Raw genomic sequence first — 112444 nt, 5'->3', positions numbered from 1 at the left:
AATGGGATTTAAATCCAAAAAATTCAGGGGGATCCCCCTGAATTCGTTCAGACAATAAACCTATTCATCGTCCCGATGAATAACCCTACAAGACCTATTACACAAACTTCTTGACGCTACCTTTTTAGCTCGAAAAGCCCGAAAATTCCTGCAGAATTGCAGGAATTTTCACTTTTCAAAATACAATATGCCCGGAAATTCCTGCACTCTCGCAGGTTTTTCAGTCAGCTCCCCATGGATAAAACATGACACGTTTTCCCCGTCGGGTTATAATAGACCATACGTCTTCTGATAAATAGTAAACCTTAGCAAAGGAAATTGAACCCATGGACTTGTTTACATATGCATCATCCCAAGAACCAACAGGCAAGCTTCTCGCTGACCGCATGCGGCCGACGACACTTGATGAATATATTGGCCAAGAGCAGATCGTCGGCAAAGGAAAGCTGCTGAGACGAGCTATTGAAGCGGATCAAGTTTCCTCCATTCTGCTGTATGGCCCGCCAGGCACCGGCAAAACAACGCTGGCGAACATTATTGCCAACCGGACACAAGGGGAGTTCATGAAGCTGAACGCCGTAGATGCTTCGGTCAAAGATGTGCGAGAGATTATCGAGCTGGCCAAAACCAATAAAGCGATGTACGGACGCAAGACGATTCTCTTCCTTGACGAGGTGCATCGCTTCAACACCTCGCGGCAGGATGCGCTGCTGCCTGCGGTAGAGCAGGGCATCCTCATCTTCATCGGGGCGACAACAGAGAACCCGTTTCACCATGTGAACGGGGCTCTGCTGTCGCGCTCGACGCTGTTTCAGCTCGAGCCGCTCACGGCGGAGCATGCGCTCATCGCCATGCGCAGAGCGATCGCCGATCCCGTGAAGGGGCTCGGCTTCATGCGCCTCCACGCAAGTGAGGAGGCGCTGGAGCATATTGCGCGGATGGCCGTTGGTGACATCCGCCGTTCTCTCAACGCGCTGGAGCTTGCCGCGCTGACGACTTCGCCCGAACCGGATGGTACGGTTCGGATCACGCTTGAGGTGGCGGAGGAATCCATCCGCCGCCCGATCGTGAAAGCGGACGAGTCGACGCAGTATGACGTCTTGTCCGCCTTTCACAAGAGCATACGCGGCTCCAGTGACGCCGCGCTGTTCTGGTTCCTCTATGCCGTTGAGAAGCTCGGCATGGACCCTATGACGTTCCTGAGGCGGCTAATCGTCGCCAGCAGTGAAGACATAGGCCTCGCGAATCCGCAAGCCATGGTGCAGTCTGTGACGGCGATGGATGCCTATCACAAGATTGGCTGGCCGGAATCGAAGTACATCATTTCCCAGGCAATTTTATTCGCTGTTGAAAGTCCGAAGTCGAACTCCATACCGCTGGCGATCATGCGTGCAGAGCAATTGATGGACCATGTGAAATCGGCCAATGTCCCTCTGCATTTAAGAGATACCCATTACAAAGGGGCAGACCAGTTGGGACACAAGGGCTATATGTATCCGCATAACTACCCAGGACACTTTGTAAGGCAGCAATATTTGCCGGATGAGATTCAGCATGAAGTCATCTTTCAAGCTAGTGAGCAAGGGACAGAAGAGAAGATGAAGGTCAATCAACAGAAAAGAAGAGGGAAGCTTACAGAGTCATAAGATCTGTAAGTTCCCTCTTTTTTCTTGTGCCATTTCAATTGTATATAGCTGTTCGGATATCGGATTATAGCGGATAGAGACAATCAGCGGAAACTCGACGCCTTGTTGTTTAACCCAAAAACGGAACTGCTGCTGAGCAACACCGGGGGCAACGATAGATCGGCCTAAATATTTATAATCTAGTAAAGTGTATACCTTGCCTGCTTCATGAAACGCAAGGCGGCTCCATTTGGCATATTCGGGATCGCGTTCTTGATAGGGGGCCGCTGAAGCAGCAAAGATGTCGCTGCCTTCAACTGCGCATGCCTGCACATTGCTCCCCCAACTAAGCCCAAAGACGAGAAGGACGGCTGAAAATTTATGCATTCGCTCACACCTTTCCCTCTTATCGTTTGCGCCGAGTTCAAGGTACATACTTGCAGAAAGCAGGTAATTTAGGGCACTTCGAATCTCCTAAAGCTTGAAAATCTTCGTCAAGTAAACGCCAGCAGCAGCACTGTATTTCTCATCAATCCAAGCCCTCAGCTGCTTTTTGGCTTCCGGGGTTGGCAATAAATTTGGTGCATGGCCATACAGCTCCATCCAATGCGAGGCCGTCATATAGCAAGTGCTGTTCCAACCGCTTTTATTTCCATCGGCATTCAGCCGTTCACTGATCCCGGCAATAACAATATCCGTTGTGCTTTGCAGCTCGATCAGCGCCCGGTCGAATGCACTTTTGGACTCTTTGGCTTTCATGCCCGTTTTGGCTCGCAGTGTCTTGACATCAATACCTTCCTGATCGGCAATTGTTTGATAAATTTCGACAGATGCTTTAGGCAGTAGACCGTCCTCATAACGTTCTTCGACAGAATAAGGATCTGTGAGCAGATTTTTCACCAAAGGGAAAAGCTCAGCAGAAATCAATAACGGCTTTTTGGCAAAAAAACGTCCATAGGCTGCGAGGCCATCCCCGGGAAAACGGTCCCGCCATAGCCATGGATCCGTCTCTAAGCCTGTGTGCCAATCTTTGAATTTGGTCACTGAATCAAGAGAAGGATGATCAGGGATGAAGGACGAGAGGGGGAGAATGCCAATCTCTTTCACGAGATGTTTCGCTTCTTCGTAAGTGGAAATTTTCAAATAGGTTCATCCTTCCCCGTATTCAATTCAATGTATTCGGCTTACTTATGCACGATATCAATGACGCCGCCGCCTAAACAAACATCTCCGTCATAAAATACGACCGATTGCCCTGGCGTTACAGCTTTTTGAGGCTGATCAAAGACAACTTCACAGACGCCATTTTCTGCAAAAGTGAGCACCACGCCTTGATCCGGCTGACGGTAACGGAACTTTGCCGTACAAGCAAATGGTCCTTCCGGCTTGCTGCGCGAAATCCAATTAACATCGGTTGCCGTTAATCCCTTGGAATAGAGACCTGGAAACTGTTCGCCTTGAACGACAAGCAGCTCATTCGTTTCCAAATTTTTATCGACAACGAACCAAGGCTCGCCTGAACCCGAACCGCCAATGCCTAAACCTTGTCTTTGGCCAAGTGTGTAGTACATCAGGCCATCGTGGCGGCCTTTCACTTCACCGTTGCGAATATCGACCATATTTCCCGGTTTAGCCGGCAAGTACCCGCTTAGGAATTGTTTGAAATCGCGCTCGCCAATGAAGCAAATGCCAGTACTGTCTTTCTTCTTCGCTGTTGCCAGACCTGCTGCTTCAGCGATCTCGCGAACCTTAGGCTTTGGCAAGTGCCCGATGGGGAACATCGCTTTGGACAGCTGGTTCTGATTAAGGGCATTAAGGAAGTAGGTTTGATCTTTATTCGAATCATTGCCTCGGAGCAGCACATATTCGCCATCTTGCTCCTTCACCTGCGCATAATGACCTGTGGCAATGTAATCGCCCCCCAAGTCGATGACTTTTTGGAGCAATTCGCCGAATTTGATTTCTCGGTTGCACATGACATCGGGATTTGGTGTGCGTCCTTTGGTGTACTCGTCCAAGAAATAAGCGAACACCTTGTCGTAATATTGTTTTTCGAAATTTACTGTATAGAAAGGGATGTCGAGCTGATCGCATACTCGTCTGACATCCTCTGCATCTTCTTCTGCTGTGCAGTGCCCAAATTCGTCGGTATCGTCCCAGTTTTTCATGAAAATACCGATAACCTCATAACCCTGCTCTTTCAGCAATAGTGCGGCTACTGAGGAATCGACACCCCCGGACATGCCTAGAATGACACGTGTTTTTTTATCCATATCATTGAACCTCTTTTCCATCTTGCAAGTCTAATTTAAAAAGCTTGATTTAAAGCTCTCACTATTATACATCTCTACCTACTAAAATTAAAATATTTCATGAGAATGCCATGGAATTTCCCACACAAATCAAGGAATCTATGATAACATAGATACGATATACGGATGTTTAGGAATGTTTTTGCGAAAAATGGAAACGCTGTTTACCAAGATAGGGACGACCCTGGTTTCTGAATGTGGACGAAAAGAAGTTTATTGATTTCGATTAGATCCCCTGCTGGTATAAATGTTGAATGAGGTGTAATTTTGAAAATTTCTACAAAAGGCCGATATGGTTTGACAATCATGATGGAGCTGGCCAACCGTGTGGGTGAAGGACCAACTTCACTCAAAAGTATTGCTGAAAAGCATCAATTGTCCGAACATTATTTGGAACAACTTGTAGCTCCTTTGCGCAATGCCGGTTTGGTCAAAAGTATTCGAGGCGCTTATGGCGGCTATATTTTATCCAAAGCTGCGGATCAAGTGACAGCTGGCGAGGTTATCCGCGTGCTCGAAGGACCGATCAGTCCTGTCGATTTTACGGAAGAAGATGACCCGGCTAAGCGTGACTTGTGGATCCGTATTCGCGATAGTATTGCGGATGTCTTGGATTCAACGACACTTGCGAACTTGATTTCATATGAAGACCAAGGCACAAGTGATAACTACATGTTTTACATTTAAAGGTGTCTAATGAATCCTATTTATCTTGACCACGCGGCGACTACGCCAGTGCATCCCGACGTATTGGAAGCGATGCTTCCTTTCTATACAGCCTTTTTTGGCAATCCTTCGAGTACACACAGCTTCGGTAGAGCAACAAGGACAGCACTGAATCGGTTTCGTGATGCGATGGCGAAGTCTTTAGGCTGTCTCCCTGCCGAGCTCATCTTTACAAGCGGTGGCACGGAAAGCAACAATATGGCGATCTTTGGGATTCTTCATGCGAGCAAAGACGACAAGAAGCACATCATTACTTCTCAAATCGAGCATCATGCTGTTTTGCATCCTTGTGAGCGTTTGGAGAGCCTCGGATATGAGGTGACCTATCTGCCAGTAGGTCCGACTGGTCTTATTCAAATAGAGGATGTCGCCTCAGCTATTCGTCCAGATACGGCGCTGATTTCGATCATGTATGTGAATAATGAAGTAGGCACGATTCAGCCAATTGAGCAAATAGGTGAGTTGGCTCGTGCGAAGCAGATTCCTTTCCATGTGGACGCTGTGCAAGCTCTGGGTAAATTGCCGCTGAACCTTCATGGGCTTCCAGTTGATTTGGTGAGCTTATCGGCTCATAAATTGTATGGCCCCAAAGGGGCAGGCGCCTTGTACGTCTCCAAGAATACGAAGCTGATGCCTCACGTGTATGGCGGTTCCCAAGAAAGAAAGCGCCGCGCGGGGACTGAGAATGTAGCTGCAATCGCTGGTTTCGCCAAAGCGGTTGAAGTGCTGCTGCCGCAAGTGGAGATTCTCCAGGAGAAGGCTTCGGAGCTTCGTCAGATGATGATTCGTATATTGGAGCAGCAATTAGGCAGTGAACGCTTTACGATTAATGGCCACAAGGAACAGTCAGTCCCGCATATTTTGAACATCAGCTTTCCAGGTATTTCAACCGAAACACTCCTTATGAATTTGGATTTAGAAAACGTGGCTGCGGCAAGCGGTTCTGCCTGTACCTCAGGCTCCCTTGAAGTGTCCCATGTATTGCAAGCCATGAAACTCCCAGAAAATGTTACCGCTTCTGCTGTTCGATTTAGCTTTGGAATGGGGAATTCTAAAGAGCAAATCGAAACAGCTGCCCAGAAAATTGCAACCATTGTTCATCGGCTGCGTAATAATTAGTACCGGGCGGTTCTAGGAGGAATTGAGCTTGCGCAAAGCGCACGATTTGATCGGACTTCCCGTTATCACGGTAGATTCCGGTAAACAAATTGGTCAGGTCAAAGATTTGCTGATAGGCCCTGAGTGGAACATACGAGGTATCGTTCTTGAAGTGAAGGTATGGTTCTCTGCCCTACGTTACATACCGTGGGAGGGAATCGTCGCTGCAGGAGAAGATGCCATTACCATACCGAACGAAATGGTCATTCGCGAGTTTGAGCATGTGGAAGAATGCCATGCTTTACTGGATGGAAGCCGCAAGATTAAAGGACTTCCCATCATCACAGTGGGAGGACACAAATTAGGCGTGGTAGAGGATGTTTATTTAAACCAAGATTGGGGTAAACAAATAGTAGGTTATGAATTGTCCGAAGGGTTTATTTCTGATTTAAAGGAAGGGCGTAGATGGCTTCCCGTGCCGGAATCGGCAACCAAAGGGGAAGACGCCATCATAGTGCCTGTACATTGCGCTCAGGAAATGGAAGAACTCTTCGTATCCAAAGAAGAATAGGGTGAGCGAGATGCGTTGTCCAAACTGTAATTCCAAAGACATTGGAAAGATCGGTTCCCATCAATTTTACTGCTGGGGTTGTTTTATAGAACTCAGCGTTAACGGAGAGAAAATGTCCGTGTATCAGGTTGAGGAAGACGGTACACTGAGTTCTCTGGATGATTTATTTTTTGAGGAAGAAATGCCTCTAATCCAAGAACACGCGAATTAATAATCATGATCATAACGAAACGTCACTTTTTGAGCACGCAGGTGCTTAAGAATGGCGTTTTTTTGTTGTCCAACTGTACAGCCAAGGGTTAATTTGGACAAGTTGTACATATACTGTATGAGCGCAACTTATTTGGAATTGCCGAGGTGAGGTCAACATGGAACGATTTTGGAAAAATAGATGGTTTGTAGGATTGGTGTATGCGCTGCTTGCCTTGATGACTTTGTATATGCTTCTGCAAATTAAGCCGATTTTATTTCATGTCATCACGTTTCTCAAAGCAATTGTGACGCCGTTTTTCATCGCCGTGATCATTTCGTACATTTTGAATCCGATTGTAAATGCTCTGAATAAACGCAAAGTACCACGAACGATTGCTGTTTTACTTATCTATAGTGTATTTCTTTCATCCCTTACGGTCATCATCATGAATATGACACCGATTTTTATAACGCAAATTGCTGAACTGAACGAGCACATGCCGCAGATGGCAATGCGAGCGCAGTCGCTGGTCGACGGGTTTAATCAAAATCAGCTGCTGCCTGACAGTGTACGCTCCGGCTTCAATCATTCGCTCACAAAACTGGAAAACAGTATTTCCACCGCCATCTCGAATTACATGAATCAAATCGGCAATACGATTAATATGCTGTTTATCGCGTTCATTGTCCCTTTTGTAGCTTTCTATATCATGAAGGATTTTCAAATTATCGAGAAAACAGCGCTGGCGATCGTGCCGCGAGAACATCGGAAGAAGACGGTCAAATTGCTCATTGATATTGATACCGCGCTAGGCAACTATATTCGCGGACAATTATTGGTATGCTTAATAATTGGGGTTCTTGCTTACTTGGGGTATTGGCTGATTGGTATGGAGTATGCTTTATTGCTAGCCAGTGTGGTAGCTATTTTCAATATCATTCCTTACCTAGGGCCTTTTTTCGGCGCGGCGCCCGCACTGATCATGGCATCAACGATTTCTTTGAAAATGGTGCTGCTCGTTGCGGTGGTGAATTTATTGATTCAAATTCTGGAAGGAAATGTGATCTCACCGCAGGTGGTGGGAAGAACGCTGCATATGCATCCTTTGTTTATCATCTTTGCGCTGCTGGTAGGCGGGGAGGTAGCGGGAATTGTAGGGCTGATCTTGGCTGTGCCGTTTTTCGCGGTTATGAAGGTTATCCTTCAGCATGTTTTCTTGCACTATGTTCACAAGCCGGTAACGTAAGAAGATAAACAGACGCACAGAACCCCTGTGTACCATGACTTGCGGGATCATGGTACATAGGGGTTCTATGCGAGGGTTGAGGATATGAAAGGGTGTGGCCATGCGTAAACCAACGAATGGACTACGGAATAAGTATACGTAATTCTTGTATTTCCTACTCGATAATGAAAATCATTATCAATACACTTAGTATACTTCCATTGAGAACGATTGTCAACTGCGTATTTTCTGATTTTTTAAATGTTTATCTTTATCGTCTCCTTGGTCGTCCGCTTCTTCCTTTTCCTCCTTTTGTTCTTGGAATTCGATGCGGGATTGGCCTGTTATGTAATCGAAGGGATTGTACCGGCTATCGGGGATTTCTTTCTTTATGAGTGTTTTGACCATGATGTAGATGACAATGATAAAAATGGGTGAGATTAAACCAAGCAGCGTAAGCGTAGAAAAATCCAATTACAACACCTCCTAGTTTTGGTAAAAGCAAGAGAACGAATGTATCTTATATACGTTTCCCTATGAGCAAAGGTTTCATTTATTGACCTGAATATTGACAGCATTGCGCCATATAGTTATAATTTGCCTTATCTATATCTAACATGAAATCGTTGATGAAACTTTAGTAAGCCATAGTCCATTGTCAGAGAGAAGGTTCCGGGGAGCAGCGATTGTTGCTGTCAACGGCTGAAAGAACCTTTCGATGTTAGGATGGCCCAAAGCTCGTTTCGGAGTGTGGAAGAACTCCACCGGTTGGACCCGTTACAGATCCGCACAAGGAGATTGGGTTTGTTTTCTCTTGCCACTTGCAAGATAAGCCGGAACCAATAACCAGGGTGGTACCGCGATGATTCGTCCCTGTATGTTACAGGGGCGTTTTTTGTTTGTTTTTGATGACAATGCATATATATGGAGGCTTGAGACAGATGAAGGCAAGTGAAATTCGTTCCAAGTGGTTGCAATTTTTTGCAAGTAAAGGGCATAAGGTAGAGCCTAGCTCATCGCTCGTTCCGCATAATGACCCATCCCTCTTATGGATTAATGCGGGGATCGCGCCGTTAAAGCCGTATCTCGATGGGCGGGAAATTCCGGAAAATCCGCGAATTACGAACGCTCAGAAATGTATTCGTACCAATGATATTGAGAATGTAGGCAAAACACGCCGCCATCATACGTTTTTCGAGATGCTGGGGAATTTCTCGATCGGTGACTATTTTAAGAAAGAAGTTATTCCATGGGCATGGGAATTTCTGACGGATCCACAATGGATCGGTTTCGATCCAACGCGGATCTCGGTTACGGTCCATGAAGATGATGAAGAAGCCTTCCACATTTGGAACAAAGAAATCGGCATACCGGAAGAGCGCATCTATAAGCTGAAAGAAGATAATTTCTGGGACATCGGTGAAGGTCCTTGTGGTCCTTGTACGGAGATCTTCTATGACCGTGGTGATAAATACGGGGATTTGTCCGATCCGGAATGCTGGCCTGGCGGGGAAAATGAGCGTTTCCTGGAAGTGTGGAATCTTGTATTCACCCAATTTAACCATAATAAAGATGGCAGCTATACACCGCTTCCGAACAAAAATATTGATACAGGTGCAGGTTTGGAGCGTTTTGCTTCGATTCTTCAAGATGTTGACTCCAACTTCGACACCGATCTGTTCAAACCGATTATTGATCAAACCTGTGAGCTTACAGGTGTGCAGTATCACGTCAATGAGGAGCACGATGTAGCACTTAAAGTTATTGCCGACCATATACGTACGGTAGCTTTCTCCGTTGGGGATGGCGTACTTCCTTCTAATGAAGGACGCGGTTATGTGATCCGCCGTTTATTGCGCCGCGCTGTTCGTTATGGGAAAGTATTGGGCTTGGATAAGCCGTTCCTGCATAAGCTGGTACCTACAGTCGGTGAAATCATGGGTGTTTACTATACAGAAGTTGTAGACAAGCGTGAGTTTATCGAGAAGGTTATCCGGACGGAAGAGGAACGTTTCCATGAAACGTTAAGTGATGGATTGATTATTCTTGCTGAAATGGTAGAGAAAACGCAACAAGCCGGCACGAATCAAATCAGCGGACCTGATGCTTTTAAATTGTACGATACGTATGGCTTCCCTTTTGACTTAACGGAGGATTTTGCTGCGGAGAAAGGGTTGACGGTTGATCGGGCTGGATTTGATGCTTCCATGCAGGAGCAGCGTGATCGTGCTAGAGCGGCCAGTCATAAAGAAGGCGGCATGAAAGTACAGGGCGGACCGCTGTCTGAGTTGACGATTAAAAGCGAATTTGTTGGATATAATGAATTGGTAGTTACTGCTAATATTGCGGCAATTGTGCATGAAAATGAACTCGTCGACATTGTCGGCGTAGGCGAGACTTGCCAAGTTATTCTAGATCGCACACCGTTTTATGCCGAAAGTGGTGGTCAGGTAAGCGACTATGGTACAATTCGCAATAATCAAGTGGTTTTGAAGGTTGAAGATGTTGTGAAGGCACCGCATGGCCAACACATTCATAAAGTCATAGTCGAATCCGGCGTTCTGCGCAAAGGTGATTCGGTTGAGGCTATCGTAGCGGCTGCTGAGCGCGGTGATATTATCAAAAACCATACGGCTACTCACTTGCTGCATAAAGCATTGAAGGAAGTATTAGGCACACATGTCAATCAGGCTGGTTCCCTCGTTGAACCTGACCGTTTGCGCTTTGACTTTTCTCACTTCGGCAGCATCAGCAGTGAAGAATTGCAGGATGTCGAGCAGCGTGTAAACCGCCAAATTTGGAACAACATCGACGTTGATATTTCATTGAAAGCTATTGCTGACGCGAAGGCAATGGGCGCTATGGCTTTATTCGGCGAGAAGTACGGTGATATCGTACGCGTTGTTCGCGTAGGCGATTACAGCTTGGAGCTGTGCGGAGGCTGTCACGTTCAAAATACAGGACAAATCGGATTGTTCAAAATCGTCAGCGAATCCGGCATTGGGTCCGGTGTACGCCGGATTGAGGCTGTTTCCGGCCGCAGTGCGTATGAGTACTTAGACCAGCAATTGCAATTGTTGAAAGAATCGGCTAACCTGCTGAAATCGAACGTGCAAGATGTTCCGAAACGTGTGGAAGCTGCGCTTCAGCAAGTGAAGGAACTCTCGCGTGAAAATGAGTCGCTTCGCGGCAAACTGGGACGCATTGAAGCGGGCTCATTGACAGATCAAGTGAAGCAGGCAGCAGGCGTATCGGTGTTAGCCGCACAAGTGAATGCAGCAGATATGGATTCTCTTCGCAACATTGTTGATGAGATGAAGGTAAAGCTGGGTTCCGCGGTTATCGTACTAGGCGCAGTTGCTGACGATAAGGTGAATTTGGTGGCTGCGGTAACGCCTGATTTGGTAGCCAAAGGTTTTCACGCCGGGAAAATCATTAAAGAAGTGGCGTTGGCTGTTGGCGGAAGCGGCGGTGGTCGTCCGGATATGGCGCAAGCAGGCGGGAAAGATGCTTCCAAATTAGCGGCTGCATTGTCCGGTGTCGAAGGGCTGCTCTCTCAATTTTCATAATTATTTTTTGATGGGACAGGAATTTTTAAACCCATAGAGAATATAACCAGTATACACGGAACATTTTCAATATTTGACACAAGGTAACACAAGGAAAGTGGGGTGCTCCTGATGAGTTCCATGGATAAAACGATGAAGTTCAACGTGAAGGCAGAAGAAATTGAGACATCGCCCAAAGATGTATTGCTGGCGGTATACGATGCTCTTCAGGAAAAAGGGTATAATCCGATCAACCAGATTGTCGGGTACTTGCTTTCCGGAGATCCTGCTTACATTCCGCGGCATAATAATGCCCGGAGCCTCATTCGCAAACGGGAACGGGACGAACTGATTGAAGAATTGGTTCGAGCTTATCTGGGTCAACACAAATAGAAGGAATTGAGAACCGGCATGAGATGGATAGGCTTGGACTATGGGGACAAAACGATTGGTGTCGCGATGAGCGATGAGCTTGGCTGGACAGCTCAAGGGCTGGAAGTCATCCATCGCCGCAAGCCTGGGGAAGACATCGAACGGCTTGAGGCTATCGTCAAAGAATATGGCGTGTCGCAGATCGTCGTGGGCTTGCCCAAAAATATGAACAATACGATTGGACCTCGTGGAGAGCTTGCGATCGAGTTCGCCAAAGAACTGGAACTAAAATTAAGTGTACCTGTAAACTTGTGGGATGAGCGGTTAACAACCGTAGCTGCGACTCGCACGCTTCTTGAAGCTGATGTGAGTCGGAAGAAACGGAAGCTGGTCATTGATAAGATGGCTGCACAGCTCATTCTGCAAGGATACATGGATGCCAATATGAAGAGGTGAAAGAACATGTCCAAAGAAGAATTGCGTGAAGAAGAACCAGAAATCATTTACATCCCGGACGATGAAGGCAACGAAGAAGAGTTCGAGGTTATCATGAAATTCGAAGTGGACGGTTCAGACAAGAAGTACATGATGGTTGTGCCTACAGACGGCGGAGACGAAGAATCCGATGAAGTATATGCATTCCGTTATGAAGAAGATGATGACGGCGAAGATTTGAAATTGTTCACCATCGACGATGAAGAAGAGTGGAATATTGTTGAAGAAACATTCAACACGTTAATGGCTGAATTCGAAGAGGAAGAAGAAGCATGAGTACGATACCTTCCGACGTATTGCGCAAAGCTTACGGGGATGATATTATTTTGTTTGACGAGCAAAATGAGTCGACGGTGTATCATCTTTTGAAAGAATTCGTATATGGCGATCACACGTATGCCGTTCTGCAATCCGATGAGCTCAAGAAGGAAGACGAGGTTGCTGTTTTCCGAGTTACGACAGATGCAGAAGGACAATACGAATTGGAAACCATCGAAGATGACGACGAGTGGGAAACCGTTTCCGAGCTCTACGATGAAATGGCCTTTCCAGATCAGGACGATTTGTAAAAGCATACAACCCGAGCGGATCACATCCGCTCGTTTTTGTTTGCTTAGGGGTGTGAAGGTACGAGGAAAGCTTTCTAACGGAAAGTATTAGGAGGATTATCGTGAACAACTTGCTTGAACAAGAGAATGAACATAATAAGCCCAAACGAAGCAAGGTGAAGCTCACACTTCTCATTATTGGACTGTTGCTGCTCATTGGTATTGGTACAGCCAGCGGTGTTGGTTTGTATATCGCTAATGCTTTACAGCCTGTTGCTGCTTCCGGGCAAGAGGTGCGAGTATCCATCCCGCAAGGTTCCGGTTCTGCGCAAATTGCCAAAGAGCTTGAAACTAAGGGGCTTATTAAGAACTCATCCATCTTTATGTATTATTTGAAATGGCATAAACAAGGCTCTAAGTTTCAAGCAGGCGAGTACAGCATGAAGCCGGGCATGACGTTTGAGGAAATGATCGATAAGCTGAATAATGGCGAGATAGTGAAGGAAGATATGATTCGCATCACGATTCCTGAAGGATTTACCATCGACCAGATCGCGGCAAAAATCAGTGAACAAACGCCTTGGAAGAAAGAAGCTTTTCTCCAGATGGCCGATGAAGCGAATGAGTTTAAGTCAGAGACAAACTTCACAATTCCTGATAATAAGAACCTGAAGCATCGCCTGGAGGGTTACCTTTTCCCAGAAACCTATGAATTTAAGAAGGGCTCAAGCGAGCAAGAATTTATAGAACGAACCTTGCAGCAGTTGGATAAGAAATTAGCAACGCTTCCTGCTGACTGGAAGGACAAGCTCAAGGAACGTGGTCTAAGCGTGCATCAGATGCTGACGATTGCCTCTTTGATCGAGCGGGAAGTCGTTGTTGATGAAGAACGTGCGCTCGTATCTGGCGTCATCCAGAATCGACTGAAGAAAAATATGCCTTTGCAAATTGATGCAACGGTGCAGTATTTATTTGATAAGTCCAAGGATAGGCTTCTGGAAAAGGATCTGCAAATACAAAGTCCTTATAATACGTATTTAAATACGGGTTTGCCGCCGGGCCCCATTGCAAGTCCAAGCCTTGCCTCAATGAAAGCGGCGATCTATCCGGAAGAGACGAAGTATTTGTTTTATGTGACCAAAAAGGACGGTACCAAAGGACATCTGTTCGCAGAGACTTTCGAAGCACATAAGAAAAATATTGCGGAAAGCAAAAAGGCCGGCAATTAACGAGAAGCCGGGAAGCTGATAGAAGGTAGGGAAAGCTAGTGAATAAACCAGAGTTAGTAGTAAGCTGCAGCTCGATAGCAGAGATGCAAGGATTAATAGATGCGGGTGCGGATGCAGTCATTATAGGCGAAGAGCGCTATGGAATGCGTCTGCCGGGGAATATAGGTCTGGATGAGATAAAAGCCGCAGCAGCATGGGCGCATGAGAAGCAGGCTAAGGTTTATGTGGCTGTAAACAAAATTTTCGACAATGCCTCGTTAGTCGGGCTTTCGGACTATTTGCAGGCTTTGCAGGAGTATGGCGTTGATGCTGTCATTTTTGGAGATCCTTCAGTGCTCATGGCAGCCCGCACCTTGCCAGGGCCGCTGCCGCTGCACTGGAATGCGGAAATGACTTCCACCAATTATGCGACAGCGAATTACTGGGGAAGACAAGGAGCGACACGTGTCGTACTCGCCAGAGAACTGAACATGGAGCAGGTACTTGCGTTCAAAGAGCAATCCGAGCTAAGTGTCGAGGTTCAGGTTCATGGGATCACCAATATTTATCATTCTAAACGCGAGTTGGTCAAAAATTATATCGAGCATCAAGGTAATGAGGCTTCCTCTCAAGATCGTTCCATTGAGCGCGGACTGTTTTTAATTGAGCATGAACGTCGTGATCAGCGCTACCCCGTCTATGAAGACAGCAACGGGACACATATCATGAGTTCTGAAGATATTTGCATGCTGGAAAATTTGCCTGAGCTGATGGATGGCCAGATTGACAGCTTGAAAATCGAAGGACTCTTGAAGTCTTCGGTGTATAATGAAACGGTAGTGAGAAGCTATCGGGCAGCGATTGATGCGTATGCGGCAGATCCGGAGAACTATGAATTCCAGCAAGAATGGCTGGATGCTATTTCGGCTTTGCAAGACCCGGAACGCGAATTGTCTTACGGATTTTTCTATAAAGAACAGGTATATTGATAGATGAATGAAAGAAGGTGCGTTTCCAGATGACGACAGCTTTAGAAGCACGAGCTAGAGGAAAGCGTGTCAGACTGCAGAAGCCGGAGCTGCTTGCTCCTGCGGGCAGCTTAGAGAAATTGAAATTTGCGATCCATTACGGAGCTGATGCGGTGTATATCGGCGGCCAGAAATATGGATTAAGATCCAATGCGGATAACTTCTCCTTGGAAGAAATGAGGGAAGGAGTCGAATTTGCCAATCAATACGGGGCCAAAGTTTTCGTTGCAACGAATATTTATGCACATAATGAGGATATCGAAGGTTTGGACGACTATCTCAGAGGACTTCAAGAGGTTGGCATTTCGGCCATTATTGCCGCTGATCCGATTATTATGGAGACTTGCCGGAGAGTTGCCCCTAAGCTTGAAGTGCATGTCAGTACGCAGCAATCTGTGATGAACTGGCAGACGGTGAAATTCTGGAAGGATCAGGGTATTGAGCGTGTTGTTCTGGCTCGTGAAGTCAGCATGCAGGAAATTGATGAGATTAAAGCGCATGTTGATGTTGAAATTGAAGCATTCATTCATGGAGCCATGTGCAGTTCCTATTCGGGACGCTGCGTGTTGTCTAATCATTTCACGGACCGCGATTCCAACCGTGGCGGCTGCTCGCAATCGTGCCGCTGGAAATACGATCTGTTTGCCAAGGATCAGCCTCTCTCAGAACCGTTAGCGACAGATTTGCCGATGTTTGGTGAGGAAGACGATGCATTTACGATGGGTTCCAAAGATTTGAGTATGATCGAGCATATCGCGGAGATGATCGAATCAGGGGTCGATAGCTTTAAGATTGAAGGCCGAATGAAGAGCATTCACTATGTTGCGACGGTTGTGAATGCCTACCGGCAAGCCATTGATGCTTACTTTGCGGATCCTGAGCATTTTGAAGTTAGCCCGGAGTGGCAGGATGAAATCTACAAAGCAGCAAACCGCCCACTCAATGCCGGCTTCTTCTATGAAGCTCCTGGACACGAGGATCATATTTTCGAGCCGGAGGATAAAGTGGTTGGATTTGATTTTGTTGGTTTAGTCATGTCTTATAATGAAGAAACGGGCATTGCGCTTATTCAACAAAGAAATCATTTCAAGCCAGGGCAGGAAATTGAATTTTTCGGACCAGAAGGTACGCATTTTAAGCAAAAAGTCAGCATGATTTGGGATGAACAACAAAGCCAAGAGCTAGATGCAGCGCGGCATCCACTGCAATTAATTAAACTAAAAACCGATCAGCCTGTTAAGCGTTGGGATATGATGCGTAAAAAAACAGGTAAATAGTACCATGGAAGCTTTCTCCAGACTGGGGTATATTGGAGAAAGTTTCTATTTTTTTATTTATATCTAGATCGAATATTAAAGGAAATTGTTAAAGTATGTCGAAATCATTATGAACTTCTTATGTAACCCTTTTCATATTAGTTCTAAAGTAAGGGGCCCGTTAAGAAGTAGAAACCAATGGCGGTGAACAGAATGAAAAACAGTCTGCAAAGTATTCTCGCTTTTCTGACCAAAGCAGCTCAATCTCTCGTAAAAGCAATTCAAAATGTTCCATGGGGTCGTATGGTGGGTGTTGCTGGCAAAACATCCAAACAAATGGGCACGGTCGCATTTAAGGAATTGAAGCAAGTTAAAATGGAAAATCCCGTGAAGTCCGTTGGGATGAAATTGTTTTTAATGTTCTTTGTAAGCATTCTTTTTTTCGTCATTATCGTAGGCATGATCTCTTATTCGGTATCCAAAAGTGTCATTAAGAACAAAGTTTCGGAATCGAGTCTTCAAACGGTTACACAGGCAGGACAAAAGCTGGATTTCCTATATCAAACCTTTGATGATGTGTCCTTGCAAATTATGCTGAATAAAGATTTACAGGATTTACTTGAAAAAATCCCTAAGTTAGATGCATCATCGTATGAATCACTGGAAGTCATTCGTCAATTGACGGACAAATTGAATGTTGTGACCTTCTCGAACAAAGCTATTAAAACGCTTCATTTGTATAGACCTGACGGCAAATTGATTGTCATTACCGGATCTGGTGGAAGCAGCCTGTCTGATAATAGCTCAACTACCGACTGGTTTAAGAAAATTGTTGATTCCGGCGGAAAAGTCGCTTGGTTGGATACCAAAACCAAAGGGTATTCGAGCAGCTCGGCTAATACGTTTGCGATTGGCCGTATTATGCGTAATACACTGACGAACAGCACGGCAGGTGTTCTGGTGCTGGAGCTGAGTTCGGATATTTTGAACAAGGAATTAAATGGCATTTCTTTGGGTGATGACAGCAAAGTTGTGATCACAAACGCTCAGAACAAAAATATCGCAGCGAAGGATCTGACTCAAATTGAGAAAGATTCAGAGATTCAATTATCCAAGGAACAGCTGGAGCAAGAAAATGGTTCATTTATCACCAAAGATGATCACTTAGTTGCTTATTACAAATCAGCGATATCCGGTTGGAACCTCGTTGGAGATATGCCTGTGAGCGCTTTGGTCAAAGATGCCAAGAAAATTTTCAATTATACCCTTCTGATTGCCTTATTTGCAGCGATTGCTGCTGTATTGATTGGTTTATTCGTAGCTAGAATGATCGGGCGTCCATTAACCAATCTTCGCAATCTGATGCAGCAAGGTGCCAAAGGTAAGTTGACGGTAAGAGCAAATTACACAACACAAGATGAGATTGGGCAGCTAGGCGCCAGCTTCGACGTCATGATGCAGCAAATTACTACACTTGTTCAGCAAACGAGTTCTTCCGCCCAAGCGGTATTCGAAACAGCGCAAGAGTTGACGAATTCCTCCAAGGTTACAGCTACAGCGGCAAGAGAAATTGCTGTTGCGACGGATGAGATTTCTAATGGTGCCGGTGGATTGGCAACGGAGTCTGAACGGGGCAATGAATTAACGCATCACATCGGCCTTCAGATGAAGCAAGTGATTGAGGCCAACCTCGAAATGGGAACTGCCGCCGCCGATGTCCAAAGTTCCAGTGAGCAGGGCACCAAATATATGTCCGAGTTGATTTCCAAAACGAATCTGACCGAAGAAATGATTCGCTCGATGGTGGACAAGGTTGATAATTTGAAAGACAGCACGCGTTCGATCCGTAAGATTCTGGAAGTTCTTAATAATATGACGAAGCAGACGAATATTTTGTCCTTGAACGCAACCATTGAGGCAGCGCGTGCCGGCGCAGCAGGTAAAGGCTTCATGGTCGTTGCTGACGAGATTCGGAAGCTAGCGGATCAGTCCAGACAATCGATTGATGTGGTAGGTCAAATTACAGAAACGATTCAAAAAGAAATCGATGAGACGGTGAAAGTACTCTCCACAGCGACACCGATTTTCAAAGAGCAAATTTTAGCGGTGAAAGAAGCCGATACGATTTTCAAACAAGTAACGAATCATATGGGTGGTTTCATCGAACAGCTAAGCACAGTAAGCGATTCGATTTCAACCTTGGAGCAATCCCAAGTTGTATTATCCGATGCAATGACGAATGTCAGCGCAGTTGCTGAGGAGTCTCTTGCGACTTCAGAAGAAGTGGCGTCACTCAGCTCTGAACAGCTTAGCATTAGCGATGGCTTGGTTAAACTTTCGGACAAGTTGGATCTTCTTTCCAAATCACTTACTGACACGCTTTCCAAATTTGAAGTATAAGCATTCGCTTTTTTGCCCAAATAGTAAACAGCTTACATAATTGTTAAGTAAAAGCCTGAGCAATCAGGCTTTTTTTGTTGCCTCATTGCAGGTATGGCGGTTTGACAATGTAAAGGAATGACGATACTGAGAGCTATACTATCAGCTTGAAGCTCGGAGGTCCTGGCATGAGGGTGAAACAACTGTCTCCCTTAGAGAAACGTCGTATTTTTCTTGTTCTATTTACGATCATTTTGCTGTTTATTGGGATTGTGGGCAAGCTTTTCTGGATCCAAATCGCGGCGACAGAAAGCTATTCCTCCCATGACATTAATTTGCTCAAAAACTCGGTCATACAAAGGCAGAAAGCTCTTGTTCTGGATAGCGGACGCGGGGAGATTCTTGATCGGGATCTAAAGCCACTGACAGGAAAGATGATAAAATCGTTGATTGTTTTTCCGATAAACAGCAAAACACAAGTGGACTCTCAGCAAGTTAATCAACTTGTTCGTATCTTACAAACGACCAAAGAGCGGTGGCTTGATTTCTCAAGCCACCTGAAAGAGCCGCAGGTGTGGAGCACCATTCAGGATGGGAAGGCCACTGCTCTAAGCGCGGCACAGGAGTCGCAGATTCGAATGTTGAATTTACCGAATGTGAAGGTGGCTGAGATGGAGGATCGCTATCCGACAGGGATGACGGCGCGGCAGCTGATCGGGTTCATCGGCCAGAACCCTGATCGAGTGATGAGCATTTATGGCGCTGATCTGGAGAAAGGAAAACTGGCGATTACCTCCAAAATAGGAGGAGCCGGCCTTGAAAAAACGTTTGACTTGTGGCTGCGAGGTGTTGGTGAAACGTCGATTTCTTATTTTACGGATGCAGGGAAAAGACCGCTGGCTGGCCTTGATGCTCGGATGATTGCTCCGGACAATTCGTTCTATCCGGTCAAACTAGTGACAACACTGGATGGCGGAATTCAGCAGCAAATTGAAGCGTTGATGGATCAGATGCAGATCCGCGATGGTGCGGTAGTTGTTCAGGACGCCGTACAAGGCGATATTGTGGCTATGGCAAGCCGTCCTAACTATGAGCCAACTCAAGTGGACCTTGCGAGCAACAATTGGAGCAATTATGCGCTTAAGGCGACAGCGCCAGGTTCAATTTTCAAAACGGTCGTAGCCGCGGCAGCCTTGGATGAAGGCGTTGTGAATCCGAAGGAAACTTTTAATTGTGAAGGTGCGCTTGGGAAATATGGATTCACTTGTTGGTTAAGAGGTGGGCATGGCCCTTTAACACTGGAACAAGGATTTGCACAGTCCTGCAATATTGTATTTGCCAAAGTGATGCAGCGATTAACGGCTGCGAAGCTGGAAAGTTACGCACATAAGCTAGGTGTGCTGAATGAGGTTGGGTGGACAGGGAAGACGGATACGAAACAGATTCTCCATCAATTGGATGCCGAAGAAAGCGGGCAGCTTTTTGGAGCTCATACCCCGCATGATGACGAAGGAGTGCTGATGCAAACAGCGATTGGTCAAAGAGATGTAATGCTGACACCGCTGCAGGCTTCCAATATGATCGTCACCCTCCTGCATGATGGGAAGGGGTATTCACCCAGAGTCGTGAAGGAAATTCGCTATCAGACCGATCGTGTGATGGAGACCTTTTCTCCAAAAGTGCTGGAGTCAGAGGATGGGCGGGTATCGGCGGCGACAAGCCGGACGCTTCTAAACTGGATGAAGGAGGTCGTAACGGAAGGCACCGGACAAGGGCTAAAGGGTGCGAAGTGGCAGTTGGCCGGGAAATCAGGCACCGCACAAATTCAGAACGGCAAGCAAGAGAAAGTGAATCAATGGTTCATCGGATACGGGCCTGCCGCGTCGCCCCAATATGCCGTGTCTGTTGTCGTAAAGAATTTGAATCCTTCAGAAAGCAACAAGTCTATTCCGTTATTTAAGGGGGTTATGAATATCTTGGCAAGCGGGTCAAGCGGTAGGTAAGGAAATCGTAAAGCAGGTGCCTTCATCCGGCTCGCTTGTTACATCAATGAAGCCTCCGAAGGTTTTGATGATGCGATAGGACACCATTAAACCCAAGCCTGTCCCTTTATTTTTTGTAGAATAAAAGGGAGTTCCAAGACGATTGACTTGTTCGGGTGTCATTCCCGTGCCGGTATCCTTGATTTGTAAAATGATTTTTGCGTTTCGCTTGAAGCCGGATATTTGCAAAAGTCCGCCGCTTGGCATCGCTTCGATGCCATTTTTCGTTAAATTGACTAAGCATTGAATCATTTTTTCATTGTTGGCCTTGATGACCAGCGATGGTTCCATGTGAATAATAATTTCTACACCGCGCATAGCGGCGTAAGGATTAATTAGATTGTTTAATTTGTCGGATAAACCTGACACATCCAGCTCTTCAAGTTTTTCGGCTTGAGGCTTAGCGAATGATAAATAATCGGAAATGATATTCTGTGCGCGATCAATCTCTTCAATAACCATGGAGGTATAGATCTGCTTCTTCTCCTCTGTGACTGTCGATTGGCTGAGGATTTGCATAAATCCACGTGCTACGGTCATCGGATTTCTGATTTCGTGGGCAACCGATGCAGCTAACTCACTTAGGACATTAAGCTTCTCCGAGCGATGAACTTCTTGGCGCATGGCGCTATTTTCCCGGATACGGACAATGATATAGGTGATGAGCCACATGATAAGCATGTGTACGATGCAGAACAAGATACCATACAGTAAGAAGGTACTATCAACAGAAATAAACGAGCCAATCCGGTAAAGCATAGTTATACAGAAGGTGGCTAGAGCGCTAATGAAGGCAAGCAGGCTGGGAAACATAACTTTAGGGGTAAGGTGCTTCCAATTGCTAAGTGCGATGAAAGCCAAGTAGAAGGGAACTAGAAGAGCCGCTGAAGTAACGGTCCATATGAAATCGTAACCGTTGATGTAGTAAGAGTAGGCAACAATAAAGGCAGAAACACCGAGCCCAGAACGTATACCGCCATAAAGGAAAGCAACGAGTACGGGAATAATGCGTAGATCAAAAGTGTTTCCTGTTATCGTAAAAAAGGGGTGTGACATACAAAACATCGCCGCAATCGAACAGCTTATTCCGATGAAGGGACGTCCCAATCCAGCGAGATTCAGGGGACTTGGCCGATCAAGCCATAAAATATGACAAAGTAAGATCGGAGAAGTTAATACTAGAATATTGAGTAGTAAGTCGTCAATTACATTCAATGATCTCGCCTACTTAATTAAAAATTTGTTTGTTTAGTTTTATTTCGACAGAAAATATGAAAGTCCTTTGAATCCTTCCGAAATTTTGATGTTTTTTGGTACTTCTAACCTAGATTTGGATTGCGGCTAGGACTCGGATCGCTTACAATTCTGTAGATATACTAAACTTGTAAGCTCAGGAGAAACGATATATGAAGAATGTACCCCTTTCCTCTTCCATGGTCATCTTGGATCGATCAGGTGAAAAGGATGTTAAACCTATTCTGTATGCCTTCGCGCTGGAAGAGCTGTTGTGCCGTGCTATTGGCAAGGTGGCGCCACCGATTTTGCATATCTGGAGACATCCGCGTGCTTTCGTGATGGGTCTGAGAGACAGCCGGCTTCCCGAATCAGCGAAAGCCAATGATTGGCTGGTAGGCCAAGGCTTTGAAACAGCCGTCAGAAACTCTGGAGGAGCCGCTGTGCCGCTGGACTTAGGGGTTGTAAATGTATCCCTGCTGCTGCCAAAAGAAGCGGGCGATATGGAGCATCGCAAGGATTTCGATCTCATGGTAGCCTTGATTCGTGATGTTTTGAGTTCGACTACTGATCGTATTGATCAAGGCGAAATTATGGGATCCTTTTGTCCAGGCGAGTTTGATTTGAGTGTTGGGGGACGCAAGTTTTGCGGCATCGCGCAGCGCAGACAGCAAACGGCCTTATCCGTGCAAGCCTTTATCATCGTAGAGGGTGCCGGTGAACAGAAGGCTCAGCTGGCCAGAGGCTTCTATGAACGGGCAGCAGGCTCAGCTTCTGTAACGGACTATCCTTTGGTGGCACCTGGCAGCATGGCAAGCCTGTCAGAGAGTTTGCAGATGCCGTTAACAGCTGAACGCTTCACAACGAACTTACTTGAGGTCATGGAAGCCAGAGGGCTTCCTATTCAGAAGCCAGAGGACATAGCTGGCTATCCGAGCGAGGCAAAGATTCATGAAATGGCGGAGCTGTTGAAGCAGCGTTATGCGATCAAGCGATAATATGACGCGGCGTAGCATGGTTAATCCCGGCAAAAGTGGCTGAGTCTGCTAAAAGGGGATGCTAAGCTGGGAGAAAGCCTCCGCCCCGCTCTGAGCCTGCGAAAAAGGCAGTCTCAACTGGGAAGGAGGCACTATCCCCGCAAAAGTCAGCTGAGCCTGCCAAAAAAGCAGCCTCAGCAGGGAAAAAGCCTCCCGCTCGCTCTGAGCCTGCGAAAAAAGCAGTCTCAGCTCGGGGAGGAGGCACTATCCCGGGAAAAGTCAGCTGAGCCTGCCAAAAAAGCAGCCTCCGCAGGGAGAAAGCCTCCGCTCCGCTCTGAGCCTTCGAAAAAGGTAGGCTCAATTCGGGAAGGAGGCACAATCCCGGCAAAAGTCAGCGGAGTCTGCCAAAAAAGCAGTCTCAGCTCGCGGAAAAGGCACTATCGAACATGAGACATCATGCATCCATGTGAAAAATGTAAAAAGAACCGCAGGGACATTCCCTGACGGTTCTTTTTATGAATAGATTACCCCAGAAAATAATGCAAAGCCGTATCCAGCTCTCCTTGCCAGAATCCCCATAAATGCTTGCCTGGCTTTTCGATGTAATGAAGCGTGGTATTTTTGGAATCCAGCTCCTCTTTGGTTAGCCGATTTTCGCGAACGAAATCAAAGGTTCCCCGTTCTGTTTTTACCTCTGTTTCATCCAAGCCAATCAGCATGTACAGCTCCAGCCAGGCTAAGTCGTCCTCTGCTTTGATACGTTCTCTGGTAATGTCGAAAAATGCGCCCGATAAGGATATAACGCGGCAAAAAAGGCTAGGATAATCTAAGGCGAGATGCAAGGAAACGGTCCCTCCCAGAGAGTCGCCCGCGACAATACGCTCAGTCCTTTCTGTGCGAACCGGATACCGACTTTCGATATAAGGAAGGAGTTCCTCCGCGAAAAAGCGGCAATAAGCGTCATGTCGCTCTCCTTCAGGCGCATATTCCGAGGTGCGATTCACATTGTTCACATCGACACCAACTACAATGGCGGGCTCTAAATCTTCATCTAAAATACAACGGGTAAGCGTCGTGGCAATCCGGCCGAAATTGAAGAACTGCTCACCGTCTTGGCAATAAATGACAGGGTAGGAAAGCAGCTCGTTGTAGCCAGGAGGAAGATAAATCCGCAATGAGCGATTTTCTTGAAGCAGGGCAGAGGTGAGTTCATCTTTGATAATGGTTCTTTTGTAAAAGCGTGAGTCATCCGACATGAGTTTGCTCCTTTGTTGTCTGCTTGGAAAAAATAGGATTCGTAAGCGTGAATTTTTATGATTAAGGGTAAGGTGTATTATAGCAGTTGTAAATTTTGTGTTAACTGTATTATATATTTTCAGGAACTGTACTATTCACTTCTGCGAAAAAAGGTCATATAACACGAGGATGCTGGTGTACAATTCACAAAAACAGGTTTATAATAATACTATAACAGAAGTGAAGCTAGCAGGCATCAAAATCATATAAGAGGTGAAATGGTATGAGTAAGCCACTTGTCAGCCAAACAAATTATGAAGTGACCACAGAGAAGGTTGAGCCTTTACAAGTTCTGGCTCCAGACGGCACAATTGTCAATCCCGACAAAATGCCTAATCTTAGCGATGACCAATTGAAAGAAATTATGAGAAGAATGGTATTCACACGCGTGTGGGACGAAAGAGCAGTCAATCTCGGTCGTCAAGGACGTCTTGGTTTCTATGCACCGGTATCCGGACAGGAAGCTTCCATGATCGGTAGTGAATTTGCTTTAAATAAAGACGATTTTATTTGCCCAGGTTACCGTGATATGCCGCAGCTTGTATGGCATGGACTTCCGCTTTACCAAGCATTCCTTTATTCCCGTGGACATCAGCACGGCGGACAAATTCCGGAGGATGTACACGTCCTTATGCCGCAAATTATTATCGGTGCACAAATTTTGCATGCAACAGGCGTTGCTATGGCATTCAAAAAACGCAATCAACCGCGCGTAGCGATTACGTATACAGGTGACGGCGGAAGCTCTGAAGGCGATTTCTACGAAGGCATGAACTTCGCAGGCGCATTCAAGCTGCCGGTTATCTATTTTGTACAAAACAATGGTTATGCGATCACAACTCCTTATTCCAAACAAACAGGAGCCCTTTCTGTTGCCCATAAATCCGTAGCAGCAGGTATCAAAGGTGTTCAAGTTGATGGAATGGACGTTCTGGCTGTCGTTCAAGCTGTAACTGAAGCAGCTGAAAGAGGACGCAGAGGCGAAGGAGCTACATTGATTGAAGCATTAACTTACCGTTACCGTCCGCATTCCTTGGCTGATGATACGACAAAATATCGTACCAAAGACGAAGAATCCGATTGGGAACCAAGAGATCCACTTACGCGCATGCGCTTATTCTTAACCAAAAAAGGTCTATGGAACGAAGAGATAGAAGCACAAGTAAAAGAAGAAGCGAAAGCAACCGTTGCCGAGCACATTAAAAAAGCGGAGGAAACTGAGAAAATGACTGTTTCCGGCTTGATCGATTCCATGTTTGAAGTTACACCTGCACACCTCGAAGAACAGAAGCAAGCGTATAAATAAATAATTAGCTTACGATGCCAGTTTTTCTGGCGAAAAACGCTTAGGAGGCACGGAGAAGTCATGGCACAAATGACGATGATTCAAGCGATAAAAGACGCAATGCGCGTTGAACTGGAAAGAGATCCAAATGTAATTTTGTTCGGGGAAGACGTTGGCCATGTTGGCGGCGTATTCCGTGCGACAGAAGGTTTGCAAAAAGAATTCGGCGAAGACCGCGTATTTGATACGCCGCTTGCCGAGTCCGCTATCGGCGGGTTGGCAGTTGGTCTTGGCGTTCAAGGCTTCCGTCCAATTGCTGAAATTCAATTCGTAGGCTTTATCTATGAAGCGCTTGACCAAATTTGTGTGCAAGCTGCTCGTATGCGTTACCGTTCCGGCGGACGTTACAACTCGCCAATCGTATTCCGTACACCTTTTGGCGGCGGTGTCAAAGCTGCTGAGCTGCACACGGATGCCTTGGAAGGCTTGCTTGTGCAAACGCCTGGTATCAAAGTTGTTGTTCCTTCCAACCCTTATGATGCGAAGGGACTGCTGATTTCCGCGATTCGCGACAATGACCCTGTCTTCTTCATGGAGCATCTGAATTTATACCGCGCATTCCGCGCTGAAGTGCCTGAAGGTGAGTATACGATTGAGCTTGGTAAAGCGAACGTCGTTCGTGAAGGCTCTGACGTTACGGTTATCACGTATGGCGCAATGGTTCATACTTCTGTGAAAGCAGCAGAAGAAATCGAGAAAACACAAGGCGTGAAAGTTGAAGTTATTGATCTTCGTACCCTGCTTCCGCTGGATATCGATACGATTGTTGCTTCTATCAAGAAAACGAATCGTGCAATTATCGTTCAAGAAGCGCAAAAAACTTCCGGTGTTGCCGCTGAGGTTATTGCACAAATTAATGAAAAAGCCATTCTGCACCTGGAAGCTCCGGTTCTGCGTATTTCACCGCCAGATACCGTCTATCCGTTCGCTCAAATCGAAGACGCTTGGTTGCCTAGTCCAGCAAGTGTCATTGCAGGGATCAATCAAGTACTCGAATTCTAATCACAGTCGAAGGTAATAGGAGGTAGTACACGTGGCATTGTTTGAATACAAGTTCCCAGAGCTTGGTGAAGGCATACATGAAGGCGAGATCGTCAAACTGTTAGTAAAAGCGGGCGACACCGTAACTGACGAAACGATTCTTATGGAAGTACAAAACGATAAAGCGGTTGTCGAAGTGCCTTGTCCAGTTGAAGGAAAAGTTGTTGCTGTTTCCGTAAAAGAAGGACAAGTGTGCAACATCGGCGAGCTTGTGATGACGATTGAAGTAACAGGCGAACTGCCTGCTGAATCCATGCATCACAAGAGCGACAGCGCAGCTCCTGCGGCGGCAGCACCGGCTCCGGCAGCAGCGCCTGCGGCAGCTGCTCCATCACCAGCGGCCGCGCCAAGCGCGGGCCGTGAAGTGCTTGCGACGCCTAGCATCCGCAAGCTGGCAAGAGAAAAAGGCATCACACTCGCAGAGGTGACGCCTACAGGGAAGCACGGCCGCGTAACACGCGAGGACGTGCTTGGCTTCAGCGGAGCGGGCGCAGCCGCGGCTCCGGAAGCAACAGATCCAGCTGCCGTAGCAGCAGCTGGTGCAGCGGCACCTGCGGCGGCTCCGCAGCAGGTTGTCGTGGGCGATCGCGTCGAAGAGCGGATTCCATTCAAAGGAATCCGGAAAATCATCGCGAACGCTATGGTCAAATCCGTGTACACAGCTCCGCATGTGACACTAATGGACGAAATCGACGTGAGCGCATTAGTCGCTCTGCGTGAGCGCACGAAGCCGCTTGCTGAGAAAAAAGGCGTGAAGTTGACGTACCTGCCTTTCATCGTGAAAGCCTTGGTTGCCGCTTGCCGTCAATTCCCGGTCATGAACGCGATGATCGACGAAGAGAAGCAAGAAATCGTCTACAAAAAATACTACAACATCGGTATCGCAACGGATACAGAAAACGGCTTGCTCGTTCCTGTTATCCATGATGCTGACCGCAAGAACGTATGGTCCATCGCCTCTTCCATCAAAGATTTGGCTGTTCGCGGACGCGAAGGCAAATTGGCACCTACCGAGCTTAAAGGCAGCACGATTTCCATCACGAACATTGGTTCTGTTGGCGGTATGTTCTTTACACCAGTTATCAACTTCCCTGAGGTTGCGATTCTTGGCGCTGGACGTATCACTGAAAAGCCTGTTGTGAAAAATGGGCAAATCGTTGCCGCATCGGTTATGGCGCTTTCCTTAAGCTTCGACCACCGTATTGTGGATGGAGCGACAGCACAAAGCTTCTTGAACTACATCAAACAGCTTCTGGCTGATCCAGAGCTTCTCGTCTTGGAGGTGTAACAGCATGGTAGTAGGAGATGCTTCTTTAGATATTGACTTGTTGGTCATCGGTGCTGGTCCAGGTGGGTACGTAGCGGCAATTCGCGCTGCTCAGCTTGGACAAAGCGTTCTGATCGTTGATAAATCGGATTGGGGTGGCGTGTGTTTGAACCGCGGCTGTATCCCATCCAAAGCGTTGATTTCCGCGGCTCATACGTATGAGCATGCCCAGCATGCCGACAGCATGGGAATCTCCGTGGAAAACGTGAAGGTTGACTTCGCGAAAGTGCAAGCTTGGAAAAACAGCATTGTAGCTAAGCAAACAGGCGGCGTTAGCGCGCTGCTCAAAGGCAACAAGATCCAAACGTTCCAAGGCGAAGTGATGTTCATCAATGAGCACGAAGCGCGTGTGTTCAATGACGCAGAAGCTCCTCGCTACCGCTTCAAGCATTGCATTATCGCGACGGGTTCCCGTCCGATCGAGCTTAAGGCGTTCCCTTACGGCGGAAGAATTATTTCTTCCACCGAGGCGCTGAACTTGCCTGAAATTCCGAAAAGCATGGTCGTTATCGGCGGCGGCTACATCGGAATCGAGCTTGGCCAAACGTACGCGAAATTCGGTACGAAAGTCACTGTGCTTGAAGGTTCTGACCATGTGCTTCCAGGCTTCGAGAAAGAATTGACGAAGCTTGTTGCCCGCAACTTGGAGAAAGTTGGCGTTGAGGTTCATACCGAAGCATTGGCGCAATCCTGCACGAAAACAGAAAACGACGTAACGGTTACTTTCACTGTAAAAGGTGAAGAGAAGCAAGTTACTGCGGATTATGTGCTCGTAACGGTTGGTCGCCGTCCGAACACGGATGGTGAGCTTGGTCTGGATCTTATCAACTTGAAAATGACGGATCGTGGTTTGATCGAAGTCGACAATCAAGGCAGAACAAGCATTCCTCACATCTTCGCTATCGGTGATGTTGTTCCTGGTCTTTCCTTGGCACACAAAGCTTCTTATGAAGCTAAAGTAGCTGCTGAAGCTATTGCAGGCCACTCCAGTATCGTAGATTACAAAGCGATGCCAGCTGTTGTCTTCTCAGATCCGGAAATTGCCGGAGTAGGTCTGAGCGAAACGGAAGCCAAAGCGCAAGGGATCAATGTTACGATTGGTAAATTCCCTTATGCGGCGAACGGCCGTGCCAACTCTTTGAACGCGGGTCAAGGCTTCGTGAAGCTTGTCGGCGACAAAGAAACAGGTCAACTGCTTGGTGGTCAAATCGTTGGTCCAGAAGCTTCCAACTTAATCGGAGAGCTTGCTCTTGCCGTAGAGATGGGCGCTAATCTGGAAGATATCGCACTTACGATCCATGCACATCCAACATTAACAGAAATGATTATGGATGCAGCGGAAGGTGCGCTTGGACACCCGATTCACCAACTGGGTAAATAACAAACATTTTCCACAGGTTTCTATACCTTTAGATAAAAAGTCCCGAGAGTTTGGCCTTGGCCGCTCTACGGGACTCTTTTCTTTGTTGCGAGCGCGATCAACGGTATTTTCGGGCAAAAGCCTTCATGAAATCAGCCAGAGCTTGGCATGCTTCAAGCGGTACCGCATTATAAGATGAAGCTCGCATGCCTCCGACACTTCGATGTCCGGCCAAGCCTTCAAAACCGTTCTCGAGGGATTCTTGTATAAAAGCTTTTTCGATTTGCTCGTTAGACATGCGCCAAGTGATGTTCATATCGGAGCGGTCCTTATGGGCGATCAAGCCTTTGTAGAAACCGCTGCTTCCATCAATCACGTCGTAAATCAATTTGGCTTTATGCTTATTCTGCAATTCCAAAGACGCTATGCCGCCTTGCTGGAGAGCCCATTTCAAAACAAGATTCATCATATAGATGGCGTGTACAGGCGGGGTATTGTAAAGGGACTGATGCTTGGCGAACGTCTCATATCGCATAATTTCTGGGATTTGTGTGGAAGCTTGCTGCAGCCATGTTTTGCGGACGATGGCGACGGTAACTCCGGCAGGTCCCAGATTTTTTTGTGCGCCGGCATAAATCATCGAAAACTGCTCAAGATCAAGCCGTCTGCTTAAGATATCACTCGTCATATCGGCTACTAGCGGCGTGCTGCCAACCTCTGGAATCTGTTGAAAGCGAGATCCTTCAATGGTGTTGTTCAGGGTGAGATGGAGATAGGCAGCATCAGCTGTTAGTTCGGTTTCATGCAGGTCAGGGATGTACTGCCAGTTCTGCTCTTTGGAGCTTGCGGCAATTTGAGTCTTTCCGATATAGGCTGCTTCTTTATAGGCTTTTTCTGCAAAGCTGCCGGTTAGAACGTAATGTGCTGTCTGATTGGCAGGCAAAAAATTCATAGGCAGCAGCGCGAATTGTGTGCTTGCCCCTCCGCCCATGAAGAGGACCTCATAGTCGCTCGCTGGCAAATTGAGCAAATGAAGGAGCAGTTGCTGCGTTTCTTGATTGAGGTGTTCGACTCCGCGGCTGCGATGAGACATCTCAAGCAGTGAAATTCCGGTTCCTTGAAAGTCCACGAAAGTTTCTTGGGCTTCTTCAAGCACCTCCAACGGCAGTGCAGCCGGTCCTGGATTAAAATTATACAAGCGTTTCGTCATGTCTTGTTACCTCCCGAGTATGTGTTTTTATTCTAAAAACGACAAAAAACGCCCTCATCCGATTGGGACGAGGAGCGTTTGCTCGCGGTGCCACCCAATTTAAGAAACATTCCGGTGAATGCTTCTCCACTTGGTTCCGCGGTAACGGGCGGTGCCGGTTAACTTAGAAGGCATTGCTTTAGAGAAGCAGGGTCCTTCTTGGCGATAACGCCTCCGAGTTGGATTCTCTTCATAGGCACGATCATGTTATGGATATTGATATGAAGTATATGCGGATTGCGACGAAAAATCAATAGGTTATTTAGTGAAATTTTCCAACGATAATGTGAAGTGATATACTAGAATGAACACGTGTTCAAAGATGGTCTACTATAATCACGAAAAGAGGCGCGATCTATGAAATACCGGAGATTGGGAAGAACAGGGTTAAAAGTAAGTGAAATAAGTTTGGGCAGCTGGCTTACTTACGGGAATTCTGTTGCTGAAGAAACCGTTGCGAAGATGACGCAGCGCGCTTTTGACCTGGGTATTAATTTCTTAGATACGGCAAATGTGTATGCCAAGGGTGAAGCTGAGATTTTACTTGGAAAAGCATTGAAATCTCATTCCCGGGATTCCTACGTGCTGGCAACGAAAGCGTTCTGGCCGATGGGGGATGGCCCTAATGATAGAGGGTTGTCGCGCAAGCATGTTTTCGAGCAGGTGCATGCAAGCCTAAAACGTCTGCAAACGGATTATGTCGATATTTTCTATTGCCACCGCTACGATCCGGAAACACCTGTTGAAGAAACGCTGCGCACGATTGAAGATATGGTGCGGCAAGGTAAAGTGCTGTATGTAGGCGTCAGCGAATGGACAGCAGCGCAAATTCAGGAAGGCTTGTCTGTCGCGGATCGTTATTTACTGGATCGAATTGTTGTCAACCAACCGCAATACAATATGTTTAATCGGACCATTGAATCTGAAATTATCCCGCTTAGTGAGCGGAGCGGTGTTTCACAAGTTGTTTTTTCACCACTCGCCCAAGGGGTTCTGACAGGGAAATATCGCAAAGGACAGCAGCTGCCTGAGGGAAGCCGCGCGAATGATCCGACTGCGAATGCCTGGATTTTCAACTTCTTAGGCGAAGCTCATTTGGATAAAGTTGAACAGTTGATTGGCGTAGCGAATGAATTGAGCGTATCACTTTCTACACTTGCGCTTGCTTGGATTCTTCGTCAATCCAATGTAGCCAGTGCCTTGGTGGGCGCTACCAAAATTGAACAGTTGGAAGAAAATGTGAAGGCTTCAGGCGTGGTTCTGCCTGCTGATGTTATTCAGAAGATTGAAGAGATTTTGGCTTAGAAGAGCAAAGTGGCGTGCTTTTTCGGAGATACTGTAAGCTTGAAAGAGGAAAGGAGCAGGACGCTATAGCGCCCTGCTCCTTGGTTTGCGTTACTGTATTCTTGTCCAGCTATTACACGAATTATTTTACCGTTTTGTTATAAGCGGCAATTTTTTCCGTAATGCTCTTCGCAGCACCGTCAAGCGCGTCTTTTGGCGCTTTTTTGCCAGTTAAAGCTTCTTCAATTGCCGTTTCTACGATTTGGCGGGCTTCCGGGAATACACCCATGACTGCGCCTTGTGTCGCTTTGTTGGCTTTCGTATTGTGCAATTGGTCAATGGCTGTTTGGAATTGCGGGTATTTCGCTAGGTTGTCCTTAACTAGCTGCTCATCATACGCTTTTTTGGTAATCGGGAAGTAGCCTGTGTTTACGTGCCACCATGCTTGCGTTTGAGGATTCGTCAAGAATTTGATGAATTCCCATGCGCCTTTTTGCTCAGCTTCGGATTTGTTGTTCAGGATGTAGAGGCTGGCTCCACCAACAACTACGCCGCCATCTTTGGCATCTGCTGGTTTCGGCAGGGTGCTTGTGCCGACTTGGAATTTACCTTCAGCACCGCTCACGATACCGCGAAGGGAAGCTGTAGAATCCAGTGTCATCGCCACTTGACCTGCCAAAAATGCTTTTTTGGTATCATCGGTTTTACGGCCAAGGTTTGCCGAAGTTTTGTTATCGACCATGTCTTTCCACCATGTCAACGTCTTAACACCAGCTTCATTATTGACTAATGATTCTGTTGCGGCAGCCGTACGGCCGTTTCCGTTGTTAAGGTATTCTACACCTTGATTCGCAAAGAATTGTTCCATGAACCAGCCGTAAATGGCAAAGGAAGAGCCGGATTTGCCATCCTTGCTTAACGCTTGAGCGGCTTTGGCAATATCTTCATATGTCGTTGGCGGTTTCTCAGGATCAAGACCTGCAGCTTTGAACATATCTTTGTTGTAATAAAGAATCGGGTTGGAGGTATTGAAAGGCATCGAATACAGCTTGTCATCAAATTTATAGTAGCTCAAAATGTTATCTTCGAGCTGGGAAAGATCGAATTTATCTGCGTCAACAAACTTTTGTACCGGTGTAATCGCCTTGGAGTCGATCATGAAACGGGAACCGATTTCGTATACTTGAATGAGAGAAGGACCGCTTTTGGTATCCATTGAAGCTTTCATTTTATTCAGGCTTTCATCATAAGTGCCTTGAAAAACGGCCTCAACTTGTACATTTTTCTGGGAAGCATTGAAATCGGCGACCAATTTATCGACAGCTTTGCCAAGCTCGCCGCTCATGGAATGCCACCAAATGACTTTGACTGGCTCGGTTGATTTTTTGGTATCAGCAGTTGCTGTGCTTGTGGAGTTTTTCGTATCTGCCGTGCTGCTTGTTGTCGTAGTTTCAGCCTTACCGCATGCGCTAGTCAGCAAGACCATGAGAGCGGTCATGGCGATCGCAGAGGTTCTCAATTTCAATGATTTCATTTTTTTTGATTCTCTCCCTTAGTTTTTCTTTATTTATGGAAATCTAGATCAGCAAAAATGCTGACTAGAGAAGCCACCAGACATGAACTAGCCTTTGAGTGCTCCTGCCGTAAGTCCGCGAACCAGCTGTTTTAAGCCAAGCACGAGCAAAATGAGGGAAGGAAGCAGGACGATCGTTACACCCGCCAGAACTAAGTTCCAAACGGTTAATTCTTCGAATTGCAGCATGGCAATACCGATTTGGACCGTACGCATGGATTCGCTATTCGTTATGAGCAGCGGCCACAGGTACATGTTCCAGGCATTCAAGAAAGCATACACCGCCAAAGTGGCGAGTGCAGGACGTCCAAGAGGAAGGACGATTCGGATGAACATGCGAAAGTGACCGCAGCCATCTATTCGCGCTGCCTCGAACAGCTCTTTGGGCAGCTGCAGGAAGAATTGCCTTAGCAGGAAGGTGCCGAAAGCTGTAGCTAAGAAGGGAACCGTTAAGCCCTGCAGGCTATCGAGCCAGTCCCACTTTTTGACCATCAAATAGTTGGGAATGATCGTAACTTCCCACGGAATCATCATAGTGGCCATGAAAAGGGCGAAGATGAACGCTTTTCCCTTGAACCGAATATTGGCAAAGGCGTAGGCCGCCATGCTGGAGGTTATCAACTGTCCGACCATAATGATGATAGACACGATGAAGCTGTTGCTAATAAACTTGCCGATGGGCACCAGCTTGAAAACGGCGAGAATACTGCCTAAATAGAAGCTGCTTGGCAGGAAACGAGGCGGATAGGCAGATGCTTCGCCGGGAGTCATGAACGCAGCGGAAAACGTATAGAAGATCGGATACAGCACCAGCGCAGCGCATATAATCAACAGGAGATAGACGAGTGTATTTTGTAAACGAGAGGTCATTGATAATGCACGTTCCTTTCAAAAACTTTAAATTGCACGAAGGTGAAAATCAGGATAATCGTGAACAGGACGAGAGCTTGGGCACTTCCCGTACCGAATCGAAAATTGATAAATGCATCCTGATATAAGGAATATACGAGCACATCTGTGGAATTTACCGGACCGCCTCGAGTCAAAATATGAATTTGTCCAAAAGATTGAAAAGCGCCGATGATGGAGACAATGGTCACAAAAAATACGGTAGGCGAGAGCAAGGGCAAAACGATTTGAACAAAGGTGCGAATCGGGCCGGAGCCGTCGATTTTGGCGCTGTCATAGATGTCATCCGAGATGCCTTGCAGGCCGCTGAGCAGCACAATATAGGTGAAACCAAGATTCATCCAGACCGTCATCATGGAAACGGAAAGCAGCGCCCATCTTGGATCTGTCAGCCAAGCAACCGGTTCTAATCCGACAAGGCTGAGCAAGTAATTCAGCATGCCAACGCTTGGGTGGAACAGCATCATCCAGATGACTGCCGAGGTGCCTACGGATAGTACAACGGGCAATGAAAAGATAAATTGAAAGATGCGCATGCCTTTTAAATGATTATGAGTAAAAGCAGCTAATATAAGTGCAATAATGATGACCGTAGGAACGGTGAGCAAGGTGAACAGGCCGGTTACCCCTAAGCTTTGATAGAAGCGTTCTGATGTGAAAATGGCCGTGAAGTTATCGAATCCAACGAATGAAGCGATCCGTCCTCTTGGATCGGTTTCGTGCAAGCTCAAATAAAAAGTTTGAATTAAGGGGTAGAACAAAAAGACAGCAAACAGTAAAAGGGAAGGAAATAAGAAGACATAGCCAAGGAGCGTTTCTGTCCAATTCCGGTTTATGGCTGTACGGAGAGGCTGCTTTACTTTCGCAGTGGTCTTCGTTGTTGGTGTAAATGGCAAATCCCTGTCCATCGTATTCATTTGTAACGCCTCCACGAACATTATTCGACTGGTTCTACGCTTCTTAGCTTAACCTTGCTTTATTTGACCAATGTTAAATACAAGTGAAGGAATTGTAGATTTTTCTAGAAATTTACATAACTTTTACGTTTCTCGACTGGGCATGGCAGGTAGTTTCAACTATAATTTGAGCTATATCAGCTTATACGTTTAGGAGTGAGGACTATGCAAACACAACATCCGATCATTATTGGACATCGCGGTGCGGCTGGAGAAGCGCCGGAAAATACATTAGCTTCATTCGCATTGGCACTAGAGCAAGGGGCGCAAGGTATCGAACTAGATGTGCACTTAACAAAAGACGGCGAAATTGTCGTCTGCCACGACCCTTCCGTCGATCGCACGACGAACGGATCCGGTTTGATTGTGAATCAAAGCTGGGGAGATTTGAAAGCATTGGACGCAGGGTTTTGGTTTTCGGAAGCTTATACTGGAGAACGTATTCCCTTATTGCGTGAAGTTTTTGAACTGGTGCCGCGTGGACTTCTCATTAATGTGGAAGTGAAGCATGCTTATGAAGGGCGCATGGAAAAGGCGCTGCTGGCATTTTTGCGAGAAAGCGGCAGACTCGAGGATGTCGTTATTTCGTCTTTTGACCACAAAGTGATTCAAAGGTTGAAGCAGCAAGAGCCTGAGGCAAAGGTAGGCCTCTTGTATGCTGCCAATCTGATCAATCATGCCGCTTATGCCAAACAATTGGGTGTGGACGTTCATTCCTTGCACCCCTACCACCACGGTATTGAACATGAGGATGTTGCAGCAGCCAATGCAGCAGGTCTTGCAACCTATCCCTACACAGTGAATGAGATTGCAGATTATAAAAAGTTAATCGCGTGTGGCGTTACGGGTATTATTACCGATTATCCAGCACGACTACAGGCACTGTTGCAAGCTCAGTAAGCCGCAAATCGCGGCGAATATGGGTAGTTTTGATATTAGGATAAGGGCTGATCTCAAGTAGATTTCTACTTAGGGACGGCCTTTTTTGTTAATAAGCAAAGCTCATTCGTTAAGTACTACATAAAGTTAGTACTATCCGTTTACTGGCAAATGCATAGAATGTAATTATGACCAGGTATTAAGAGAAGCCCAAAATGCTAGGCGTTACCAATTCATTTTGCCTAACAAATGTCCAATTAGCTCGCGTATCCGTTATGCCATAGCTTAACTCTTAGGAGGAGTCACGATGATCAAATGGTTGGTAGTTACTCTATTGAAGCTGATGTTGCCCTTATTGCGTCCGGCCTTGTTGATGAGCTTCAGGGTGAAGTTACAAGGTTTGGAGCAGTTGGATATGACAGAGAAAACGGTGCTTATTCCGAATCATGTATCCTTATTAGATGCTGTTCTGCTCGCGCTAGTTCTGCCGAAAGAAGTGGCGTTCGTGGTAAACACCAAGATTGCGAAACGATTTGCTTGGCTGCTCCTTTTTCGGGCCCATATTGCGGTTGATCCCCTGAATCCTTATTCCGTAAGGACGATGCTGAAAACGGTGCAAAATGGCACACCGCTAGTCGTTTTTCCCGAAGGGAGAATTACCACTACGGGCGGAATGATGAAAGTGTATGGAGGAATTGGCTACATTGCCTTAAGATCTCAGGCACGTATGCTGCCGATTGCCATTAACGGACTGGAGCATTCCAAGCTGTCCTATCTCCGCGGCAAGCTGAAGCAGCGTTGGTTTCCTGCTGTAAGCATTTCATGTGGCAAAGCTTTTCAAGTGCCTATGCGTGAACAATTCTCTAAAAGGATTCAGAAGGAGCAAGCTACCGAAACGATTCGCGCTCACATGCAAAATCATTTGCTGGCAAGCCGCTTGAAGCCAGAGCTTAATTTATTCAATGAGCTGCTTGTTGCAGCGAAAAAGCATGGTTCCTCCAGTATCATCTGCGAGGATATCGTGGCAGACACAGCTCTTTCTTATCGTAAGCTGCTGATCAGCACCTACACGATGGCCGTACGTTTGAAGCCGCTGCTCCGTGAACAGAAATATGTGGCTGTACTGCTGCCCAATGCAGCGGCGAATGTCGTGACTTTGTTCGCTCTATTTCGCTTAGGCCTTGCACCGGCTATGCTGAACTATTCAGCTGGGAAGCAAGCGATGTTGGATGGTTGCGAAACGGTGTCAGCCAAGACGATTATTACGTCCAGAGCGTTCATCGAAAAAGCCAATCTGTCCGATTTTATTGTTAGCGCAAGCGAGTCTTTAACGATTATTTACTTGGAAGATGTTAAGCAGAGTATTTCTTTTAGCGATAAACTGACGGGTATATTCGATTATGCAAGCAAAGCGCAAGGGCCTGTCGACGCTGATCTAAACGAGGTTGTCCTGTTCACCTCAGGCAGTGAAAGCAAACCGAAGGGTGTTGTGCTGACTCATCGCAATATCATGGCTAATATTCAGCAGGCTAAGGCGGTTATTGCCTTTAATGCTTCAGATATCGTACTTGGCGCTATGCCGATGTTTCATTCTTTTGGCTTGACTGCGGGAACGATGCTGCCGATTCTGTCCGGAATGAAAGTCGTGCTGTACCCGAATCCGCTGCATTATAAAGTGATTCCAGAGCTGGTCTACGATCGTAATATTACGATACTATTCGGAACCTCGACGTTTCTATCCGCTTATGCGAGGACAGCGCATCCTTACGATTTTGCCCATTCGCTGAAATATGTGATCGCAGGCGCTGAGAAGCTGAAGGATGAGGTCAGACAGATTTGGGCTGATAAATTCGGTATTCGGTTGCTTGAAGGCTATGGCACTACGGAAACGGCACCTGTCATTTCCCTTAATACGCCGATGAATGCCAAAAAAGGAACGGTAGGGCGGTTATTACCCGGCATGCAGTATCGTTTGGAAAAGGTAGATGGTATTGAGCTTGGAGGTAATTTGCTCGTAAAGGGGCCCAATGTCATGAAAGGCTATCTCATTCACGGTCACGGTTTCGTTCCTTGTCCTGAGTGGTACAGCTGTGGGGACGTTGTGCAAATGGATGATCAGGGGTACATCACGATTCAGGCAAGAGTGCAGTCTTTTGCCAAAATTGGCGGTGAGAAAGTATCGCTGCCGATGGTCGAGGAGCTTGTGACAGCCAGCCTGCCATCGCCTGCGATTTGCGCAGCCATCAGTGTCCCAGATTTGCGCAAAGGGGAGCGGATCGTTATCTATCATAACAGCGCTGGCGCTCAGCTCCAACACATCAAGGAAGCGATGAAGCAGCAAGGGCATCCCGCCATTATGATGCCGTCAGAACTTCGATATGTGGAGAAGCTGCCGCTTCTGGGCAGTGGGAAGGTTGACTATGTAACAATCAAACGTACGGCATTGCAGGAAGTTCTAGAACCTCAAGGGAGAGAAGCGCTATGACATTGACAAAGAATCCACTTCAGACACTGTACGTGACACAATTTCTTTCCGCTTTTGCCGATAATATGATTCTTTTCATCACACTGGCGATCATCAAGCAGAATGCTTTCCCCGATTATTATATTGGGGTTGTGCAAGCCTCATTTCTAGTCGCTTTCGTGCTCTTAGCCCCATTCGTTGGCGCCTATGCAGATAAAAATCCCAAGTCCCGTGTTCTGCTAGTCGGCAATGCGATCAAAGGCATTGGCATTATTGCTTTATTCCTGCATCTGGACCCGGCTGTCAGCTATGGCATCGTTGGCATCGGAGCTGCGGTATATTCACCCGCCAAATATGGCATCTTGCCTTCGCTAACTCATTCAGACAATGAGCTTCTGAAAGCCAACGCCCGGATTGAAGGGTATACGATTATGGCGATACTTTTGGGGTCTGTATGCGGAGGGATTTTGGCAAAGGCATCACTTACGGGTTCCATTGTCGTTTGCTTTGGTCTTTACTTCATTTCCTTGATTTTGTCATTGCAAATACCTAGCATCCCAGGCAATCCAAATATTCGCTATGTAAAAGAAGCCAAGGGTTTTGTTTCTGACGTGACGCTCCTGTTGAAAGACAGAACAACTCGCTTCTCGCTCGTCGGAACTGGCTCCTTCTGGATGACGTCTTCGGTCGTACGGCTGGCCATTATCGCTTGGGTGCCTGCACATTTGGGCATACATTCAGTCGATCAAATTTCGATGCTTGTGGCTATAACGGGGATAGGCATTATGGTTGGCGCCTTGATGACACCTAAACTTATTCCTGCCCGTAAATATTATAATTCGTTCGTGTTTGGGATTGTGATGGTTCTTAGCATTTTGTTGTTCCCACTCATTTCAAACTTGTACGTGACGATAGGTTTATTGCTTCTGGTAGGCTTTAGCGGCGGTGTATTCATCGTTCCCATGAACACGGTGCTTCAAGACAAAGGACAGCGAATGGTTGGTGCCGGGAAAACGATTGCGGTACAAAATCTCCTCGAAAATACAATGATGCTCGCCGGAGTTGGGGTCTATACCCAGATCTCCAAGGACGGTCTTTCACCTGACATCTCCATAACAGGGATTGCTATCGTTCTGGCCGTCTTCGTCAGTTATCTAATTTTACAGCGTCAACGGTTAAAATTAGCCCTTTAGGTATTAACCCCGATGGGATCATCGGCTTGAACGACTGTGTGTGAAGTGAAATTGCCTGCTGCTTCGAATCACGACAATATCGGCTACATCGTGAGGCGGGGCAGCAGGGGATATTTGGATAGACCCCTTGAAGGACCTCATGAATGGTGCCATCCCCGCCCTCCAAATGTTAGATCCTCTGCCATCACCCGAAAGTAGATTGACAATGATTCCGATCAACCTCATTTTATTTTCCCTGTCTCTTTGATGAAAATAGCAGCAAATAGTGTGGATTTTTCTTTGGTTTTATGGTGTTTTTAGGCGAAATTTGTCTTTACAGAATGTCTGCTTGTTTGTAAAATAAACCATAGGTAAATTAATTATTTTCATGTTAGATATTATGTCATTGAAAAAACAGAGATAGCATGATGATTTGAGAGGGGAACGGGTCATTTTGAAATTCAATATGAGATTTATGAAAAATACGAAAAATAGGAAAGCCAGCCTGTCCATCCTTCGCAATCTTAAAATCCGCTTTAAACTGATGCTCATGAATGCAATTGCTATTTTGTTCCTCATCATCGTAGGTATTACGGGTTACCACTACATGGACAAGATGGCTGATAATTCTACCAGAATGTACGAGGAAAGTTTGCTATCTGTGAAGTGGATTAACCAATTGAAAGCGAACTCGAATGAAACAGAAGCGAATTTACTGGAAATGATGCTGTCGGTAGATGTGAAATATAAACAGAAATTGAAAGCCAAATTAGAGCAGAACTTGTTGAGCAATAATGAGTTGGTCACCAAAATCGGCCGAATTGCTTTAAACGAAGAGGAATCGATTGCATTTCGCAACTTCGAGGGGCTGAATTTAACCTATATCAAAGGTATCACCTCAGCTCTTGATCTTGCTACACAAAATAATCAAGTTGCTTACCAAATTTATAATAATGAGGTTTCAGCGCAAGGGAATAAAACGGATGAAGCGTTGGATACTTTGGTGAAGCTCAAAGAATCTGCCGCCGAGAAATTCCAGGAATCCAGCAAGGCAGATGCAGATTCCTCGCATGTGGTCATTATTTTGACGATCATAATCGCTATTATCATTCTGACAGTGAATGCACTAGCATTAAATATGATTATTTCGACACCGATTCGCAGACTTCAAGAGCATATGGAGAAAGCGGCAGAAGGTGATCTTTCTGTCAATGGTAATTATCCTTACGGGGATGAAGTCGGGAAACTAACAGGATCGTTTAATGTCATGACGGAAAATCTGCGAAGCTTAGTCTCGCAAATCGCTGACAATGCCTTGACCTTATCGGCAAGCTCGGAAGAGCTTATGGCAAGTTCGGAACAAAGCTCTTTGGCAGCCAAGCAAGTGGCCAATTCCAGCCAGCAATTGTCGGAGGATTTCGAGAAACAATTCGCTGGCGTAAACCAAGCTAATGAGGCTGTTTATCAGCTGCTTACAAGTACGAAGCTGATTGATGAGTCAGCCTCTGAAGTGACTATGCTTGTCGAACAAGCAACCACTGCGGCGCAAAATGGCAAAAGATCGATCGTATCCATTGCAGGTCAGATGACAGAAATCTCCGATTCCGTGAATGAGGTTAATGCCGTTATTGAGGCCTTAGGCAAAAATGCTCACAAAATTGGCGAGATTGTTAGTGTTATCAATGAGATTTCTACACAAACGAATCTCCTTTCTTTGAATGCCGCGATCGAAGCGGCGCGGGCAGGTGAAGCGGGTCGAGGCTTCGCTGTCGTTGCTGGTGAAGTGCGCAAGCTGGCAGAGCAATCTGCATCGTCGGCACGGAACATTACGAATCTGGTTTCTACGATCCAAAGACAGATCAATCATGCCGTGAGCTCTATGCACACAGGAGCCGGCAAAGTTGAGGCTGGATTAGCGATTTCCGAAGAAGCTCAGGAATCGTTTATACATATTGAAACATCGGTAGAGAAGGTTAACGCGAAGGTTGAGAATGTGAACTTGAACATTCACCAGCTCGTAGAAGCGAACGAACGCATCGAGCAAGTGATGAGCATCGTAAGTGCCGTCTCGGAAACAGGCATTTCCGTCAGTCAAGAGACCTCGGCTGCCAGCCAGCAGCAGATGTCGACAACTGAGGAAATCGAAAACTCTGCCAAGTCCTTGGCAGGATTAGCAGAAGCACTGCAAATTTCCTTGCAGAAATTTACGGTGTAGCGTTGGGACCGCGGGCATGTGCCTGCGGTTTTTTTGTTAGGGAAGCGCTGAGCGGGGGAGGCTGCGGGCAAGTGCCTTCTCTGGGATGGGCGAGAACCCCGTGTCTGTAAGGCTGAATATCGGCCTTAAAGTGGTGGCGACGCGGCTAAGAGCCACCGTAAGGCTGATAAACAGCCTTAAAGCGTCAAAAAGTCGAGCAGCCCGCTCGATTGAGCAGTTGAGAGGCTGAATTTCGGCCTTAAAGTGGTGGGGACGGGGCTAAGAGTCTCCGTAAGGCTGAAAAACAGCCTTAATGTATCAAAAAATCGAGCAGCCCGCCTGATTGAGCAGTTGAGAGGCTGAATTTCGACCTTAAAGTGGTGGGGACGAGGCTAAGAAGCTCCGTAAGGCTGAAAAACAGCCTTAACGTGTCAAGAAGTTGAGCAGCCCGCCTGATTGAGCAGTTGAGAGGCTGAATTTCGGCCTTAAAGTTTGGGGACGCTGGAAATAAGGGTACCATCCCTTATTTGAGGGTTTCAACAAGCTGCATCGCGGCGGCGGTTAATTGATAGGCGCGAATTCGCTGTGTGCCCTTGCCGGCAGGCTGTATGAGCTCTTTATCCAGCATGCTCTTCAATAGCAGTCTTGCTTTTTGCTTTTTGACGGAAAGAATATGACGTACATCTTGAGGTGTCAGATGCCTGTTTAGTGACAAAGCAAATCGGAATATTTCTTTTTCCATATAGTTCATGACGCTGCTGTCTTGCGGATTTCGGCTCAAATGGCGGCCCATCAGCTGCTGCAAAACTTGTTCACACATGCGCGGGCGGTCTTTGATGTCATCATAAGAGAAACGCAAGATCTTCCATCCGTCGATGATAAGGTGGTTTTGGCGCATCCATTGATCTGAGAATTGGGTTCGACTCATTTGTGACGAGTGGGCAGCATATCCATCGATTTCGATTGCCAGTTTCAGCGGAGGACGAAGGAAGGCGAAATCTAGGAACCGCAAGCCATCGCGGAAGTCTTTCACTTCATACTCGGGGTGTAAGTCCTTAAAGTTACCGAACGCGGGCCACCACACGTGTAGTAAAAAAGTTTTTTCGGCATGCCCATGCCCTTCTTTGAGTCTTCGGTAACGTTCACCGCTTCTCCGTGCTAAATGCCCAGATAAAAAGCTATCGACTGCTTGAACCAAGTGATCGTTCATTGACAAAACCTCCTATGGAAATAAATAAGCCGCTTCACCAGATCAACAACAAGTGTTGAACTAGCAAAGCGGCGTGTTCTTCATGCCGAGATGTGACTGATATGACGGGGGTGGCTTCTTGCTACTATCATACAGGATGAAAATAACAGACGACAAGAATTATTTGGTGATAGATCAGGGTTCGGATATGGAAAGTGGTGGCGTGTATTCTACATCGAGCAGTCCCTTATGAGAAAAAGTTTGACTTTAATTGTATTTTCCTGTATATTATATTAATTGATTGAAATGAACCATATAAACACTTAAAACCAAACCTCATTTACCCCACACGAACGATTAGCGAGAAGAAAGTAACCCCCTCTCCTTGTTTGTTTTTCTCCCAATGATGCAGTAAAATCAGCTCATTTATGGTAAACCCGAGGCAACGTAAAGTGTTTCGGCAGCAGGTGTTTGTTAAGCAATTCGCACTGGCGCGGTCATTGGAGCCGCAAGGATGGAAGAGAGGTAGGGCTTTCATTGTTTTGATTCCAACACATGAATTTTGCAACTTCATAGATATCAATGATAGCTATACAAGCATATAGCTCAACCGAATCGTTTTCGTCCTGAATCAGGAGCGGAAACGATTTTTTGTTTACTGGTGAAACCACACATATTCCTTTACAATTATAGGAAAGCACGTTGAGCTTCTATCCAGTTTGAGCAGAATTGAGGAGTAGTCCACTATGAGTGAACATCGCTTTGAATTGCAAGCATCATGGTCTGGCGGCTTAGACGGCAGTGGTCACATCCGATCTGGCCAGTTGGAGACAGCCATTTCGGTTCCCGAACAGTTGAAGGGTCCAGGCATCGGTACGAATCCGGAAGAGATGCTGTTAGGCGCGGCGGCTACTTGCTATCTCATTACGCTTGGCATGCTTCTGAAAAGACAAGGAATTACAACCATTACACTGACATCGGAAGTTTATGTGCAGAGCAGTCCTTCGATGAAGGTGGAGAAAATTGTTCACCGCCCTCAGATTTCCGTGCCTAAGGATGCTTCCGAGGAGCTGGTGGATAAAATAACGAAAGCGGCTTATCGCGCCGAACAGACGTGTATGATCAGCAAATCTTTAAAAGGCAATGTCGAGGTAACTGTTGAACCCGTCCTATCACTTGGATGAGTTAAAATGAAGTAGACGATTTTATCCCTGGAGCATCCAATGCTATCCCTAGAACGATAAATTAAGGCTCATTTATAATTAATAGTAAGGAATGAAAAAGGCGCCAACACTAAGATGGTGCCTCATTCTGCTTGGAAGGAGTCTGCCATCGCGAATGAATTTGAACAAAAAGGTGTTTATCGGATTTTTAATGTTTATTATTATCCCCCTATTTGTCCTCGGATCAGCGGTATACACCGTGTCTCAGCAGCTGATTGAGAAGAAATATGGCGATCTAACCGAAGTCACCTTGCAGGCGATTTCCCGCAATATTTATTACATGTTCAAAGAAGCCAACTATTTTTCGGATTTTTGGATGGTCAAGGACAGCATACAAGGCATTTATCGCACCATCGACGAGGTGAACCAGAAGGATGCTTCGCCTTCTTCTTATGATTTGAATACATTCGATACGCTGCTGCGGGGTTCCATTTTAACGTATTCGCCGATTCAATCCGTCGTTATTTATAATAATGTCGGCAAATCATTTAGCGCAGGCCGCACAAGCGGAAGCGCTTTACCTTGGCAAGTGCTGATGAACAGCACAGCCTTTGAGCAAATCAAGGAATTGAATGGGAGTCCGCTCTGGATCGGACCATCCGAGTATAAGGAATTCGGGTCAGGACGGGGAGACTTCTATCAAGCAAGAATGGTCAAGGATTTCTGGACAATGGACAATCTTGGCTTTATGCTGCTGAAATTCAAGTTTAGCGAGCTGGATCAAATTTTCAAATCGTTCAATACGAATGAGGAAAGCGCCAAACGGTATCTGCTCGTTAACCAAAGCGGACTCATCCTCTACGATAACAAGCAGCAGGTCGAAGGCGCCAATGTCCTTCAGCTGCTGCCGGGGAAATTGGATCTTGGGCAAGCCAATCACAGCTTTCAAGCTAACTTTCAGAATGAGAAAAGCTTAGTCTCCCTGTACCATTTGCAAATTAATCAGATGGGTGTGCAGGATTGGAGTGTCGTTTCGATTACGTCATGGAAGTCGGTGGCGGGGGAAATCGAGACGATTATGAAATTGGTTGCGGGCATTACGTTCGTCTGTTTATTTTTTGCATTGGTTTATAATTTGGTATTTGTGCGCCGTATTATCCAGCTGATTTTACGTATGCTTTCTTCGATGAAAAAGGTGGAGCGCGGCGATCTCACGACCCGGATGGAGGAAAGCGGGAAAGATGAGACCTCAGCACTTGCGAGAGGATTCAACAGCTTGGTTGTTCGTGTAGAAGATCTGCTCGAAGAGGTGAAGCGCCAACAGGATCGCAAGAATAAAGCAGAGCTTATGCTGCTGCAAGCGCAGATTAAGCCGCATTTCCTTTTTAATACGCTAGAATCCATCAATGTACTGGCTATTCAGAACCAAGGCAAGAAAGTAAGCCAAATGGTGTACCGGCTCGGAAATTTACTGCGCATCGGGATGGAAAGCAGAGAGGAGATTTCGCTCAGGCACGAGCTCGAGCATCTTAGAAGCTATCTGGAAATTCAGGAATTCCGTTTCGAGGATCAATTCCAATATGAAATTGAAGCGCCTCCAGAGCTGCTGGATTTCTATATTCTCAAGCTCACGCTCCAGCCTTTGGTCGAAAATGCGATTCAGCATGGTTTTGAACCTATCACCTACAAAGGTCTGATTTCCATTCAAGTTGTGGATGAGGGGGAGCATATTGGTTTATATGTGAGGGATAATGGGATTGGGATCAGCGCCGATAAATTAGCGAAATTTCATTACAAAACAGAGCTGGAAACACCTTTTGATGAAATATTAGGGGCTAATGAAGAGCGCAGAGGACTTGGCGTCAGCAACGTGGCTGACCGCATCAGAATCCAGTATGGCTCCGCCTACGGCATGTTTATTTGCAGTCAGGAAGGGCACGGTACGACGATGAAGATCGTGATTCCAAAAAATAAGGGGGAAGGCTTATGAGACTAAAAGCAATTCTGGCTGATGATGAGCCTAATATTCTCCGTAATTTGCAAGCGGTTATCCCTTGGGATGAACTGGAGATCGATATTGTCGGGACAGCTAGAAATGGTCTGGAGGCCCTGGAGCTTTGCGGCTTGCATGTGCCGGACCTGGTGATGAGCGATATTCGAATGCCGTTGATGGATGGCATTACGTTCGTACAGAAGCTTCGAGAACTGAGTGAAGATTGTACAGTGCTGATGGTGACGGGTTATCAGGACTTCGAATATGCGCGTTCATTGATGCGTGTCGGTGTCAGTGATTACATTTTAAAGCCAATTAATTATGAAGAGTTGGAGAACAGCATTCGTAAATTAGCCAATGAAATTAAAGAGAAGAAGCTGAATCAACAGGAGGAACAGCAAAAGTGGGGCAAAATGAAAAATTTGGCCTATGAGAAAATTTTGCAGGACGTTCTGATGAATTATACGGAAATAACGACGCATACGCTGCTTCCCATAGATAATTTGGACCTCGAAACGTTATCTTATTTGTTCGCGATGATCGATGTTGATGACTATTCGCAGAAATCGCTGCCTTGGAGCGAGCAGGAGCGGAAGTTGTGGAATTTCGCTGTGCGCAATGTCCTGCAGGACTCCTTAACAGATGAACAACTTAAATTCACAGTCCTTCAGCTGCGTGAAGGCGAGTGGTGCGTACTCATTCAATGGGAAGAGCGGGATGAAAGCAAGGCGCAAACGAAGTTGGACGACATCGCGCTGCGGCTGCAAAATAATGTGCTGCAATCCGTCAAATTAGGGATAAGTGTCGGTTATTTCCCAGAGGCCGTTGGCTTGCACCAGCTTTCGGATACGTACCGAAAGCTGCAAAGATTTCTGCAGCTTCATCTGGGCAAACAGCAGTCACTGCTGCGCTATAAGGAATCGAAGGAGCCTGCGGATGCCAACAGCACTTTATGGTATTTGGTCGAGGAGATTGTGACAGGGCTGAAGCAGCTTAACCGTGCCAAAACCGAGGATGCTCTAAGCCGCTTAAAGCTGCTGCTGGAAGGGCTGCCGGATTGCTCGTTCGCAAGGGCTTATCAGATGCTGCATTTTCTCATTCTTCATTTGCTGCGGGAACTGCGGGAGATGAATTCGCTCGATATGCAAGAGGAAGAACAGATTTGGAGTCAATTGGACAAAAGTGAAAGTATTCAGCATTTGCTTCAGGTCATGGTGCAGCTTGTAGCCGTTGGCTTGGAAGGGGCGAATAAGAAGAAAAATAGCGAGCTGCTCATGGCTGCGGCGAAGGAATATATCCGAACCCACTATGCCAACGACTTCGGAATTGAGGATGTTGCCAGTTCACTGGGCATTAGCTCCAGTTATTTCAGTTTATTATTTAAGCAGCATTTCGGAGAAACGTTTGTTGAATATGTAACCAAGCACCGCATGGAGCTGGCGAAATCCATGCTGCTGCACAGTGACAAGAGTATAACAGATATCGGGAAGTCTTGCGGTTATTTGGAGCGGCGATATTTCACGAAGGTATTTCAGAAATTCACAGGTGAAATTCCTTCCGAATATCGAGATAAACGAAAAGAAGCGAAGTAGAGAAATTTGCCCCTCAATAAGGAATTTGTGGGTCTTCAGGGCAAACATTCGATATTTTATACTTATATGACAAGCCTAAAGGAGTTTAAATCGAGATGCATACAAGAACGTTGGTTTCGATATTAGGTATAGTATGTGCAACGTTCATCGTGTCTGCTTGCAGCAGCTTAAACTTGAATGCGAATCCAAGTAACCGTAAAGGTGAAACGACGAATCATCCGACGCAAAAAAATGATCCCATTCTGCTCACGATTCGTCATACGCAAGTCAAAGATACGCAGAAAAAACGGCTGGCTATGCTGCAGGAGGTTGTAAAAGCAACCGAAGCCAAGGTGCCCGGCTTGTCCATTACATTAGATGGAGTGGAAGATAAGGTCAACCGATTCGAGAAGCTGAGATCCGAGATGGCTGCTGGCAATCCGCCGGAAATATTCGATTTGTTTGGCGGGACGGATACGAAGGACTACGTTAAAGCCGATCGGCTGCTGGATTTGACGCCAATTCTGAATGAGCTCGGATTAATCGATAAGTTCTACAGTTTTGAGGAGTTTACGGTTAACGGTAAAATCTATGGTATTCCGATGGCTGGATATGTCGAGGGCTTGTATTATAACAAGAAGCTGCTCGAGCAGCAGCACGTGAAACCTCCCCAAACCTGGGATGAACTGCTTGCCGCCGCGGCGAAATTTAAAGCGCAGAAGATCACGCCTTTTGCAATGGCAGCCAAAGATTCCTGGGTCATTAACATGATGAGCAACACCATGTGGGTGCGTACAGCGGGCAAGGATTCCATCGAGGGCTTCCTGGATGGCAGCAAGCGATGGACGGATGCGGATGTCGTTGATGCTTTTGAAAAGTACGATACGCTGGTCAAAAATGGCTATTTCCAAGAAGGCAGCTTAGCGTTGTCCTATGCGGAGCAGCAAAATAAATTCAGCAGCGGAGAAGCGGCTTTCATGTTTGACGGCAGTTGGGCGAACACCCCGCTGTTAGACCCTGAGAAGTCATCTATCGTAGGTGATGTCGGATTCATGAGTTTCCCAGCTATGGGAGGACCTGGGGACGGCTATATTAATGGCGGCTGGTCCAATGCCTATGGCTTCTCCAAGAAAGCAACACCGGTTCAGCTTGTGGCGATCAAAGAATTCATTAGGCAGATGTATAACGAAAATATGCAAAAAAGACAGCTTGTTGAAGAAGGCATGCCGCCGGCAATGAAGCTGCAAGACACAAGCAACGTAAGTCCGCTGATTACCCAAATTTTAACCGTATTTGCGCAAAGCAATGGCGCATTTCCTGCTTTCGATTCTCGCATTCAAACGAAGGTACGAGAGAAATTAGAACGTGGAATGCAGGAGCTAATTGGCGGACGAACGACTCCAACTGCTCTTATGGCGGATATTCAGAAGCAGCAGGAAGCTTCCAATAAGGAAGAAACCCATTCGAAATAGTAGGATAATTCATGAATAAATTAGGTAGAAACCCTTGGGCTTATGTGCTTTTTACATTGCCGACACTGTTGTTGATTGCGGTTTTTTTCTTGTATCCGATGATCATGTCGCTGCGCTATGGTTTCACTCAGTGGAATGGCATATCGCCAGCGAAATTTAATGGACTAACGAACTTTATTACCGCTTTCCAGGATAAATATTTCTGGATAGCGGTACGCAATAATTTGTCTTTCATCTGCTTCTCAATCGGCGTGCAAATCCCGTTTATCTTGGTATTAGCTTTTTTGGTAAGCAAGATTAGACGGGGGAAAAGCTTCTACCAAACGATGATTTTCTTGCCAACCATTCTTTCGACAGCTGTGGTCGGTGTCTTGTGGAGCTTCATTTACCATCCTCAGGCGGGATTGCTGAATCAACTTCTAGAGGCCATCGGGTTAAAAGCCTGGCAGCATGTTTGGTTAGCCGAAGACGCGACAGCTTTGCTTTCTGTCCTTGTGACGAACGCTTGGCAGTGGATTGGATTCTATGTTGTACTAGTCGTTTCAGCGATTTATGCCATCCCTAAGAACATCCTGGAAGCCGCTGAAATAGATGGAGCAGCAAGCTTTGGACAGGCATGGTGGATTACACTTCCCTTATTGCGGCCTATCCTTATTGTGATTGTTTTGTTGTCCATTACGGGATCCATGAAAGCGTTGGACATCGTTTTTGTGATGACTGGCGGGAACCCCTATGGCATTACGGAAGTGATGGCAACTTATATGTACAAAAAAGCTTACCGAATAGGCGAGTATGGCTATGCCAGCAGTGTCGCGCTGCTTATTCTGCTATTTACCGGGACGCTGACAGCCGTATTTGGGTGGATCACAAAGAAGCAAGGGGAGGTGCGCTATTGAAGCGATTCCCTTTACGTCGTGTTTTGCCTCATACGGTGATTATGATCTATATAGGGCTTAGTTTATTTCCGCTGATATGGGTATTGAATTCTTCGTTCAAAACGAATAAAGAAATTATTGCCTCGCCGTGGTCCTTTCCAGAGCAACTGCTGCTGTCTAATTATTGGAATGCTTGGACAGGCGCTCATGTGAGCCAATATTTTATGAACAGCTTATTGATCTCCCTCGTATCTGCTTTTGCAACCTTATGTCTGGGGACAGCAACGTCGTATGCCCTGACAAGAATGAAATTCTTCAGGAGCAGCCAACGAATCAAACAACTGCTGATGCTTGCCCTGTTAGTTCCTGTAGGATCCTTGTTGGTCCCGATGTATCTGCTGCTTAGGGATTTGCATTTGTATAATACACCGCTGGCTTTAATATTGCCCTATATCACCATGGGACTTCCTTTGACCGTGTTTATGGTTAACGCGTTTCTGAAATTGATCCCGAATGAACTGGAGGAAGCTGGGATTATGGATGGCCTATCCATCTACGGGCTTTTGCTGCGCGTGATTGTTCCCATTACCTTGCCTCCGCTAGTACCTGTTTTCATGCTGGATTTTCTTAGCAACTGGAATGAGTTTATGATGGCTAATTTATTTCTGACAAAAGAGAAGTTCCGAACGCTGCCCGTTAGCATGGTAGCTTTCTATGATCAATTGAATATGAACTATGGTTCGCTATGCGCTGCGATCATGTTCAGCCTAATTCCTGTTGTCCTTTTGTATGTGGTCCTTCATAAGAGAATCATCGCAAGCGTCAAGGCTTAGCACCCTACATTCAAGGAGCGTGTCATTCATGTCATCGTCATCGAGCAATGCTCATCAACCTTTGACCTTGCGTCAAAAAGTGGGTCAACTATTTATTTGCGGGTTCGAATCCCTGGAGCCTAATGCGTCCATTACCCAACTGATTGAAGCGTACGGGATTGGCGGTGTCATTTATTTCCGGCGAAATGTCCAAGATGCGCTGCAGTTGGCGCATTTATCGAATGAGCTGCAAGACATCAGTTTGCGCAGTGGGGGACAACCTTTATTTATTGCCGTGGACCAAGAGGGAGGCATGGTTTCTCGGATTGAGAAAGGAGCCACATTGCTGCCGGGGAACATGGCGCTGGGCGCAGCTTTTGCGCCGGCAGGCGTGTATGCGAGCTCCAAGGTCATGGGGAAGGAATTACGCCAAATGGGCGTGAATATGAACTTTGCACCTTGCTTGGATATTAACAATAACCGGTTAAATCCCGTCATTGGCGTACGTTCCTATGGCGAAACGGCAGCGATTGTGAGCGACATGGGAACGCATGCTGTGAAGGGCTTGCAGGATATGGGCGTTATCGCTACGGTGAAGCATTTCCCCGGACACGGAGATACTTCTGAGGATTCGCATCATGATTTGCCTGTTGTCCCTCACAGCATGGAGCGATTGATGGAACTCGAGCTGGCGCCGTTCATCAAAGCGATTGAAGGCGGCGTAGATGCGATTATGACTGCGCATGTGGTGTTTGCAACTCTGGAGGAGAAAGGCGTGCCTTCCACATTGTCCTATCGGATTTTAACCGAATTGTTGCGCGAGCAGCTTGGTTTCAAAGGTCTGATCGTTACGGATTGTTTGGAGATGAAGGCGATCTCTGAAGGAATCGGTGTGGCGGAAGGGGCCGTTCGTGCAATTGAAGCAGGCTCGGATATTATTCTTGTTAGCCATATGTTGGATCGTCAAGTAGCTGCTATCGAAGCGGTAATTGCTGCTGTGGAGAGCGGGCGGATTTCAGAATCGCGTATTGATGAGTCCGTATTGCGTGTTATGATGTATAAGTACAAACGGGAAATTAGGTTTGAAACGCTTGCGCCTGTTCCGACCGAGCCGATTTCTACAGCTGAACACCAGCTCCTGGCTAAGGAGCTTAGCCGGAAAAGCATTACATTGGTGAAGGACGAAGTAGGTAGAGCACTGGATCTGACGAAACCGACGTTGGTCATTTGGACGGAAGTGCAAATGGGAACGGAAATTGACGAAGTTGTAGATCGTTACGGGACTTTAGGCAGTACGTTATCAGAAATCGGCGGAACGCCGGTCGATGAAATTTACTTAGGCTTGTATCCCTCGGATGCCGAGATAGCTGCTGTGCTGGAAGCTTGTGAAGGAAAGCAGCAAGTTGTTATCGTGACCTACAACGCGACGTTCTCAGCTGGACAAACACGTTTGGTCCAGACGCTCGCACAAAAAGAGGAGCTTCATTTCATTGTGGCGGCCGGGCGCAATCCGTATGATTTGCTTGAGTTTCCTGAAGTGAAGACTTATTTGGCTTGTTATGAAAATCGTCCATTAGCCATGGTTTCTCTTGCGAATGTACTGCTTGGCAAGGAGAAGGCGATTGGGCGTCTGCCGGTTACGCTGTCGGAGCAGTATCCGATTGGCTGGAGGCAGAATGAATAGCGAGGAAAAGGGGCGAAGAGATGATGGGGGAAGAAAAGCAGGATGTGCTTCTTCGAGACTATTATGTAGGGGTTGATCTGGGCGGCACGAAAATGTTGGCTGCGTTGATCGCTGATGACGGCAGTATCATCGCGAAGGAAGAGATTCCCACCTTGGCGAAGCAGGGGGCGGAAGCTGTTCTCGATCGGCTGGGCAGCCTGATCGAGGACTTGCTCGCGGCGGCGCCTGGCGGCCGCGGCGTTGTTCGCGGGATTGGCGTCGCCACCGCGGGCACGCTTGATACGGCGAAGGGTGTCGTTACCCTCGCCTCGAACTTGGGCTGGCGCGACGTTGCCGTCGCCAGCGTGCTGTCGGACCGCTTCGCTTGCGCGGTCCGTCTCGAAAACGACGCCACCGCCGCAGCGGTTGGCGAATGGCTGGCCGGCGCGGGCGAAGGCTCGCCGGACTGCATATTCGTGACGATCTCCACGGGGATCGGCGGGGGCATTATCTCCGGCGGCCGCTTGATCGCCGGTGTAAACCATAACGCAGGCGAGCTTGGCCATATTTCCATTGATGGAAATGGCATGCTCTGCCCCTGCGGCAATGTGGGGTGCCTGGAGCTCTACGCGTCAGGCACCGCAATAGGCCGTCGCGGCGCCGAGCACGTGCGCCGCGCTGCAGAGAGCGCCGGCAGCGGCGGCGCTCTCACGCGGCTCGCGGGAGGCGACCCGAACCGCGTCGACGCGCGGTTGGTCGCGGCCGCAGCCGCGGAAGGGGATGCCGAAGCCAGCGGCATCCTGCGCGAAGCAGGACGAGCCCTCGGCGTTGGGCTCGTCAGCATCCTCCACCTGCTGAATCCGCAGGTGGTAATTCTTGGCGGCGGCGCTTCGCATATCGGCGAGCCGCTGCTAGGACCAATGCGCGAAATTATCGCAGAGCGCTGTCTGCCTTCCATTCGCGAGCAGGTAAGATTCGTCGCTTCTGCGCTTGGTTCCTCGGCCGGAGCCGTAGGCGCAGCGCTCCTGATGGTCAGAGATCAGAAATAATAGTCATTATGACTGGTCATATGACATATGGCACTGTTCTTTAAACATCTTTTTCGTTAAATTAGAAAAGGTTTATGAAACTTCTTCTTTCTGCTCTTGTAGAAAAGAGGTCAAGTTTGATAAAACAATCTATTTGCGAAAGGGTGTTTTTTTCTATGTCTCAAGCTGGTTCATCTACTGCCCCGACCATGCGTACTTTTTTCGCCAATCGTTTCGTACAGTCGATTATGCTATCAGGCCTTTTTCTCCAAGTCGGGATTTGGATTCGCAACTTTGCCATTTTACTTTATGTGACCGATATGACGAATAATGATCCCTATTCGGTTTCATTAATTTCAGTAGCCGAGTTTGCGCCGATATTCATTTTCTCTTTTATCGGCGGTGCTTTTGCGGATCGCTGGCGGCCTAAGCTGACCATGGTCTGGTGCGATATTTTAAGCGCGGCTTCCGTCTTTGTCATCATGATTACCTTATATTATGGGTCATGGAAAGCTATCTTTTTTGCCACACTTGTCTCATCCATCTTATCGCAATTCTCCCAACCTTCCGCTATGAAGCTGTTTAAAGTTCATGTGCCGGAGTCCCAAATGCAAATGGGGATGTCACTTTTCCAATCGATGATGGCAATCTTTATGATCTTGGGTCCGATCATGGGGACATTCGTTTACTATCATTTTGGAATTGAAACAGCAGTAGCTATTATGGGCGTTTGCTTTGTGCTTTCCGCACTGGTGCTTACGTTCCTGCCCGCTGATCGGAAAGCAGAACCAGGAGCTGAGCAGCGGACGACGCACATCTTTGCAGAAATGGGCGAAGGCTTCCGTTATGTGCTTAAAAATAAGATGCTTGTCACCTTAGGCGGCTGCTTTGCGGTAGCGGGTCTGGCTATCGGCTTAATCAGCCCGCTTGGCATTTATCTGGTTACAGAAAATTTGGGGCTCCCCAAAGAGCATTTGCAATGGTTCATGGCAACTAATGGGATTGCGATGATTATCGGCGGCGGTATAACGATGGGCTTTTCCAAAAAAATGCTGCCACAAGCTTTGTTAACGATTGGACTTGTAGTTAGCGTCGTGACCATTAGCATTATGGGGATGACGAATCTGCTTTGGTTGGCACTCTCGATGCAATTCCTTTCTGGGCTTGTTATGCCTGCGATCCAGATTGGTATTAATACTATGATTTTGGGTAACACAGAGGAAGCGTTCGTGGGTCGAGTCAATGGCATTCTGAATCCTCTGTTCATGGGCGCGATGGTCATCACCATGAGTTTGGCAGGAAGTCTCAAAGCATCTTTCTCGCTCGAAATGATATATTTGACCTCTGCGGCGTTATTCTTAATAGGTGTATTCATTATGCTGCCTTCGCTGAAGTATAAACCGACTGTTGCTGCGCAGGCTAGCAGCGAGACTTAAGGTGGTTAATGTTTGGAGGGGCCGATGGCCGTGCGTGGTGCGTGCGGATAACCGGGTGGTCCCTCGAGAAAACCCTTTTAAGTGCAGATTCGAGAAGCGGAATAGTCTGAGCTTCATAGCTTTCAATTGAAAGGGAACTAGAGTACGCTATTATCGCTAAAATGCTTCATTTTAACTGGCAAAGGGAACTGTGATCCGCTATTTGTCTACATTCACATAGAAAGTGCGTTTAAATGAGCATTTAGCGTACCATAGTTCCGTTTCAACTCGTTTTGCCTCATTTATCTGCAAATAGCATACCTGAGTTCCGTTTCAACTCGTTTTCACTCATGTATCTGTAAAAGCGTACCTGAGTTTCGTTTCAACTCGCATTCACTCACTTATCTTTATTGCTTCACCAACACAAAAGTCCACCCTATTTTCAATTGAAAATGGAGTGGACTTTTTGGTTTTCGTCTGAAGCCTATAGAAAAGGAGCTCCGGCTTCCTTAAAAGCATGCTTCATTTCTGGGGTGATTTTGGAATCGCTGATAATGCCGATGGTTTCTTGGACTTCACCAATAACGAACAGCGAGCTGCGGCTGAATTTGGAATGATCGGCAACGAGGTAGGTTTCCATGGATTGCTTCATCATGCGCCGATTGGTCTCGGCTTCGAGCTCGTTATAAATCATCATGCCACGAGATAATGAAATGCCGTCTACACCCATGAAGGTTTTGCGAATACTCAAGTTTTCCAGTGTCGCATTGGCGAGTGGCCCTGAAAGCTCAAAGGTTTGGGTACGAATGACCCCTCCCGTTAGGATCAGCTGCAGGCCTTGGGTGCCGATTAATTCATAGGCGATATTCACCGCATTGGTGATGACGGTCAGGTTCTTGAACTGATTCAGCTTTTTGGCGATGAAGGTTGTTGTTGTGCCACCTGTTAAACCGATGATGTCGCCATCTTCAATGTAGCGCAGCGCTTTGTCAGCGATTTCTTTCTTCTCTTCGGTGAAGAGGTCCATTTTGTTAAAAAAGGGAACTTCGACCTTCAAGCTTTCTAGGACAGCACCGCCAAATGTGCGAATGCAGCGTTTCTCCTGCTCCAGGATCTCAAGGTCCCTTCGAGCTGTGGCTTCCGATACAGCGAACTGCTGTACGATATCGGTCAAGGCAATGGAGCCCTTATCTTTAATGGCTTGCATGATGGCATCTCGGCGAACATCTGTCTTTCCCATGGGACCTCCTTAACGCTTTCCTTCAGGAAAGCCTTCTTCTATCTGAATAAGCCCATAAGGCTAGGTAGATATCCATTATATCCATTCGTATAAGGTAACGCTTTCTTCTATCTTATCATGGCGATGGATCAACCGTCTATTGGGCGGTGTCGAAGAAAGAGTGGAATTGTCAGTGGCGGTATATAAGGAACTCAGCGCGCGAAGCAGGCTGAATCCGCGCGAAAGCCAGCTGAGCCTGCGAAAAAGGCAGACTCAGAGGAGGCAAAGCATCGAACCCGCTGTGAGCCTGCCAAAAAGGCAGTCTCAGCGCGCGAAACAGGCAGAATCCGCGCGAAAGCCAGTTGAGCCTACGAAAAAGGCCGGCTCAGAGGAGTAAAAGCAGCGCCCCCGCTTTGAGCCTGCCAAAAACGCAGTCTCAAAGCGCGAAGCAAGCAGTATCCCCGCGAATGCCACATTCACCGTCAATATCAAAAAAATAAGGCGAATTTTCATTCAACATTGAATGAAAATTCGCCTGAATCTGCTTTAGTACACAAGGCGGCCAGCAATTGCGGCCGAGGTATTCCTAGCATCTGCGGCCTCAACTGGCCGCACAATGCCAAGCAGCTACACAGTAGCTGCGGTCAGATCAAGCCATGCCAGCTCCTGCGGAGTCAGCACGAGCTCCGCGCCATCGCGGCATGAGCGCATTTCGGCTTCGCTGCGCGGGCCGATGAGCGCGCATGCCGGGAACGGCTGGCTCAGCACGTAGGCGAGCGCGATCTGGATCGCGCTTACGCCTTTCTCCTGCGCCAGCTGTTCCGCACGGCGCAGCCGCGTCCAGTTCTCGTCGCTGTAGAAGACGCGGACGAGGTCGGCATTGTCGCGGTTCTCCGGCGAGAAACGCCCGGTGAAGAAGCCGCGCGCCTGCGAAGACCAAGAGAGCAGCGGAAGCTGCTTGGCTTCGTACCAGCGCAGCGCTTGCTCGTCGACTGAGACGCAGCCGGCCCAGAAAGGCTCGTTGGCCTTAGCGAGGCTTAGGTTGGGGCTGCTGAAGCTGAAGCCGATGAGACCATGCTTCTCGGCATACTCGGCAGCTTCCTGCAAGCGTTCATGCGTCCAGTTGGAGCCGCCAAAAGCGCGAATGCGGCCAGCTTCCACATGTTCATTCAAAGCTTCGAGAATTGCGCCGACCGGTATAGCCGGATCATCGCGGTGCAGAGCATACAGGTCAATATAGTCGGTGCGAAGCCGCTCCAGACTCGTGAACAAGTCGCTGCGAATCGCTTCCGCATTCACGCGAGGGCCGTTCTGATCATGATGGGCGCCTTTGGTGAAGATGTTCATCGTATCCCGATTGCCCATCTTATCGAGCCAAATGCCAATCGCTTGCTCGCTTTGTCCTCCACAATAAATGAATGCTGAGTCGATCGTATTGCCTCCGATTGCCAGATAGTGTCCAAGGATTTCGCTGACTTCATCCGGATTATCCAAGCGAAAGAAATCCGAACCCATCACTAATGTAGAGACAGGTTTATCTAAGCCTTTAATTTGAATGTGCTTCATTGTCTACATCCCCACGCTTTCTATTATGAATGTTAAAGGACAACCCGTGAACGCTCTCTGGCTGATTTCAGACAAGCGTCAATCACTTTCATATTGCTGACCGCATCGCTTGCAGGGAAGCGCGCCGGTTTCTCACCCCATGCGGCATAAGCCAAGTCATCCGCCTGCAGCGCATATTGATTGAGGAAGGGAACCGTTTCTACCCGGCGTTCATTGCCGACATGCACGATGAAATTCCCGGATTCCTCCGTTGGCGTCACGAAAGCAGAAGGAACTTCAATGCGGCCGACGGCGCCTACGATTTCTAGCGTGTTGCGGAATCCTGCCCACATGCCGCAGTCAAAAGTTAAAGCGACATTGCCGCTGAATTCAACTAAACCGGACATCATCATATCGACATCATCGTGCTCCGGAGAGAAGAAAGCATGGGTCGTTACAGCTTCTGGCTCTCTGCCCAGAATCATTCTGGCTGCGCTAAGCGGGTAGCATCCAACGTCATAGACGGAACCGCCGCCCCATTCGCGAACGTAGCGGACATTTTTGCTGTCGCCGGGATTGCTGAACGTAAAAGCGCCATGAATGCCTCGAATGTCACCGATCTCCCCAGAGGCAATAATTTCTTGGATTCGCACGTAACGAGGGTGGTGCCGATACATGAAAGCTTCGGCAAACTGGACACCTGCTTGTTCACTAGCAGTTACCATTTCTTGCACTTCTTCGGCAGTCAGGGCAGCCGGTTTCTCGCAAAGCACATGCTTGCCTGCCTGCATCGCGCGAATGGTCCATTCTTTATGCAGATGGTTCGGCAAAGGTATGTAGATGGCATCAATATTCGGATCTTCAATTAATTCTTCGTAACTGCCGTAGGCTGTAGGAATGTCGAGTTCGGCAGCTTTCTCTTGCGACTTCTGCAAACTGCGGCTGGCAATAGCGCTTACAATTCCTGTTTGAGACTGTTTAATTCCAGGGATACATGCTCTTATCGCAATATTGGCACACCCCAGAATTCCCCAACGAAGCTTTGTCATGACGGCGTATCTCCTTTAGTGAAAATAATTTAATAGCGTTATATTGTTATTATAAAACGAGTTATTTAAAATGAATATGATAATATATTGCTCAGACTATCGGAATATTGTTCTCAGACGAGGAGGCTGAAAGATGCAAAGACAAGTCATGCTGCCGAAATTGCAGCAATCGTCTTATTTTATTTTTCCAGAATCCGTAGGCTGGTATTATGATTTGCAGACGCATACGGTTTATCGACCTGAGGGGCTATGCGAGTCCTTCAGCATTCATTTTGTTTTGTCAGGCAAAGGATATGTGGAAATAGACGGTGAGCAGCATGTCCTGCAAAAAGGCGATGCCTTTCTGTTTTTTCCGTTTCAGGAACAAAAGTATTATGCATCGAAGGAAGATCCTTGGGCTGTGCGGTTTGTCCACTTTTATGGGAGCTATCTCAAAGAATTTTTGTTGGAAAAAGGCTTTTTCCGAGTGCTGTGGTCGTTAAAAAGAATGAATGAGCTTGAAGAGGCGTTCCACGAGCTGCTGCTGGAAGCGGAGACCATGGGGATTCTTCGATCAACGAATTTGTCTACGTTAACCTACAAGATTTTGAGCGAATTCATGAGCTATGCTGCTCCTTTGACCGGAAATCGCGGGATAGATTCTGTAGATCGCATCCTTGCGATCCTGCCCAATATGCAGCAAAAAGCCTGCGAACCGTTCACTCTGGAGGAATGGGCGGAGCTCACAGGCGTAAGCACATATTATTTCTGCAAATTGTTTCGCAAAGCGATGTCGATGACGCCGCTCTCTTTCATTACACTATGCCGCATTCAATTCGCGAAGCAGCGTTTGATTGAAAAAGAGCATTTGTCCATCAAAGAAATCGCCAATGAAGCGGGTTATGCCAGTGCAAGCTATTTCAATCAGCGTTTCCAAGAGCATGAAGGGATGACACCCAGCGAATTTCGCAGCTTGTATGTCAAAGGCTTATTTGGCTAGGCGAGAACGAATCGGTTGGCCGTCCCAAATTAGTTCTGTTGAAGCTTGCCGCGCTTTGACTTCCGGTTCTTCTAGCAGGAGGAAGAAATTTTTGGTCGGCAGCTCACCAAGCTGATGCTTCTCGGACAGCATGTCCAGATAAGGACGCATATTGTCTAATTGACCAGACATATTGCTGTCTCCTTGCTGCGCAAAAGCATAAAGCGCACTGGCAATCGGCGCCCGTTTCACACGGAACTGCTCAGCGGCCCGCAAGAAGAAATCCCAATCCCAGTAATGAAAGACGTCCGTGTCAAAAGGTCCCAAAGCGGCGATAACCTCAGGGCGGAATAGACAGCCGGAGGAGAAGAAAGTTGAGAATCTACGCATCGCCGCCACATCAAATTCATAGGCAAAGACGAAACGATCCGTGATTAACCGTGTATTATTTTCATAATCATAATGGAAAATTTCGACATCCGGGTAAACAAGGTCGAAGCCTTGAATCTCTTGCAGCATACGCTCAATATGAATAGGGAGCAGCAAATCATCATCATCGCAAAGCATGATATAGTCGCCTTTCACTTCCAGCAGGCCGCGATTGCGGGCATGGACATGCTTTAAGTTCTCCGGCATATCAATGATCTGGATGGCCAGCTCAGGATACAAGTCCTGAATGAAATCAACCGAAGGTCCGCAATCGTTCACGACGATGATTTGTAAGTTTTTGTAAGTTTGGCGGTATAATGATTCTGCGAGTTCAGCCAGCTCGATCCGGCGGTTATACGTTGGAATAATGATGGACACCAAGGGTTGGTCTGACATAAATAAGCGCACCTCCGTTTTATCATAGATTAAGCTTACCTCAAGTTAGTCCTATTACTCAAATGAATCCGTGAAGGAGGCACCTGATGCTGCAAATTCCGTTTGCACCCATTCGCTCGACAGATCTTCAATTATGGAAAAAAGACCGTTGTCTAGGTGGCTCCATGGGCGATATCGCAGACATTGCGCTGCTTAGTTTGGATATTTTTGATACGCTATTGTTTCGGACTTGTGCGAATCCGGCGGATGTATTTGTTCAAGTTGCTGGCAAAGCACACCTTCAAGGATGTTTGCAGGCTTCGATTACGGCTGAAGCTTTTAAAGCAATGCGAATTCTTGCCGAGCACGAAGCTCGCCAAAAGCAGCTTGCACGAACAGGATTCGGCGAAGTTACGCTAGAGCTCATTTATGCCCAAATGCCGGAAGGCAGCTGTGACAAGGCGCGAATCGCGCTTATCGAAGTAGAAACGGAAGCCGAAGTCTGCTATGTGAATCCGCATGTGGCATCGTTGTTAACTGCTTGTCAAAGCGCGGGTATCCCGGTTGCCTTGTTATCTGATATGTACTTATCGGCAGACCAGCTTCGATACATCCTGAATGCTGCAGGTCTTGATCTCGCCGCTGTGGACACGATACTTGTTTCCTCGGAAGAGCAGGAGGGCAAGTCATCCGGACATTTATTCGCGCGATTGAAAGAGATGTATCCGCACATGGAGAGTCGTCGTATCCTGCACATTGGCGATAATGTGGCGGCGGATATAGATGGAGCTGCCAAGGCAGGGATCAGAGCGATTCATTATAACGTCATTCCAGAGCATTTTGAAAGCTTGCAGCACTGGGAATATGTTCGTCATGGCGACGTTCTTCCAGAATGGAAGTCACTGCGCAAGCTGGCGGAAGCCTCCGACAAGATAGATGCAGCGACGGAGCAGGAGCAGCAGTTCTATAGGCTCGGAGCAAGTGTAATTGGCCCTTTTTTACAATCTCTATGCGACTGGGTTTTGGATATTTGTGCAGCAGAAGGAATCAATTGTGTCCATCCGCTCATGAGGGAAGCTTATTTGTTAGCTCCGATGCTGGAAAATGCCGCTCAGCTAAGAGGAATTCCCCTGCAAGTGAAGCCGATTTATGTGTCCAGACAAGCGACTCTTTTGGCCGGAATGGCGAGCTTTGGAGAGGTTGAGCTGGCAAATTTAGTAGGGATTCATGGATTAGGAGTAGGCGAGTTATTTGAAGTTCTCGCGATTGGTGAGGAAAGCAGGCATTTTGCCCCTTATGTGCAGCAGAAAATTGAGGCTTGCAAGCAGATAAAGGGAGAAAGTGGCGATACGATCTATGATCAGCTTGCTAATTTCTTGCGAAGTGAACCTATTCAGCGGAAGATCGATTGTTCGATTCAGCGGCATAGAGAGCTTTTGGTCAGCTATCTGAAGCAGGAATTTGGTTCACCGGAACAATTGGTCACGATAGATATAGGCTTTCATGGCACGATACAGACTTCGTTGGAGAAAATCGTCAGACTCGCGGGCATGCAGCCGCAAATGAAACATCTACTTGCGGTAGGCGCCTCAAACCGACTGGATGAATTAAGCTTCAGGGGGATGGATATCCGTTATATGCTGCGCGCCGGCAGCGGCGGTACTGCTCAGGCCAAGCGGATTGCGAGAACGCCTGCTTTTTTGGAGGAGCTGATGATGGGTGACTTCGGTTCTACCCTTCGTTATGCCCAAGATGAATCCGGGAAGATTCAGCCGGTCACGGCTATTTTGAAACGGTCGGAAAATGAACTGAGGCGGAAAGGTGCTTGCCAACGAGGTGCCATCGCTTTTCAGGGCTACTATGCTTATTTGCTGAATTTGAAAAGAGGACATCTATTGCGTTCTTCCTTGCAGCCTGAAGAGTGGAGCAAACCGCTTCACCGTGTTCTGGACATGCCACGGCCTCTGGAAGCACGAATACTTGGCGATTTGACGCACCAGGATAATTTCGGTACCGAATATATAGCGCCGATTTGTGAAGATATGGCTGAAAAATGGTTCCAGCAGGGAGCCGAATCGTTCTTGAACAGCTGCAATTATGCACCTTCGATTTTGAACGTGAACTGGCCTCAGGGCGTTGCAACTCGGCAGTATCCATTCTATTTGTATCATTACTATTTGCGGCTGCAGGATGGATTCGGCAGTCAAGGAATGCTGTTTAGCGCGATTCAAAAGATGAAAGAAGCCGGTCACAAGGCTATTCATCTATATGGCACTGGATCTTTTGCCGAGCAGGCGCTGAAATTGGCATGGTTTCACGGACTCCAAATCCCCTATTGGATTGATCCGGTAGTCGGACGGCATGCCGTGCCTTGGGGCCCCTTTCAATATACGTCGCTGGAACAGGCAAAACATAAAGGCTTGGCATCCGAAGAAGTCTCACATACCTTCTGGCTTGCGACGTTATCTGACATGGATAGCTATCGTCAGACCATTATACAAGCCTATGAAGGCAGCGGGATTACACCGATCATCTACATCCTTTATCCGTAGAAAAATAATTGCCTATTCGTTGAACTAAATCTATGGAAGAAGCATCTGAATAGAGGAAACATGTTATCTCTCCATTTTTGGTTGAAAAAGGAAGGTGTCCGAGGATGAGGCAAATGTTATTGCGTAGGTTTCCTGTTCTTTACCGGTTGCGGATTGGGCAATTAAGGCTGCTGCGTCACTTCAAGAATTTGAATCCTGCTCTTACGTACGCCAAGCATAGAGCCACTCACACGCTTCCCTATTCGTGCAAAAAGCACCAATCATTGCTGCGCAGAAAGCTTGGCACTTCCGATCCGATTTTACAAGAAAACAAAATTACGAACTTACGTCTTAGTGTTGCTTGTATGGACGGCATTCTGATTCGGCCCGGAGAGACGTTCTCCTTCTGGAAGCTAGTTGGGAAGACGACGTCGGCTAAAGGCTACATCGAGGGCCTTCTGCTTTCGCAAGGCGGGGTTAAGCGTGGTGTTGGGGGCGGGATTTGCCAACTTGGCAATTTGCTGTTTTGGATGGCCTTGCATACCCCTTTGCACGTGGTGGAGCGGCATCATCACAGCTTTGATCCGTTTCCGGATGATCACAGGGTGCTGCCTTTCGGGAGCGGAGCGAGCGTCTTTTACAACTATGTGGACCTGCGCATCTATAATCCAACAAAGACAACGTTTCAGTTTCGACTATGGCTCACAGATGAGCATTTGAAAGGCTCCGTTCACAGTGATGAACTGCTGCCGTATGCCTATCATATGGAGGAAAGAAATCATCGTTTTCTGGAGAAGGATGGCAAGCAATATCGCGAGAATGAAATTTGGCGCAAGGTCATTGATAAACGGAGCGGGAATACTGCGCTTGAAGAGCAGATGCTTCATAACTTCTCGGAAGTCAAATATAATGTGTTCAGTACTACATAAATGTAGTACTTTTGGAAAAAGCGAAGGCGATGTACCCTGAGTGTATAGCTACTACAAGGGGGATAAAGCCATGAGAGCAACGGAAGAAAGTCGTGAGCCCGAGAAAAGACCATTTACTTCGAATCGGCTTTTGCAGGCGATGATCCTAGTGTATGCGGGGATCTGGATTTGGATGGCGGTTTCTCCATACAGCAGGTTTGATTGGGTTCTGGAAAATTTGCTGATTTGGGCCGCGCTGATTGGATTGGTGAGCACGTATAGGCTGTTTTCCTTTTCGAATTTGTCCTACGCCTTTATCGGGATATTTTTGGTCCTGCATACGGTAGGAGCTCATTATTCCTATAATGAGAATGTGGTGGATGTCTGGATGAAGCTCCTTTTTCATACGGAACGAGACTCTTATGACCGATTGGTTCATTTCAGCTTCGGGCTGCTGCTGGCCTATCCGATTCGTGAAGCCATGTCTGTATGGACAAATCTTAGCCGCAGATGGCTTTATGTTATAACCTGTGTTATCGTGTTGGCATTGGGTGCTTTTTATGAGCTAATCGAGATGTGGGTTGCGCTTCTGGTGGCTCCTGAGATCGGAACCTTGTTCCTGGGAACGCAGGGAGATCCGTGGGATACGCACCATGATATGGAGATGGCTTTATATGGCTCGATCATTGCCATGGGTCTAATGGCGCTATGGCGCAAGACGACGATACAAAGCAAGAAGAATAAGATGTGAAAATGGTGCTACGAGCAAGACGATGATACAAAGCAAGAAGAATAAGATGTGAAAATGGCAGCAGGACGGCAGGTCACATAAAGATTATAAATGAATATGGATGGAGGCTGGTTGTGAATGGCGGCTTTTGAATCAAAGCAAATATTATGTTACGTGGGTTCTTATACTGATGAGCAAAATCAAGAAGGAATTCGCTTGTATGCGTTTCATCCTGAACAGGGAGAACTGACATTGGCAGCGTCGTATCATGATCTTCCTAATGCTTCCTTCTTAGCTCTGAACGAGGCTCGCACTGTGTTGTATGCTGTGAGTGAAACGGAAACGTATAATGGCAGTTTCGGCGGATCAGCCGCGGCGTATGCCATTGAAGCGGGAACAGGCCAATTGACCAAAATCAATCAGCAGCCAACGGACGGAGCAGCTCCTTGCTACATTAGCTTGGACCAAACGAACCGTACGGTTCTGGTGGCTAATTACTCAAGCGGCAATGTGGCCGTATATCCAATTGAAGCGGGGGGCGCGCTGGGTGTACATACGCAAGTGGTGAAGCATGAGGGCGGTCTTGGACCGCAAGCGGATCGCCAAGAGGCACCGCATGCCCATTCGATTGTTCCGGCTCCGAACAACCGGTATGTGATCTCAGCCGATCTTGGCCTTGATCGGCTGATCGTTAGCCAGCTTGACGCGGAGCGCAGCTTGCTGCTGCCGCATGGCGAAGCGGCGATGAAGCCGGGCGCCGGCCCGCGGCATCTGGTCTACAGCGCGGACAGCCGGTACGTGTACGCGATCAATGAGCTGGACAGCACGGTGACGGTGCTGGGCTTTGATGCAGACGCGGGAACACTGACCGCGCTGCAAAGCATCTCGACGCTGCCGGATGGCTTCGCCGGCGAGAGCACGTGCGCGGACATCCATCTCTCCGGAGATGGCCGCTTCCTTTATGCCTCAAACCGCGGACACGATAGTATCGCGGTTTATGCCGTGGACCGACTGGGCGGAACGCTGTCGGTCGTGGGCTGGCAGGCGACGCTTGGGCAGACGCCGCGGAACTTCGCCTTGTCGCCGCAGGGGGATTATCTTCTCGCGGCGAATCAGAACTCGAACAGCATTACCGTGTTCGCGATTGACGCGGAAACCGGTATGCTGCGTGAAACCGGACAAACCGCGGCGGTGCCGCTGCCGGTTTGCATCAAGTTCCTTTAAGATCTGAAGAGCCTAGACCGATGGCTCCGGCAGCTAGTGCTGCTGGGGTGATCGGTCTTTTTGGTTTGTTGCGAGCGAGCGAAAAAGGCCGTCTCGCCAGCCAAGAGGTTTAGCTCCACAAGTTATTGTGGTGCTAAACCTCTTTTCTTGCCTTTATCATTTGGCGATCGCCCATATTTATCAATTATCGGTTGCAAGTGCAACCAATTCCACGTATGATAATTTAGTGGCAAGTGCAACGATTCGGAAGCTGGATGTTATCCAAAAGACAGGAGGAAGATGATGATAGATACACGAAATTCTATTCCGCGGTGGATTTCACTGCTCTATCGGTATGGGCAGATGTATATCGGTGAGCATCTGAAGGAATATGAGATTGGCCGAGGACAGCATATTTTTTTGAATGCCCTGTACAAGGAAGATGGTCTAACGCAGGAAGAGCTGGCAGATTATTTAAAAATTGACAAAGGGACCACGGCGAAAGCGTTAAAGAAACTAGAAGAGCAGGGCTATATAACGCGCACAGTCAGTGAAAAAGATAAAAGATGCAACGAGGTTCATCTAACGGAGAAAGCCCATTTCATTAAGGAAGACGTTCGCAAGGTACTGACGGATTGGCGAGAGCGCCTGACGTTTGGCTTATCGGAAGAAGAGAAAACGTTGGCTTTAGTCATTTTGGAGAAAATGGGCAATAATGCAGCCCGTTTCGCAGAGGAGCCAGTGGAGCCATGAATATGAAACTCGCAGGTTCACAGTTTATTGATCGCCATTTCCATGCGTTGACTCATCGCAATTATCGCTACCTTTGGCTGGGACAGTGCGTGTCACTGATTGGGACCTGGATGCAAAATATCGGGCAGTCCTGGCTTGTTCTTACGCTCACAGGCTCGCCGTTAAAGCTTGGAATTGTTGCAGCATGCCAGTTTCTTCCGATCCTTCTGTTTTCCTTATTTGCAGGTATCGTTGTAGATAAATTTCCGAAGAAGAAGATTCTTCTTGTGACGCAAACGGTTGCGATGATTCTTGCATTTACATTAGCTATTCTGGTGCTTACAGATTCTGTGAAATACAGCTATATCCTAGTGCTGGCGTTATTGCTAGGTTTGAATAATACGCTGGATATGCCGACAAGGCAGGCTTTTAATATAGAAATCGTAGGAAAAGAAGACCTGATGAACGCCATTGCGCTGAATTCGACGACTTTCAATATGGCTAGAATTGTAGGTCCTTCGATCGGCGCGGTCATGATGGCTTTGCTTGGAGCGGGCTGGTGTTTTCTGCTCAACGGAGTTAGCTTTTTGGCTGTACTCTATGGCTTGTTTCATATTCAAGCTGCGCCTTACGTGCGGAAGAAAACCTCAAATGATGGCATCATGAAGGAAATTAAAGATGGCATCGTCTATATTGCCAGAGACCCGCTGCTGGCCCAGACCGTGCTGCTTGTAGCCGTGATTGGCACGCTGGCATTCAACTTTAACGTCCTCATTCCTGTTTTTACGAAAAATGTTCTGCACCTGGGGGAAACCACCTATGGGACGCTGATGTCTTGTCTGGGTATCGGTTCATTTGCCGGAGCACTCACGATGTCTTTCCGCAGTAAGCAAGGACCAAGGATTAAGCTGAGCATTATTGCAAGCTTAGTTGTGGCTCTTTGTCTCGTTCTGAATGGACTAAGCACTTCCGTATGGGCTTGCGGCGCGCTGCTTGCACTAACCGGCTTCTTCAACATTATGTTTGCAACGAACAGCAATTCTTCGCTTCAAATGCATGCCAAAGAGGAGTACCGTGCGCGTGTTATGAGCGTCTATTCGCTCGTATTTGCTGGCTCAACACCGATCGGAAGCTTGTTTGCCGGCTATGTGGCAGATCGCTATGGAGCTAATGGAGCATTCGTCGGATGTGGAGTTCTAACGGGTATTTTGTGCTTAATTATCATATGGAAGTATAGGAAGACGGCCGTTAAAAAGGCAATAGAAGTCATATAACCAAAATATGGATTGTCAAATGGGGTATGTATCCGCTACAATATGAGATATATTCATATCGTTTATGAAGGAGGTTATCTTGTGTTGGGCTTTTTGAAGAGATGGATGCACACACCAAAGCAGGAACCTATGAACGCTGTGGATTATAAAACGATGGAAATCGACGTTGTGATCAAGTGCTTTGTATCAGATAAAGACAAGCCGTTTCGAGTCATTTTTAAAGTGGAGAAACAAGGCTCGTTCTTTTCCAAGGATATTTTCGTGAAAAATGTGGATCATAAGACTTCCTACGAACTGGTTAATAATTTCTCCACACTTGGAATGAATTATGAAGAGCTGAAGAAGTACGAAAGCACAGATCATGCTGAGTACAGCTTCGCGACTTTGGAAGAAGCCAAAAAGGTGAAAGAAACAACAGTCGAGTACATCCGCTTTCTTATCCGCGAACATCAACAAGAGACACTTTCCAAAATTTCATAGCTTTAATAACCAAAAAGGAGCCCGCGATTCATTCGCAGGCTCCTTTCTCTGTGCAGCTTGCAGGACCCAACCATGCAGCGCAGCAAGCTTTATTTCATGGCATCAGGTGCAGCTGTTTCTTGTTTGTGCTGCTGCATGATTTCTTTCAAACGGTGCTGACGAAGCTTTGTGATCGAGGCGAATTTGGATTCTGAGCCTTTCACTTCGAAAAATACTTTGCCGTCTTGAATCTGAATGATTTTTCTAGTGTTCACATAGCAGTCCGTATTCACCTTGAAAAACGAGCTATTTGATGTAATTTCATGAATTTGATCGGTGGACATCCGCTTTTTGATATGATAGTTTTTGCCATGAAAAGAAACAAGTCCATGCTCGCCTACGCGGAAGTACATAATATCTTTTTCAAGAACAAAATCTTCATAACTGTTTCTAGTTTCGAGCGCTACATTCATTTTAAAATCCCCCTTTAAAAATGATAACGCTTACATTTGATAACGGTTTCATTTTATCATATTTAATTGAAGATTAAAAGACTTTTTTCAGGTGGTAAAAATCATAAATAGACCTGTCTCGGATAAGACAGATCTGTTCATTTTTTTGAAATTTTTGGTGAAAAACCTCTTATTTCCCCGGAAATATTTGTCTGTCAGCTATTTATACGATCAAATACGTGGCGAGCAACCCACACACCAGCTGCTCCAGCTTGAGCTAGACCTCGTGTAATTCCAGCACCATCGCCACCGCAAAATAGTCCTTTAATTTCGGTCTCGAAGCTTTCTGTCAGCTTAGGACGAGCCGAATAGAATTTCGCTTCCACACCATAGAAAAGCGTATGTTCTGCGGCGATACCCGGTGTGACTTTCTCCAGCGCATGGATCATTTCAATCAGGCTTTTCATTGTGTTGTAGGGAAGCACAAGCCCAAGATCGCCTGGAACGGCTTCGGACAGTGTAGGCTCAAGGAAGCCTTCGCGGATTCGATCTGCCGTAGATCGGCGGCCACGCATGATATCACCGAATTACTGAACGATGACACCGCCGCCGGATAAATCATTCGCATGCTTGCATATTTCACGTGCATACTCATTCGGTTTATCGAAGGGTTCGGTGAACTTATGAGAACCAAGCAGCGCGAAGTTCGTGTTGTTCGAGCCTAGTGCAGGATCTTTGAAAGAGTGCCCATTGGCAGCCATGACACCACTGTGATTCTCAACGACCACATGACCCGATGGGTTGCTGCAAAATGTCCGCACGCGCGTTCCCACGGACGTATTATAAATAAATTTACCTTCATAGAGGTGTTCATTAATTTCCTGCATGACGACATCTGAGGTTTCGACACGGACTCCAACATCGACTTGATTGTTGTACATTTTCAATCGGCGCTTTTTGAGCACTTGTGTCAACCAAGCTGAACCGTCTCGGCCTGGGGCCAGCATGACATGATCACTGTGAAGCTCTGTGCCGTCTTTCAGGCGAATGCCTTGAATAAGCTGTTTGTCTTCTCGTTTGAGGGTGATAATGTCGTCAACTTCAGTTTTGAACTGCATATCGATGCGTGTTTTCAAATATTCATAAATAGATTTAAGAATCATTAGATTCTGTTCGGTTCCCAAATGCCTAACTTGAGCGCGAAGCAGCTTCAGTCCAGCCGCATAAGAACGCTGTTCAATATCTCTTACGGCCTCTGTTGTAGGGTCTGTTATATTGTCGGTTGCACCATGCTGGAGATTAATAGCGTCTACGTAGCGGATCAGGTCGATAACTTTGCTTGGCGCCAGGTAGTCGGTCATCCAGCCGCCGAATTCTGTCGTAATGTTAAATTTACCGTCACTATAGGCGCCGGCACCGCCAAAACCAGCCGTAATTGAACAAGCGGGTAGGCAGCCGGAGAAGTCCTTTTTGCCTGCAGGAGGAGGACATAGTTTAATTTTGCTTTCCAGGATCGGACAACTGCGATGATAAATATCATGGCCCTTGTCAACGATTAATATCTTAGCGTGAGGGTGAAGCAGCGTCATCTCATAACAAGCAAAAATACCGGCAGGTCCTGCACCAACGACGATAAAATCATAAGCTTTCATGGCGATCTCCTCTGGAACACATAAATTTGGACACAAAAAAACCCAGCCACACAGGTATGCGAAAGCAAGTACCCGTCGTAGCTAGGAAGTTATGGCTCCCTCTAGAGACCCTTAAGCCAATTCTCAAGGATATACGAACGATATTCATATAGGTGGCAGTTTCTTAGTGCCTTGACTATCATAATACGAACATTATATGTTGTCAATTCATTAACGTTCGTTTATTTGGACTATAAGGGAATGGAAATGGTGAAGCAGGTCTCAGTGGGCGTGCTATTAACGTGAATGCTGCCGCCATATTTATTAACGAGCTTCTGAATGATGCTTAAGCCTAAGCCAGCGTGCTGCCCGGAATCTTTTTTCGTAGAGAAGCCTGGCTCAAATAGATGCTCCAAGCGATCATCCGGAATCGGATCTCCATTGTTAATAACTTGAAACGTCAGCGAGCTGCCTTGCGAATAGCCAATGAGACGCACAATCCGCTCTGTATCCTTATGGGAAGCAGCAACGGCATCGAAGGCATTGTCAATGAGATTACTGATCATTCGAACCATATCTGTCGCTTTCACAGCACCAAGATGAACTTTTTTGAGATTTGCCACCTCATGGATGAAGGTGATTTTGCGTTCGACGGCTTGAATCACTTTCGATTGTACGATAGCGGACAAAGCGGGCACATTGATTTGGATAATATCATTTAAGGCCGTTGTTTCCCCAATGATTTCGGAGGTATACCGATCTAATTCTCCATACTCTTTCAAATGAACGAGTGAATGAATCGTGGCGACATGATTGTTAAAATCGTGCCGCTGTTCTTTCATCGAACGGAACAGTGCGCCAATGTGGTCGACGTACACTTCTTGAACGCTCTCGGCCGTTGCTTCGCGCCGCTTGTTCATGAACCGAATGCTCAATATGACGAAGAGGAAAGCAAAGAAACCCGTTGTCCCGATCAGTAAAAGCAGTCTGAATTGCTGCTGGTGAATAGAGCTTTGAACTTGCTCGTAGTCCGCTGTCAGACCCACAACAACCGGAGAATCAAATTGGAGTGGAATGAACATTTTCAAATACGTTCTACCATTGAGCTCCGTAAACATTTGTTGCATGTGCTTGGATTTCATGACTTCCTGCACCATCTCTTGATCCCGGCTGTCTTTCATCGTGTAAGTCCCGAACAAAATCTCCCGATCTGAGAACCACGTATAGCCTTCCTTCTTGAACTGCTCCTGCTGCTTTAAGAAAGTAGGAGGATTAAACACGGCAATTTCTTTGGCGCCATGGTCAGTGTAACCATGAATCATTTCATCAATAACGGCATTGACGCCGGTTTCTCGCTGATAGCTTTGGAAAAATGTATCATGGACATAAGGGTCCAGGATGTAATTCGTTCGCCCGTCATAATAGTAACCCCATTTGTCAACGTATTGGGGATCCGACATTGACGTGTTTATTGGCCCTGACCAATAGTGGGGCAAGGCTTGTCCGCTTTTGACATTCGTCTCTGTCGTATCAAGCAATTGATTAAACGCTTTGAACCAATCTCTGCTCCACGTTTTGGTGCTCATATTAATTTCCTTGGGCTCTGTAGATTTATAGCCGATGATATCATCGCCACTGCGTTTCATAAGTGTGATATGATCAATCATCAAATCCTTGCTGATCTCGGCAAGTTCTTCATTCGTTACTTTCTCGATATCGGGATCGAGACGATATTGTGCGGCAATCGCAGCCGTGCGCAGATTTTGGCCAATTAGATTCTCGACATATTTTTCACCAGACCTGGAATGTTTGATAGAGATAGCGACATTATCCGCAATCAGCTGCAGCTTGGTTTCGAGCTCAGAAGTCAGCATTCGTTTCGTGTAATAGTAGAATACGCTATCGGTTAGTAGTACAATAATTAACGATATCATGAGGATGAAAAGGGATGATCGCAGGTGAATCTTGGGCTGTGCCTTTTGTGATTTGTTCATGGTGTCCTCCTATAATGGCAGCAATTTACTCTCTTCAACAAATCATAGTACAAATGTGCAAAGATTCACATAAGAAAATTGGAGGCGTTTTTGTGAAGGTAACATTTCTGGGTTGTGGTGATGGATTTAGCTTGGAGCAAGGGCACAACAGTGCGCTTCTGACTTTTGCCGGGACCAATTTATGTATTGATTTCCCGGAATCCAATCATCTTGGCTTACATCAACTGGGCATGCAGCTTAATCAGATCGAGAACCTTTTCATTACCCACTTGCATGAGGATCATATCAATGGCTTGCAGAAGCTTGCGCTGTTTCACAAAGTGTACCCAGGCCAAACGAAGCCGAAGCTGTATGTCCCTACAGGGTTAAAAGCGGATCTGTGGCAATGTTTGCGCCACGGTTTGGAGCTGACAACACGCGGCAAGCGCGAGTTTGAGGACTATTTTGACATCATCTGTGTCGATCATGAATTCGAAATTGCCGGCATACGCTTCGAGCTTGTTCAAACTCTGCATGTGCCGGACATGCTCAGCTATGGCCTGCTGTGCAAGCCTTATTTCTATTTTAGCGGTGATACGAGATTTGACGAAAGCTATATTCTCAGCATAGCGGATGAGGTGCAAACCATTTATTACGAGTGCCATCTGCAGAATGACCAGCTTCCTTCGCATACTTCGCTGGAAGAGCTGTTAACGCTGCCGGATGCGATTCAAGCGAAAATGATGCTGATGCATTATGTGGATGATTATGTCCATGCTGCTGCGCGGGAACAATTTCATGCGGAGTATACGCTGCGGATTGCGGAGCCTTTGAGTGGATATGAGGGGGAGTAATAGAGGCGGCAGTAAAATGAAACGGAACTATGATCCGCTATTTCCCGCGGAAAGGGCTAAAATCTTCCTGTAGCGGAACTGTGGTACGCTATATGTTCCCTGGAGTCCCCTTTTGAGCGAAAATGAGGGGATTAGCGTCCTCTAGTTCCGTTTCGATTGCACAAAATCAAAGAGTTGCTAGAGTTCCGATGGTTTCTTGTAAACGGGGATAGAAACGTGCAAATCTATGAAAGAACGATTAAAATAAAAACACGATTGCAGTAAAGGAGGCATGAAAAGGCTTTGAATGCAGTGGAATTATACGATTATTCAAGGTACATAAAATGAAAAAGAAAACTATCAATCTATTTATCGTTGCAGTACTTGTAATTGCAGGTTTTTACGTCTACCAATCAACACTTTCCCAGAACACATCAACCCAAGTTACACTCGTTGTCCCTTCAGAACGATTTCCGGAGACTGCGGCACACATCAAGGCAGCGGAAGAACATGGTGAATCCCAAATTTGCACAATTAATCGCAAAGGTGCTGAAGCAAACAGAAAGGAATCTCTCAAGGGTGTCCCGACCAAGAAAGGTTACGACAGAGACGAATTCCCTATGGCCATGTGTGCGGAAGGCGGCAAAGGCGCAGATATCCAGTATGTAACGCCTTCGGACAATCGTGGTGCAGGATCATGGATTGCGAATCAGCTGGAAAAGTATGAAGATGGCACAAAGGTGCTCATTATTGTGAAGTAACATCAGGGGTTATCTTTCCAGCCGATGAAGAAGCGGCTGAAGGATAGCCTTTTTTTAGTTTTTTAATTGAATAAGCTGTATAATTTGCTTCCTTTAATTAAGGCAGTTAATGCTGGACAGGGGTTCATCTTGGCTCAGATTGTTTATATGGATTGGCTTTTTGTGCTATAGTATCTTGTAAAGACGAGGATGCGCCGGGATGAGGTTCTGACTATGAGTTCGAGAAAATGGTTTTTATCGCTTCGAATGAAATTTATTATTCTTTTTTTCTTGCTGATAACCATTCCTTTTTTCTTTAGCGGGTGGATCACGTACAAGCAGTATTCCCGCAATGTGGAGAATGATGCAATCGCTTACACTAAGCAAATTATTGATCAAATCACAATTAATTTAGATCGCTATATGAAGGACATGGACAGATTGACCCTAGCTCCTTACTATGACAATAATGTTATTGATATTTTGAGAACTCACGTATCCTCAGACCGTAAAGGCAGTTTTGTCAAATCGGATGAAGCAGCAAAAATGAACCTGATGATCTCGTCTCTTGCGATTGATCGAAGTGAACTGCAGAGCATTACGATATTCACAAACGATGGGATCATTTTCAGCAATTTACAGGAAACGATAGCTCGGACCTGGCAGCCTGCAGATAATCCGTGGATCAAAGACGTCATTGATGCGGATGGTGGTCTCATCATTATTCCGCCGCACAAAGCTAGCTATTATATAGAGCAAAATAGGGAAGTTGTGTCTATTGCTCGGGTCATCAGGGCCGGTTCGACAAATGAGCATCTCGGCATTGTTACAATCGATCTCTCTGAGATGAGCTTTCAAAAAATACTTGCTTCAGCGAGCTTCAGTCGAAATAGTCGCATCTATGTCACGGATCGTCATGGACGTCAACTGTACCCCCTTCATGGACAAGTTGAACTAACCTCAACAGGAAATACGATATCGTTTGAAGGCGGAACGTTTATTACGGCTACGAAACAATCCGATTACACGGGGATGTTTGTAACTGGACTTATTCCGCAGGATGATATGAAAGCGGGCGCCCGGGAATTAATTCGCTCTACTTTCTTAATTTCGCTAGTTTCCATTCTGGTTGCATACTTTATTGCCGGCATCGCTTCCAGCGGCTTAATTAAGCCAATCAGACACCTTCAAGTCAAGATGAAAAAGGTTAAAAAAGGAGACTTTCGAGAGAGAGCTGTTGTCACGACTCATGATGAAATCGGTCAGCTGACAGAAGGCTTTAATGACATGGTTATGGAAATTGAAAGACTGGTGAAGGAGGTTTATGAGAGTAAATTGCGAGAGCGGGAAGCTGAATTCTATGCATTGCAGAGTCAAATTAATCCGCATTTCATCTATAATACGCTGGAATCCATAAATACCCTTGCTTTACAGTCCTATCAATACGAAGTGTCGAATGTTGTGGTCAACTTAGGTCGTCTGCTGCGGTACACGGTTGACAAAGAGCAAAAGTATGTCCATCTGCGTGATGAAATTTCCTTTGTAGAGGCCTATCTTGAAATTCAATCATCTCGCTTAGGAATCAAGCTTAAGACGGAGTTTTATATTGAAATTGGGCATGATTATTTACTGATACCGAAGCTGATTTTGCAGCCGTTAGTGGAAAATGTAATTGAACATGCGCTTACGGAAGAAACGGTAACTGTACACATAACAACCAGACTGGAACAGAAGGATTTAATCATTGTTATTGAAGATGATGGCATGGGCATGAGTGCCGAGCGTAAAGAATACGTTGAAAAGCATATGTATGCGGAGCAAAATGTAACGAATAAACAGCGATTTGTTGAGAGAAAGAAAGAATTTGCGCTGCGCAACGTTCATAGGCGTTTATATGTGCTGTATGGAGAAGGTTATGGTCTTTTTATCGATAAAACGACTGCAAAAGGGACGACATTTTGGCTGCGCATGCCATTAATCTACGAAGAGGAGAACTAGATGATGATTCAAATTCTGCTTGTTGAGGATGAAATGAACCTTCGCTCCAGATTTCGAAAGCTGCTGGAGGATGTGATAGGCGGCTGCAAAGTAACGGGGGAGGCATCGAATGGGCTGGAAGCATTGGAATGGCTGAAAACCAACACAGTCGATGCAGTCATTACAGATATCCGGATGAAGGATATGAACGGTATTGAATTGATGAAACGGCTCAAAGAGCAGAGTCCCTTAATGCCTGTTGTTATTATTAGCGGCTATAGTGATTTCGGGTTCGCCAGAGAAGCGCTCCGTTATGAAGTAACGGATTACTTGTTAAAGCCCGTTGATCGAGTCGAACTAACCCAGGTGATTCAAAAGATAGCCAAAAAAATAAACGGACTGAGTCCTGTTTCTGATCATAAAGATGTACATACCCTGCCCCTTGCTGAACAAGGAATAGTGGACAATCCTATCGTGGAGGAACGCCAAATTATCCGAAGAATCAAGGAGATTATTGCGCTGCGGCTGGAACAAGACATTTCCCTGCAATATTTGGCGGAGCAAGTAAATCTGAATCATCGTTATTTGTCTGTGCTTTTCAAAACAGAAACAGGCGAAAATCTATCAGATTACGTAACACAATGCCGGATAGAGAAAGCCAAGAATTTGATCAAGCATACGCAGCTTAAAATTCAAGATATTTCGAGACTTGTTGGATATCCAAATGCCAAGTATTTTATGTCTGTGTTTAAGCAGACGGTTGGATCTACACCTACCGAATACCGGGATCATTCCCATTAATCAATACAATTCGAACCTTTTCTGAACATTAGGTCATTATCCTAGTGTTATTTTTTTTATATAATCAAAATATGAAAACGCTTCAAAACAGGCATTAACAAACCATACAGAGGGGGATCAACATGAAAAAGAACATGATTAGACTGTTTAGTTTTTTCATCGCAATTGTTCTTATTGCAGGCTGCAGCAGTACAAAAACGACAACGCAAGAAAGTGTCAAACCAACAGCTGAAGCAGCTTCAGGAGCGACGAAAACACCAGAAAAGAAGAACGTTACGCTTAAATTCAGCATTTGGGGCAACGATAGTCATAAAAAAATGTATGATGACATGATTGTCAAATTCCATGAAAAGAATCCCAATATTAATGTTGAAATTATGACGATTCCATTCGCCGATTATCAACAAAAGCTAACGATCATGCAAGCTTCAAGAACGGCACCTGACTTGGTATGGCTAGCAGAGCGGATGATTCCGCAATTCCTCACCATGAATGGATTGCTGGATATTTCATCCGTGAAAAAAGACGCCGAATATAAATTTGATGATTTCTTTCCATCCTCTTTGGAGCTTTTGACGAAGGACGGTAAAAATTACGGGATTCCGTTCTCTACGCCTCCTTCCATGATTTATTACAACAAAACCTTGTTCAAAGAGAAGGGGTTAGCTACACCATCTGAGTTATACACGCAAGGTAAATGGAACTACGAGGAATATCTCAAAGCAGCCAAAGCGCTGACAGATTCATCAAAAGGTATTTATGGCACGAATTTAGTTCGCAGCGGCTGGGTCAACTGGCCGGATACGATACAGACGATTTTTAATTCTTACGGTGCAGAGTTAGTTAGTAAGGATGGCAAGAAATTTGCGCTCAATTCCAAAGAAGGGGAACAGTCCCTGCAATTTTTCTCAGATCTGATTTTTAAAGATAAGGTGCATCCGAAGCCAGGAGACCAAACAACATTTGATTCAGGCAAAATTGCGATGCAAAAAGAACTGTTCAGCTATATGGGGAAAGCCAAAGCGGTAAAGGATTTTGAATGGGACATCGCGCCACTGCCGGCTGGACCTCGCGGGGCTGGAACGACACTTGGATATGGATCTGTAGCGATCATGAAGGATACGCAATTTCCAGAGGAGTCGATCGCATTTCTTAAATTTATAACGAATCCAGAGAACATGAACATTACTTCACAATATTTTGTGCCTAGCCGGAAAAGTGTGCTGGAATCCGATGGTTTCTTGAAACAAGGTCCATCTGCGGAAAGCATGAAGATAGCCGTCATCGATCAAATGGCTAAAGCACAGACGCTGCCAGCGTTTGAAAATTGGCAAAACATAGACTCGAATATGAGAACCGCCTTAGATTATTTATACACACAAGCGCCTGTAACAGCCGTTCTGAAGAAAGCGGAAGACTTGATCACACCTTTGTTAAAATAAGCAGTTCGTTTAACATAGATCCTCGTCGAGCCGACAGCGCTTGGCGAGGATTTTATAAACAGAGAGTAAACAAAGAGAGGAGAAGAATGCCATGAATACTGTGAATGCAAAAAGTACGCAAGTGATAGGTAAACCAGTAACTGGAAAACTTGTGAATCGTAAGAAAAACAGGCTTAATCAAAATGAGCAATGGTATGCTTGGTTATTTATTTCACCTATGGTTATGGGGTATGTTTTGTTTTTACTTATTCCCATTATAGGTGCGTTTGTCATGAGCTTTTCGAATTATTCCTTATTGCATGAATCGGTCTTCATTGGTTTGGATAATTATCAAAAAGCCTTTACCCAGGATCCACTGTTTTGGGCTTCTGTTGGTCATACCCTTTATTTTTCAGCTGGACTGATTCCATTAAATCTCTTGTTGGCTCTAGGCTTAGCCATCTTGCTAAATCGAAAACTGCCTGGAATCGGTTTGTTTCGAACGGCGATTTTTACACCGGTTGTCACCTCGATTGTGGTGTGGGCGATTGTTTGGAAGTACATTTTTGCAACGGAATCCGGTCTAATCAATGAAATATTAAAGTTGTTTAACATCGAAGGACCAGCTTGGTTGTTTGATTTTCAACTGGCTATGCCTGTCGTCATCATTGTGAGTGTACTAAAGAATGTTGGACTGAATATGATTATTTTCTTGGCTGCCTTGCAGGAAGTCCCCAAGCTGTATTACGAGGCTGCGACGATTGATGGAGCTTCCAAGCGCAAGATGTTTACGAGTGTAACGCTGCCGATGATCTCTCCATCCATTTTTCTAGCCCTGATCTTGACTCTGATTGGATCGTTAAAAGTATTCTCTCAAATTCAGGTGATGACAGACGGAGGGCCGGGTACAAGCACTTATGTCCTTGTGTACTATATTTACCAGCAAGCTTTTAAAGTATTTAATTTCGGATATGCCTCCGCGATTGCTTTCATTTTATTTTTCCTTGTATTAGGACTTACGATCTTACAATGGAACCTGAGGAAAAGGTGGGTGCATCATGAGGAATAAGCGACTAGCTTCCATAAGCAACCTCACGACTTACTTGTTATTGATTGTTATATCCGTGCTGGTCCTTTTCCCATTTTTCTGGATGGTCACGACAGCTTTGAAGGAACAAACCAAAATCTTTATGTTTCCGCCGCAATGGTGGCCGCAACCGATGGTTTGGTCTAATTTCGCGGATGTCTTCAAAAAGCAGCCTGATTTTCCGCTTTATTTTTTCAATAGCTTATTTATCGCAACGGTGGTGACGGTTGGGACCTGCGTGTTTGCAGCTTTAGCAGGATATGCTTTTGCAAAGCTTCACTTTAAGCTGCGGCATATTGTCTTCCTTATTTTACTATCAGGTATGATGATCCCGACGGAAGTGACAGCGATTCCTATGTTTATTTGGTTCACAAAGCTTCAATTAACCGACACCTTTTTTCCGCTTATTGTACCGCCAATGCTTGGCGCAGGAGGCATGTTCGGCGTGTTTCTGCTTCGCCAGTTTTATATCACGGTGCCTGGTGAATTGGTCGAAGCAGCCAAAATTGACGGCTGTTCGCCTTGGACAACTTTTTGGACCATCATGCTGCCCATCTCAGGCCCCATCATGGCTACCTTAGCCATTTTTACATTTCTGCATAGCTGGGATAATTATTTTGATCCGCTTATTTTTATTAGCTCTAATCATCTGTTCACTCTTCCGGTTGGGCTTAAATTATTTACAGATACGGCGGGGACCGAATGGCATTTGCTTATGGCGGCTTCGGTAATCGCAACAGTGCCTTTGCTTGTCGTATTCTTCCTGGCACAAAAACGATTCATTGAAAGTGTGGCATTGACTGGACTTAAATAAGAGGAAGAAAGGATTTTCACTCATGACGAATCAAAGAATTTCCACAATAGAGGCAGATGTAGTCGTGGTCGGAGCGGGACCAGCCGGTATTCATGCCGCTCTAGCGGCTGGGCGTGGCGGTGCAAAGACGGTCATTATCGAGCGATATGGCTTTGCAGGAGGGATGTCCACAGCGGCATTGGTGTATCCGTGGATGACTTTTCATACGACGGAAGGCAAGCAGGTCATTAAAGGAACTGCGCAGGAAATGATTGAGCGGTTAATGGCTATAAATGCTTCACCTGGTCATGTTAGAGACACGTGCGGTTTCGTTCACACGATTACGCCTTATCATCCTGAAGTATATAAGGTTCTAGCTGTTGAGATGTTAAGAGAAGCAGGCGTACGGATGTTGTTTCATAGCTTTGTTGATTCCGTGGAAGTGACTGATGATCATATCCAATCTGTCACACTCACAAGTAAATCCGGGCGAATTGAGCTTAAAGCGAAAGTTTTTGTTGATACAACAGGGGATGCAGATTTGGCTTACTTATCTGGAGCACCATGTTTGCAGGGGCGTGAAGGCGATCATCTGACCCAGCCGATGACGATGAAATTTCGCATGCGGGGGGTAGATTTAGACAAAGTTAAATCCTATATTCTCCAGCATCCGGATGAATTTTATCGAAAAACACCGATTGCGGAACTGCCTGATTTATATTTATCTGCGGTTCAAGGCTTTTATAAGCATTGGAAGGAAGCTGATCTTCCGATTAAGAGGGATCAGGTTTTATTTTTTAGCGGTCCTGAAGAGGATGAGGTACTTGTCAATATGACACGTATCCAGGGTTTGGATGGAACGAACGTAGAGGACTTAACGCTGGCTGAAGAACTTGGACGCAAGCAAGTGCTCATGGTAGCTGAGTTTATGACCAAATCCCTTCCTGGCTTCGAAAAGGCTTCGATTTCCCAAGTAGGCGCACAAATCGGGATTCGGGAAAGCCGCAGAATTGAAGGGCAGTACACGCTTGAGATGGGTGACGTCGTAGAAGGAAAGAGATTTTCGGATGTCATCGCGCGAAGCGGTTATCCGATTGATGTTCACGCTCCTTCAGATAATGGGGTCATCGTCTCATGGGTTGGAGGGGATGGCGCATACGATATCCCATATCGCTGTTTGCTTCCTAAGAAAATAGATAACCTTCTAGTCGGCGGAAGATGTATTTCCACCTCGCATGAAGCTCTGGGAACAACAAGATTATCGCCAAGCTGCATGGCGACTGGTCAAGCTGCGGGGACTGCTGCAGCCATCGCGGTTATGCACAAGCTCACGCCTCAAGATGTGCCCATCTCTCTACTTCAGGAAAAGCTGCAGGAACAAGGTGCAATCCTTTTCGGAGATGTCTGCGATGGACAACATGACTGAAATGAATATCAAGAATGCAGAATGAAAAATGAAAAATGGCTCCTTCTAGGGGCCATTTTTTTCGGTCTGGAACTCGTCTTACGGCAATATGATGCCGTTGCCCAAATACACCTGATCCACACTGATATTTGCTGTTGTTGCGGTATCTCCGCCGATTTTGAATACATTACTGCCTGTGCCTAGGCTAGCAGCTCCGCTCCATCTGAGAATGCCGTCCACATATAAGTCGTACGTGTAATTGGATTGAACGACAACCCTGTAATTGTGGTAGGTCGTTGTATCCAGCGTATAGGATTTCGAAGGATTGGATGTATTATTTTGTGCGGTTCCTGCTGTCCCATGGGTTAAATAAAGGCTGATTTTGTAGTTTCCGCTTCTCATTGTGATTTCGTTTAATGTGTTGGCCGCATTCACTTTAGCCCTTACTTCAAATGTGAAAGCTCCTGTTGGAGGGGTCATGTTGTTTTTTGTAATATAGTGATAGGTTGTAGTAGATGTATCAACAATATTGACGTCGTTGTTGTATTGTGTAATAGTTCCAGTTCCTGAATTAGTCCACCCTGCAGCATAGTTGCTCATACTGTCGCTAAAAATATTCCACTGTGTATTAAGAACCGTTTTTGCATACGCAATCTGGCCTCCCAATCTCGGGCCTTGCTCATAAAACATGTACATGGTGTTTCCTTCTGTTATAAAATTCGGCGAAGCGGCTCTCCCTTGATCAATGGTGGCATCCGAATCGTACATGACGCCCAGATGATTTTGGAGATTAAAATTAGGACCAACCTCTGTAATATGAACGTTGCCGGAAGTAGCATGGTAAGCTACATAGTATTTTCCATTCCAAGGGAAAAAGGTAGGTCCGGATAGATTCGTTCCCTCTTCGGAATTTGGTGTAATGAGCGGGGTTTGTTGAGCTGTCCAGTTTAAACCGTCGTTCGACAAAGCCATACAAATATTTCTAATATTATTGGTGTTATTACACATCATGAGCATAATGTATTTGTTGTTTTTGGATGGAATCGTATACTCGAAAACTTTGGCATAGGAGATTTCCGTCAAACTCATGCTGGTAAAATTGCTTGTGTTTAAAGCGGCCTTTTCATAAGTGAAATGAATGCCATCCGTTGAAGAAGCAATTCTTGTCATGGTGTTTTCCCCATGAAAATACATATAATATTTATTTGCCATACTATTCCACATCATATAAGGTGATGAGACATGACTCACATTGTAATTCGGAGACCAATTGTTGGAAATGATTGGATTTCCGCTATACTCTGTCCATGGACCGTCTAAACTGTTGGAATAGGCCAAACTAAGACCGCCAGGCGCATCATGAGGTGCATAATACAAGTAATAGGTTCCCAAGGGATTGGCAATGTGATCCGAAGCTTTGATGACGGCGGGGAAAATAATCTCGCCTGTCGGGTTGTAGGTTAAATTGGCAGGATTCAAAACGCTCCCTGCATAATTGAACGTGGGAAAGCCAGTTAACGCGGATGTTTTTGAATTCGTGGTAAAAGTGACCACGGCAAAGAGCAACACGAAGCAGACCCACACTTGCAACCATTTTTTTAACATAATCATTCTCCTTTTAGTTTATTTTGAAAACGCTTACCAAATAAATTATATGGATGTAGAAGAAAAATGAAAATGACCTAATATTCAGAAAAGGTTTGAATTGTATTGTTGTTAGAGGAATGGAATCGACTGTAAGGGCAGTATCCCATTTTATGTCATAAAAGAATGTGAAATAAGAAGAAATCATTACTTTCTCATCTTAGCGTAACGAGGACCAAACAAGTCAATTAAACGAGTTAGTTCCAAATGACTTCTACATGTAAGTTTATGAGGTACAGGCACTTCTAGGCTCCCACCCACATACACTAATACTAAGCTCAAAGCGGAGACTTCCGAACAGCTAAGATCCGCTAACACTGAAGGGGGTGGCTGAAATGCCTGGATTGTTTAGCGCAATAGCTGTATTAATTAAGCAGCTAACCTTGCTTGTATCCTATGTGAAGAATAATGCGTTTCCTCAACCTCTTACCGAGGCAGAGGAAGAAAAACATTTAAGACTTATGGCAGAAGGCAATGATCATTCCAGAAACAAACTGATTGAGCATAATTTGAGACTTGTCGCGCATATTGTGAAAAAATTCGATAACACAGGGGAAGATCTGGAGGATTTGATTTCGATCGGGACGATCGGATTGATCAAAGCCATCGAGTCGTTCTCGCCGAATAAGGGTACGAAGCTTGCTACTTTCGCGGCTCGCTGTATCGAGAATGAGATCCTTATGCATCTGCGCTCGTTGAAAAAGACGAGGAAAGATGTGTCCTTGCATGACCCCATCGGAACGGATAAAGAGGGGAACGAAATTACGTTGATCGACATCCTCGGCAGCGAGGCCGACGATGTGGTGGATGCTGTACAGCTGAAAATAGAGAAATCAAAGATATATAAGAATTTAGAGATATTGGATGAGCGGGAGAAGGAAGTTGTGGTTGGGCGGTTTGGACTGGAGTTAGGCGGGGAAGAGCGGACGCAGCGGGAGATTGCGAAAGAGCTGGGGATTTCGCGTTCGTATGTTTCGCGCATTGAGAAGCGGGCTCTGATGAAGCTGTATCATGAGTTTTATAAGGCGAAGCGGTGAGGACGAAGAGCTGAGATTGTTAAATCGCGAAGGCGATGGGCATGAGTTTCATTCAGATTGAACATGTGAACAAGTACTATCAAATGGGCGGGGAGACGATCCGTGCATTGGACGATGTCTCCCTAGAAATTGAGCTTGGTGAATTCGTGGCGATTATGGGACCATCGGGCTCGGGTAAGTCGACGCTTATGAATATTATCGGGTGTTTGGATGTTGCTGGTCATGGGGACTATGTATTGGATGGGAAGGCAATTTGTTGCTCTCTTGTCTCGTTTACTTGGCTATATCAAAACGAATCCGTTTTGATATGTAATAGCTCAATAAAGGAGACCTGAGTAATTGATCTGGACCCTTTGTCAAGGACACTTGAAAAAAGAGTGGTTTAGTCTAAGAGGCCAATAAAAGATGATTTCTGTATTGTACAGGGGTCATCTTTTTTAGTCCCCATGGCTATCATTATTTTTATTATTGGGGTGTTAGTCTACTTATTTTGCGAAATCCGACTCCTCAATGAGTATTCAGAATGTAACCGAAAATACAAAGCTCAGAGCAGTTATTGTTGTGGCCCTTTCACGTTGTTTCAAATGTTTGGTGATTCGATGCTTTATGCCGTATTGCCGATTAATTGGAGAGAACTGTGTCTTACATCACTATTAGAGGTTGGTATTTTGCATCGGCCAATCGGTTCGTTAGACTGCCACTTTAGCCTATCAATACGTGGTGTCGGGACTCCCGAGAATCAACACCAGTTTGGAAAGGGGGTATACGTTCTTGTCCTCCAACAATATTCGAGACATGTCGGTGGACAAGAATGTAATCCGATTCATTCCGCGTCTTTGCAGGTTTTTCTATTTATCGGAAAGCAATGTAGATTGGAAAAATGGTTGGCGCACGAGCTGGTTACAAGCAAGAACATGTTTTGTTTACCGTGATTGAGGAATTTATCAATAATTATTAACGAACAGGAAGAAAAGGCTCTTTAATCAGCTTGATTGGTAGTCAGAGGGAATAGTTCGGCAGGTTAGATCTGTACTCCATTTATTCATCTGTATTGCAGCGCTTTTGATACATGCAAACTATCGAAATACGTTATATAAATACAAATAATGCAAACGCAACGTGGACCTGCCATTTTTTAGTTTCAGTGCTATCATCCATTAGATGGTTAAAAATATTTACTTATCAAGACCGAGAGAGGTAATAATCATATTCTAAGGGTCTACTATAAATCATTTTTTTGCTTTTGAAATTCTTTATGCCTTTATATATACTTTTTTGAGGTGTTCCATTAAGTTCAATAATCCTAAGCTTACTATCTTTGTCAATGGCAAAATCCACACTCAATTCTCGCAAAGAGCCCATATGAATTTCTGCTTCTTGTGCGGCTTTTACACTTACATTGCGAAGTGATTGAAGAATGTCATTCACTTTTTCCTGTGAAAATAACCGGGGGAGAACCTCTACTACATCATAAATATGTTCACACATGTGTTAAAATATCGTTTGTGAGTCACTCTACATGCTATTGTGGAAATTGTCCATTCGTCCCCTTTTGAACAAGTACCCGAATATCAAAATAACGATGATCAAGTTGACTCATTGGAATCCCTTGCTGGACCATGTATGTCTTTGGTCCGAGAATTTCATCCAATTTTTCCTGAATGCTTTCCATATATCGGCTTAATATAGACTAGTTTATAGGATTCTAATAGTTCAGATATATTCACTTCATTATATAGAAATGTGTCCTGTACATATGGTTTTAGATTAGATTGTACTAATAGGTTATAGAGATCCCATTTGTTGAAAAAATTGATAGTGTTTAAACACTTATTCCTACCTATTGCTGTTTCAAGGCGTTGAATGGTCATTATTTTTTGTTATAACAACGGTTGTAGACAGCGTGAGGAAAAGGGAACGAACTTTGTGTCCATATGCCTTTTTTCAAGCTAAGTCCAATAATACGTCGATTATTCCACTGTATATCTGTTGGAGCGAAGGCGTAAAGTTTCAAGTTTAGATCTTGATAACGTTGACAAAGATCCAGGTTTCTTTTTCTACTACGCCTATTACTGACCATAATACCTATTAATGGTCGCTTGTCCATTCTTATCACTTCCTAGTCATCTATCCTAAAATTATATAATGCTAACGAAGTTAACTTGGTATGGGACAATCACATAGTAGATCCGAAATGTGATAATTTGGGTTTTATTACCACTATTTTATTTTGGTAGGCATTTACTGTGTCTATCTTTTTGGGCTTTTAATATAATGAAATACACTGATTACAGGGAGATGAGATTATTATGGGAAAATGTAATTGCCCTCCAGGACCTCCTGGTCCTGAAGGACCGCGAGGACCTCAAGGATCAACAGGAGCAGAAGGACCGCGAGGATTCCAAGGAGCAATAGGGCCAATAGGTCCAGAAGGACCACGAGGGTTCCAAGGTGAAGCAGGAGCCGAAGGACCACGAGGACCCCAAGGAGCAACAGGTGCAGCAGGAGCAACGGGTGGAACTGGAGCAACAGGTGCAGCAGGAGCAACGGGCGGAACTGGAGCAACAGGAGCAGCAGGAGCGACAGGTGGAACTGGAGCAACAGGAGCAACAGGAACAGCGGGAGGATTAATTCCATTTTCAACGGGCATCATTCTAAGTGGGGCTACCGTCGTATCTGCTGCTCCAATTTTAATGGGATTTGGTAATCACACGGTTGAAGTTATTGATGGTTCTGGAGAATCAACAATGCCACCCGAAGCAGGTGGTTTTGCTTTCCCAATTCCCTTTGCTGGAACTGTTCAAAATTTACAAATAAGCGCGGATTTACTGGTTGCTTCGGTGGTTTCAATAAATACACTCGGTCTTCAATATGATTTTACTGTGTTTCTAGCGCCTTCCGTTCCTAATAATGGAATTAATCATCTTTCTTCATCCTACCTGACAACTCCGCTTACTAGTTCGGTTAGATTCGGATTTCCAAATAATATAATTACTGCTGGCACTTTCCATACAGCAACGAATATAAATGTGGGGGGATCATTAATAGTCGCTGCGGGTGATCGTATTGGCGTTCGTGTAAGGACACTTGCATCGACCGATCCCTCAGCAGCTGATATCACTCAACTCTCATTTAGCGCTAGTCTATCTTATACCCCTTCTTAAAAATGTGTTGTCGTGGCAGATTTTTTTGTATTTACTACTCCCCAACAAATATCTGTAGAGTCGCTATTTGTCCAATTCAAGGGATAGCACGAAAACTCATATATTATAATGTTTAGAAGTTTGAAGTTTGCATATTGTGGGTAATTCATTGCGTTTGTCAGCGTGAGTTCTCCCTTCGTCGGTGTCTTACACCTTCTACGATAGGGAACTTTCTTTTTATTTGCAACTTTTTCCACTTTATTCATGTTAGTTTCTTTGTAAAATTTCTGCTCCTCCTACTCAATTTCGTTGAAGTGGTATATCAAAGAATTAAAGTACCATATCAAATTATAGACACCATTGAAGTATCTAACGAAGCAGTATGTACATCTGGCGGCTACGAGCGCAAAAGTAAAGTCAGTGAAGATATCCATCATATTATTTACCCGAAAAGCAAACAGTCTCCCCATGTGTTGAACAGCGGTAGGGATTGATTTGATTTGCTATCGTTTGGGCAAAAGAAGAAAATGGCTTCCGGATGGTGCAGTGATCACCTTAATTTTAAGCACTGCAACCTCCTAGTATATTGTGGCTATTACTGCAATTATGGCTATTGTATCCAAGCATCTTCTCGTCTATAAAAAAACCGGTATTTAATCCAACGGCCTTTGGCCTACTTTTATCTATTCTTGTTTTCCAAACTGGACAGATCTGGTGGGACGCTTTTGGAGATCTTCCAGTGTGGAAGTTTTTGTGGACTGATGTATTTATTTATCGGACTTCTCATTAGTAATGCCTCTCACGTGGTTAGATCGATGAAATAACACTATTGAAAACCGCCTTTTTAGAAGGCGGTTTCTTGTGGTCGAACTAAAAAGAGAACATCAATTACTCCTTGATTTGCAGGTGATAGCTGCTTATAGGTTTATAAGCCGCGTAAGAGCTCCCGAGTTCCCATTGAAAGTGATGTGGATTCGTTTAAGCAGGTAAGCAGAATAGGGATAGATGTATGACACCATTGTCGGGTGACAACAAACTAGTCCGATTTATATACGCCTAAACGGCGGCATATTTATTTTATTGGATCATATTCTTGTCATTTCTCAATGTCAAGAATATGATCCGAATGCCGACAAAGTCACAAAATAAATATACTGTTGGGACGGGTAGATTAGTTGAAGATCAATTGAGGTGAACCATATCACAAGTAGAGTATGACTCAAGGTAAAACGCAACCCGTTTCTAAGCTGAAAGCTAAACACTAACCTTATAAATATCTGCAACAAAGGATAGTCCCGCGGGGTCCGGAAAGGACATGTATTGATCATAGTTTACTACTGTAAAGGAAACGATCACTTTATATAGGCCAGCTGGGATCAGCCCCGTCGTGATGGAATAACAGCGAATAATCTGCCAATTAAACGGGGGATCAAGAATAACAGGGGTGGGGTCCATACTTCCGTCCAATAGCAGGATACCCAATGGCGGTGTCGATATAAGGGTATTCGTTGTAGCGTCGACCAAATCGATTTGTGCCTCCATCGCATTATCGGCAAATGCAGTTAAATTAATCAAAACTTGCCCCTCTGCGGCAAGCGTAAAGGAATTTGTAGCCGCCGCAAAACCAAGGACTTGACCCGGAGCTGTCGTTGAACTCCAAATTGTGATTGCATCGGGAACGGCTCCGAATACGGGGTTATTGTCATTTACAAATTTCTTTAAACTGGGCCAAATGGGGAATTGGGGGACCTCTACAGCCAGCGTACCTATTCCCAAATTAGCAGCGGCAACGGCCATATCGCGGTCTGAGGCTACATATACATTCGTTGGATTGCTGCTGAGTCTTTGCACCGGAGTAAGCAGTGGAGCCGGAACTAACGGGTCGTCAGTAAGAAATGGCAAAAACAAAGTTACCATATTCGGATCGACGATAGCTTGACCCGTTCCCGGACCCCCGTCGTTGACGTTAGGACCACTCGGATCTCCCCACCAGTTATTTGTAGCATCCAATTTCAAATTCGGCGCTGTATCATTGTAGCTTCCTGTTGCCACAGTTAAGCCTGCAATCGTATTCCCCATTATGCTATTATGTTTGGCACGGATATTTGAATTGAGGACAGCGGTAAAATCCAGTTGGACGTTAATAGCATTGCCGGTATTGAAGTGCAAAATATTGTTCAAGATCGTAATTCTGTCATTTCCTCCCGACAAAAAAATGGCGTCAAACAAATTGTTACTGAAGTTATTATTAAGAATACTGACATTTTGACAAGTAAGCAGAAAAATCCCGCCATCAGAGGTAATCTCGTTGTTGGAAATCACAACATTCTCGAAGGGCGTACCTACTCCGCCTATTAAGGTCATCGTTCCTTGATTATTTGTAAATTTATTGTTGTCGATTAGGGCGTTGGATAATCCTTGATCCGAATAAATCCCGTTTCCGCCCGCAGGTCCGGTTTGATTGTTGTTGTTAATAAAGTTTTGTTGAACAATGTCTTGGATGGAACCGTTCGAATTTAAATAGATGCCGAAGGTATTGTTCTGAATAATATTATTAAGTAACCAGAATCCGGACTCAGCTCCATTTGCATTGATTCCAGGGCCTAACATATTGTTTTGTATGGTGAACCCATCGATTACGCAACTACTGCTGTCAACGCTGGAAATAAAAAAAATACCCGTATCTATATTACCTTGAACCACAGATTCTTCCGCAGGATTACCAGACCGGGTACGCGCGTCAATTCCATATTGAGCACCGTGCATTTGAAGTGGCTTATCAATATCAACTGTTTCATTGTAAGTTCCAGCCGCTACCTGTACGGTTCCTTGGGGTGCTACCGCAGCTACGCCATCTACAATCATAGCGAATGCATTGGTTCCGATGATCATTCCTGGACCTACCACTGTTCCAACCGGCAGTCCGATCCAAGTGCTATTAACGAAAACTTCCTCTGGCATCCACTTACTCACCTCTCTTTGTCAGTTTCGCTATTTAGCTTTTGTACCTAGCTCCCTAGTATTCACCTAATATGCCCTGTTGTTCAGAGTGAAATATTTGTATAAAACATCTTCATACTCTTCGAAATCGTCGTATAGGCTCTAAAAAAGATTTACGCGGTGAAGTATCTGATTACCATGCTAGTTATTTTATGAAAAATTTAATGAGAGAGTGCAAGATATTATTTCTTACCTAGGGCGAAAATACCCCATCATGAACCTATTTTTATAAAAAAAGGCTTGGGAAACGATAGTTCATTGAGCTACCTAGTAGGAAGCCTCAAAATGTGGCTTTCTTTTTTTACAATGGGAGAGGGAGAATCGGATCAAAGTCTTGTCATTTATCGGACCAGAATCTTGCCATATTGAGTCTCAAGAATTTGTTCCGTTTGCCGAATGAGGCCAAGAATATGTACCGATTACCGAGTCAGAGAAAGAAATTGGGGATTTATAAAAGAATTGAGTAAACGAATACGTTTCATGAAATTTTCAATAAAAAGAAATGGGAAATCCGGACAGGACGGCCGCCGGTGTCAGCAATGCCTGTATGAAACCGGCAGTACCTGTAAAGTTTAAAAATTCAATCAGTTGAAAGTTTACTATCTGCTTGGCTTCTTAAGTAAACAAAAAAAGTTTCAAAAGTAAAATTTATTTGTATGATGTTTACTAGGGGAACAAAATGAGAAAGAGTCCTATGGCAGAAGGAGGTGACGTAAATAAACAAAGATCTTTAATATGAAATAAAGTATTTTAACCTGAAATAAAGAGCTGTAATGAAAATTGCAATAGTAAACATATGGGGAATAAGAGGGCATATTAATGAGCAATAAACAATCCAAGCTTGCGTACGCCTCTAAAACAGGAGCCATTCGAACAAATAAGCAATTTCCGCTTTTCCGCTGCCTTATTTGCTTATTGAACCCTGTTCGCAGACTTGAACGAACAAAAGCCGGTTTCCCAGGATGGAAACCGGCTTTTCACGATGTTATGCCCATGGCTTGTTCGGTCGTAAGTCAGCCCTGTCATTTGAATGACTTTACGTAGTATTAGTCGCTAAGCCAATTGTGTAATAACGAGATGTGCGGAAACAGGGAGTGTTCCTCCTGCGACAGGAGTTATGGTTAGTGCCGTGGAATTGCCCGCAGGATTCCTTAAAGTGAGTATGGAGTTAATGACTGTCGTTTGCAAAAGACTCATGCCTGCTATTTGAGAAGTACCAGTCGCTCGCCCAGCCACCGTATTAGCTAATTCAGCGCCACTGAGGGTTAAAACCCATTGACCAGGTTCCGGTACACTTACCTGAAATAAGACCTGATAAGTGCCAATCGCGGCTAAGTTAAATGAACTGAGACCTGTACGGGTAATTGTGGTCCCACTCGTAGGACCATCTTTGGGAAAGCTTATGTCAGCGCCGGGAGCAACTGTTGCTGCATTATCAGGAGGCATCAGCGCAAAAAAATCAGCAAAATTAGATGCTGCCGCTGTTCCTGTTGCCCCTGCGGTTCCTGTAGCTCCCGCGGCCCCTGTTGTCCCCGTGACTCCAATTGGGCCAGCTACACCAGTTGGCCCTGTTGGTCCTGTAGGACCTTGAGTCCCAACCGAGATGGGTGTTGAAAGAATACTCTCAAGCTTCATTTGAAGTGAAAATTCTTTTTTTGCTACCGTATTAATCGTGCTTTGAACACTGTCATTAATTAATAAAAGATCACTGATTGGGGGGGGGGCGGTCCGGACAACCCTGGAAGCGTTCCTAAAACGTATTGAAGTTTTTCACCTTCCGCATTGAGAATATGGCTTATTCCTAGCTCTTCTATAGCGCAATTGACGATAACACGTCCGTGGCAGCTCTTGACGAACAGCTACAAATCCAAATCCAACTCCGCCAAGCACTATACGGAGACTCCGGTGCCCGCTATCTTTCTGCCTACGGCCATATCAGGGATTGCCGTCACGGTTTGGGACTCCGGTGCGCGGGAGTGCTGGCCTTGCTCATCTGGCGGTCTGAAGCTCCACCATGCCATGACTAACAAACTATATTTTTTTTGAAAGTAATTAAACTAGGAAAATAAAGATCGTTAGTGGAAATCTTTTGTAAACATTCGCAAAACTTCGAAATAAGTTAGATCTTTGAGTTAATTAATTTATACATTCTGTAGGAAACAGTTGTTGAACAACATCAAGGGAGGATTAGACTTTCAAAATACCCAAATCTGGGAGATGACACATAATGCGGGAAACATTGAGTAACCAAGAATTATATACTTGGCTACTCGAACAAAAAAAGTAAGTTGGATTGCATAATATTATTTAACGTGGCAGCAACTCAATGAACATTTGGGGAGAGTAGAGGTCTTTTTTGAAAAAAGTCTTAAAAGAGGTAGGCAGTTCATGCCATAAACAGACTAGGAGATTAGTCTGCCTTTATGAAGAGACTTCATATTTTTATTGGAGTTAGAAATGATAGGAAGCATTTTCAAGCTACTAATCATGGGAGAAAGGCATTGATGGCAAGTGGGGACGTACTCAAACGAAAAATTGTCCCGTATCCACCCCTTACAATCTTCTTTATTGCATGCCCATACTTTCGTGTTTTCCTGAACGAGATCCTCTAACGATTTTCTTCGGAAATACATAGTTTTCTCCTCCTTAGATAAAAAAACTGTCCTTAACACTTGTTAAGGACAGTTCACTGTGAATTACAGTTTTACAACATTTTCTGCTTGAGGGCCGCGGTTGCCTTGAGCTACATTAAATTCAACGCGGTTGCCTTCGTCCAACGATTTGAATCCATCCCCTTGAATCGCGGAGAAATGAACGAATACGTCATTTCCGCCCTCCATTTCAATAAATCCAAAACCTTTCTCTGCGTTAAACCATTTCACTGTTCCTGTTTCCATAATAAAATTACCTCCAAATTGTTATTAACATGCTTTTTTAAACAAAAAAAATCACACATTAAAAAAGGTACCATTACACAAATGATCACTTTTTCAATATGTGAGTTTATGTTAAAGCTGTTTATAACCTAATAGTAGCACACAAAAGTGTGATAAGCAAATTTGTATTGTTCTCCTTTTCCTATATGACATATGTCATACCGTCTACATGATGTTTATGACTGCAACAAATTGAAAACGGTATCTATAATGAAGATAGGATACTACAACTGATATTCGCTAACAAGTCCTGTGCACCATATCGAGGAGGAACTATACGATGACACAATCCACACTAACCAACTTAAAAAAACAGGTTGCCCCTTATGAAAAATCAAATACGAGGGCTAGTATCAAACAGCTAATTAACACCTTAGGACCTTTATTCGTACTATGGTTAGCTGCGTATCTAAGCCTACCTATATCATATTGGATCACACTACCGATTACGATGATCGCATCAGGTTTCGTTATACGAACTTTTATCATTTTCCATGATTGTTGTCATCAATCGTTCTTCAAAAGCCGGAGAGCTAACGAAATAATCGGTACGATTACGGGTATCCTTACACTTTTTCCCTATCAGCAATGGAAGAATAGTCATTCTATTCATCATGCAACGAGCAGTAACCTCGAGAAACGTGGAATAGGTGATATGTGGGTACTTACCGTCGACGAATATGCGGCATCTTCCTTATGGGTCCGAATTGCGTATCGGTTTTATCGGAATCCATTTATTATGTTCGGACTTGGTCCCATCTTTTTGTTCCTATTTACGAACCGTTTTAATACGAAAGGTGCAAGACGCAAGGAAAGAATCAGTACTTATATGACGAATATCTCCATCCTTACTTTATATGGGTTACTGATCTGGATAATTGGATGGCAGTCGTTTGTTCTTATCCAAGCTCCAATCATGTTCGTAGCGGGCTTGATGGGAATCTGGCTGTTTTATGTACAGCATCAGTTTGAAGACTCCTACTTCGAGAATGAGGATGAGTGGAGTTATGTGAAAGCCGCCGTAGAGGGAAGTTCCTACTATAAGCTGCCGAAGCTTTTGCAATGGATTACTGGAAATATTGGGTTTCATCATGTCCATCATTTGAGTCCGAAGGTGCCAAATTATAATTTAGAAAAGGCGCATAATGCAACGCCTCCGCTTCAAAAAGCAACAACCATTACAATCGGCACCAGTTTGAAGTCGCTAGGTTTCCGTCTATGGGATGAGCGCAACAAAACGTTTGTCGGTTATAAAAATAATAAACAGGTGTACCTTAAGGAAGATGGCAAAGATCCTTTGGTGAACAAAATAAAAATAAAAGTCCGCAAGTCGAGCTTACAAGGGCAGTAAATACATCGTTTGATGTTTTATGCTAAAATATAATAAAACTATGTTGAAGAAAAAGAGGCTAAACGGACCATGCAAAAGTGGTATCAAATATTTCATAAAAACACCGGTCTTAGTCCGTATGTGTGGGTTGTCTTTTACATTCTTCCTTTTTATTTCATATTTCGTTCTTCTGACACGTACCAAATTGTATTAGGCACAATCATGATTATTGTATTCTTTAGTTGCTACGTTCTTTCCTTCGTGTCTAAAGGGTGGATCGTGTACTTTTGGACTAGTGTACAAATTGCAATTTCGATTACTATGGCCTTAGTATTCAGCTATGTGTACTTCTCACTGTTTTTAGCATTTTTTATTGGCACGATGAAAAGTCGGGCAGGGTTTATCACGTTGTACTGCATACATTTAGTAAGCACGATTGCAACGATTAACTATGGATTGGTATCCCAAAATCAAGTTTTTTTTACACAATTGCCTTTTATCATTATTAGTGTAATTGGCGTTATTCTCATTCCAGTCACCACGTTCAACCGAAATAGGAGTGAAAAACTTCAGGGACAGCTAGAGGATGCAAATAAGCGGATTTCCGAGTTGGTAAAGCTAGAGGAGCGTCAAAGAATCGCCCGCGACTTACACGATACACTTGGTCAGAAACTCTCATTAATTGGTTTGAAGAGTGATTTGGCTGGGAAATTAATTAGCAAAAATCCGGCGCAAGCACAAATCGAAATTAATGATGTTCGTCAGACAGCTAGAATTGCGTTAAAGGAAGTTCGGGAAATAGTAACGCAAATGCGCGGTACGAGACTAGTGGAAGAGATGTTTCGAATCAAACAAATTTTGAAGGCTGCAGAGATCGACCTCATTTTGGAGGGAGATCCGAAGTTAACCAACACTTCCCTTATAAATGAAAATGTGTTGAGCATGTGTTTGAAGGAATCGATTACGAATATTATCAAACATAGCAGTGCTACTACGTGTTCGATCTCCATTGAACCATCACCAAGTGATCTTGTTATCAAGGTGGGGGACAATGGGATCGGCATAACGAAAGAATATCTTATGTTACTTGGAAATGGATTACGGGGCATGAAAGAGCGACTTGAGTTTGTAAACGGTTGTATGGAAATTGTCTCAGACAATGGAACAATGATTGTTATAAAAGTGCCGAATACCATCATACCACCAGAAAGGGAGGTGAGGATATGATTCGAATTGTGATTGCGGAGGACCAACGGATGCTGTTGGGCGCACTTGCATCCTTACTTGATTTGGAAGAGGATATGCAGGTCGTTGGTAAAGCAAGCAATGGCAAGGATGCTGTGAAACTGGTTCAACAGCATAAGCCAGATATTTGTGTCATGGATATCGAGATGCCAATAATGAACGGTTTAGATGCGGCGGAGGAACTAAAGGGGTTGGGTTGCAAAATCATTATATTGACCACGTTTGCCCGTTACGGGTATTTTGAAAGGGCCGTGAAGGCAGGTGCCAACGGTTATTTGTTGAAAGATAGCCCAAGCGAGGAACTGGCTACCTCGATTCGGAGTGTGATGGCTGGCAGGCGAATCTATGCCTCAGAGCTGGTAGATGAGACTTATAATGAAGAAAATCCTTTGACGGAGAGGGAAAAGGAAGTGCTGAACCTGATCGCCGACGGTAAAAATACGAAGGAAATCGCTGATCACATGTACATTACAAGAGGTACCGTTCGCAACTACATTTCAGTTATTCTCGATAAGCTCAATGTCACTAACCGAATTGAGGCTATTATGCGGTTCAAAGAGAAGGGATGGTTCAAATGACAGGCCAAAAAAAGGTGAATGGGTACCCATAGACTGGCACTTCGAAAAAAGGTGTTCAGATTTGTGGGTACCTTTTTGTTAATGAAATTATCAAGATAAGTAACCAGTCGGTTCTACGGAAAAAAGGCGGAAAATTGGAAGGCCCATCGTTTGACGGTCGTTTGCTTACTAATTCGAGGTCGTCTAACCGCCCCCTGCGCCGCTGACAAAGGAAGTGCCGATTCATTAAACAAAGTGTTATTACGAGCGTTTCCGCATTTTCCGTCCCCCAAATAACAAAACCGCTACATCCCGATACTAGGGACAAGAAACAATGTGGTATAATATAGTTAAACGCATTTATAAAGGGGTCTCATCTCTATGATAACCGATCAAATTTCGCAATTCGAAAAGAAAATCATCATCCGTAACATTGAGCGCGAAGATTTCGATAAAATCATCGCGCTGCAAAATATTTGTTTTCCGAACATGGGTCCCTGGAAGCTGGACCAATTGGAAAGTCACGTCCGCACGTTTCCAGAAGGTCAAATGTGCGTCGAGCTCGACGGTGATATTATCGGCTCCTGTTCTAGCCTGATCGTGAACTTCGATGATTATTTGGAGCAGCATACGTATTCCGAAATCACGGACAAGGGCTATATTCGCAACCATAACCCCCGGGGCGGGAACCTCTATGGGATGGAAGTCATGGTGCATCCGGATTTCCGTCGCATGAAGATCGGCAGAAGGCTATACGAGGCAAGGAAACGGCTGGCAGAGCAGCGTAACCTCAAGAGTATTATTGTAGGGGGACGCATCCCGGGGTATCACAACTATTCCAATAAATTGTCTCCAAGAGCTTACGCGGAGGAAGTGTTGCAGCAGAACATCTACGATCCGGTGCTGACCTTTCAGATGATGAACGGATTTACGCTGAAGAGGATCATTACCAATTATTTGTCCGATGACGCTGATTCCGAGAATTTCGCGGCCCTGTTAGAGTGGAATAATATCGAATACAAGCCGAGTATCAACAAGACGCTTTATAAAATGTCTTTCCCCGTCCGCATTTGCGTGGTCCAGTATATGATGAAGAAGATCGATTCTTTCGAGGAATTCGCCACCCAGTGCGAGCATTACGTGGACGTGGCATCTGATTACAAGTCCGATTTCGCCGTTTTCCCGGAGAACTTTACCATGCAGCTGCTTTCCTTCTTGGATGAACGGTCCCCGAGCTTGGCGGTCCGGAAGCTCACGACATATACGACCAACTATGTGGAGTTATTCTCCGAACTCGCGGTCAAATACAACGTAAATATCGTAGGCGGCTCCCACTTTGTCGAGAACAATAACCGGATCTACAACGTGGCTCACTTGTTCCGCCGGGACGGCACAATTGAGCAACAATACAAGCTGCACATTTCTCCGAACGAGCGGAGGTGGTGGGGCATCAACGGGGGGAGCTCACTCGGAGTGTTCGACACGGATTGTGGTAAAATATCGATTCAACTCAGCAGCGACATCGAGTATCCGGAGTTGTCGCGCATCGTCGCGGAGGAGGGAGCGCAGATTATATTTGTTCCTTTCTGCGCGGAAGATAGGCAGACATTCCTAAGGGTGAAGTACTGCGCACAGGCCAGGGCGATCGAGAACCAAGTGTTCATTGTGACCGCGGGAACGGTAGGAAATCTAACCCATGTGGATAACGTAGACGTTCAGTACGCCCAGTCCGGTATCTATACGCCCGCCGATTTCTCCTTCTCTCGTGACGGCATCGCGGGGGAGTGCAGCGAGAATACGGAGACGGTCATCATGGCCGAGGTAGACATGGAAACGCTGGAAAGGTACCGTAAGTCCAACGATGCATTGTCATTCAAGGATCGCCGGACGGACATCTATTCCTTACAAATTCGTACTTAAAATATACCAGAGGTGCATATGAAGAAGTTAACGATAGCAACAACGCAATACGGTCTCACCGATATCCGTACCGAAGAAGAGTTCTGGACGGGAATCGATACGAAGGTTCGGGATGCTGCCGAGCAGGGCGCCTCCATGATCGTGTTCCCAGAATACATGACGGCTCACTTGCTAAGCTTAGAGCCGTCGATGCTGCACGATGAAGCGTGTTATTTTCTGGACGGGCTGACGGTTAAATATATCGAGTTCTTCGGAGAGCTAAGCCGAGAATGCGATATTGCCATACTAGCGGGGACGCATATATGCTTAAAGGAAAAGGGCGAGTACTCGAACAAGGCATTCCTCTTCTTTCCCAATGGACGGGTGGAGACGCAGAGCAAGGTGCATCTTACGCCGGAGGAGCAGATTCGCTGGCCTCTGGTCGCGGGCGACGAGCTTAACGTATTCGACACGGAGTGGGGCAAGATGGCAATCTTGACCTGTTACGACATCGAGTTTCCGGAGCTGGCGAGGGCAGCCGCGCTTCGCGGTGCCGAACTGCTTTTATGCCCTTCCTACACCGATAGTTCCTTCGGGTACCATCGCGTGCGGCATTGCGCCCAAGCGAGGGCGATCGAGAATCAGCTGTTCGTCGTATTGAGCGGCCTCGTCGGAACCTTGTCCGAGGATCGTCCTCAGGTGGATAGTGGTTTTTGCCAAGCGGGCATATTCACCCCATGCGATCTACCGTTCGCCGCGGATGGCATCTTGCAGGTCGGAGAAACGAACGAAAACAGGACGGTGCTGGCCGAACTCGACTTCCAAAGGCTCCGAGAGAATCGCGAACGCGGTGCGGTAGCGCCCTTCTACGACCGCCGCCCCGATCTATACGAACACGAACACCAGAAGACACTACTGTAACCGAAAAGCCGTTTGGCCCCTTGCAAAGGAGGGACCAAGCGGCTTTTGTAGTAGCAGAAAAGGGGGAATTAAGCTTCGAAGAAAAAGAAACCCGAATCGAAAAGAAAATCTTAAGAGATGAGGAAATTTTTGGATTTCGTCTGTTGTGTAACTTGTTGGCGCCATTGTTCAGGAGAGAATAAAAATGTGTTTGGATGTCCTCACGGATTAACATAAAATAGATGTTCACTATGTTGCTGAAGAGGCTCTTTCAGAGCAAACTTCAAATGCAGCTGGTAATAAGCCAATTGAGGAATGCAGCTACAAGATATGCTTGTTTTAATTCTACTTCCGCATATGAAAGAGAAACTTGCTGAGGTATACTCAGATGTAATTTCAATACTACCAGTTTATTATCCATATTCTGTGAATGTGAAGAGCGTTGAAAGGGTAGCTGCTTTCCGTGGTTTTGATTTTTTAATCACAATAGATGCTCAACCAATAGTCGGTCCTCATGTACCTATCGGCGAAGATGTACTTACATATCGGATCTCGCCGGCTGGAGTCGAGCTTAAAAATTTTGAACATCTTAGAGGACCCGATAAGGATGACTTCCTCCCCAATTACTAAAATCTTTTGAAGTAACGGGAAACTTTAGTTCAATAACACCAAGAGAAGGAAGCTAGCGACGAACGGATTGTGAATATTTCTTGGCATCAGAATCGTATTCTGCGTTGCATTGGTTGGTTATCCTGTTGCTATTAGCAGTTCAAGTAACTAGGATTGTCCGAGCAAGTTTTATTTTACGATGCTGACAATCCGATTACGGCCTTCTTCTTTTGCCTTATATAAGGCTTTATCCACAGATTCAAGCAATTCGTTTAAATATGTACTGGGACTTTTTAAATTTTCGAAGGTGAAATTATTAATTGATAGCAATCCGATACTTATAGTAATCGATAAAGAATGGGGTATATTTTTCGCTATCAACTTATTAGATTCAACTGTGGATTTGACACGTTCGGCTATGAGATTTGCCTGTGATTGACTCGTTTGCGGTAAATAGATGATAAATTCCTCCCCGCCATAACGAGCCAAAATGTCAGTTTGTCTCAGAGTCTGTTTGATTGCTTCCACAGTGCTTTTTATCATTTGATCACCGACTAAATGGCCGTAATTGTCATTGATTAACTTAAAAAAGTCGATATCTAATAAAATTACAGCAAACGGCATTTGATACTTGATATTATTCAATACTTCGTACTCTAACTTTTGTGTCAGATAGAGACGATTATAAATACCTGTCAAGCCATCGGTTATTGCCAAGTGTTCGAGTTTTTGATTTGTTTGAGAAAGTTCATTTTGTATTATAATTAACGATTGGTTACGTTCTTGTAGGATTTCGTTCTGAAGGTTCGTTTCATCAATGAGGCGATGAAGTTCACTCACATCTTGAAATGTGATAATTCGTCCAACCATTGTACTATTAACACTGATAGGCGCGGTTTGAATATTGATATGGCGACCATTAGGGAATTTCATTTCGATTTCAGTTCTCTTCAGAGGGTGCTTTTGGTACGTTAGAAGGAACAAATCAATATTACTACTAGACTGTCCTTTGGAGAGAATGTTTGCCATATCGAAACGGAAACCTATATGCAAGTCGATATGAGGAAATAGAGAGCGATTTATTTCTATAACTATTTCATTATCATCGAGTACTAGAATTCCATGATCTATTGTGTCAATAATATCTTGATGGGCTATTTTCACAATATCAAATACTTTATCGCGATGAATGGCAATGACAAAGAAAATAACAGAAAGTAGAATGCCTAATGATGTCAATCCTGGAATGACGGGCAAAGATGAATTTAGGACAACATTAAAGAATATATCTAATAATATGAATACGGTCATTACTATAATTCCTTTAAGCACCTGCTTAACCTGCGTTTTGATACGAGGTGCCTTGTCGGATATTAATGCTCGACTCATAATATATAGCGAAACTATAATATAGCCAATCAAGACAGTAATGATATACCAAAAAATTGGTCCATAAGATCTGTGGATGTAACTACCTTGCAAAGGTAGAACGAACTTACCATTTGGATTGACTATCACGCAGGATGCTACTAGTAGAGCCGGAACAAAAAGCAATAGTGACATTTTTTTTCTCAGAAATAGTGAATGACCTGTGAGAAAAACTGTAAAAAGAAGCCAACCAACGGCAAGCAGGCACATGTCAACAAAAGATAGTTTTAGATAAAATAATTGAACCTTGGGAGTATCCATCGTTTTAATAGCAAACTGGCAGACAGGCCATAGCAACATTGAAAAATGGAATGCTAAATAAACTTTATGCAGGCTAGTGATTGTAACAGATGCAAATACATATACAAATAAAGCAAACAAAACGAAAAATAAGATTGTGTCAATCCATGCCAAAAAATCCATTTCACACCTTCTAAAGTAATGATAATATTCATTAATTATTAGACTGGGTCAAAAGTCCTGATTCATTTTACTAATATATAATTAATGTGAAAATATCACAACACTATGCCAGGATCATATAGCATAGGTTTCTCTCAATAGAGGTGAAAAAATCAAAATCCAAATAGAAAAATGGGTGTTAAAGATGTGTTTTTGTCAAACTAAAGAAGAACTGTTTGTTCAATAAGAAACCATGAAGAGGCTACCGGCATCAATCGGCAGCCTCTTGAAGTATTGCAGCTAATAGCTTGTCAATATTTAATTGTTAATAGCAGATTCATTAAATGGTAGACTTATAAAAGTGCATGAGAAATAGCCGTCCCATAAAGCACAGGGAAAACTTGATCCAGTATAGCCTGAAACTGTAGTTTTGCTTGGACATACATGCCTGTTAAAGCTTCATATTGGCGTGTTAGATATCGTAAATTCATGAGATGCTGACCCCGTTTTTTGTAGGGTTCAAACTCTTCTTCATAGAACAGAGTCCCTAACAGATGAGCATCAGCAGCATCCGTCTTTAACCGTCGTAAATTGGTTTTCTTGGCGTTATGTGAGATTAAAGGGTTAATGACGATGTTCAAATACTGGTGCTCATCCAGAGACTGAACAACGGGGCTATGATAATGACCTGTAGCTTCCATAACAATGGTGGGACGCACCCCTGCAGCTGATTCCACTCCTCGAATATAATTTAGAAAAGATGCTAATCCTTCAAGATTATGATTAAACCTAAAAATCTTCCCATGAGGTACTCCACGGTCTAAAAAAGCTTGTGCATGGCTCTCTCCCTTCGATACATCCAAACCTATGACTGATTCATGACATCACTCCTGTAATATTTTCACCGGTAACCCCTAACCTTCTTGTCTTCCACACTATCGCATGTGATACGGGATTCATGTCCCAACCAGCCTAACCATGGTTGAACAAGTAGGGGGGATGAACTGAATAGCTCTAGGGATCCAACTCCCACGGGTAGAAACGTTCGATCCTTGGCTACCGCTATCTTACGACCACACAAAATGGAGGTCTACCAGAAAGATCTGGGGACCTCATAATACGATTTCAGCCAAGTGTTTAAAAAACACACCGGAATGACCCCCACTGAGTTCAGGGACTGTTATGTACGGAATGACGAAGAGGGTTCCTAAGGAATAGGAGTAGGTTTACGTTGCTTCATGTTCACACCCTCAAAAAATTCGACAACATAGATTTGATTTTAAAATCCGTACGAGGTAATCACGTGTGTTTCATTTCTTTTTCTTGTGCACTTAAGCACATTGTGGGAGAATTGGACAAAAACGAGCAAGTCGACATCAAGTAAAGTGAGGAACCCGACAATGGTACAAATCGTCGTTGCTGAAGATGAGTTATGGTTGCGCAGTGAACTGGTTGAGATGATCGAGCAAATCGGTGAAGGCTTTGAGATCGCAGGTGAAGCGGTGGATGGCGAGGATGCATGGAATATGATTCACGAGCTGTGGCCTTCGATTCTCGTTACAGATATCCGCATGCCTAGGCGGGGCGGTTTAGAGCTTATTCGTGATATTGAAGAGGCTGGGCTTCCTATCGTCTCCATCATTGTCAGCGGATACGATGATTTTTCATATGCCCAGCAGGCAGTCCGTTACGGTGTTTCGGAATATTTACTTAAGCCGCTCAGTAAGGATGAGCTCAAAGAAGCGCTCCATCGATCCTTGAACCGGATGTCCATGTTTAAGGAGATGCAAGGTTGCTTGAAGCAAATCGTGAGCTTTCTCGAGCAATTGCACGAATGGGAGGCGAAGAAACGGCTTTCGAAGCTGACCGGTATTCTGAGCGAGATCCGTATACTTCAATCTGCTCGTCCGGGAACACGCAGAACGGTATTGGAGATTTTTGCGGGGAAATTAACGGAGCTCATCAAGGGAAATAAGGAAAGCGAAAGCGTCGAGCTGCCGATCCGGCCTGCTTGGGACAATCATGACGAGATTGTGCGGTACTTTCAAAGCTTGCTGGAGACCTTGACGCTGCAATCCAAGCAATCGACCAGCGCTGAAATCCGTTCGGTTATCCGCAAAGCGACGGAATATATCGAGAGGCAATACATGCAGCAGCTCACGCTGGTCAAGATGGCTCAGCTTGCGAATTTGAGCCCGTCCTACTTCGGCTATTTGTTCAAGCAGCACTCGGGGCAATCGTTCGTCAACTATCTGAACAGTGTCCGCATCCAGAAAGCGAAAGCGCTCCTAATGGAGGATGATATTAAGGTCTATGAGGCAGCCGAGATGGTAGGCTTTATTTCGCTGCCCTATTTCAATCGTGTGTTCAAATCACTCACGGACATGACACCGAACGATTTTCGCAAAGGAATGGGGTTGTAACGTGCAGCTAAAAACGAGGTTTCACTCCATCAAAACACGGATGACGCTTGGTTTTTTATTGATAAATCTGTTGTCTTTGCTCGTTGTCCTGCTCATTTCTAACCAGATGTTTCATAAGGTCATTGCCCGTGATTTTGTCAACGTTTCTAATGATGCGGCGTCACGTTTCAGCTTTCGGATGAACGATTATATCGAGCAAATCATACAGACATCCGCACCAATGGCTGCGAACGCGCAGTTTCAAGAGTTTCTTCGCGGCCAGCAATCATTGCCGGAACAAACGGATGCCATTGAGAAGGAAATGCGTAAATTCACAGCGATGAATCACCCGGAGGTCGTCGGGATGTTCCTGATGTCCACGAATAATCAAATGGTTTCGATGAACAGTTTTTATTATTCCAAGTCAGTCTACTATTGGCAGGAACCGTGGATCTCGCTTGCTTTTGACCAGGATATTCAAATCATTCCAACCCATCTGACCAATTATCCCCAACAGCCTAAATATGCAGTTTTTTCACTTGTCCTGCCCGTTTACTATACAGCTACGCTGGATATTATTGGTCGTCTCGTGATTGATGTGCTGCCGAAAAGCATCAGGGCTTCCTTCGGCGACATCCGAATTGGAGAAACGGGATATTTCTTTGTTATTTCAGAGGACGATACGATCATCTATCATCCGAATGATGAGTGGCTGGGCCTTCCGAGAGCGAATACGCCGCTAGCCAATCTCGAGCTGAAGAAAGGGACGGGAACCTTTATTCAGAAATGGAATAACCAAAACTGGCTGATCTCGGTCAATAAAACGAATCGGATGAATTGGAACGTCGTTTCCATCGTTCCTCAGCCCGAACTGGAAGTCGGCGCAAGAGTGGTCGAGCGGTCGATCATCATGGCATTTCTTGCTGTGGCGATCATCATTGTGACCATTATTCCGCTCATGACCAGTCGCTTCGTCAAGCCTGTCCTGACCTTAAGGAATTTGATGGCGAAAGTGTCAACCGGCGATCTGACTGTCCGGGCGCATCTAACCAAACAGCAAGATGAGATACAGACGCTGAATCTGGGCTTTAATCAGATGGTGTCGAGGCTGGATCAGCTCATGACAACGGTTACTGATCTTCAAATGAAAGAGATGAAGCTGGAGCTTCGCCAGAAGGAAGCATTGATTCGTGCGCTGCAAAATCAAATCAATCCTCATTTGCTCTACAATACGCTGGGGATCATTAAAAGCATGGCTTTTCTGGAAAATGTGCCGCGCATTGAGACGATCTCGCGAAACTTGGCCGACGTTTATCGGTATACGGCGAGGTTTGAGAATGAGGAAGTCACGCTGCATGAAGAACTCGAAATCATGGCAAAATATTTGGAGATCGTCAAGCTGCGGTTTCCAATGTCCTTCCTTCGTACCATATCGGTGAATGAAAAATTTCACGATTGCCTGTGCATGAAGCTGACCTTGCAGCCCATCGTAGAGAACGCTGTCAAATATGCGATAGAGCCCAACGGCGGTGAGGGGGCGATCATCGTCAACGCCTTCGAAGAAGGCGGGGATTTGATCCTGGAAATTGCGGATAACGGGAAGGGGATTCCTGTGGCGCAACTGGAGGACATCCAAGCGATGCTGCAAAAGGAGACCGAGAACCCCAACGGCATTCCGTCTGCCAACGGTTCGCTGGGTCTCTCTAACGTACATGCACGGCTCGTGCTGCGCTATGGCCAACATTATGGGATTCGAGTGGACTCGTTTCCTGGACAAGGAACGGTCGTTTCTATACGGTTACCCTTCCGAAAATAGGATGGATGCGACAGATTCTTCGTGAAATTAGATAAGAAATCGTGAAAACGGAGAAGGAGTCTTTTTCTCATCTGCTTTATACTGAGATTGTAGCAACGCAACTTACTTAGCAGATATGAGGGGGAACATGCAATGAAGAAAGTGTTAACGCTTTCAATCTCGGCAGTCGTACTTGCAGCAGGACTGGCAGGCTGCAGCAGTAACAGCAGCACGGGCGATAAGAAGGAAACTGCGCAGCCAACAGCCAACCAGAAGGCAAATGTAGATGATGGCAAGGAGAAAATGGATATCTCAATGCTCGTCAGCACGGCGGCTGGCGGCGGCTGGCCTGAGAATCACCCGATGATTCAGAAGCTGAATGAAAAGCTGAACATCAACCTGAAGTTTCAATGGGTGCCTGGCGACAACTATGAAGAGAAACTGAATGTCATGGCAGCGTCGAATACATTTCCGGATGTCTTCCATGCTACGAATCCGAACTCATACAATAAATGGCAGGAGAAAGGTGTCTTTCTAGATTTAAAACCATTGCTCTCCCAATATGCGAACTTAACGAAGGAGATCCCGCAGCGTGACTTGCAAATGATGAATCCGAAGGATCATATCTATGGATTGCCATTGTACGCACCGAGCTTCCGCAGCAATCTGTCTATTCGGAAAGACTGGCTGGATAAATTGAACTTGAAGATGCCAACAACGGTAGATGAGTTTTACGATGTGGCCAAGGCATTCGCTGAGAAAGATCCGGACGGAAACGGGAAGAAAGATACGATCGGCTTCAGCATGAACATCAGTGCAAATGGCACAATCAACAATATTGATTATTTGAAGGGCGCTTTTGGTATTTCAAATAATTGGAAACTGGTGGATGGCAAGCTCGTGCCGATGCAAACGCAAGCGAAGGAGTGGAAGGATTTTGCCACTTTCCTGCGTAAAGCCTATGCGGAGGGTGTGCTGGACAAAGACTTTCCGGTGAACAAAGAGCGCGATCCGTGGAACAAACTGGAGGCGAATACGAATGGCATAGCGGAAGTGAACCCGAATGAAGTATATACCACTTCCCTTCCTACCCTTCAGAAGCTGGATCCAAAGGCGGAAATTGTACAGCTGACACCTCCGAAAGGACCAACAGGCTTACAATTTGCGAATACGGTAATCAGCACGGCGAAGATTGTCGTCAACGCCAAAACGGATCCGAAAAAGCAGCAGCGCATTATGAAGTTGCTTGACTACATGTTATCTGACGAGGGTTATACGCTGATCAAGAACGGGATTGAAGGTGTGGACTACAAGAAAGAGGGCGATAAGGTAACGATGCTGCCAGCCTTCACGACGAATCGTCCGCAAATTTTGTCTACATGGTTTTTCCGTCGTTTTGATCCGGGTATCCAAATTCGTCTATGGGACGATAAATCGTATGGGGACAAGGTGCTTGCTTGGTTCAAGAATACAGAACCCTACCGCTATGATAATCCTGGAGCCGGTCTGGTATCAGATACGCTGACGAAGGTCGGCACTGACCTGAATAAAAAATTTACGAACGCGATTATCAAAGTCATCGTGGGGCAAGAGCCTGTCGATTCGATTGATAAAGCGGTCGAGCAATGGAAGTCCGGCGGCGGCGATGACATTGAGAAAGAGATCAATGACATTTATGCCAAAATGAAGTAGTCGGTCGGCAGGGGAAACCACGGTTTTCGTGGTTTCCTTCCTCATCAAGCGCAGACTTATTCTATGGAAAGGGGGAGCGACATGACAACAACGAAGAAATTGCTCAGTCGAGGACTACCGCTTTATGCGATGATTGCACCGGGCGTGCTCTTTTTCCTTATTTTTCGTTACTTGCCGATGTTCGGTATCGCCATCGCGTTTCAAAATTATGATCCGTTTGACGGCTTTCTGCACAGTGACTGGGTTGGCTTAGAGCATTTTCGAAGACTTTTTAGCGAGCAGGACTTTTGGATTTTGATGCGTAACACGCTGGCTATGAGCTGCTTAAATCTGTTCCTCTTTTTCCCTGCTCCGATCATTCTGGCCTTGTTGTTGAACGAAGTCAGGGTAAAGGCTTATCGCAAATCGGTACAAACGATCACGTATTTGCCGCACTTTCTGTCCTGGGTTGTGGTTGTCAGTATGACCGTAATTATGTTCTCTACGCAGGACGGGGCGCTAAATAAATTGCTGATTTCATGGGGCTGGGAACGCTTTGATCTGCTGACGAATCCTGATTATTTCCGCACGTTATACTTGCTTCAGAACATTTGGAAAGAAACGGGCTGGAGCGCGATTATTTTCCTGGCTGCCCTTGCCTCCGTGGATCCAACTTTATTTGAGGCCGCTGTTGTAGACGGAGCGAGCCGATGGAAGCAGATGCTCCATATTAGTCTTCCGGCACTCAAATCCGTTATCTTCATCATGTTCATCCTGCGGCTTGGCCAAGTGTTGGATATCGGCTTTGAGCATGTCCTGCTGATGCAAAATCCGCTCAATATGGACGTGTCGGACATATTCGATACGTATGTTTACCGGACAGGGATCCTCTCCGCACAATTCAGCTTTACGACGGCTGTCGGGTTATTTAAGTCGGTCGTTGGCCTTGTGCTTGTCATTGCGGCAAATACGCTGGCGAAGCGATTTGGGGAAGAGGGGGTATATTGATGGCTGCCAAAGGGACAGACCGGCTGTTTGTCTGGATTGTGTATGCGTTGCTGACGCTTGTGTCGCTGCTCGTCATTGTGCCTTTCATCTATGTCGTCGTCGTATCATTTGCTACGAAGCATGAGGTGCTTTCAAGAGGTTTCTTCTTGTTTCCCAAAGAATTGACGCTTAATTCTTATCAGTTTTTGCTTCGCGAACGCAATTTTACAACGGCTTTCAAAAATTCTCTCATCATTACTCTCATTGGCACGACGATTAATATTACGTTGACCAGCTTGATGGCGTACGGCTTGTCAAAGGTATGGCTGCCCGGACGCAAAGTCATCAATTTTTTAGTGCTTGTTACGATGTTGTTCAGCGGTGGGATTATTCCGACTTATCTGATTGTCAAAGCGTTCGGGTTGTTGAACAGCTATAGCTCTCTCTGGTTGTCAGGAGCGATTGCACCGTTCCATTTGATTGTCATGAGGAGCTTTTTCCAAAACTTCCCGGCAGAGCTGGAGGAGTCATCGCGCATAGACGGCTGCGGCGAGCTTCGCTTGTTCTGGAGAATCGTCTTGCCGCTCTCTATGCCGGCTGTGGCGACGTTTACCTTATTTTATTTGGTGCAAAACTGGAATACGTATTTCTCGGCGCTGTTGTATTTGAACGATACGCAAATGTGGCCGCTTCAAGTGTATTTAAGACAAATACTGATCGAATCCACCGATTCCTCCATGATGCTGATCGTCGAAGGCTTTGAGTACGGACCACCGGTCAAAATGGCAGCTGTTGTCATCACTGCGGCTCCGATGCTGCTCATATACCCCTTTATGCAGAAGCATTTTAACAAAGGAATGATGTTAGGATCCGTCAAAGGCTGAATGCGTATTGTCATAACATGAATCATGACTGTTGGGAGTGGAAGATGGAATGAAGAATCAAGAGCAGAATATTTTATTAATCTTGACCGATCAGCAACGGGTTGATACGTTAAAAGCCTATGGCGGGAAGGTGTGCCAAACGCCAAATCTGGATCAATTGTCGGAAGATAGTATTGTATTTACGAACGCTTATACAAGCTGCCCGATTTGTACGCCAGCAAGATCTTCTTTGCAAACGGGATATTACCCGTTTAACGTCGGCATGCAGTCCAATTCGTATGGCTCGCATTGTTTAATCAGGGAGCTGCCGGATCATCCGGATCTGCTCAGCAGGCAATTGCAACAGCAAAATTATAGCGTGGGTTATACCGGCAAATGGCACCTTGGCCAAGGCAATGAGTCTGAGGAAACAAAGAATTACCGCGCTCACGCCGAGCATGCCATTCAATTCCCAGAATATCAGTATGATATTCGCTCGCTCCCTTCTGATGTTGGTTATGAAGCCGATGATTTCCCAGGTCATGGTGTTGGCGGCTATGGCTATAAACAGTTCAAAGACTATTTGGAGGAAAATGGTTTAACCTTTGAGACGAAGAATACGTTATCCGGGAATTTCGAGGCGCATATGGCGGCAGAGGTCATCTCACCGATCGAATCGACCGTAGAGTACTATTTGACGGAACGCGCGATTCATTATATCGACCGCTTTCGTAAACGTTCGAAGCCTTTCTTTTTTGCGCTCAACTATTGGGGCCCGCATGAGCCTTATATGGCGCCAACCAAGCATCTCGACCGGTATCGCGATATGACTTTGGAGCCTTGGCCTAATTTCTATGACGATGGGAATAAGAAACCGTCCATTCATAAAGCGAAGAGCGCAAATTCGAAAGAATGGGACGCCTTTGCTCCTTATGTGAAGCATTATTACGGCTTTATGAGCTCCATTGATGAGCAAATCGGCCGCTTACTCCGCTATTTGAAGGAGCATGATCTGTACGAAAATACGACGATTATTTTCTCCGCCGACCATGGCGAGTCGCTTGGCATCCACGGGGGATTAAGCGATAAGGCGTTCTTCATGTATGAAGAAACGTGCCGCATCCCTTTACTTGTAAAGCCGGCAGGCGTTTCAGGTCATCGCGAAGAGAGCAGGTTTGTCGGTTCGTGTGATCTTTATGCTACGATTCTGGAGCTGGCAGGCGCGGGAAGAGAGCAAGCGGAGAAACGGGATGGACGTTCGTTTGCGCCGATGCTGCGCGAGGAGCCATTGGCGTCTTGGCCGGACTGCGTCGTTACGGAATGTTCGGGATTAGAGAGCGTAATGTACACCCAACGAATGATTCGATATGAAACGATGAAGTATGTGTTCAATTGCGGCGATTTGGATGAGCTGTACGATTTAAGTACGGATCCCTACGAAATGAACAATCTGATCGATCATTTGGACTATGCCGATAAGCTGAACTTCCTTCGAGCGAAACTGGTGGATTGGATGGTTGAGCATAAAGACGGCGCTTTAAAAATATTTAAGCGGATGCGAGATATCGCATAGATCTTAGGGAATATACGCCGGGGTTGATCTCTATCCCTTACATCGGTTACACGACGTCGTCCGATCCGATTTACCAAAACACACGCAAATTCGCGCTCAGCAAGGAAAATCCTTATTACTACGAAGGCAAGGCGGCTAAAGGGATTGGCAGTCCGCACACGCCTCCGGATTATATCTGGCATATGGCGCTGTCGATGCAAGGACTTACTGCAGTAACATCAGAGGAGACCCTCGCGATGATTAACCTGCTGGAGACTACCGACGCCGATACGGCTTCATGCATGAAGGCTTTCATGCCGACGATCCGGCAACGTATACCCGCAGTTGGTTCGCATGGTCGAACAGTCTATTTGCAGAGCTTGTTTACAAGGCGATGAAGGATGGCTTTTTATAAAAATGAGCGAAAGTTGTCACATAAGAAGGTGGAGATGAGGATGCAGGAGGAACAGCATGGCAAAAGACCGAATGTCGTTTTTCTAATTGCGGACGATCATCGGGGAGAAGCGCTAGGTGCATTTGGCAACACGATTGTACAGACGCCTATTCTGGACGGATTAGCAAACAGCGGCGTTTCGTTTAAGCATACGCACATTTTCGGCGGATTAAATGGGGCAGTCTGTGCGCCAAGCCGGGCCTGTGTCAATACAGGGAAGTCTATCTTTCACACATTGACCGGGGAGGATCTGAGTAAGTGTGATCAAACGTTCGACATTCGCCCTGACGTAAAATTAATGCCGCAAACGATGCGTGAAGCGGGGTATTGTACCCATGCGATTGGCAAATGGCATAACGACAAACCGAGCTTCGCGAGAAGTTTTGAGGGCGGCGACAAGCTATTTTTCTACGGGATGAGTTCGCATACCAAGGTGCCGGTCCAAGACTTCGACCCAACCGGAGCCTATCCCAAGGAGCGGGAATATATCGAAGAAATGTTCTCGACGGAATTATTCACCGATGCAGCCGTACAGTTTGTCGAGTCGTATGACGATGAACGGCCTTTTTACTTGTACGTGGCTTATACGGCGCCGCATGACCCTCGGACGGCCCCGGAGCCGTATGCTGCCATGTATCAGCGAGATCAGATTCCGCTGCCGCCTAATTTTATGAAAGAACACCCTTTTGACAACGGAGAAATGTCCGTTCGCGATGAGAACTTTGCTTCTCTGCCTCGGGATGCTGATGAAGTCCGCCAACATATTGCCGACTATTATGCGATGATCACCCATATGGATGCAGAAATTGGGCGTATCGTCGAAGCGCTGCAGGCGAAGGGCATATACGAAAACACGCTGATTGTCTATACCGCCGATCATGGCTTATCCATCGGACAGCATGGTCTAATGGGCAAGCAGAACCTGTACGAGCATAGCATTCGCATTCCCCTCATTATGAGCGGACCCGGCTTGCCGCAAGGGAAGCCGATTGAGGAGCT

General features: G+C 45.7%; 94 protein-coding genes, 4 pseudogenes and 1 riboswitch (1 of these 99 only partly in view). Of the genes and pseudogenes, 70 read left to right on the top strand and 28 right to left on the bottom strand.

Features of this window, described 5'->3' with window-relative positions; all coding sequences use genetic code 11:
- Positions 1 to 326 precede the first annotated feature (326 nt).
- Positions 327 to 1646, top strand: a complete 1320-nt coding sequence (locus HQN90_RS13180; protein WP_173218844.1) for a replication-associated recombination protein A — start codon at positions 327 to 329, stop codon at positions 1644 to 1646.
- Here HQN90_RS13180 and HQN90_RS13175 read toward each other — a convergent pair.
- From HQN90_RS13175 to mnmA, 3 genes are all read right to left on the bottom strand, one after another.
- Positions 1641 to 2012, bottom strand: coding sequence for a DUF3889 domain-containing protein (locus HQN90_RS13175; protein WP_173218842.1), 372 nt, complete (start codon positions 2010 to 2012; stop codon positions 1641 to 1643). The two genes, HQN90_RS13180 and HQN90_RS13175, sit on opposite strands and share 6 nt — an antisense overlap.
- A gap of 87 nt (positions 2013 to 2099) precedes the next feature.
- The gene (locus HQN90_RS13170; protein WP_173218840.1) at positions 2100 to 2768 is read right to left on the bottom strand and encodes an AlkZ-related protein; all 669 of its coding nucleotides are present in this window, start codon (positions 2766 to 2768) and stop codon (positions 2100 to 2102) included.
- A 41-nt stretch (positions 2769 to 2809) separates the two neighbouring features.
- Positions 2810 to 3898, bottom strand: coding sequence for a tRNA 2-thiouridine(34) synthase MnmA (gene mnmA / locus HQN90_RS13165; protein ID WP_173218838.1), 1089 nt, complete (start codon positions 3896 to 3898; stop codon positions 2810 to 2812).
- A 306-nt stretch (positions 3899 to 4204) separates the two neighbouring features.
- Here mnmA and cymR point away from each other — a divergent pair, with 306 nt between their 5' ends.
- From cymR to HQN90_RS13145, 5 genes are all read left to right on the top strand, one after another.
- The gene (cymR, locus tag HQN90_RS13160; RefSeq protein ID WP_079418985.1) at positions 4205 to 4624 is read left to right on the top strand and encodes a cysteine metabolism transcriptional regulator CymR; all 420 of its coding nucleotides are present in this window, start codon (positions 4205 to 4207) and stop codon (positions 4622 to 4624) included.
- A 9-nt stretch (positions 4625 to 4633) separates the two neighbouring features.
- A complete protein-coding gene (locus HQN90_RS13155; protein WP_173218836.1) occupies positions 4634 to 5782 on the top strand; it encodes a cysteine desulfurase family protein in 1149 nt (382 codons plus the stop codon).
- Positions 5783 to 5810: 28 nt separating this feature from the next.
- Positions 5811 to 6332 carry a PRC-barrel domain-containing protein gene (locus tag HQN90_RS13150; protein ID WP_173218834.1) on the top strand — a complete coding sequence of 174 codons (522 nt, stop codon included), beginning with the start codon at positions 5811 to 5813 and terminating at the stop codon, positions 6330 to 6332.
- Positions 6333 to 6342: 10 nt separating this feature from the next.
- Complete coding sequence (locus HQN90_RS38725; RefSeq protein WP_079419326.1) at positions 6343 to 6543, top strand: hypothetical protein; 201 nt, start codon at positions 6343 to 6345, stop codon at positions 6541 to 6543.
- Positions 6544 to 6700: 157 nt separating this feature from the next.
- Positions 6701 to 7771 carry an AI-2E family transporter gene (locus HQN90_RS13145; RefSeq protein ID WP_173218832.1) on the top strand — a complete coding sequence of 357 codons (1071 nt, stop codon included), beginning with the start codon at positions 6701 to 6703 and terminating at the stop codon, positions 7769 to 7771.
- Positions 7772 to 7984: 213 nt separating this feature from the next.
- On the opposite strand, the gene HQN90_RS13140 is transcribed toward HQN90_RS13145, so the two are convergent.
- Positions 7985 to 8224, bottom strand: a complete 240-nt coding sequence (locus HQN90_RS13140) for a DUF3951 domain-containing protein (protein ID WP_246362272.1) — start codon at positions 8222 to 8224, stop codon at positions 7985 to 7987.
- Positions 8225 to 8691: 467 nt separating this feature from the next.
- Here HQN90_RS13140 and alaS point away from each other — a divergent pair, with 467 nt between their 5' ends.
- From alaS to HQN90_RS13090, 10 genes are all read left to right on the top strand, one after another.
- Positions 8692 to 11319, top strand: coding sequence for an alanine--tRNA ligase (gene alaS / locus HQN90_RS13135; protein ID WP_275942571.1), 2628 nt, complete (start codon positions 8692 to 8694; stop codon positions 11317 to 11319).
- 111 nt (positions 11320 to 11430) lie between these two features.
- On the top strand, positions 11431 to 11691 hold the full coding sequence (locus tag HQN90_RS13130; protein ID WP_028555746.1) for an IreB family regulatory phosphoprotein: 261 nt from the start codon (positions 11431 to 11433) through the stop codon (positions 11689 to 11691).
- Positions 11692 to 11709: 18 nt separating this feature from the next.
- Entirely contained in the window at positions 11710 to 12126 is a 417-nt protein-coding gene (ruvX, locus tag HQN90_RS13125; RefSeq protein WP_173218830.1) for a Holliday junction resolvase RuvX, read from the top strand.
- 6 nt (positions 12127 to 12132) lie between these two features.
- Positions 12133 to 12441 (top strand): DUF1292 domain-containing protein, encoded by a 309-nt coding sequence (locus tag HQN90_RS13120; protein ID WP_057311960.1) that lies wholly within the window; start codon positions 12133 to 12135, stop codon positions 12439 to 12441.
- A complete protein-coding gene (locus HQN90_RS13115; protein WP_173218828.1) occupies positions 12438 to 12734 on the top strand; it encodes a DUF1292 domain-containing protein in 297 nt (98 codons plus the stop codon). Before HQN90_RS13120 ends, HQN90_RS13115 begins: the two co-directional genes overlap by 4 nt.
- Before the next feature lie 101 nt (positions 12735 to 12835).
- Entirely contained in the window at positions 12836 to 13942 is a 1107-nt protein-coding gene (gene mltG, locus HQN90_RS13110) for an endolytic transglycosylase MltG (RefSeq protein WP_338042315.1), read from the top strand.
- Positions 13943 to 13980: 38 nt separating this feature from the next.
- Positions 13981 to 14910, top strand: a complete 930-nt coding sequence (locus tag HQN90_RS13105) for a peptidase U32 family protein (RefSeq protein ID WP_338042314.1) — start codon at positions 13981 to 13983, stop codon at positions 14908 to 14910.
- Positions 14911 to 14939: 29 nt separating this feature from the next.
- Complete coding sequence (locus HQN90_RS13100; protein WP_173218826.1) at positions 14940 to 16226, top strand: peptidase U32 family protein; 1287 nt, start codon at positions 14940 to 14942, stop codon at positions 16224 to 16226.
- A 177-nt stretch (positions 16227 to 16403) separates the two neighbouring features.
- On the top strand, positions 16404 to 18605 hold the full coding sequence (locus HQN90_RS13095; protein ID WP_246362269.1) for a methyl-accepting chemotaxis protein: 2202 nt from the start codon (positions 16404 to 16406) through the stop codon (positions 18603 to 18605).
- Positions 18606 to 18772: 167 nt separating this feature from the next.
- Complete coding sequence (locus tag HQN90_RS13090; RefSeq protein ID WP_173218824.1) at positions 18773 to 20587, top strand: peptidoglycan D,D-transpeptidase FtsI family protein; 1815 nt, start codon at positions 18773 to 18775, stop codon at positions 20585 to 20587.
- On the opposite strand, the gene HQN90_RS13085 is transcribed toward HQN90_RS13090, so the two are convergent.
- Entirely contained in the window at positions 20573 to 21682 is a 1110-nt protein-coding gene (locus tag HQN90_RS13085) for an ATP-binding protein (RefSeq protein WP_173218822.1), read from the bottom strand. The genes HQN90_RS13090 and HQN90_RS13085 overlap by 15 nt on opposite strands.
- Before the next feature lie 350 nt (positions 21683 to 22032).
- Between HQN90_RS13085 and HQN90_RS13080 the strand changes: the two genes are divergently transcribed.
- Positions 22033 to 22857 carry a lipoate--protein ligase family protein gene (locus HQN90_RS13080; protein ID WP_173218820.1) on the top strand — a complete coding sequence of 275 codons (825 nt, stop codon included), beginning with the start codon at positions 22033 to 22035 and terminating at the stop codon, positions 22855 to 22857.
- A gap of 503 nt (positions 22858 to 23360) precedes the next feature.
- Here HQN90_RS13080 and HQN90_RS13075 read toward each other — a convergent pair.
- The gene (locus HQN90_RS13075; RefSeq protein WP_173218818.1) at positions 23361 to 24092 is read right to left on the bottom strand and encodes an alpha/beta hydrolase; all 732 of its coding nucleotides are present in this window, start codon (positions 24090 to 24092) and stop codon (positions 23361 to 23363) included.
- A gap of 263 nt (positions 24093 to 24355) precedes the next feature.
- On the opposite strand from HQN90_RS13075, the gene pdhA reads away from it, so the two are divergent.
- The 4 genes from pdhA to lpdA are packed head-to-tail and all read left to right on the top strand — an operon-like array spanning position 24356 to position 29226.
- Positions 24356 to 25438 (top strand): pyruvate dehydrogenase (acetyl-transferring) E1 component subunit alpha, encoded by a 1083-nt coding sequence (gene pdhA, locus HQN90_RS13070; RefSeq protein WP_173218816.1) that lies wholly within the window; start codon positions 24356 to 24358, stop codon positions 25436 to 25438.
- Positions 25439 to 25498: 60 nt separating this feature from the next.
- Positions 25499 to 26479 carry an alpha-ketoacid dehydrogenase subunit beta gene (locus HQN90_RS13065; RefSeq protein WP_173218814.1) on the top strand — a complete coding sequence of 327 codons (981 nt, stop codon included), beginning with the start codon at positions 25499 to 25501 and terminating at the stop codon, positions 26477 to 26479.
- A gap of 31 nt (positions 26480 to 26510) precedes the next feature.
- The gene (locus tag HQN90_RS13060; RefSeq protein ID WP_173218812.1) at positions 26511 to 27806 is read left to right on the top strand and encodes a 2-oxo acid dehydrogenase subunit E2; all 1296 of its coding nucleotides are present in this window, start codon (positions 26511 to 26513) and stop codon (positions 27804 to 27806) included.
- 4 nt (positions 27807 to 27810) lie between these two features.
- Entirely contained in the window at positions 27811 to 29226 is a 1416-nt protein-coding gene (lpdA, locus tag HQN90_RS13055; RefSeq protein WP_173218810.1) for a dihydrolipoyl dehydrogenase, read from the top strand.
- 97 nt (positions 29227 to 29323) lie between these two features.
- Here the strand turns inward: lpdA and serC are convergent, their stop codons facing one another.
- Entirely contained in the window at positions 29324 to 30415 is a 1092-nt protein-coding gene (gene serC / locus HQN90_RS13050; protein ID WP_173218808.1) for a 3-phosphoserine/phosphohydroxythreonine transaminase, read from the bottom strand.
- 396 nt (positions 30416 to 30811) lie between these two features.
- Between serC and HQN90_RS13045 the strand changes: the two genes are divergently transcribed.
- Positions 30812 to 31759, top strand: a complete 948-nt coding sequence (locus HQN90_RS13045) for an aldo/keto reductase family protein (RefSeq protein ID WP_173218805.1) — start codon at positions 30812 to 30814, stop codon at positions 31757 to 31759.
- A 121-nt stretch (positions 31760 to 31880) separates the two neighbouring features.
- Here the strand turns inward: HQN90_RS13045 and HQN90_RS13040 are convergent, their stop codons facing one another.
- The 3 genes from HQN90_RS13040 to HQN90_RS13030 all read right to left on the bottom strand — a co-directional run bounded on the left by HQN90_RS13040 (position 31881) and on the right by HQN90_RS13030 (position 35137).
- A complete protein-coding gene (locus HQN90_RS13040; protein ID WP_246362266.1) occupies positions 31881 to 33272 on the bottom strand; it encodes an ABC transporter substrate-binding protein in 1392 nt (463 codons plus the stop codon).
- 87 nt (positions 33273 to 33359) lie between these two features.
- Positions 33360 to 34181 carry a carbohydrate ABC transporter permease gene (locus HQN90_RS13035; protein WP_173218803.1) on the bottom strand — a complete coding sequence of 274 codons (822 nt, stop codon included), beginning with the start codon at positions 34179 to 34181 and terminating at the stop codon, positions 33360 to 33362.
- Positions 34178 to 35137, bottom strand: coding sequence for a carbohydrate ABC transporter permease (locus tag HQN90_RS13030; RefSeq protein WP_173218801.1), 960 nt, complete (start codon positions 35135 to 35137; stop codon positions 34178 to 34180). The genes HQN90_RS13035 and HQN90_RS13030 overlap by 4 nt, the downstream gene beginning before the upstream one ends.
- 204 nt (positions 35138 to 35341) lie before the next feature.
- Between HQN90_RS13030 and HQN90_RS13025 the strand changes: the two genes are divergently transcribed.
- The 4 genes from HQN90_RS13025 (at position 35342) to HQN90_RS13010 (ending at position 41906) form a co-directional block, all read left to right on the top strand.
- Positions 35342 to 36076: a glycerophosphodiester phosphodiesterase gene (locus HQN90_RS13025; protein WP_173218799.1), complete on the top strand. Its 735-nt coding sequence runs from the start codon at positions 35342 to 35344 to the stop codon at positions 36074 to 36076.
- A gap of 286 nt (positions 36077 to 36362) precedes the next feature.
- Positions 36363 to 38540, top strand: a complete 2178-nt coding sequence (locus tag HQN90_RS13020; RefSeq protein WP_246362264.1) for an AMP-binding protein — start codon at positions 36363 to 36365, stop codon at positions 38538 to 38540.
- Positions 38537 to 39712 carry a lysophospholipid transporter LplT gene (lplT, locus tag HQN90_RS13015; RefSeq protein ID WP_173218797.1) on the top strand — a complete coding sequence of 392 codons (1176 nt, stop codon included), beginning with the start codon at positions 38537 to 38539 and terminating at the stop codon, positions 39710 to 39712. The genes HQN90_RS13020 and lplT overlap by 4 nt, the downstream gene beginning before the upstream one ends.
- 433 nt (positions 39713 to 40145) lie before the next feature.
- Positions 40146 to 41906, top strand: coding sequence for a methyl-accepting chemotaxis protein (locus HQN90_RS13010; protein WP_173218796.1), 1761 nt, complete (start codon positions 40146 to 40148; stop codon positions 41904 to 41906).
- A 502-nt stretch (positions 41907 to 42408) separates the two neighbouring features.
- On the opposite strand, the gene HQN90_RS13005 is transcribed toward HQN90_RS13010, so the two are convergent.
- A complete protein-coding gene (locus HQN90_RS13005; protein WP_173218795.1) occupies positions 42409 to 43095 on the bottom strand; it encodes a DUF559 domain-containing protein in 687 nt (228 codons plus the stop codon).
- 725 nt (positions 43096 to 43820) lie between these two features.
- Between HQN90_RS13005 and HQN90_RS13000 the strand changes: the two genes are divergently transcribed.
- The 9 genes from HQN90_RS13000 (at position 43821) to HQN90_RS12960 (ending at position 55087) form a co-directional block, all read left to right on the top strand.
- Positions 43821 to 44258, top strand: coding sequence for an OsmC family protein (locus tag HQN90_RS13000; RefSeq protein WP_173218794.1), 438 nt, complete (start codon positions 43821 to 43823; stop codon positions 44256 to 44258).
- Positions 44259 to 44412: 154 nt separating this feature from the next.
- Entirely contained in the window at positions 44413 to 46227 is a 1815-nt protein-coding gene (locus HQN90_RS12995; RefSeq protein WP_173218793.1) for a cache domain-containing sensor histidine kinase, read from the top strand.
- The gene (locus tag HQN90_RS12990; RefSeq protein WP_173218792.1) at positions 46224 to 47822 is read left to right on the top strand and encodes a response regulator; all 1599 of its coding nucleotides are present in this window, start codon (positions 46224 to 46226) and stop codon (positions 47820 to 47822) included. Before HQN90_RS12995 ends, HQN90_RS12990 begins: the two co-directional genes overlap by 4 nt.
- 95 nt (positions 47823 to 47917) lie before the next feature.
- On the top strand, positions 47918 to 49273 hold the full coding sequence (locus tag HQN90_RS12985; protein WP_173218791.1) for an extracellular solute-binding protein: 1356 nt from the start codon (positions 47918 to 47920) through the stop codon (positions 49271 to 49273).
- Between the two features lie 11 nt (positions 49274 to 49284).
- Positions 49285 to 50169 (top strand): carbohydrate ABC transporter permease, encoded by an 885-nt coding sequence (locus HQN90_RS12980; protein ID WP_173218790.1) that lies wholly within the window; start codon positions 49285 to 49287, stop codon positions 50167 to 50169.
- A complete protein-coding gene (locus HQN90_RS12975; RefSeq protein ID WP_246362262.1) occupies positions 50166 to 50981 on the top strand; it encodes a carbohydrate ABC transporter permease in 816 nt (271 codons plus the stop codon). Before HQN90_RS12980 ends, HQN90_RS12975 begins: the two co-directional genes overlap by 4 nt.
- A 28-nt stretch (positions 50982 to 51009) precedes the next feature.
- The gene (gene nagZ, locus HQN90_RS12970; RefSeq protein ID WP_173218788.1) at positions 51010 to 52644 is read left to right on the top strand and encodes a beta-N-acetylhexosaminidase; all 1635 of its coding nucleotides are present in this window, start codon (positions 51010 to 51012) and stop codon (positions 52642 to 52644) included.
- A gap of 20 nt (positions 52645 to 52664) precedes the next feature.
- Positions 52665 to 53672, top strand: a complete 1008-nt coding sequence (locus HQN90_RS12965; protein WP_173218786.1) for an ROK family protein — start codon at positions 52665 to 52667, stop codon at positions 53670 to 53672.
- A gap of 155 nt (positions 53673 to 53827) precedes the next feature.
- Positions 53828 to 55087: an MFS transporter gene (locus tag HQN90_RS12960; protein WP_173218784.1), complete on the top strand. Its 1260-nt coding sequence runs from the start codon at positions 53828 to 53830 to the stop codon at positions 55085 to 55087.
- 463 nt (positions 55088 to 55550) lie between these two features.
- On the opposite strand, the gene HQN90_RS12955 is transcribed toward HQN90_RS12960, so the two are convergent.
- From HQN90_RS12955 to HQN90_RS12945, 3 genes are all read right to left on the bottom strand, one after another.
- A complete protein-coding gene (locus tag HQN90_RS12955; protein ID WP_079418913.1) occupies positions 55551 to 56306 on the bottom strand; it encodes a DeoR/GlpR family DNA-binding transcription regulator in 756 nt (251 codons plus the stop codon).
- Positions 56307 to 56912: 606 nt separating this feature from the next.
- Positions 56913 to 57851: an aldo/keto reductase gene (locus HQN90_RS12950; protein ID WP_173218782.1), complete on the bottom strand. Its 939-nt coding sequence runs from the start codon at positions 57849 to 57851 to the stop codon at positions 56913 to 56915.
- A 32-nt stretch (positions 57852 to 57883) separates the two neighbouring features.
- On the bottom strand, positions 57884 to 58879 hold the full coding sequence (locus tag HQN90_RS12945; protein ID WP_173218780.1) for a Gfo/Idh/MocA family protein: 996 nt from the start codon (positions 58877 to 58879) through the stop codon (positions 57884 to 57886).
- Between the two features lie 133 nt (positions 58880 to 59012).
- Between HQN90_RS12945 and HQN90_RS12940 the strand changes: the two genes are divergently transcribed.
- Positions 59013 to 59858 (top strand): helix-turn-helix transcriptional regulator, encoded by an 846-nt coding sequence (locus HQN90_RS12940; protein WP_173218777.1) that lies wholly within the window; start codon positions 59013 to 59015, stop codon positions 59856 to 59858.
- On the opposite strand, the gene HQN90_RS12935 is transcribed toward HQN90_RS12940, so the two are convergent.
- On the bottom strand, positions 59847 to 60662 hold the full coding sequence (locus HQN90_RS12935) for a glycosyltransferase family 2 protein (RefSeq protein ID WP_173218775.1): 816 nt from the start codon (positions 60660 to 60662) through the stop codon (positions 59847 to 59849). The genes HQN90_RS12940 and HQN90_RS12935 overlap by 12 nt on opposite strands.
- Positions 60663 to 60748: 86 nt before the next feature.
- Between HQN90_RS12935 and HQN90_RS12930 the strand changes: the two genes are divergently transcribed.
- The 7 genes from HQN90_RS12930 (at position 60749) to HQN90_RS12900 (ending at position 68499) form a co-directional block, all read left to right on the top strand.
- On the top strand, positions 60749 to 63193 hold the full coding sequence (locus HQN90_RS12930; protein WP_173218773.1) for an HAD family hydrolase: 2445 nt from the start codon (positions 60749 to 60751) through the stop codon (positions 63191 to 63193).
- Positions 63194 to 63306: 113 nt separating this feature from the next.
- Entirely contained in the window at positions 63307 to 64101 is a 795-nt protein-coding gene (locus tag HQN90_RS12925; RefSeq protein WP_246362260.1) for a VanW family protein, read from the top strand.
- Positions 64102 to 64171: 70 nt separating this feature from the next.
- Positions 64172 to 64831 (top strand): DUF2238 domain-containing protein, encoded by a 660-nt coding sequence (locus tag HQN90_RS12920; RefSeq protein ID WP_246362258.1) that lies wholly within the window; start codon positions 64172 to 64174, stop codon positions 64829 to 64831.
- 117 nt (positions 64832 to 64948) lie between these two features.
- A complete protein-coding gene (locus HQN90_RS12915) occupies positions 64949 to 66034 on the top strand; it encodes a lactonase family protein (RefSeq protein WP_173218769.1) in 1086 nt (361 codons plus the stop codon).
- Between the two features lie 279 nt (positions 66035 to 66313).
- A complete protein-coding gene (locus tag HQN90_RS12910; protein WP_173218766.1) occupies positions 66314 to 66766 on the top strand; it encodes a MarR family winged helix-turn-helix transcriptional regulator in 453 nt (150 codons plus the stop codon).
- Positions 66763 to 68019: an MFS transporter gene (locus HQN90_RS12905; RefSeq protein ID WP_173218764.1), complete on the top strand. Its 1257-nt coding sequence runs from the start codon at positions 66763 to 66765 to the stop codon at positions 68017 to 68019. Before HQN90_RS12910 ends, HQN90_RS12905 begins: the two co-directional genes overlap by 4 nt.
- An 81-nt stretch (positions 68020 to 68100) precedes the next feature.
- Positions 68101 to 68499 carry a hypothetical protein gene (locus HQN90_RS12900; protein WP_173218762.1) on the top strand — a complete coding sequence of 133 codons (399 nt, stop codon included), beginning with the start codon at positions 68101 to 68103 and terminating at the stop codon, positions 68497 to 68499.
- A gap of 89 nt (positions 68500 to 68588) precedes the next feature.
- Here the strand turns inward: HQN90_RS12900 and HQN90_RS12895 are convergent, their stop codons facing one another.
- From HQN90_RS12895 to HQN90_RS12885, 3 genes and pseudogenes are all read right to left on the bottom strand, one after another.
- On the bottom strand, positions 68589 to 68951 hold the full coding sequence (locus HQN90_RS12895) for a LytTR family transcriptional regulator DNA-binding domain-containing protein (protein WP_173218760.1): 363 nt from the start codon (positions 68949 to 68951) through the stop codon (positions 68589 to 68591).
- Positions 68952 to 69145: 194 nt separating this feature from the next.
- A pseudogene (locus HQN90_RS12890) lies at positions 69146 to 70582 on the bottom strand (NAD(P)/FAD-dependent oxidoreductase).
- A gap of 58 nt (positions 70583 to 70640) precedes the next feature.
- A riboswitch (purine riboswitch) is annotated at positions 70641 to 70739 on the bottom strand.
- 73 nt (positions 70740 to 70812) lie between these two features.
- Positions 70813 to 72555 (bottom strand): sensor histidine kinase, encoded by a 1743-nt coding sequence (locus HQN90_RS12885; protein ID WP_173218758.1) that lies wholly within the window; start codon positions 72553 to 72555, stop codon positions 70813 to 70815.
- A gap of 92 nt (positions 72556 to 72647) precedes the next feature.
- On the opposite strand from HQN90_RS12885, the gene HQN90_RS12880 reads away from it, so the two are divergent.
- From HQN90_RS12880 to HQN90_RS12845, 8 genes are all read left to right on the top strand, one after another.
- A complete protein-coding gene (locus HQN90_RS12880) occupies positions 72648 to 73388 on the top strand; it encodes an MBL fold metallo-hydrolase (protein WP_173218756.1) in 741 nt (246 codons plus the stop codon).
- 323 nt (positions 73389 to 73711) lie between these two features.
- Positions 73712 to 74128, top strand: a complete 417-nt coding sequence (locus tag HQN90_RS12875) for a NucA/NucB deoxyribonuclease domain-containing protein (protein WP_173218754.1) — start codon at positions 73712 to 73714, stop codon at positions 74126 to 74128.
- A 213-nt stretch (positions 74129 to 74341) separates the two neighbouring features.
- The gene (locus HQN90_RS12870) at positions 74342 to 76105 is read left to right on the top strand and encodes a sensor histidine kinase (protein WP_173218752.1); all 1764 of its coding nucleotides are present in this window, start codon (positions 74342 to 74344) and stop codon (positions 76103 to 76105) included.
- Positions 76106 to 76885 (top strand): response regulator transcription factor, encoded by a 780-nt coding sequence (locus HQN90_RS12865; protein WP_246362256.1) that lies wholly within the window; start codon positions 76106 to 76108, stop codon positions 76883 to 76885.
- A 122-nt stretch (positions 76886 to 77007) separates the two neighbouring features.
- Positions 77008 to 78327 (top strand): ABC transporter substrate-binding protein, encoded by a 1320-nt coding sequence (locus HQN90_RS12860; protein ID WP_173218750.1) that lies wholly within the window; start codon positions 77008 to 77010, stop codon positions 78325 to 78327.
- Positions 78328 to 78418: 91 nt separating this feature from the next.
- The gene (locus HQN90_RS12855; protein ID WP_173218748.1) at positions 78419 to 79375 is read left to right on the top strand and encodes a carbohydrate ABC transporter permease; all 957 of its coding nucleotides are present in this window, start codon (positions 78419 to 78421) and stop codon (positions 79373 to 79375) included.
- Positions 79365 to 80207 carry a carbohydrate ABC transporter permease gene (locus HQN90_RS12850; RefSeq protein ID WP_173218746.1) on the top strand — a complete coding sequence of 281 codons (843 nt, stop codon included), beginning with the start codon at positions 79365 to 79367 and terminating at the stop codon, positions 80205 to 80207. Before HQN90_RS12855 ends, HQN90_RS12850 begins: the two co-directional genes overlap by 11 nt.
- Positions 80208 to 80229: 22 nt before the next feature.
- Positions 80230 to 81612: an FAD-dependent oxidoreductase gene (locus HQN90_RS12845; protein ID WP_173218744.1), complete on the top strand. Its 1383-nt coding sequence runs from the start codon at positions 80230 to 80232 to the stop codon at positions 81610 to 81612.
- Positions 81613 to 81690: 78 nt separating this feature from the next.
- Here HQN90_RS12845 and HQN90_RS38300 read toward each other — a convergent pair whose 3' ends face one another.
- Complete coding sequence (locus tag HQN90_RS38300; protein WP_216855301.1) at positions 81691 to 83196, bottom strand: glycoside hydrolase family protein; 1506 nt, start codon at positions 83194 to 83196, stop codon at positions 81691 to 81693.
- A 374-nt stretch (positions 83197 to 83570) separates the two neighbouring features.
- Between HQN90_RS38300 and sigK the strand changes: the two genes are divergently transcribed.
- Positions 83571 to 84272 (top strand): RNA polymerase sporulation sigma factor SigK, encoded by a 702-nt coding sequence (gene sigK / locus HQN90_RS12835; protein ID WP_079418869.1) that lies wholly within the window; start codon positions 83571 to 83573, stop codon positions 84270 to 84272.
- Between the two features lie 41 nt (positions 84273 to 84313).
- Positions 84314 to 84607: an ATP-binding cassette domain-containing protein gene (locus tag HQN90_RS39335; protein WP_173218742.1), complete on the top strand. Its 294-nt coding sequence runs from the start codon at positions 84314 to 84316 to the stop codon at positions 84605 to 84607.
- 847 nt (positions 84608 to 85454) lie between these two features.
- On the opposite strand, the gene HQN90_RS38295 is transcribed toward HQN90_RS39335, so the two are convergent.
- Positions 85455 to 85760 carry a YheC/YheD family protein gene (locus tag HQN90_RS38295; RefSeq protein WP_216855300.1) on the bottom strand — a complete coding sequence of 102 codons (306 nt, stop codon included), beginning with the start codon at positions 85758 to 85760 and terminating at the stop codon, positions 85455 to 85457.
- A gap of 34 nt (positions 85761 to 85794) precedes the next feature.
- Positions 85795 to 86143 (bottom strand): annotated as a pseudogene (locus HQN90_RS39940) (YheC/YheD family protein).
- Between the two features lie 438 nt (positions 86144 to 86581).
- On the opposite strand from HQN90_RS39940, the gene HQN90_RS39330 reads away from it, so the two are divergent.
- On the top strand, positions 86582 to 87436 hold the full coding sequence (locus tag HQN90_RS39330) for a collagen-like triple helix repeat-containing protein (protein ID WP_173218740.1): 855 nt from the start codon (positions 86582 to 86584) through the stop codon (positions 87434 to 87436).
- Between the two features lie 293 nt (positions 87437 to 87729).
- The gene (locus HQN90_RS39585; RefSeq protein WP_338042311.1) at positions 87730 to 87909 is read left to right on the top strand and encodes an FAD:protein FMN transferase; all 180 of its coding nucleotides are present in this window, start codon (positions 87730 to 87732) and stop codon (positions 87907 to 87909) included.
- Between the two features lie 760 nt (positions 87910 to 88669).
- Here HQN90_RS39585 and HQN90_RS12810 read toward each other — a convergent pair.
- On the bottom strand, positions 88670 to 90376 hold the full coding sequence (locus HQN90_RS12810) for a right-handed parallel beta-helix repeat-containing protein (protein WP_173218738.1): 1707 nt from the start codon (positions 90374 to 90376) through the stop codon (positions 88670 to 88672).
- An 858-nt stretch (positions 90377 to 91234) separates the two neighbouring features.
- On the opposite strand from HQN90_RS12810, the gene HQN90_RS12805 reads away from it, so the two are divergent.
- Positions 91235 to 91459, top strand: a complete 225-nt coding sequence (locus HQN90_RS12805) for a hypothetical protein (RefSeq protein ID WP_173218736.1) — start codon at positions 91235 to 91237, stop codon at positions 91457 to 91459.
- A gap of 9 nt (positions 91460 to 91468) precedes the next feature.
- On the opposite strand, the gene HQN90_RS12800 is transcribed toward HQN90_RS12805, so the two are convergent.
- From HQN90_RS12800 to HQN90_RS12790, 4 genes are all read right to left on the bottom strand, one after another.
- The gene (locus tag HQN90_RS12800; RefSeq protein ID WP_173218734.1) at positions 91469 to 92050 is read right to left on the bottom strand and encodes a collagen-like protein; all 582 of its coding nucleotides are present in this window, start codon (positions 92048 to 92050) and stop codon (positions 91469 to 91471) included.
- Positions 92051 to 92109: 59 nt separating this feature from the next.
- The gene (locus tag HQN90_RS40135) at positions 92110 to 92214 is read right to left on the bottom strand and encodes an alpha-helical endospore appendage domain-containing protein (protein ID WP_476739325.1); all 105 of its coding nucleotides are present in this window, start codon (positions 92212 to 92214) and stop codon (positions 92110 to 92112) included.
- A 603-nt stretch (positions 92215 to 92817) separates the two neighbouring features.
- A complete protein-coding gene (locus HQN90_RS12795) occupies positions 92818 to 93048 on the bottom strand; it encodes a cold-shock protein (protein ID WP_173218732.1) in 231 nt (76 codons plus the stop codon).
- 63 nt (positions 93049 to 93111) lie between these two features.
- A complete protein-coding gene (locus HQN90_RS12790) occupies positions 93112 to 93312 on the bottom strand; it encodes a cold-shock protein (RefSeq protein WP_173218730.1) in 201 nt (66 codons plus the stop codon).
- A 319-nt stretch (positions 93313 to 93631) separates the two neighbouring features.
- Between HQN90_RS12790 and desA the strand changes: the two genes are divergently transcribed.
- The 6 genes from desA to HQN90_RS12760 all read left to right on the top strand — a co-directional run bounded on the left by desA (position 93632) and on the right by HQN90_RS12760 (position 99912).
- Positions 93632 to 94702, top strand: coding sequence for a Delta(5) desaturase DesA (gene desA / locus HQN90_RS12785; protein WP_173218728.1), 1071 nt, complete (start codon positions 93632 to 93634; stop codon positions 94700 to 94702).
- Between the two features lie 69 nt (positions 94703 to 94771).
- Positions 94772 to 95908, top strand: a complete 1137-nt coding sequence (locus tag HQN90_RS12780; protein ID WP_173218726.1) for a sensor histidine kinase — start codon at positions 94772 to 94774, stop codon at positions 95906 to 95908.
- A complete protein-coding gene (locus HQN90_RS12775; protein WP_173218724.1) occupies positions 95905 to 96504 on the top strand; it encodes a response regulator transcription factor in 600 nt (199 codons plus the stop codon). Before HQN90_RS12780 ends, HQN90_RS12775 begins: the two co-directional genes overlap by 4 nt.
- A gap of 360 nt (positions 96505 to 96864) precedes the next feature.
- On the top strand, positions 96865 to 98403 hold the full coding sequence (locus HQN90_RS12770) for a bifunctional GNAT family N-acetyltransferase/carbon-nitrogen hydrolase family protein (RefSeq protein ID WP_173218722.1): 1539 nt from the start codon (positions 96865 to 96867) through the stop codon (positions 98401 to 98403).
- 18 nt (positions 98404 to 98421) lie between these two features.
- Positions 98422 to 99303 (top strand): nitrilase-related carbon-nitrogen hydrolase, encoded by an 882-nt coding sequence (locus tag HQN90_RS12765; protein ID WP_173218720.1) that lies wholly within the window; start codon positions 98422 to 98424, stop codon positions 99301 to 99303.
- A gap of 294 nt (positions 99304 to 99597) precedes the next feature.
- Positions 99598 to 99912 (top strand): DUF3888 domain-containing protein, encoded by a 315-nt coding sequence (locus HQN90_RS12760; protein WP_173218718.1) that lies wholly within the window; start codon positions 99598 to 99600, stop codon positions 99910 to 99912.
- A 168-nt stretch (positions 99913 to 100080) separates the two neighbouring features.
- On the opposite strand, the gene HQN90_RS12755 is transcribed toward HQN90_RS12760, so the two are convergent.
- Positions 100081 to 101742 carry a histidine kinase N-terminal 7TM domain-containing diguanylate cyclase gene (locus HQN90_RS12755; RefSeq protein ID WP_173218716.1) on the bottom strand — a complete coding sequence of 554 codons (1662 nt, stop codon included), beginning with the start codon at positions 101740 to 101742 and terminating at the stop codon, positions 100081 to 100083.
- A 359-nt stretch (positions 101743 to 102101) separates the two neighbouring features.
- Positions 102102 to 102590, bottom strand: a pseudogene (locus tag HQN90_RS12750) (IS110 family transposase); the annotation flags it as partial.
- 531 nt (positions 102591 to 103121) lie between these two features.
- On the opposite strand from HQN90_RS12750, the gene HQN90_RS12745 reads away from it, so the two are divergent.
- The 8 genes and pseudogenes from HQN90_RS12745 to HQN90_RS12710 form a co-directional block, all read left to right on the top strand.
- Entirely contained in the window at positions 103122 to 104144 is a 1023-nt protein-coding gene (locus HQN90_RS12745) for a response regulator transcription factor (RefSeq protein WP_173218714.1), read from the top strand.
- Between the two features lies 1 nt (position 104145).
- On the top strand, positions 104146 to 105939 hold the full coding sequence (locus HQN90_RS12740; protein WP_173218712.1) for a histidine kinase: 1794 nt from the start codon (positions 104146 to 104148) through the stop codon (positions 105937 to 105939).
- A gap of 132 nt (positions 105940 to 106071) precedes the next feature.
- Positions 106072 to 107610, top strand: coding sequence for an extracellular solute-binding protein (locus HQN90_RS12735; protein WP_173218711.1), 1539 nt, complete (start codon positions 106072 to 106074; stop codon positions 107608 to 107610).
- Positions 107611 to 107691: 81 nt separating this feature from the next.
- Positions 107692 to 108597: an ABC transporter permease gene (locus HQN90_RS12730; protein ID WP_246362254.1), complete on the top strand. Its 906-nt coding sequence runs from the start codon at positions 107692 to 107694 to the stop codon at positions 108595 to 108597.
- A complete protein-coding gene (locus tag HQN90_RS12725; RefSeq protein WP_173218709.1) occupies positions 108597 to 109460 on the top strand; it encodes a carbohydrate ABC transporter permease in 864 nt (287 codons plus the stop codon). The genes HQN90_RS12730 and HQN90_RS12725 overlap by 1 nt, the downstream gene beginning before the upstream one ends.
- Positions 109461 to 109509: 49 nt before the next feature.
- The gene (locus HQN90_RS12720) at positions 109510 to 111012 is read left to right on the top strand and encodes a sulfatase-like hydrolase/transferase (protein ID WP_173218708.1); all 1503 of its coding nucleotides are present in this window, start codon (positions 109510 to 109512) and stop codon (positions 111010 to 111012) included.
- Between the two features lie 14 nt (positions 111013 to 111026).
- Positions 111027 to 111406 (top strand): annotated as a pseudogene (locus HQN90_RS12715) (glycoside hydrolase family 125 protein); the annotation flags it as partial.
- A gap of 40 nt (positions 111407 to 111446) precedes the next feature.
- On the top strand, positions 111447 to 112444 hold the 5' portion of the coding sequence (locus HQN90_RS12710) for a sulfatase family protein (RefSeq protein ID WP_173218707.1). Its footprint extends 364 nt past the window's final position; only the first 998 of its 1362 coding nucleotides appear in the window; its start codon is at positions 111447 to 111449; the stop codon falls past the right edge of the window.

The sequence above is a fragment of the Paenibacillus alba genome (genome assembly GCF_013204855.1).
Taxonomy (GTDB): domain Bacteria; phylum Bacillota; class Bacilli; order Paenibacillales; family NBRC-103111; genus Paenibacillus_E; species Paenibacillus_E alba.
This window is presented reverse-complemented; position numbering and strand designations above follow the sequence as displayed.

Coding starts and splice junctions, on each gene's coding strand:
- HQN90_RS13095 (WP_246362269.1), top strand. CDS start 16,404: ATGGCGGTGAACAGAATGAAAAACAGTCTGCAAAGTATTCTCGCTTTT.
- HQN90_RS13030 (WP_173218801.1), bottom strand. CDS start 35,137: ATGAATACGATGGACAGGGATTTGCCATTTACACCAACAACGAAGACC.
- HQN90_RS12855 (WP_173218748.1), top strand. CDS start 78,419: ATGAATACTGTGAATGCAAAAAGTACGCAAGTGATAGGTAAACCAGTA.
- HQN90_RS12995 (WP_173218793.1), top strand. CDS start 44,413: ATGAATTTGAACAAAAAGGTGTTTATCGGATTTTTAATGTTTATTATT.
- pdhA (WP_173218816.1), top strand. CDS start 24,356: ATGAGTAAGCCACTTGTCAGCCAAACAAATTATGAAGTGACCACAGAG.
- lpdA (WP_173218810.1), top strand. CDS start 27,811: ATGGTAGTAGGAGATGCTTCTTTAGATATTGACTTGTTGGTCATCGGT.
- HQN90_RS12760 (WP_173218718.1), top strand. CDS start 99,598: ATGCAGCTACAAGATATGCTTGTTTTAATTCTACTTCCGCATATGAAA.
- lplT (WP_173218797.1), top strand. CDS start 38,537: ATGACATTGACAAAGAATCCACTTCAGACACTGTACGTGACACAATTT.
- HQN90_RS12895 (WP_173218760.1), bottom strand. CDS start 68,951: ATGAATGTAGCGCTCGAAACTAGAAACAGTTATGAAGATTTTGTTCTT.
- HQN90_RS12790 (WP_173218730.1), bottom strand. CDS start 93,312: ATGGAAACAGGAACAGTGAAATGGTTTAACGCAGAGAAAGGTTTTGGA.
- HQN90_RS12805 (WP_173218736.1), top strand. CDS start 91,235: ATGAGCAATAAACAATCCAAGCTTGCGTACGCCTCTAAAACAGGAGCC.
- HQN90_RS12850 (WP_173218746.1), top strand. CDS start 79,365: ATGAGGAATAAGCGACTAGCTTCCATAAGCAACCTCACGACTTACTTG.
- HQN90_RS13020 (WP_246362264.1), top strand. CDS start 36,363: ATGATCAAATGGTTGGTAGTTACTCTATTGAAGCTGATGTTGCCCTTA.
- ruvX (WP_173218830.1), top strand. CDS start 11,710: ATGAGATGGATAGGCTTGGACTATGGGGACAAAACGATTGGTGTCGCG.
- HQN90_RS12985 (WP_173218791.1), top strand. CDS start 47,918: ATGCATACAAGAACGTTGGTTTCGATATTAGGTATAGTATGTGCAACG.
- desA (WP_173218728.1), top strand. CDS start 93,632: ATGACACAATCCACACTAACCAACTTAAAAAAACAGGTTGCCCCTTAT.
- HQN90_RS38725 (WP_079419326.1), top strand. CDS start 6,343: ATGCGTTGTCCAAACTGTAATTCCAAAGACATTGGAAAGATCGGTTCC.
- HQN90_RS13115 (WP_173218828.1), top strand. CDS start 12,438: ATGAGTACGATACCTTCCGACGTATTGCGCAAAGCTTACGGGGATGAT.
- HQN90_RS13175 (WP_173218842.1), bottom strand. CDS start 2,012: ATGCATAAATTTTCAGCCGTCCTTCTCGTCTTTGGGCTTAGTTGGGGG.
- HQN90_RS12960 (WP_173218784.1), top strand. CDS start 53,828: ATGTCTCAAGCTGGTTCATCTACTGCCCCGACCATGCGTACTTTTTTC.
- HQN90_RS12730 (WP_246362254.1), top strand. CDS start 107,692: ATGACAACAACGAAGAAATTGCTCAGTCGAGGACTACCGCTTTATGCG.
- HQN90_RS12800 (WP_173218734.1), bottom strand. CDS start 92,050: ATGAAGCTTGAGAGTATTCTTTCAACACCCATCTCGGTTGGGACTCAA.
- HQN90_RS12775 (WP_173218724.1), top strand. CDS start 95,905: ATGATTCGAATTGTGATTGCGGAGGACCAACGGATGCTGTTGGGCGCA.
- HQN90_RS12860 (WP_173218750.1), top strand. CDS start 77,008: ATGAAAAAGAACATGATTAGACTGTTTAGTTTTTTCATCGCAATTGTT.
- sigK (WP_079418869.1), top strand. CDS start 83,571: ATGCCTGGATTGTTTAGCGCAATAGCTGTATTAATTAAGCAGCTAACC.
- HQN90_RS13180 (WP_173218844.1), top strand. CDS start 327: ATGGACTTGTTTACATATGCATCATCCCAAGAACCAACAGGCAAGCTT.
- HQN90_RS12990 (WP_173218792.1), top strand. CDS start 46,224: ATGAGACTAAAAGCAATTCTGGCTGATGATGAGCCTAATATTCTCCGT.
- HQN90_RS12735 (WP_173218711.1), top strand. CDS start 106,072: ATGAAGAAAGTGTTAACGCTTTCAATCTCGGCAGTCGTACTTGCAGCA.
- HQN90_RS13100 (WP_173218826.1), top strand. CDS start 14,940: ATGACGACAGCTTTAGAAGCACGAGCTAGAGGAAAGCGTGTCAGACTG.
- HQN90_RS12930 (WP_173218773.1), top strand. CDS start 60,749: ATGCTGCAAATTCCGTTTGCACCCATTCGCTCGACAGATCTTCAATTA.
- HQN90_RS12945 (WP_173218780.1), bottom strand. CDS start 58,879: ATGACAAAGCTTCGTTGGGGAATTCTGGGGTGTGCCAATATTGCGATA.
- HQN90_RS13155 (WP_173218836.1), top strand. CDS start 4,634: ATGAATCCTATTTATCTTGACCACGCGGCGACTACGCCAGTGCATCCC.
- HQN90_RS12720 (WP_173218708.1), top strand. CDS start 109,510: ATGAAGAATCAAGAGCAGAATATTTTATTAATCTTGACCGATCAGCAA.
- HQN90_RS12965 (WP_173218786.1), top strand. CDS start 52,665: ATGATGGGGGAAGAAAAGCAGGATGTGCTTCTTCGAGACTATTATGTA.
- HQN90_RS12910 (WP_173218766.1), top strand. CDS start 66,314: ATGATGATAGATACACGAAATTCTATTCCGCGGTGGATTTCACTGCTC.
- HQN90_RS13045 (WP_173218805.1), top strand. CDS start 30,812: ATGAAATACCGGAGATTGGGAAGAACAGGGTTAAAAGTAAGTGAAATA.
- HQN90_RS12920 (WP_246362258.1), top strand. CDS start 64,172: ATGAGAGCAACGGAAGAAAGTCGTGAGCCCGAGAAAAGACCATTTACT.
- HQN90_RS13025 (WP_173218799.1), top strand. CDS start 35,342: ATGCAAACACAACATCCGATCATTATTGGACATCGCGGTGCGGCTGGA.
- HQN90_RS13040 (WP_246362266.1), bottom strand. CDS start 33,272: ATGAAATCATTGAAATTGAGAACCTCTGCGATCGCCATGACCGCTCTC.
- HQN90_RS13080 (WP_173218820.1), top strand. CDS start 22,033: ATGAAGAATGTACCCCTTTCCTCTTCCATGGTCATCTTGGATCGATCA.
- nagZ (WP_173218788.1), top strand. CDS start 51,010: ATGTCATCGTCATCGAGCAATGCTCATCAACCTTTGACCTTGCGTCAA.
- HQN90_RS13000 (WP_173218794.1), top strand. CDS start 43,821: ATGAGTGAACATCGCTTTGAATTGCAAGCATCATGGTCTGGCGGCTTA.
- HQN90_RS13090 (WP_173218824.1), top strand. CDS start 18,773: ATGAGGGTGAAACAACTGTCTCCCTTAGAGAAACGTCGTATTTTTCTT.
- HQN90_RS12940 (WP_173218777.1), top strand. CDS start 59,013: ATGCAAAGACAAGTCATGCTGCCGAAATTGCAGCAATCGTCTTATTTT.
- HQN90_RS12755 (WP_173218716.1), bottom strand. CDS start 101,742: ATGGATTTTTTGGCATGGATTGACACAATCTTATTTTTCGTTTTGTTT.
- HQN90_RS12865 (WP_246362256.1), top strand. CDS start 76,106: ATGATGATTCAAATTCTGCTTGTTGAGGATGAAATGAACCTTCGCTCC.
- HQN90_RS12955 (WP_079418913.1), bottom strand. CDS start 56,306: ATGGGAAAGACAGATGTTCGCCGAGATGCCATCATGCAAGCCATTAAA.
- HQN90_RS12845 (WP_173218744.1), top strand. CDS start 80,230: ATGACGAATCAAAGAATTTCCACAATAGAGGCAGATGTAGTCGTGGTC.
- HQN90_RS12810 (WP_173218738.1), bottom strand. CDS start 90,376: ATGCCAGAGGAAGTTTTCGTTAATAGCACTTGGATCGGACTGCCGGTT.
- HQN90_RS12905 (WP_173218764.1), top strand. CDS start 66,763: ATGAATATGAAACTCGCAGGTTCACAGTTTATTGATCGCCATTTCCAT.
- HQN90_RS12925 (WP_246362260.1), top strand. CDS start 63,307: ATGTTATTGCGTAGGTTTCCTGTTCTTTACCGGTTGCGGATTGGGCAA.
- HQN90_RS12725 (WP_173218709.1), top strand. CDS start 108,597: ATGGCTGCCAAAGGGACAGACCGGCTGTTTGTCTGGATTGTGTATGCG.
- HQN90_RS12980 (WP_173218790.1), top strand. CDS start 49,285: ATGAATAAATTAGGTAGAAACCCTTGGGCTTATGTGCTTTTTACATTG.
- HQN90_RS13075 (WP_173218818.1), bottom strand. CDS start 24,092: ATGTCGGATGACTCACGCTTTTACAAAAGAACCATTATCAAAGATGAA.
- HQN90_RS13145 (WP_173218832.1), top strand. CDS start 6,701: ATGGAACGATTTTGGAAAAATAGATGGTTTGTAGGATTGGTGTATGCG.
- HQN90_RS12765 (WP_173218720.1), top strand. CDS start 98,422: ATGAAGAAGTTAACGATAGCAACAACGCAATACGGTCTCACCGATATC.
- HQN90_RS39330 (WP_173218740.1), top strand. CDS start 86,582: ATGGGAAAATGTAATTGCCCTCCAGGACCTCCTGGTCCTGAAGGACCG.
- HQN90_RS12885 (WP_173218758.1), bottom strand. CDS start 72,555: ATGAACAAATCACAAAAGGCACAGCCCAAGATTCACCTGCGATCATCC.
- HQN90_RS38295 (WP_216855300.1), bottom strand. CDS start 85,760: ATGTGTGAACATATTTATGATGTAGTAGAGGTTCTCCCCCGGTTATTT.
- alaS (WP_275942571.1), top strand. CDS start 8,692: ATGAAGGCAAGTGAAATTCGTTCCAAGTGGTTGCAATTTTTTGCAAGT.
- HQN90_RS12795 (WP_173218732.1), bottom strand. CDS start 93,048: ATGTATTTCCGAAGAAAATCGTTAGAGGATCTCGTTCAGGAAAACACG.
- mnmA (WP_173218838.1), bottom strand. CDS start 3,898: ATGGATAAAAAAACACGTGTCATTCTAGGCATGTCCGGGGGTGTCGAT.
- HQN90_RS38300 (WP_216855301.1), bottom strand. CDS start 83,196: ATGTTAAAAAAATGGTTGCAAGTGTGGGTCTGCTTCGTGTTGCTCTTT.
- HQN90_RS39335 (WP_173218742.1), top strand. CDS start 84,314: ATGAGTTTCATTCAGATTGAACATGTGAACAAGTACTATCAAATGGGC.
- HQN90_RS13130 (WP_028555746.1), top strand. CDS start 11,431: ATGAGTTCCATGGATAAAACGATGAAGTTCAACGTGAAGGCAGAAGAA.
- HQN90_RS12950 (WP_173218782.1), bottom strand. CDS start 57,851: ATGAAGCACATTCAAATTAAAGGCTTAGATAAACCTGTCTCTACATTA.
- HQN90_RS13035 (WP_173218803.1), bottom strand. CDS start 34,181: ATGACCTCTCGTTTACAAAATACACTCGTCTATCTCCTGTTGATTATA.
- HQN90_RS13120 (WP_057311960.1), top strand. CDS start 12,133: ATGTCCAAAGAAGAATTGCGTGAAGAAGAACCAGAAATCATTTACATC.
- HQN90_RS12780 (WP_173218726.1), top strand. CDS start 94,772: ATGCAAAAGTGGTATCAAATATTTCATAAAAACACCGGTCTTAGTCCG.
- HQN90_RS12870 (WP_173218752.1), top strand. CDS start 74,342: ATGAGTTCGAGAAAATGGTTTTTATCGCTTCGAATGAAATTTATTATT.
- HQN90_RS13005 (WP_173218795.1), bottom strand. CDS start 43,095: ATGAACGATCACTTGGTTCAAGCAGTCGATAGCTTTTTATCTGGGCAT.
- HQN90_RS13085 (WP_173218822.1), bottom strand. CDS start 21,682: ATGTCACACCCCTTTTTTACGATAACAGGAAACACTTTTGATCTACGC.
- HQN90_RS12875 (WP_173218754.1), top strand. CDS start 73,712: ATGAAAAAGAAAACTATCAATCTATTTATCGTTGCAGTACTTGTAATT.
- HQN90_RS12935 (WP_173218775.1), bottom strand. CDS start 60,662: ATGTCAGACCAACCCTTGGTGTCCATCATTATTCCAACGTATAACCGC.
- serC (WP_173218808.1), bottom strand. CDS start 30,415: ATGACGAAACGCTTGTATAATTTTAATCCAGGACCGGCTGCACTGCCG.
- HQN90_RS12915 (WP_173218769.1), top strand. CDS start 64,949: ATGGCGGCTTTTGAATCAAAGCAAATATTATGTTACGTGGGTTCTTAT.
- HQN90_RS12770 (WP_173218722.1), top strand. CDS start 96,865: ATGATAACCGATCAAATTTCGCAATTCGAAAAGAAAATCATCATCCGT.
- HQN90_RS12745 (WP_173218714.1), top strand. CDS start 103,122: ATGGTACAAATCGTCGTTGCTGAAGATGAGTTATGGTTGCGCAGTGAA.
- HQN90_RS13065 (WP_173218814.1), top strand. CDS start 25,499: ATGGCACAAATGACGATGATTCAAGCGATAAAAGACGCAATGCGCGTT.